At 71.1% G+C, this 115,343-nt stretch carries 94 protein-coding genes and 2 riboswitches (2 of these 96 running past the window's edge); of the genes, 57 read left to right on the forward strand and 37 right to left on the reverse strand.

All coding sequences use genetic code 11. The features are described from left to right. Positions 1–1,324 carry the 5' portion of a class I SAM-dependent RNA methyltransferase gene (locus H9651_RS06330; RefSeq protein ID WP_191718426.1) on the reverse strand. The gene continues 35 nt to the left of window position 1, outside the view, so only the first 1,324 of its 1,359 coding nucleotides appear in the window; the start codon lies at positions 1,322–1,324; its stop codon lies off the left edge, out of view. A 47-nt stretch (positions 1,325–1,371) separates the two neighbouring features. Here H9651_RS06330 and H9651_RS06335 point away from each other — a divergent pair, with 47 nt between their 5' ends. Both H9651_RS06335 and H9651_RS06340 read left to right on the forward strand, forming a co-directional pair. Continuing rightward, entirely contained in the window at positions 1,372–2,013 is a 642-nt protein-coding gene (locus H9651_RS06335; protein ID WP_191718427.1) for a Maf family protein, read from the forward strand. 78 nt (positions 2,014–2,091) lie between these two features. Beyond that, the gene (locus H9651_RS06340; protein ID WP_191718428.1) at positions 2,092–3,858 is read left to right on the forward strand and encodes an acetyl/propionyl/methylcrotonyl-CoA carboxylase subunit alpha; all 1,767 of its coding nucleotides are present in this window, start codon (positions 2,092–2,094) and stop codon (positions 3,856–3,858) included. A gap of 50 nt (positions 3,859–3,908) precedes the next feature. Here the strand turns inward: H9651_RS06340 and H9651_RS06345 are convergent, their stop codons facing one another. Continuing rightward, positions 3,909–5,360, reverse strand: coding sequence for an NAD(P)H-quinone dehydrogenase (locus tag H9651_RS06345; protein WP_191718429.1), 1,452 nt, complete (start codon positions 5,358–5,360; stop codon positions 3,909–3,911). A gap of 80 nt (positions 5,361–5,440) precedes the next feature. Between H9651_RS06345 and H9651_RS06350 the strand changes: the two genes are divergently transcribed. The 5 genes from H9651_RS06350 to H9651_RS06370 all read left to right on the forward strand — a co-directional run bounded on the left by H9651_RS06350 (position 5,441) and on the right by H9651_RS06370 (position 11,292). Continuing rightward, positions 5,441–6,274, forward strand: a complete 834-nt coding sequence (locus H9651_RS06350; RefSeq protein ID WP_191718430.1) for a purine-nucleoside phosphorylase — start codon at positions 5,441–5,443, stop codon at positions 6,272–6,274. Then, a complete protein-coding gene (locus H9651_RS06355) occupies positions 6,271–7,968 on the forward strand; it encodes a phospho-sugar mutase (protein ID WP_404802998.1) in 1,698 nt (565 codons plus the stop codon). The genes H9651_RS06350 and H9651_RS06355 overlap by 4 nt, the downstream gene beginning before the upstream one ends. Before the next feature lie 61 nt (positions 7,969–8,029). Further along, positions 8,030–9,445: an MFS transporter gene (locus H9651_RS06360; protein ID WP_225216429.1), complete on the forward strand. Its 1,416-nt coding sequence runs from the start codon at positions 8,030–8,032 to the stop codon at positions 9,443–9,445. Positions 9,446–9,497: 52 nt separating this feature from the next. Then, positions 9,498–10,076 carry a GNAT family N-acetyltransferase gene (locus tag H9651_RS06365; protein WP_191718431.1) on the forward strand — a complete coding sequence of 193 codons (579 nt, stop codon included), beginning with the start codon at positions 9,498–9,500 and terminating at the stop codon, positions 10,074–10,076. A 262-nt stretch (positions 10,077–10,338) separates the two neighbouring features. Further along, complete coding sequence (locus H9651_RS06370; protein WP_191718432.1) at positions 10,339–11,292, forward strand: hypothetical protein; 954 nt, start codon at positions 10,339–10,341, stop codon at positions 11,290–11,292. Between the two features lie 197 nt (positions 11,293–11,489). On the opposite strand, the gene H9651_RS06375 is transcribed toward H9651_RS06370, so the two are convergent. Continuing rightward, entirely contained in the window at positions 11,490–13,379 is a 1,890-nt protein-coding gene (locus H9651_RS06375; RefSeq protein WP_191718433.1) for a BglG family transcription antiterminator, read from the reverse strand. A gap of 168 nt (positions 13,380–13,547) precedes the next feature. On the opposite strand from H9651_RS06375, the gene H9651_RS06380 reads away from it, so the two are divergent. The 7 genes from H9651_RS06380 (at position 13,548) to H9651_RS06410 (ending at position 19,946) form a co-directional block, all read left to right on the forward strand. Then, positions 13,548–13,865 carry a PTS sugar transporter subunit IIB gene (locus H9651_RS06380; RefSeq protein WP_191718434.1) on the forward strand — a complete coding sequence of 106 codons (318 nt, stop codon included), beginning with the start codon at positions 13,548–13,550 and terminating at the stop codon, positions 13,863–13,865. Then, complete coding sequence (locus tag H9651_RS06385) at positions 13,862–14,137, forward strand: HPr family phosphocarrier protein (RefSeq protein WP_191718435.1); 276 nt, start codon at positions 13,862–13,864, stop codon at positions 14,135–14,137. The genes H9651_RS06380 and H9651_RS06385 overlap by 4 nt, the downstream gene beginning before the upstream one ends. 17 nt (positions 14,138–14,154) lie before the next feature. Then, positions 14,155–15,828, forward strand: coding sequence for a phosphoenolpyruvate--protein phosphotransferase (gene ptsP, locus H9651_RS06390; protein ID WP_191718436.1), 1,674 nt, complete (start codon positions 14,155–14,157; stop codon positions 15,826–15,828). Further along, on the forward strand, positions 15,825–17,381 hold the full coding sequence (locus H9651_RS06395) for a PTS mannitol transporter subunit IICB (RefSeq protein ID WP_191718437.1): 1,557 nt from the start codon (positions 15,825–15,827) through the stop codon (positions 17,379–17,381). The genes ptsP and H9651_RS06395 overlap by 4 nt, the downstream gene beginning before the upstream one ends. A gap of 164 nt (positions 17,382–17,545) precedes the next feature. After that, positions 17,546–17,986 (forward strand): PTS sugar transporter subunit IIA, encoded by a 441-nt coding sequence (locus H9651_RS06400; protein ID WP_191718438.1) that lies wholly within the window; start codon positions 17,546–17,548, stop codon positions 17,984–17,986. Then, the gene (locus H9651_RS06405; protein WP_191718439.1) at positions 17,983–19,134 is read left to right on the forward strand and encodes a mannitol-1-phosphate 5-dehydrogenase; all 1,152 of its coding nucleotides are present in this window, start codon (positions 17,983–17,985) and stop codon (positions 19,132–19,134) included. The genes H9651_RS06400 and H9651_RS06405 overlap by 4 nt, the downstream gene beginning before the upstream one ends. Before the next feature lie 98 nt (positions 19,135–19,232). Continuing rightward, complete coding sequence (locus tag H9651_RS06410) at positions 19,233–19,946, forward strand: alpha/beta hydrolase (protein ID WP_318244786.1); 714 nt, start codon at positions 19,233–19,235, stop codon at positions 19,944–19,946. Positions 19,947–19,949: 3 nt separating this feature from the next. On the opposite strand, the gene H9651_RS06415 is transcribed toward H9651_RS06410, so the two are convergent. From H9651_RS06415 to H9651_RS06450, 8 genes are all read right to left on the reverse strand, one after another. Then, the gene (locus H9651_RS06415) at positions 19,950–21,065 is read right to left on the reverse strand and encodes an adenosine deaminase (protein WP_191718440.1); all 1,116 of its coding nucleotides are present in this window, start codon (positions 21,063–21,065) and stop codon (positions 19,950–19,952) included. A gap of 26 nt (positions 21,066–21,091) precedes the next feature. Beyond that, positions 21,092–22,390, reverse strand: a complete 1,299-nt coding sequence (locus tag H9651_RS06420; protein WP_191718441.1) for a thymidine phosphorylase — start codon at positions 22,388–22,390, stop codon at positions 21,092–21,094. Next, entirely contained in the window at positions 22,387–22,788 is a 402-nt protein-coding gene (locus H9651_RS06425; protein WP_191718442.1) for a cytidine deaminase, read from the reverse strand. Before H9651_RS06425 ends, H9651_RS06420 begins: the two co-directional genes overlap by 4 nt. A 7-nt stretch (positions 22,789–22,795) precedes the next feature. After that, a complete protein-coding gene (locus H9651_RS06430) occupies positions 22,796–24,073 on the reverse strand; it encodes an ABC transporter permease (protein ID WP_191718443.1) in 1,278 nt (425 codons plus the stop codon). After that, a complete protein-coding gene (locus H9651_RS06435; protein ID WP_191718444.1) occupies positions 24,070–25,383 on the reverse strand; it encodes an ABC transporter permease in 1,314 nt (437 codons plus the stop codon). The genes H9651_RS06430 and H9651_RS06435 overlap by 4 nt, the downstream gene beginning before the upstream one ends. After that, positions 25,380–26,894, reverse strand: a complete 1,515-nt coding sequence (locus tag H9651_RS06440) for an ABC transporter ATP-binding protein (protein ID WP_191718445.1) — start codon at positions 26,892–26,894, stop codon at positions 25,380–25,382. Before H9651_RS06440 ends, H9651_RS06435 begins: the two co-directional genes overlap by 4 nt. Positions 26,895–27,010: 116 nt before the next feature. Beyond that, positions 27,011–28,126 (reverse strand): BMP family lipoprotein, encoded by a 1,116-nt coding sequence (locus tag H9651_RS06445; RefSeq protein WP_191718446.1) that lies wholly within the window; start codon positions 28,124–28,126, stop codon positions 27,011–27,013. Between the two features lie 135 nt (positions 28,127–28,261). After that, a complete protein-coding gene (locus H9651_RS06450) occupies positions 28,262–29,374 on the reverse strand; it encodes a mannose-1-phosphate guanylyltransferase (protein WP_191718447.1) in 1,113 nt (370 codons plus the stop codon). A 174-nt stretch (positions 29,375–29,548) separates the two neighbouring features. Between H9651_RS06450 and sdhC the strand changes: the two genes are divergently transcribed. From sdhC to trpS, 7 genes are all read left to right on the forward strand, one after another. After that, positions 29,549–29,983 (forward strand): succinate dehydrogenase, cytochrome b556 subunit, encoded by a 435-nt coding sequence (gene sdhC / locus H9651_RS06455; protein ID WP_318244787.1) that lies wholly within the window; start codon positions 29,549–29,551, stop codon positions 29,981–29,983. Continuing rightward, entirely contained in the window at positions 29,983–30,438 is a 456-nt protein-coding gene (locus tag H9651_RS06460; protein ID WP_191718449.1) for a succinate dehydrogenase hydrophobic membrane anchor subunit, read from the forward strand. The genes sdhC and H9651_RS06460 overlap by 1 nt, the downstream gene beginning before the upstream one ends. Before the next feature lie 41 nt (positions 30,439–30,479). Next, positions 30,480–32,285: a succinate dehydrogenase flavoprotein subunit gene (gene sdhA / locus H9651_RS06465; RefSeq protein ID WP_191718450.1), complete on the forward strand. Its 1,806-nt coding sequence runs from the start codon at positions 30,480–30,482 to the stop codon at positions 32,283–32,285. Between the two features lie 2 nt (positions 32,286–32,287). Beyond that, positions 32,288–33,064, forward strand: coding sequence for a succinate dehydrogenase iron-sulfur subunit (locus tag H9651_RS06470; protein WP_191718451.1), 777 nt, complete (start codon positions 32,288–32,290; stop codon positions 33,062–33,064). Positions 33,065–33,132: 68 nt separating this feature from the next. Then, the gene (locus H9651_RS06475; RefSeq protein WP_318244788.1) at positions 33,133–34,332 is read left to right on the forward strand and encodes a YihY/virulence factor BrkB family protein; all 1,200 of its coding nucleotides are present in this window, start codon (positions 33,133–33,135) and stop codon (positions 34,330–34,332) included. A 79-nt stretch (positions 34,333–34,411) separates the two neighbouring features. Then, positions 34,412–35,260, forward strand: a complete 849-nt coding sequence (locus H9651_RS06480) for an exodeoxyribonuclease III (protein WP_191718453.1) — start codon at positions 34,412–34,414, stop codon at positions 35,258–35,260. 44 nt (positions 35,261–35,304) lie between these two features. Next, entirely contained in the window at positions 35,305–36,309 is a 1,005-nt protein-coding gene (gene trpS, locus H9651_RS06485) for a tryptophan--tRNA ligase (protein ID WP_191718454.1), read from the forward strand. Between the two features lie 159 nt (positions 36,310–36,468). On the opposite strand, the gene H9651_RS06490 is transcribed toward trpS, so the two are convergent. Beyond that, positions 36,469–37,344 (reverse strand): DUF559 domain-containing protein, encoded by an 876-nt coding sequence (locus H9651_RS06490; RefSeq protein ID WP_318244789.1) that lies wholly within the window; start codon positions 37,342–37,344, stop codon positions 36,469–36,471. A 462-nt stretch (positions 37,345–37,806) separates the two neighbouring features. Between H9651_RS06490 and H9651_RS06495 the strand changes: the two genes are divergently transcribed. Then, entirely contained in the window at positions 37,807–38,370 is a 564-nt protein-coding gene (locus tag H9651_RS06495; protein ID WP_191718455.1) for a GNAT family N-acetyltransferase, read from the forward strand. A gap of 38 nt (positions 38,371–38,408) precedes the next feature. Continuing rightward, entirely contained in the window at positions 38,409–39,284 is an 876-nt protein-coding gene (locus tag H9651_RS06500; RefSeq protein WP_191718456.1) for an Fpg/Nei family DNA glycosylase, read from the forward strand. Between the two features lie 6 nt (positions 39,285–39,290). On the opposite strand, the gene glpK is transcribed toward H9651_RS06500, so the two are convergent. Next, positions 39,291–40,832, reverse strand: coding sequence for a glycerol kinase GlpK (glpK, locus tag H9651_RS06505; RefSeq protein ID WP_191718457.1), 1,542 nt, complete (start codon positions 40,830–40,832; stop codon positions 39,291–39,293). Continuing rightward, positions 40,817–42,550 (reverse strand): glycerol-3-phosphate dehydrogenase/oxidase, encoded by a 1,734-nt coding sequence (locus tag H9651_RS06510; protein ID WP_191718458.1) that lies wholly within the window; start codon positions 42,548–42,550, stop codon positions 40,817–40,819. The genes glpK and H9651_RS06510 overlap by 16 nt, the downstream gene beginning before the upstream one ends. A gap of 97 nt (positions 42,551–42,647) precedes the next feature. Next, positions 42,648–42,790, forward strand: a riboswitch (FMN riboswitch). A 61-nt stretch (positions 42,791–42,851) separates the two neighbouring features. Here H9651_RS06510 and ribD point away from each other — a divergent pair. The 6 genes from ribD (at position 42,852) to H9651_RS06540 (ending at position 48,385) form a co-directional block, all read left to right on the forward strand. Further along, a complete protein-coding gene (gene ribD, locus H9651_RS06515; protein ID WP_191718459.1) occupies positions 42,852–43,934 on the forward strand; it encodes a bifunctional diaminohydroxyphosphoribosylaminopyrimidine deaminase/5-amino-6-(5-phosphoribosylamino)uracil reductase RibD in 1,083 nt (360 codons plus the stop codon). Continuing rightward, a complete protein-coding gene (locus H9651_RS06520) occupies positions 43,934–44,572 on the forward strand; it encodes a riboflavin synthase (protein WP_191718460.1) in 639 nt (212 codons plus the stop codon). The genes ribD and H9651_RS06520 overlap by 1 nt, the downstream gene beginning before the upstream one ends. Beyond that, entirely contained in the window at positions 44,569–45,843 is a 1,275-nt protein-coding gene (gene ribA / locus H9651_RS06525) for a GTP cyclohydrolase II (RefSeq protein ID WP_191718461.1), read from the forward strand. The genes H9651_RS06520 and ribA overlap by 4 nt, the downstream gene beginning before the upstream one ends. Continuing rightward, a complete protein-coding gene (gene ribH / locus H9651_RS06530) occupies positions 45,840–46,316 on the forward strand; it encodes a 6,7-dimethyl-8-ribityllumazine synthase (RefSeq protein ID WP_191718462.1) in 477 nt (158 codons plus the stop codon). The genes ribA and ribH overlap by 4 nt, the downstream gene beginning before the upstream one ends. Before the next feature lie 63 nt (positions 46,317–46,379). Beyond that, on the forward strand, positions 46,380–46,733 hold the full coding sequence (locus H9651_RS06535; RefSeq protein ID WP_191718463.1) for a Fe-S protein: 354 nt from the start codon (positions 46,380–46,382) through the stop codon (positions 46,731–46,733). A gap of 188 nt (positions 46,734–46,921) precedes the next feature. After that, entirely contained in the window at positions 46,922–48,385 is a 1,464-nt protein-coding gene (locus tag H9651_RS06540; RefSeq protein ID WP_191718464.1) for an MFS transporter, read from the forward strand. A 79-nt stretch (positions 48,386–48,464) separates the two neighbouring features. On the opposite strand, the gene H9651_RS06545 is transcribed toward H9651_RS06540, so the two are convergent. Genes H9651_RS06545 through H9651_RS06555 form a run of 3 tightly spaced genes read right to left on the reverse strand, consistent with a single transcriptional unit; the run spans position 48,465 to position 51,126 of the window. Continuing rightward, positions 48,465–49,295 carry an ABC transporter permease gene (locus H9651_RS06545; protein ID WP_191718465.1) on the reverse strand — a complete coding sequence of 277 codons (831 nt, stop codon included), beginning with the start codon at positions 49,293–49,295 and terminating at the stop codon, positions 48,465–48,467. After that, positions 49,292–50,188: an ABC transporter permease gene (locus H9651_RS06550; protein WP_191718466.1), complete on the reverse strand. Its 897-nt coding sequence runs from the start codon at positions 50,186–50,188 to the stop codon at positions 49,292–49,294. The genes H9651_RS06545 and H9651_RS06550 overlap by 4 nt, the downstream gene beginning before the upstream one ends. Beyond that, positions 50,185–51,126, reverse strand: coding sequence for an ABC transporter ATP-binding protein (locus H9651_RS06555; RefSeq protein ID WP_191718467.1), 942 nt, complete (start codon positions 51,124–51,126; stop codon positions 50,185–50,187). Before H9651_RS06555 ends, H9651_RS06550 begins: the two co-directional genes overlap by 4 nt. 111 nt (positions 51,127–51,237) lie before the next feature. On the opposite strand from H9651_RS06555, the gene H9651_RS06560 reads away from it, so the two are divergent. Both H9651_RS06560 and H9651_RS06565 read left to right on the forward strand, forming a co-directional pair. Further along, positions 51,238–51,453 (forward strand): AsnC family protein, encoded by a 216-nt coding sequence (locus H9651_RS06560; RefSeq protein ID WP_191718468.1) that lies wholly within the window; start codon positions 51,238–51,240, stop codon positions 51,451–51,453. A 29-nt stretch (positions 51,454–51,482) separates the two neighbouring features. Next, complete coding sequence (locus H9651_RS06565; RefSeq protein WP_191718469.1) at positions 51,483–53,381, forward strand: ABC transporter ATP-binding protein; 1,899 nt, start codon at positions 51,483–51,485, stop codon at positions 53,379–53,381. A 69-nt stretch (positions 53,382–53,450) separates the two neighbouring features. On the opposite strand, the gene H9651_RS06570 is transcribed toward H9651_RS06565, so the two are convergent. Then, positions 53,451–55,349 (reverse strand): phosphoenolpyruvate carboxykinase (GTP), encoded by a 1,899-nt coding sequence (locus H9651_RS06570; RefSeq protein WP_191718470.1) that lies wholly within the window; start codon positions 55,347–55,349, stop codon positions 53,451–53,453. 104 nt (positions 55,350–55,453) lie between these two features. Between H9651_RS06570 and H9651_RS06575 the strand changes: the two genes are divergently transcribed. Next, complete coding sequence (locus H9651_RS06575; RefSeq protein ID WP_191718471.1) at positions 55,454–56,896, forward strand: XRE family transcriptional regulator; 1,443 nt, start codon at positions 55,454–55,456, stop codon at positions 56,894–56,896. Positions 56,897–56,916: 20 nt separating this feature from the next. Here the strand turns inward: H9651_RS06575 and H9651_RS06580 are convergent, their stop codons facing one another. Next, positions 56,917–58,005, reverse strand: coding sequence for a winged helix DNA-binding domain-containing protein (locus H9651_RS06580; RefSeq protein ID WP_191718472.1), 1,089 nt, complete (start codon positions 58,003–58,005; stop codon positions 56,917–56,919). A 42-nt stretch (positions 58,006–58,047) separates the two neighbouring features. Next, a complete protein-coding gene (locus H9651_RS06585) occupies positions 58,048–59,520 on the reverse strand; it encodes an NAD-dependent succinate-semialdehyde dehydrogenase (protein WP_191718473.1) in 1,473 nt (490 codons plus the stop codon). A 205-nt stretch (positions 59,521–59,725) separates the two neighbouring features. On the opposite strand from H9651_RS06585, the gene H9651_RS06590 reads away from it, so the two are divergent. Then, on the forward strand, positions 59,726–61,378 hold the full coding sequence (locus tag H9651_RS06590; protein WP_191718474.1) for a thiamine pyrophosphate-binding protein: 1,653 nt from the start codon (positions 59,726–59,728) through the stop codon (positions 61,376–61,378). A gap of 237 nt (positions 61,379–61,615) precedes the next feature. Here the strand turns inward: H9651_RS06590 and H9651_RS06595 are convergent, their stop codons facing one another. Beyond that, positions 61,616–63,490, reverse strand: a complete 1,875-nt coding sequence (locus H9651_RS06595; protein ID WP_191718475.1) for an FAD-binding monooxygenase — start codon at positions 63,488–63,490, stop codon at positions 61,616–61,618. A 139-nt stretch (positions 63,491–63,629) separates the two neighbouring features. Between H9651_RS06595 and H9651_RS06600 the strand changes: the two genes are divergently transcribed. Further along, positions 63,630–64,337, forward strand: a complete 708-nt coding sequence (locus H9651_RS06600) for an IclR family transcriptional regulator (RefSeq protein ID WP_191718476.1) — start codon at positions 63,630–63,632, stop codon at positions 64,335–64,337. Between the two features lie 50 nt (positions 64,338–64,387). Here the strand turns inward: H9651_RS06600 and H9651_RS06605 are convergent, their stop codons facing one another. Beyond that, positions 64,388–65,776: an MFS transporter gene (locus H9651_RS06605; RefSeq protein ID WP_191718477.1), complete on the reverse strand. Its 1,389-nt coding sequence runs from the start codon at positions 65,774–65,776 to the stop codon at positions 64,388–64,390. A gap of 114 nt (positions 65,777–65,890) precedes the next feature. Here H9651_RS06605 and H9651_RS06610 point away from each other — a divergent pair, with 114 nt between their 5' ends. The 8 genes from H9651_RS06610 (at position 65,891) to H9651_RS06645 (ending at position 76,787) form a co-directional block, all read left to right on the forward strand. Beyond that, on the forward strand, positions 65,891–67,366 hold the full coding sequence (locus tag H9651_RS06610) for a fumarylacetoacetate hydrolase family protein (protein ID WP_191718478.1): 1,476 nt from the start codon (positions 65,891–65,893) through the stop codon (positions 67,364–67,366). Next, on the forward strand, positions 67,363–68,046 hold the full coding sequence (locus tag H9651_RS06615; RefSeq protein ID WP_191718479.1) for a GntR family transcriptional regulator: 684 nt from the start codon (positions 67,363–67,365) through the stop codon (positions 68,044–68,046). Before H9651_RS06610 ends, H9651_RS06615 begins: the two co-directional genes overlap by 4 nt. Before the next feature lie 28 nt (positions 68,047–68,074). After that, the gene (hpaE, locus tag H9651_RS06620; RefSeq protein WP_191718480.1) at positions 68,075–69,586 is read left to right on the forward strand and encodes a 5-carboxymethyl-2-hydroxymuconate semialdehyde dehydrogenase; all 1,512 of its coding nucleotides are present in this window, start codon (positions 68,075–68,077) and stop codon (positions 69,584–69,586) included. Between the two features lie 46 nt (positions 69,587–69,632). Next, positions 69,633–70,793 (forward strand): 3,4-dihydroxyphenylacetate 2,3-dioxygenase, encoded by a 1,161-nt coding sequence (hpaD, locus tag H9651_RS06625; protein WP_191718481.1) that lies wholly within the window; start codon positions 69,633–69,635, stop codon positions 70,791–70,793. Positions 70,794–70,828: 35 nt separating this feature from the next. After that, on the forward strand, positions 70,829–71,614 hold the full coding sequence (locus H9651_RS06630) for a 2-keto-4-pentenoate hydratase (RefSeq protein ID WP_191718482.1): 786 nt from the start codon (positions 70,829–70,831) through the stop codon (positions 71,612–71,614). Beyond that, positions 71,599–72,402, forward strand: a complete 804-nt coding sequence (locus H9651_RS06635; RefSeq protein ID WP_191718483.1) for an HpcH/HpaI aldolase family protein — start codon at positions 71,599–71,601, stop codon at positions 72,400–72,402. Before H9651_RS06630 ends, H9651_RS06635 begins: the two co-directional genes overlap by 16 nt. 115 nt (positions 72,403–72,517) lie before the next feature. Continuing rightward, positions 72,518–76,084: a S8 family serine peptidase gene (locus H9651_RS06640; protein ID WP_191718484.1), complete on the forward strand. Its 3,567-nt coding sequence runs from the start codon at positions 72,518–72,520 to the stop codon at positions 76,082–76,084. A 121-nt stretch (positions 76,085–76,205) separates the two neighbouring features. After that, positions 76,206–76,787: a hypothetical protein gene (locus H9651_RS06645; RefSeq protein WP_191718485.1), complete on the forward strand. Its 582-nt coding sequence runs from the start codon at positions 76,206–76,208 to the stop codon at positions 76,785–76,787. 144 nt (positions 76,788–76,931) lie between these two features. Here the strand turns inward: H9651_RS06645 and H9651_RS06650 are convergent, their stop codons facing one another. Together H9651_RS06650 and glyA are read right to left on the reverse strand one after the other, a co-directional pair. Further along, positions 76,932–77,816, reverse strand: coding sequence for a bifunctional methylenetetrahydrofolate dehydrogenase/methenyltetrahydrofolate cyclohydrolase (locus H9651_RS06650; protein ID WP_191718486.1), 885 nt, complete (start codon positions 77,814–77,816; stop codon positions 76,932–76,934). Continuing rightward, positions 77,813–79,087, reverse strand: a complete 1,275-nt coding sequence (gene glyA, locus H9651_RS06655; protein WP_191718487.1) for a serine hydroxymethyltransferase — start codon at positions 79,085–79,087, stop codon at positions 77,813–77,815. Before glyA ends, H9651_RS06650 begins: the two co-directional genes overlap by 4 nt. Positions 79,088–79,150: 63 nt before the next feature. Continuing rightward, a riboswitch (ZMP/ZTP riboswitch) is annotated at positions 79,151–79,234 on the reverse strand. Between the two features lie 132 nt (positions 79,235–79,366). On the opposite strand from glyA, the gene H9651_RS06660 reads away from it, so the two are divergent. The 4 genes from H9651_RS06660 to H9651_RS06675 all read left to right on the forward strand — a co-directional run bounded on the left by H9651_RS06660 (position 79,367) and on the right by H9651_RS06675 (position 83,921). Beyond that, complete coding sequence (locus H9651_RS06660; RefSeq protein ID WP_318244790.1) at positions 79,367–80,911, forward strand: family 20 glycosylhydrolase; 1,545 nt, start codon at positions 79,367–79,369, stop codon at positions 80,909–80,911. Then, positions 80,908–82,050, forward strand: a complete 1,143-nt coding sequence (gene nagA, locus H9651_RS06665; protein ID WP_191718489.1) for an N-acetylglucosamine-6-phosphate deacetylase — start codon at positions 80,908–80,910, stop codon at positions 82,048–82,050. The genes H9651_RS06660 and nagA overlap by 4 nt, the downstream gene beginning before the upstream one ends. A gap of 66 nt (positions 82,051–82,116) precedes the next feature. Further along, the gene (locus H9651_RS06670; protein WP_191718490.1) at positions 82,117–82,515 is read left to right on the forward strand and encodes a YrdB family protein; all 399 of its coding nucleotides are present in this window, start codon (positions 82,117–82,119) and stop codon (positions 82,513–82,515) included. Next, positions 82,512–83,921 (forward strand): FAD-binding oxidoreductase, encoded by a 1,410-nt coding sequence (locus H9651_RS06675; RefSeq protein ID WP_191718491.1) that lies wholly within the window; start codon positions 82,512–82,514, stop codon positions 83,919–83,921. The genes H9651_RS06670 and H9651_RS06675 overlap by 4 nt, the downstream gene beginning before the upstream one ends. Positions 83,922–83,980: 59 nt before the next feature. On the opposite strand, the gene H9651_RS06680 is transcribed toward H9651_RS06675, so the two are convergent. From H9651_RS06680 to H9651_RS06705, 6 genes are all read right to left on the reverse strand, one after another. Beyond that, positions 83,981–84,760: a glucosamine-6-phosphate deaminase gene (locus H9651_RS06680; protein WP_191718492.1), complete on the reverse strand. Its 780-nt coding sequence runs from the start codon at positions 84,758–84,760 to the stop codon at positions 83,981–83,983. Beyond that, positions 84,753–85,661, reverse strand: a complete 909-nt coding sequence (locus tag H9651_RS06685) for an ROK family protein (RefSeq protein WP_191718493.1) — start codon at positions 85,659–85,661, stop codon at positions 84,753–84,755. Before H9651_RS06685 ends, H9651_RS06680 begins: the two co-directional genes overlap by 8 nt. 2 nt (positions 85,662–85,663) lie before the next feature. Next, positions 85,664–86,527: a carbohydrate ABC transporter permease gene (locus H9651_RS06690; protein WP_191718574.1), complete on the reverse strand. Its 864-nt coding sequence runs from the start codon at positions 86,525–86,527 to the stop codon at positions 85,664–85,666. Positions 86,528–86,535: 8 nt separating this feature from the next. Then, positions 86,536–87,510, reverse strand: a complete 975-nt coding sequence (locus H9651_RS06695; protein ID WP_191718494.1) for a carbohydrate ABC transporter permease — start codon at positions 87,508–87,510, stop codon at positions 86,536–86,538. Positions 87,511–87,596: 86 nt separating this feature from the next. Then, positions 87,597–88,832, reverse strand: coding sequence for an extracellular solute-binding protein (locus tag H9651_RS06700; protein ID WP_191718495.1), 1,236 nt, complete (start codon positions 88,830–88,832; stop codon positions 87,597–87,599). 82 nt (positions 88,833–88,914) lie between these two features. Then, positions 88,915–90,087, reverse strand: coding sequence for an ROK family transcriptional regulator (locus tag H9651_RS06705; protein ID WP_191718496.1), 1,173 nt, complete (start codon positions 90,085–90,087; stop codon positions 88,915–88,917). Positions 90,088–90,290: 203 nt separating this feature from the next. Here H9651_RS06705 and H9651_RS06710 point away from each other — a divergent pair, with 203 nt between their 5' ends. The 3 genes from H9651_RS06710 to H9651_RS06720 all read left to right on the forward strand — a co-directional run bounded on the left by H9651_RS06710 (position 90,291) and on the right by H9651_RS06720 (position 93,302). Next, positions 90,291–91,781 (forward strand): L,D-transpeptidase family protein, encoded by a 1,491-nt coding sequence (locus tag H9651_RS06710; protein ID WP_191718497.1) that lies wholly within the window; start codon positions 90,291–90,293, stop codon positions 91,779–91,781. A 28-nt stretch (positions 91,782–91,809) separates the two neighbouring features. After that, complete coding sequence (locus tag H9651_RS06715; RefSeq protein ID WP_191718498.1) at positions 91,810–92,787, forward strand: acetylxylan esterase; 978 nt, start codon at positions 91,810–91,812, stop codon at positions 92,785–92,787. Between the two features lie 62 nt (positions 92,788–92,849). Further along, positions 92,850–93,302 (forward strand): GNAT family N-acetyltransferase, encoded by a 453-nt coding sequence (locus H9651_RS06720; protein WP_191718499.1) that lies wholly within the window; start codon positions 92,850–92,852, stop codon positions 93,300–93,302. A 126-nt stretch (positions 93,303–93,428) separates the two neighbouring features. On the opposite strand, the gene H9651_RS06725 is transcribed toward H9651_RS06720, so the two are convergent. The 3 genes from H9651_RS06725 to H9651_RS06735 are packed head-to-tail and all read right to left on the reverse strand — an operon-like array spanning position 93,429 to position 98,876. Further along, positions 93,429–95,648, reverse strand: coding sequence for an NADP-dependent isocitrate dehydrogenase (locus H9651_RS06725; RefSeq protein ID WP_191718500.1), 2,220 nt, complete (start codon positions 95,646–95,648; stop codon positions 93,429–93,431). A gap of 37 nt (positions 95,649–95,685) precedes the next feature. Beyond that, positions 95,686–97,857, reverse strand: a complete 2,172-nt coding sequence (locus tag H9651_RS06730; RefSeq protein WP_191718501.1) for an alpha-galactosidase — start codon at positions 97,855–97,857, stop codon at positions 95,686–95,688. Further along, complete coding sequence (locus tag H9651_RS06735; protein ID WP_191718502.1) at positions 97,854–98,876, reverse strand: LacI family DNA-binding transcriptional regulator; 1,023 nt, start codon at positions 98,874–98,876, stop codon at positions 97,854–97,856. The genes H9651_RS06730 and H9651_RS06735 overlap by 4 nt, the downstream gene beginning before the upstream one ends. A gap of 281 nt (positions 98,877–99,157) precedes the next feature. Here H9651_RS06735 and H9651_RS06740 point away from each other — a divergent pair, with 281 nt between their 5' ends. The 7 genes from H9651_RS06740 to H9651_RS06770 are packed head-to-tail and all read left to right on the forward strand — an operon-like array spanning position 99,158 to position 108,757. Next, positions 99,158–100,474, forward strand: a complete 1,317-nt coding sequence (locus tag H9651_RS06740) for an ABC transporter substrate-binding protein (protein WP_191718503.1) — start codon at positions 99,158–99,160, stop codon at positions 100,472–100,474. 17 nt (positions 100,475–100,491) lie between these two features. Then, positions 100,492–101,487: a carbohydrate ABC transporter permease gene (locus tag H9651_RS06745; RefSeq protein WP_191718504.1), complete on the forward strand. Its 996-nt coding sequence runs from the start codon at positions 100,492–100,494 to the stop codon at positions 101,485–101,487. Beyond that, positions 101,484–102,359: a carbohydrate ABC transporter permease gene (locus tag H9651_RS06750; RefSeq protein WP_191718505.1), complete on the forward strand. Its 876-nt coding sequence runs from the start codon at positions 101,484–101,486 to the stop codon at positions 102,357–102,359. The genes H9651_RS06745 and H9651_RS06750 overlap by 4 nt, the downstream gene beginning before the upstream one ends. A gap of 5 nt (positions 102,360–102,364) precedes the next feature. Continuing rightward, the gene (locus H9651_RS06755) at positions 102,365–104,863 is read left to right on the forward strand and encodes a glycoside hydrolase family 2 protein (protein WP_191718576.1); all 2,499 of its coding nucleotides are present in this window, start codon (positions 102,365–102,367) and stop codon (positions 104,861–104,863) included. Further along, positions 104,860–105,822, forward strand: coding sequence for a glycoside hydrolase family 113 (locus H9651_RS06760; protein WP_318244792.1), 963 nt, complete (start codon positions 104,860–104,862; stop codon positions 105,820–105,822). Before H9651_RS06755 ends, H9651_RS06760 begins: the two co-directional genes overlap by 4 nt. Further along, positions 105,822–106,745: an N-acetylglucosamine kinase gene (locus tag H9651_RS06765; protein WP_191718506.1), complete on the forward strand. Its 924-nt coding sequence runs from the start codon at positions 105,822–105,824 to the stop codon at positions 106,743–106,745. Before H9651_RS06760 ends, H9651_RS06765 begins: the two co-directional genes overlap by 1 nt. Beyond that, entirely contained in the window at positions 106,742–108,757 is a 2,016-nt protein-coding gene (locus tag H9651_RS06770; protein ID WP_191718507.1) for a beta-galactosidase, read from the forward strand. Before H9651_RS06765 ends, H9651_RS06770 begins: the two co-directional genes overlap by 4 nt. Before the next feature lie 37 nt (positions 108,758–108,794). On the opposite strand, the gene H9651_RS06775 is transcribed toward H9651_RS06770, so the two are convergent. From H9651_RS06775 to H9651_RS06790, 4 genes are all read right to left on the reverse strand, one after another. Continuing rightward, the gene (locus H9651_RS06775) at positions 108,795–110,603 is read right to left on the reverse strand and encodes an ABC transporter ATP-binding protein (protein WP_191718508.1); all 1,809 of its coding nucleotides are present in this window, start codon (positions 110,601–110,603) and stop codon (positions 108,795–108,797) included. After that, positions 110,600–112,411, reverse strand: a complete 1,812-nt coding sequence (locus H9651_RS06780; RefSeq protein WP_191718509.1) for an ABC transporter ATP-binding protein — start codon at positions 112,409–112,411, stop codon at positions 110,600–110,602. The genes H9651_RS06775 and H9651_RS06780 overlap by 4 nt, the downstream gene beginning before the upstream one ends. 389 nt (positions 112,412–112,800) lie before the next feature. Beyond that, positions 112,801–113,307, reverse strand: a complete 507-nt coding sequence (locus tag H9651_RS06785; RefSeq protein WP_191718510.1) for a methylated-DNA--[protein]-cysteine S-methyltransferase — start codon at positions 113,305–113,307, stop codon at positions 112,801–112,803. Next, positions 113,304–114,911: an AlkA N-terminal domain-containing protein gene (locus tag H9651_RS06790; protein WP_191718511.1), complete on the reverse strand. Its 1,608-nt coding sequence runs from the start codon at positions 114,909–114,911 to the stop codon at positions 113,304–113,306. The genes H9651_RS06785 and H9651_RS06790 overlap by 4 nt, the downstream gene beginning before the upstream one ends. Before the next feature lie 91 nt (positions 114,912–115,002). On the opposite strand from H9651_RS06790, the gene H9651_RS06795 reads away from it, so the two are divergent. Continuing rightward, positions 115,003–115,343: the 5' end (the start) of a dihydrolipoyl dehydrogenase family protein gene (locus tag H9651_RS06795; RefSeq protein WP_191718512.1), read on the forward strand. 1,087 nt of this gene lie beyond the right edge of the window; the window shows 341 of its 1,428 coding nt (coding positions 1–341); its start codon is at positions 115,003–115,005; its stop codon lies off the right edge, out of view.

The raw sequence follows: 115,343 nt of genomic DNA on the forward strand, positions 1-115,343 counted from the left end.
CGGCCTCGACATGGTGCGAATGCGGAAACAGATCGAGCGCGTCGATGCGGGACACCGCATATCCGGCATCCCGGAAGGTCGAGAGGTCACGCGCGAGCGCGACGGGGTCGCAGGCGACGTAGACGACGGTCTGCGGTGCGAGCCCCGCGATCGCCTCGACGACCTCGCGCCCGGCGCCGGAGCGCGGCGGGTCGAGCACCACCGCCCCGCGCGCCAGCCGGTCGCGGTCGCGCGTCGAGGCCGCCTCGCTCCACGTGGCGAGCCAGCGGTCGACACGGCCGGTCTCGGCGCGGGCACCGACCCATTCGGCGAGGTTCTCGCCGGCGTGCTCGGTCGCGCGGGAGTCGGACTCGACGCTGAGCACGCGGGTGCGAGGGCCACCGATATCGGCCAGCGCGGCGGCGAACAGGCCGACGCCCCCATACAGGTCCAGGTGCAGCGCCTCGGGGTCGAGACCGTCGGGCTGCGCCTGGGCGAGGTGCTCGGAGACCAGCTGCGTGAGCGCCGTCGCGGCGAAGCGGTGCACCTGCCAGAAGCCTCCGGCATCCACGCGGAACTCCCGCTGGCCGACCCGCTCCAGGACGACCTCGCGCATCGGATTGGAGTTCTTCGCCGCCGGGTGCTTCGCGGCGCTCCCACCCCGCAGGCGGCGTCCGCCGGCACGGTGGTGGTGCTCCGGGCGGGCCAGCACGCGCACGCGACCGTCAGCCGGCAGCACCAGGTCGATCCGCCCCGGTTCACCACTGCTCAATTCCAGCGCCACGCGCTCGATGTCGGGCGCGGCGAGCGGGTGGTCCTCGACGGTGACGACGCGATGGCTGCGCGCGGCGTACGGGCCGACGCGACCGGCGGCATCCACGTGCAGGCTCAGCCGCGTGCGCCAGCGCGTGCCGTCGTCGTCGGCCGTGCCGGCGCGGTCCACGCCGTCGGCGGTGACCGGGGCGACTGTCACCGGCAGCTCGAGGCCGCCGAAGCGCTGCAGCGCGTCGGAGACGACCTGGGCCTTGAGCGTGCGCTGGTGGGAGAGGTCGATGTGACCGAAGTCCGCGCCTCCGGGACGCTCGGCGGGGTCGACGTCCACGTCGGCCTGGCGCCAGACGTGCGGACGGCGGTGCGGTGAGGCATCCAGCACCTCCAGCACCTCACCGCGCCAGAACGAGGCCTTGCCGATGTCGGTCAGCCGTACCCGCACCCGCTCGCCGGGCAGCGCGTCGGGAACGAAAACGACGCGCCCGTCGTGGCGGCCGACGAACACGCCGCCGTGGGCGACATCGGTGACGTCGAGATCGATGAGGGCGTCCGCAGAGCCCGGGGGTGTAGCCATCCTTCGATGCTCGCACACCCGGCTGTGCCCGCCTCTACGCTGGGACGATGCGCGTGTGCCTGGCCTCCACCTCCCCCGCCCGTCTGATGCTGCTGCGCCAGGCGGGGATCGAGCCGGAGACCCTCGCCCCCGACGTCGATGAGGATGCCGTGATCGCCGAGGTGCAGGCGGCGCACGGCCGGGTGCTGGATGCCGCCGAGCACGTGCTGCTGCTCGCACGCCGCAAGGCCGACGACGTCGCCCGGCGCGTCGCCGCAGCCGGATTCACCGGCCTCGTGATCGGCGGCGACTCGATGTTCGAGCTCGACGGCGAGATCCTCGGCAAGCCCTACACACCGGAGGCTGCCACCGCCCGGTGGCGGGCGATGCGGGGGCGCACCGGCATCCTGCACTCCGGCCACAGCGTCGTACGCGTGGCCGCGGGCGAGCCGCCGCGCGAGGCGTCCGCCGTCGCGGCGGCGTCGGTCACCTTCGCCGCCGACATCGACGACGACGAGATCGCCGCCTACGTCGCCACCGGCGAGCCGCTGCACGTGGCGGGGGCGTTCACGATCGACAGCCTCGGCGGCCCGTTCATCGACGCCGTCGCCGGCGACCCGTCCACGGTCGTCGGGATGTCACTGCCGACGGTGCGCCGTCTCGCGCGTGAGTTGGGCGTCGCGTGGCCGGCACTGTGGAACCGCTCGTAGACATCGGCAAACCTTTCCCGCACTTTCTTGTGCGGGTGATCCAAAGAAGGGTCCCCGACCCTGGGTAGGCTGACATCCATGCCTGCTATCGCCAAGGTGCTCATCGCGAACCGCGGCGAGATCGCCGTCCGCATCATCCGCGCGGCGCGCGACTGCGGCAAAGCGTCCGTCGCCGTCTACGCCGACCAGGACCGCGACGCCCTCCACGCCCGCCTCGCCGACGAGGCCTACGCCCTGGACGGCACCACGAGTGCCGACACGTACCTGTCGATCGAGAAGATCCTCTCGGTCGCGCGGCGTGCCGGCGCCGATGCAGTGCACCCCGGATACGGCTTCCTCGCCGAGAACGCCGCGTTCGCGCGCGCCGTCATCGCCGCGGGCCTGGTGTGGATCGGCCCCTCGCCGGAGGCCATCGAGGCGCTGGGCGACAAGGTGACCGCCCGCCATGTGGCCGAGAAGGTCGGTGCGCCCCTGGCCCCCGGCACCCCCGGCCCCGTCGCCGGCGCCGACGAGGTCGTCGCGTTCGCCCAGGAGCATGGCCTGCCCATCGCCATCAAGGCCGCTTACGGCGGCGGCGGACGCGGGCTCAAGGTCGCCCGCACGTTCGACGAGATCGCCGAGCAGTTCGAGTCGGCCACCCGCGAGGCGATCACCGCCTTCGGCCGCGGCGAGTGCTTCGTGGAGAAGTACCTCGACCGGCCCCGCCACGTCGAGACGCAGTGCCTGGCCGATGCCGCCGGCACCGTGGTCGTCGTCTCCACGCGCGACTGCTCACTGCAGCGCCGCCACCAGAAGCTCGTCGAGGAGGCGCCGGCGCCGTTCCTCACTCCGGAGCAGAACGAGGTGCTGTACACCTCGTCCAAGGCGATCCTCAAGGAGGTCGGCTACGTCGGGGCGGGGACGTGCGAGTTCCTCATCGGCGCCGACGGCACGATCTCGTTCCTCGAGGTCAACACCCGCCTGCAGGTCGAGCACCCGGTCTCCGAAGAGGTCACCGGCATCGACCTCGTGCGCGAGCAGTTCCGCATCGCCGAGGGGGGCCTGCTCGACGGCGTCGATCCGGAGCCCACCGGCCACTCGATCGAGTTCCGCATCAACGGCGAGGACCCGGGCCGCGGCTTCCTCCCGCAGCCCGGCCGCATCCACGTCTTCAAGACGTTCGGCGGCCCCGGCATCCGCCTCGACTCCGGCGTGACCGCAGGCGATGTCGTCTCGGGCGCGTTCGATTCGCTGCTGGGCAAGATCATCGTCACCGGCCGCGACCGCGCCGAGGCGCTCGAGCGCGCCCGCCGGGCCCTCGACGAATTCGAGGTCGCGGGCATGCCCACCGTGCTGCCCTTCCACCGCCGCGTCGTGCGCGACCCCGCGTTCACCGCCGCGAACGGCGAGTTCGGCGTGTTCACCCGCTGGATCGAGACCGAGTTCGACAACGACATCGCGCCGTGGGACGGCGAGGCCGAGGCGCCGGATGCCGGCGAGCAGCGGCACACCGTCGTGGTCGAGGTGGCGGGAAAGCGCCTCGAGGTGAGCCTGCCCGATCGCATCGTGGCCTCCCCCGCGCGCGTCGGACGCCCCGTCGCGGTGCCGCCGTCGCGGCGCACCCACGCACCGACGGTCATGGCAGGAGCCTCCGGCGACGCCGTGACCAGCCCGATGCAGGCGACGATCGTGAAGGTCGCCGTCAACGACGGTCAGCAGGTCGTCAAGGGAGACCTCGTCGTCGTGCTCGAGGCCATGAAGATGGAGCAGCCCATCCAGGCCCACAAAGACGGCGTCATCGGCGGCATCGACGCACAGCCGGGCACGACGGTGGCCGCAGGCCATCTGCTCCTCACCATCAGCTGACGCCCACACCGACACGGCGGGCGCCCGGCCGGAGCGCCCCCCGGCGGCCGCTACGCGTCGGCGTCGGTGGTGCGGTCGACGGTGTGCATCGCGCGGGCGGCGTCGGTGATCGACCCCGACAGCGACGGGTACACCGCGAACACGCGGGAGAGCTGGTCGACGGTCAAGCGCCGCTCGGCGGCGATGGCGATGGGGTAGATGAGCTCCGACGCGCGCGGGGCGACGATCACACCGCCGAGGACTTCGCCACTGCCTTCGCGCGCGATGATCTTCACGAAGCCGTCGCGCACGCCCATCATCTTGGCTCGCGGGTTGGCCGCCAGCGGCAGCTTGTGCACGCGGGCGTTGATGCTCCCCGCCTCGATGTCGGCCTGCTGCCAGCCGACGGTCGCGATCTCGGGGGCGGTGAAGATGTTCGCCGTGATGCGACGGCGTTCGAGGGGGATCACGGCGTCGCCGAGCGCATGGAACACGGCCATGCGACCCTGCATCGAGGCGACCGATGCCAGGGGCATGAAGCTCGTGCAGTCGCCGGCGGCGTAGATGTTGGGCACCGACGTGCGCGCCACGCGGTTGACGCGGATGTGTCCGGAGTCGGTCAGCTGCACGCCGGCTTCCTCGAGGCCGATGCCTGCGGTGTTGGGCACGGACCCCACCGCCATGAGGCAGTGGCTGCCCTCCACCGTGCGCCCGTCGGCGAGGGTCACCACGACACCGTCTCCGGAGCGCTCCACGCGCTGGGCGCGGGCCTTGGACAGCACCTGCATGCCGCCGCGCTTGAACACCCGCTCCAGTACCGCCGCGGCATCCGGGTCCTCACCCGGCAGCACGTGGTCGCGGCTGGAGACGAGGGTCACCCGGGCGCCGAGGTTCATGTAGGCGCCCGCGAACTCGGCACCGGTGACACCCGACCCCACGACGATGAGGTGCTCGGGGAGGGTCTTCATGTCGTACAGCTGCGTCCACGTGAGGATGCGCTCGCCGTCGGGCTTGGCGCTGGGCAGTTCCCGCGGCGACGCGCCGACCGACACGACGAGGGTGTCGGCCTCGATGCGGTCGAAGTCGGTGCCCGAGGGACCCGTGGACACCACGACGGCGTGGTGCCCGTCCAGGCGCCCGTGGCCGGCGACGATGCGCACCCCCGCCTCGACGAGGGTCGCCCGCATGTCATCGGACTGCTGGCGCGCGAGGACGAGCAGTCGCTTGTTGACGGCGGCGAGGTTGATCGCGATCTCGGGCTTGAGCGGCTTGCCGTCGGCGCCCTTGGCGAACAGCTGCACGCCCAGGTCGCCCGCTTGCGAGATGGCCACGGCTGCGTCGGCGGTGGCGATGAGGCTCTTGGAGGGAACGACGTCGGTCATGACCGCCGCCCCGCCCACGCCCGCGCGTTCGACGAGGGTCACGGCGGCACCCAGCTGTGCGGCGGCGAGCGCCGCTTCGTAGCCGCCGGGGCCGCCCCCGAGGACGGCGACGGACTGGGTGCGCTCGAAACTCAACGACATGCCTCCATTCTCGCAGGGCGCGATCACCCGCCGAGGCCGCGCTGCTGGCCCCGAGGCATCCGAGTTCATAAAGTGGGGGCATGTCACCCACGACCTCCCACCCCCTCGACGACCCCGCCGCCGACCCGTTCGGCGTGGCCGCCGATGCCGCCGCCGACATCGCCCGCATCACGGGCGTCGCGCACCACGACATCGCCCTCACCCTCGGCAGCGGCTGGGGCAAGGCCGCCGAGCTGATCGGCGAGACGACAGCGGTGTTCCCGGCGACGGAGGTCACCGGCTTCAGCAAGCCCGCACTCGAGGGGCACGTCGGAACGCTGCGGAGCGTGCGCACCGCCGGCGGCAAGAACGTGCTCGTCATCGGCGCACGCACCCATTTCTACGAGGGCCACGGCGTGCGACGGGTGGTCCACAGCGTGCGCACCGCCGCCGCGACCGGCGCCCGCGTCATGGTGCTCACCAACGGCGCCGGCGGCATCCGCGACACCTGGAAGCCCGGTCAGCCGGTGCTCATCAGCGACCACATCAACCTCACCGGCGCGTCCCCCCTCGAAGGCGCCACATTCATCGACCTGACCGACCTCTACTCCGCCCGGCTGCGCGACATCGCGCGGCAGATCGACCCGACGCTGGACGAAGGCGTGTACTGCCAGTTCCGCGGTCCGCAGTATGAGACCCCGGCGGAGGTACGCATGGCCGCCACGATCGGCGGCCACATCGTCGGCATGTCCACGGCGCTCGAGGCCATCGCCGCGCGTCAGGCCGGCATGGAGGTGCTCGGGTTCTCGCTCATCACCAACATGGCCGCCGGCATCCAGCCCACCCCGCTCAGCCACGGTGAGGTGCTCGAGGCCGGTCAGGCCGCCGAACCGGTCATCTCGTCGCTGCTGGCCCGCGTGATCGGCGCGCTGTGAGCGACCGGGGCGCCGCCGTGACCGATGCGACGGATGCCGCACGCGCCTGGCTCGCGCAGGATCCCGACCCCGTGACCCGCGCCGAGCTCGACCAGCTCCTCGCCGCCGCCGACGCCGGCGACGCGTCGGCCGCGGCCGATCTCGCCGACCGCTTCGGCACGCGCCTCGCCTTCGGCACGGCGGGGCTGCGCGGGCGCCTGGGGGCCGGCAGCAACCGCATGAACCGCGTGCTGGTCATGCAGGCCGCCGCGGGCCTGGCCGCCTACCTGCTCGCCGCACCCGGACCCGACGGCCCGCCCACCGTGGTGATCGGCTACGACGGTCGGCGCAACTCCGACGTGTTCGCCCGCGACAGCGCCGAGGTGTTCGCCGGCGCGGGGCTGCGGGCCATCCTGCTGCCGCGCCTGCTGCCGACGCCCGTGCTCGCCTTCGCGGTGCGCCACCTGGGTGCCGATGCCGGCGTCATGGTCACCGCGAGCCACAACCCGCCCGACGACAACGGCTACAAGGTGTACCTCGGCGGCGCCGACGACGGCGCGCAGATCGTGCCGCCGGCCGACGCCGAGATCGCCGCGCACATCCAGCGCGTGGCGGATGCCGGAGACCTGGCATCCATCCCCCGCTCGCACGGCTACGAGACCGCCTCCGAAGACGTCGTCGAGGCCTATGTCGCCGCGACGGCCGCGGTGTCGCCCGCTCCCGGGAGCCTCGAGGGCATGACGTGGGTGTACACCGCGATGCACGGGGTGGGCTGGGAGACGCTCTCGAAGATCCTCGAGCGCGCCGGCTACCCCGCCCCCGCACTCGTGACCGCACAGACCGAGCCCGACGGCACGTTCCCGACCGTCGCCTTCCCGAACCCCGAGGAGCCCGGGGCGATGGACCTGGCGTTCGAGACCGCGCGCCGCGTCGACGCGGAGTTCGTCATCGCCAACGACCCCGACGCCGATCGTCTTGCCGTCGCCGTGCCCGATGCCGACGTCGCCGGCGGCTGGCGACCGCTCACCGGCAATGAGGTCGGGCTGCTGCTGGGCTGGCGTGCGGCGCGGCTGGCGGCGACGGCGGGAGCGGGCCGAGAGGCCTCGCTCGCCTGCTCGCTGGTCTCCTCCCCCGGCCTTGCCGTCGTCGCGGAACGGTATGGACTGAGCTCGCACGCCACCCTCACCGGGTTCAAGTGGATCTCCCGCGCACCCGGCATCGTCTATGGGTTCGAGGAGGCGCTGGGCTACCTCGTCAACCCCGAGACGGTGCGCGACAAAGACGGCATCTCCGCCGCCGTCGCGATGCTGGGCCTGGTGGCCGAAGCGCGTGGTCGCGGGGCGACGGCCGCCGATCTGCTGCGGGATTTCCAGGAGGAGTTCGGCTACTTCGCCAGCGGCCAGGTCTCGCTGCGCGTGCAGGATGTCTCGGTGATCGGGCGCATCATGGCGCGGCTGCGCGCCGAACCGCCGCGCGCGGTGGGCGCGGTCGCGGTGGAGCGCATCGACGACCTGCTCCACGGCCTCGACGACCTGCCGCCCGGTGATGTGCTGCGGCTGTGGCTCGTCGACGGGTCGCGTGTCGTGGTGCGCCCCAGCGGCACCGAGCCCAAGCTCAAGGCCTACCTCGACGTGCGGGGGGAGACCGCCGCTGACGCCCGCGAACGGCTGGGCGCCCTCGAGGCCGGCGCGAAGGAGCTCGTCGCCTCGGAGTGAGTGTCGGGGCGTCGTGTTAGTGTCCCTACCCGCGATGGCTCGCGATGACCAGGGGGCAGCGATGCGGGACGACGACATGACGAGCGACGACGCACGACGGCCGGCGGCGGGCACACCGGACGCGCCCGGCGACGAGCCCGGCGCGGCCGGCGCGGCCGGCGATGCGCCGCACTGGCTGCGCAACGTCGTGCTGTTCCTGAGCGGGCAGACCGTGAGTCTGCTGGGCTCGATGCTCGTGCAGTACTCGGTGTTCTGGTACCTCACCATCACCTACCAGCGCGGCGACATCATGGCGCTCGCGGCGATCTTCGGGTTCCTTCCGCAGGCGATCGTGTCGATCTTCGGCGGCGTGTGGGCCGACCGCCACAACCGCAAGTTCCTCATCATGGGCGCCGATGCCGCCATCGCCGTGACGACGCTCGCCCTCGCGATGATGATGATGACCGGATACGACGGGGTGTGGCTCATCTTCCTCACCCTGGCGATCCGCTCAGCCGGCGCCGGCATCCAGACGCCGGCCGTCTCGGCGCTCATTCCGCAGATCACCCCCGCGCGCAACCTCATGCGCATCAACGGCATCAACGGGTCGATCCAATCGGCCATGGCCCTGCTCGCCCCGGCGCTGGCGGGCGCCCTGTTCGCGTGGGCGGCGTCGATCTGGGGCGCATCGCCCGCCTCCCTCATCCCCATCTTCTTCATCGACGTCGCCACCGCGGCGGTCGGCATCGTGCTCCTGGCGTTCGTGCCGGTCGCTGCGGTGCGCCGGGCATCCGAGACCCGCACCGGGTACTTCGCCGACCTCGTCGAGGGGGTGCGCTACGTCGTGCACCATGCGTTCCTGCGCTGGCTGCTGGCGCTGTTCGCCATCATCTTCCTGCTCACCGTCGCCCCCTCCAACCTCACCCCCCTCATGCTGGTGCGGTCCTTCGACGCCGGTGAGGAGCAGAACGTCGTGAACCTCGCGGTGCTGGAGATCGCCTTCAGCGTGGGCATGGTGCTCGGCGGCATCGTGGTGGCGTCGTTCTTCGCCAAGCGCAGCCGCATCGGCATGATCGTGTCCTCGGCGCTCACCTTCGGCCTGCTGGCCGTCGGCATGGGGCTCTCCCCCGACATCTGGTTCTTCTTCGGGTTCATGTTCCTCGTGGGCCTGGCCGTGCCGTTCTTCTCTACGCCGGCGTTCACCCTCCTGCAGGAGACGGTGGAACCGGAGCGGCAGGGACGCGTGTTCGGGTTCGTCGGCATCGTGATGGCCGTCGCGATGCCACTGGGCATGTCGGTGCTCGGGCCGCTCGCCGACGTCGTGGCGATCGAGGTGCTGCTGGTGGCGACCGGCATCCTGACCTTCGTCGTCGTGGGGGCCGCGGTCTGGCTTCCGGTCGGCCGACGCGCGGTGCAGGCCGCGCGAAAAGCCGCCGGCGCCGGCGACCCCGCTGCCGCAGCGTCCGCCGTCGACGCGGCGATGCACGACGCGCGCTGACCCGGCGGGAACGGGTGGCGGTGTGCGGATGCCGGGTCGATACGCTCGGGGGATGCTGCTGACCGACCCCGTCACCCTCGAGAACGACCACGTGCGGTTGGAGCCGCTCACGGCGGAGCATGCGGGCGATCTCGCCGCGGCATCCGTGGGGCTCGAGCATGCCTGGTACACCACTGTGCCGGCACCGGCGGACGTGTCCGCCGACATCTCCCGCCGCCTCGCGATGCGCGACGCGGGCGAGATGAACCCGTGGGCCGTCGTGCGCGGGGGGACGGCTGTCGGAGAGACGTCGTTCTGCGCCATCGATCTGCCGAACCGTCACGTCGAGATCGGCTACACGTGGCTCGGCCCCACCGCGCAGCGCACCGCGGTGAACACCGCCGCGAAGCTGCTGCTGCTCGCTCACGCGTTCGAGGCGTGCGAGGCGATCGCGGTGGAATTGCGCACCCACTGGCACAATCGGCAGTCGCGGGCGGCGATCGCGCGGCTCGGCGCCAAGCAGGACGGCGTGCTGCGCAACCACCGGCTCGGCCCCGGGGGCACGCTGCGGGACACCGTCGTATTCTCGATCCTCCCCCATGAGTGGCCCGCCGTGCGACTGAACCTCCAGGAGCGGCTCGCGCGCGGCTGAGTTCCCGCGCCCGCGCGCCGTTCGATACCCAATACGCGCCCCGAACCGCGCGCGACTCCGGTCCGTTGCCCGATACGCGCCCCGAATCCCGCGCGACGCCGGTCCGTTGCCCGATACGCGCCCCGAAACCGCGGACGAGATCGCGGTCATGCAGCGCCGACGGGCGTCACGGCTCCCCCCACAGCGCGGATCTTCGGCGTGTCCTCCCCATCTGCGGTTGCTCGATCCCCGCGGCGAACCGCTCAGCGCCGATGCTCAGACCATGACCGAACACATCCGACTGATGACGCGGGAACAGTTGCACGAGCGCGGGCTGTCGGGCCGCCAGATCGCGGCATCCGCCGCCGGCGGCACGCTCGTTCGGCTGCGGCGCGGCCTGTACGTCCACACCGGCGATTGGCGCACCGCCCACCCCGAGGGTCGAATCGTCGCCCGAGCCCACGCCCTCGCCGCCGTCTCCGCGACGCGGCCCGTGTTCGCGTATGAAACCGCGCTGGCACTGCACCGACAGCCGCTGTATCGGGCGCGCGACGACCGCGTGCACGTCATCACGGAGGACGGCAGACCGGGCGCGGCGCACGGCGTTGTGCGACATCGCGGCGACGTCGGCTCCGACGTCGTCGAGGTCGACGGTCTGCTGTGCACGAGCCTGCCGCGCTCAGTGGCAGATATGGCGCGCACGGCGACCTTCGAACAGGCGGTCGCCTCGGCCGATGCCGCGCTTCACACCCTGTTCGCACCGCGGGACGGCTCGTACGACGTGGCGGGCGCAGCGGAGTTCCGCGCGGGACTCCTGCAGATCGTCCGTGACAGCGCGCACGGGATACGTCGCGCCGAACGCGTCGTGGAGTTCGCCGATGGCCGCGCGCATCTGCCCGGCGAGACGATCAGCCGCATACGGCTCGTCGAACTCGGATTCCACCGGATAAGGCTGCAAGTCGCCGTCCCATCACCGTCCGGCGGCAGTTTCTTCGTCGACCTCGCCCTCGATGACGCCGACGCTTTCGGGGAGTTCGACGGATCGATCAAGTACACCGACGGCCGGATGCTGGACGGACGCTCCCGCGCCGAGGTCTTCGACGCCGAGAAGCAGCGTGAGGATTGGATCCGCGGCACGACGCAACGTCGCTACGCCCGATGGGGCTGGTCGCACCTGACCACCGCCGCGGTGCTCGGGGAGCGTCTGGCTGCCTTCGGCATCCTCCCCCCTCGCTGATCCCCGCCCGCCACCGCCCCCTCCCGCGCGGAAGCGCCGGAGTCGCCTAGGACGGTACCCAGTACGCGCCCCGAACCCCCGTCCACCACGGCCCGGTACCCAATACGCGCCCCGAACCCCGCTACACCGCGTTCCGATACCCGTTACGCGCCCCGAACCGGGCTGTTGGAGGGGACGGGCGTCGGGAGCGAGGCGGCTCAGCCGTCGATGACGGCGACCAGCTCGTCCAGGAACGCGGCGAAGTCGGTGCCGCGGCGGACGATCCGCTGCACACTGTCGCGCTCGCTGAACACCTCGACGAATTGCTCGAACACCGTCTGGAACGCCGCGCGGTCGCTTTCGGAGAAGGCGGTGAACGCCACCACCTGCACGCGGCCATCGCCCCACCGAATCGACGGCTCGGCGATGCCGATCGCGATCGCGGTGCGGGTCGCGGTCATCCCCAGCGCGTGCGGCACCGCCAGCGCGTCGGTGAAAGCCGTCGACGACAGCCGCTCCCGCTCGATGGTGCGCTGCACGTAGTCGTCGTCGATCACGCCGTCGGCGACGAGCAGTCCGCCCAGCCGCCGGATGACGGCTTCTTCGTCGGCGTCGCCGTCGAGACCGCGGATGAACGCGCCCGCGGAGAAGTAGCGCTCGAGCTCCGCCCGCAGCCGGGCCAGACGCCGCCCGCGGCGCACGCGTCCCGCCGCCGCCTGCACGCGCTCGACGTCGGCGTCGGTGAGGAAGGGCTGGATGCGCACGATCCGCTCCCCCGGCGTCGGAGGGTCGATCGTGGTGAGCACGAGGTCGGTGTGGATGCCGGCCCAATCCGGATCCGCCCGGGTCTCCACACCGACGACGTCGACGGCCTGCCCGAGCGAACGGTCGACGCTCGAGCGCAGCAGTTCGTGCAGCTCGTAGTAGCCGGGGCACACGATCGTCGCGGTCAACAGCTCATCGGCACGGCGGCTGCGCTCCAGTCGTCCGCCGACGTGCATCGCGATGTAGGCGATCTCGTCATCCATCAGCGGGATGCCGAGGCGATCGGCCAGACCGCTGGCGATGAAGACGGCGACCTCGAAGATCATCGGGTAGGTCGATTTGAGCGAGCGGGTGAGCGGGTTGCGCGACCACGCCTGTTCCCGGGCACGGTGGCGCAGGTTCTGCACGTGAAGGGCCAGTCGCAGGATGAAGTCCTCGTGTGCGATGTCGACGAGGAACTCCGATGCCGCCGCTTCGACGACCTCGCGAACGACCCGCTCCACCTCGGGGTCCAACCGATCCCGCGCCCGATCGGCCGGGCCTTCACCGGGTGCGACGATGCGGGTGAGGATGAGGGTCGCGAGGTGCGCGAGGTCGCCCGCACCGAGACTCATGCCGAAGTGCGCGACGCTCAGTCGGTCGATGAGCGCGCTGATCTCCGCGCGCGCCGCGTCGCCGTCGGGCTCGCCACCCTCCAGTGCGCGGTCCCGTGAGACCCGGTCGGCGGCGATGGCGATGTGCATGACGACGTCGGCGATGCCGAGTTCGTTGACGAAGTAGCCGAGGTCCCCGAGTCCGGCGACGAGTTCGGATTTGAACGGCCCGAACGCCTGCGCGCCGATCGACTGCGTGCCGAGGGTGCGCCGCAGCACTTCGAGGTCGAAGGAGCCTGCTTCCATCTCGTCGTGCGCGAGCCGGCTGAGCAGCCGTCGCTGCGCGGCCTCGGTGCCGCGCAGCCGCGCGCGGGATGCCGAGCGCTCCAGCGTCAGATCGGTACCGCCGAGCAGACCCCGCACGCGGGCGAGGTCGGCGTCGATGGTGGCGGGACTCACATACAGCCTGTCAGCGGTCTCGAACACGTCGATGCCGTCGTCAGCATCGAGCAGCATGCGCACGAGGGAGTGAAGCCGGTCGCGCGGTGTGCTCGACTCGGTACCGGCGCGCAGCGCCGCCGTGGCATCCGCCCCCGCCCGGTAGCCCTGGGGCCCGGACTCCACCGCGGTACCGCCCGGCACCCGGGCGTTGAGCGCGGTGACGTAGCTGCGCACGCTGCGCGGGGTGACCCCCAGCGCATCGGCGATGGTCGCGGCCGTGCGCCATTGGCCGTCGCGGGTGAGCAGCATGAGCAGACGATCCTGCCTTGCTCGTGTCACGTGGTCCCCCGACGCCTGAAACCTGAAGTCTGGAACCAGTCAACCACGCGTCCTGCGCTCTTCCGCCCCCGCGGAAGCAACCCTGGTTGTCCGGTCACAGTCCTTTCACGAGAATGGGGGGAGCAGGGAGGAAGGTCGATGAGGATCCTCGTCGTGTGCGGAGCGGGTGCGTCCAGTACGTTCGTCGCGCAACGCGTACGTCGCGCCGCGAGCGATCACGGCCTGCCGTATGCGGCTTTCGCCGGCACCGAGCAATCGCTGCCGAGCGATCTGGATGCGGCCGACGTCGTGCTGGTGGGCCCCCACCTCGCACACGCGCTGGAGCGGATCCAGCACGAGGCCGACCGACGAGGCACCGCCGTGGTGCTCCTTCCCGCAGACATCTTCAGCGACCGCGACGGCACCCGAACCCTCACGGTCGTGCAGGAGGCCTTGAAGGAAAGGGAAGCGTCATGACCCAGCTCACCCGCACGGTCCGCGTCGGCTCGTCTCACGGCCTGCACGCTCGCCCCGCCAAGCTCTTCGCGCAGGCGGCGAAGGATTCCGGCATCCCGATCACGATTTCCAAGGACGCCGGGACGCCCACGAATGCTGCGAGCATCCTCGGCGTCATCGCGCTGGGTGTGGAGCGTGGCGACTACGTCACACTCACTGCGGACGGCGACGGAGCCGAGGCCGCACTCGACGCGCTCGCCGAGCTGCTCGCCACCGATTTCGACTCCGAATGACCGACGAAGGAGACATGATGAGTGAACTGCGCGGAGTGGGCATCGGACTGGGCGTCGCCCAGGGACCGGTCGCGCGCATGGCCGAGCCCCTGCCCGCCCCCGCCGACACGGCGAGCGAGCAGACGGCCGAGCAGGAGCGAGAGCGTGCGCGCGCGGCGGTGACCGCCGTCGCCCGCGAGCTCGAGCAACGAGGTGCGAAGGCCGGTGGCGCCGCCCGCGACGTGCTCGAGGCGCAGGCCATGATGGCCGAGGACCCGTCGCTGCTGACCGAGGTCGATGCGCGCATCGCGCAGGGCAAGACGGCGGAGTTCGCCGTGTTCGACGCATTCGCGACGTTCCGCGAGCAGCTGACGGCGATGGGCGGCTACCTCGGCGAGCGCGCCGCGGACCTCGACGATGTGGCCCAGCGGGTCATCGCGCATCTGCGCGGTGTGCCCGCCCCCGGCGTCCCCGACCCCGGTCACCCCTTCGTGCTCGTCGCGAAGGACCTCGCCCCCGCCGACACGGCCCTGCTCGACCTCGACAAGGTGCTCGCCCTGGTCACCACCGAGGGCGGACCCACCTCGCACACCGCGATCCTCGCCCGCGAGAAGTCGATCGTCGCCGTCGTCGGCGCGGTCGGGGCGAAGGACCTCGCCGACGGCGAGACGGTGATCGTGGATGCCGCGGCGGGGGTCGTGACCACGTCGCCGAGCGAAGAGGACCTCGCCCGGGCGCAGAACCGTGCCGACGCCCGCGCGTCTGCGGCGTCCGCCCCGATCACCCCCGGCGCGCTGGCCGACGGCACCCCGGTGCCGCTGCTGGCCAACCTCGGCAAGCCCGAGGGCGCCGAAGAAGCGGTCGCGCTGGGCGCGGAGGGCGTGGGCCTGTTCCGCACCGAGTTCCTCTTCCTCTCTTCCAGCTCCGCGCCGACGGTGGAGCAGCAGCGCGAGACGTACACGAAGATGCTGGCCGCCTTCCCGGGCAAGAAGGTCGTCGTGCGGGTGCTCGACGCCGGCGCCGACAAGCCGCTGGCCTTCCTCAATGACGCGCACGAGGAGAACCCGGCGCTGGGGCTCCGGGGGCTGCGCGCCCTGCGCGCGAGCGAGGACATCCTGCGCGAGCAGCTGACGGCGCTGGCGCAGGCGGATGCCGCGACAGAGGCCGACCTCTGGGTCATGGCGCCGATGGTGTCCACCGTCGAGGAGACGCGGTACTTCACCGAGATGGCCCGCGACTACGGCATCAAGACCGCCGGCGTCATGGTGGAGGTGCCCTCGTCGGCGCTGCTGGCCGACAAGGTGCTCCAGATCGCCGACTTCGCCTCGATCGGCACGAACGACCTCACCCAGTACACCCTCGCCGCCGACCGGCTGCTCGGCTCGGTCGCGGCCTTCCAGGACCCGTGGCACCCCGCCGTGCTGCGCCTGATCCGTGAGGTGGGCGAGGCCGGCGCCGCCCACGACAAGCCGGTGGGCATCTGCGGCGAGGCGGCCGCAGACCCGCTGCTGGCCGTCGTGCTGGTGGGCCTGGGAGCCAAGACGCTCTCCATGGCGCCCACGGCGCTGGCCGACGTGCGCGCCAGCCTGCTCGATCACACGCTTCACGATGCGCGCCGCATCGCTCAAGCCGCCCTCACCGCCGATGACGCAGCGGGGGCCCGCCTCGCGGCCCAGCAGACCGCAACCCGAGAGAAGGAGACACTGTCATGACATCGTCGTCTACGCCCGCAGCGGGCGGGAGCCGGGCAAAGGTCGGAGTGCAACGCTTCGGCACGTTCCTGTCCGGCATGATCATGCCGAACATCCCCGCCCTCATCGCGTGGGGCATCTTCACCGCCTTCTTCATCGAGAAGGGCTTCACCCCCAACGCCGATCTGTCCACGATCGTCGGACCGTTCATCCACTACCTGCTGCCGATCATCATCGGCTACACCGGCGGCACGATCATCTACGGTGTGCGCGGCGGCGTCGTCGCTTCCATCGCGACCATGGGTGCCATCGCCGGCTCCGACCTGCTGATCGCGAACTTCAACGCTTCGCTGCCCGAAGGCGCCGACCAGCTCGGGCAGGTGCACATGTTCATCGGCGCGATGGCCATGGCCCCGCTCGCGGCCTACACGATGAAGTGGCTCGACGGCCTGTGGGAGGGCAAGATCAAGGCGGGCTTCGAGATGCTCGTCAACATGTTCTCGGCCGGCATCTGGGGCTTCGTCATGGCCGTCGTCGGGTTCTACCCGGTCGCATGGCTCGTGAACGGCCTCATGGGGATCCTCAGCAACGCCGTGAACTGGCTGGTCGAGCTGAACCTGCTGCCGCTGACGAGCATCCTGATCGAGCCGGCGAAGGTGCTGTTCCTCAACAACGCCATCAACCACGGTGTGCTCACGCCGCTGGGCATCCAGCAGGCCGCCGACGAGGGCTCCTCGATCCTGTTCCTGCTCGAGGCCAACCCCGGCCCGGGCCTCGGCCTGCTCCTGGCGTTCGCGTTCTTCGGTCTCGGTGCCGCACGCGCCTCGGCTCCCGGCGCCGCGCTCATCCAGTTCGTCGGCGGCATCCACGAGGTGTACTTCCCGTACGCCCTCATGAAGCCGGTCCTCATCCTCGCCCTCATCGGCGGCGGCATGACCGGCGTCACCACCAACATGCTGCTGGGCGGGGCGCTGCGCGCCCCCGCCGCTCCGGGAAGCATCCTCGCGGTCATCGCGCAGACGGCATCGGGCGCCTATTTCGCCGTGATCCTGTCGGTGATCCTCTCGGCTGCCGTGACGTTCGTCATCGCGGCGCTGATCCTGCGGGCCTCCCGCAAGCGGGATCTCGCGGCGTTGGCGGCGACCGATGACGCCTTCGGCGAGGCCATCACCCAGACCGAGGCGGCCAAGGGCAAGTCCTCCGACGCGCTGGGCAACCTGCGCGGCGGCGCGGCGACCGCAGCCGACGGCGGCATCGAGCCGGCGGTGATGACCGAGCGCCAGATCAAGAACATCGTGTTCGCGTGCGACGCGGGCATGGGGTCGTCGGCCATGGGTGCCAGCGTGCTGCGCAACAAGATGAAGAAGGCGGGCCTCGAGGACGTCACGGTCGTCAACAAGGCGATCGCGAACCTCGACTCCTCCGCGGACCTCGTCATCACGCAGAACCAGCTCACCGAGCGCGCCCGTCAGCAGACGCCGAACGCGGTGCACGTCTCGGTGGACAACTTCATGAACTCCCCGAAGTACGAGGAGGTCGTGGACCTCGTCCGCTCCCAGCACGACGGGGCGTGACAGCACGCCGTGGGCCGGTGGTGTGATGCCGCCGGCCCACGGCCTCGCCCGCTCGACCGCTATGGCGGTCGCCGGGCAGTGCGCAAGCCCTCGTCGGGCGGCGCATGACCTGTGACAGTGGAGGAACGGATGCCACGGCATCCGTCCGAAGGAAGGGACAAGACATGGCACGTGATGTGCTCAGCGTGGGACAGGTCCGCATCCATGCGGGTTCGGTGAGTCGTGAGGACGCCATGAAGGAGGCGGCCGACATCCTGCAGGCCGCCGGCGCCGTCACCGGCGCGTACTTCGACGCGATGCAGCAGCGCGAGGAGACGGTCTCGACCTACATGGGCAACGAGCTGGCCATCCCCCACGGCACCAACGAGACGAAGGACGCGATCCTCGAATCGGCCCTGTCGTTCGTGCGTTATGACGGCGGCGTCGACTGGGACGGCAACCCCGTGACCTTCGTCGTGGGCATCGCGGGCAAGGGCGACGAGCACCTCGAGATCCTGTCCCAGATCGCCCTGCTCTTCTCCGACGACGACGAGGTGGAAAAGCTCAAGCAGGCACAGACGCCCGAAGAGCTCTTCGCCCTCCTGTCGACCGTCAACGCATCATGAAGGCCGTCCACTTCGGCGCCGGCAACATCGGGCGCGGCTTCGTCGGCCTGCTGCTGCACGAGGGCGGCTACGACCTCGTCTTCTCCGACGTGCAGGCCCCGCTCGTCGATGCGATCAACGCCGCCGACTCGTACACCGTGCACGAGGTCGGCGAGGGCGGCACCGACAAGGTCGTGACCCGCTTCCGCGCGATCAACAGCCAGACCGATCCGCAGCAGGTCATCGACGAGGTCGCCACGGCCGATGTCGTCACCACCGCGGTCGGACCCACCGTGCTGCGTTTCGTCGCCCCGCACCTGGTCGCCGGCCTGGCGATGCGCGACCCTGCGCTCCCGCCGCTGAAGATCATGGCGTGCGAGAACGCGATCAACGCCACCGACGTGCTGCGCGACGAGATCCGTGCGCAGGCGGAGGACGGGTGGGATGCCATCGCCGGCCGCGCCATCTTCGCCAACACCGCCGTGGACCGCATCGTGCCCGCCCAGGCACCCGGCGAGGGCGTGGACGTCACGGTGGAGCCGTTCTACGAGTGGGCCATCGAGAGCGCGCCGTTCGGGGGTGAGCTGCCCTCGATCCCGGGCGCGCACTTCGTCGGCGACCTGGCGCCCTACATCGAACGCAAGCTCTTCACGGTGAACACCGGCCACGCCGCGACCGCGTACTTCGGCGCCCGCGCCGGGGTGGACACGATCGCCGCCGCGTTGTCGGACCCCGCCATCGCCGCGGCGGTCGCTGCGGCGCTCGAGGAGACCTCCGCGCTGCTGGTCGCCAAGCACGGCCTCGACGCGCGCGAGATGGCCGACTACCGCGCCACGATCCTGCGCCGCTTCGCCAACCCCGCCCTGCCTGACACGGTGTGGCGGGTGGGACGGCAGCCGCTGCGCAAACTCTCGCGACACGAGCGGTTCGTCGGGCCCGCGGCAGAAGCCGCCGAACGTGGGCTGTCGGTGGACGGGCTCGTGGCCGCCATGGCCGCCGCGCTCGAATTCGACGACCCCGAGGACCCGCAGTCGGTCGACCTGCAGCGGCTGCTGCGCGAGCAGGATGCCGCGACGTTCACGGCGTCGGTCACGGGTCTCGAACCCGGCCACCCTCTCGTGCCCGCTGTGCTCGCCGCCGTACAGGCCCGCCAGGGCGCGCTGTCTTGAGCACCGACGCCGGCGAGCCGCGGGAGGGGGCGGAGGGGACTCCGACCCCTCCCGCGGCTCCCGCCCGGCCGCGTCGAGGCCGGGGGGTCGTGCGGTGGGTGCTCCTGTCCCTCGGCGCGCTGATCGTCGCCGCCGTGGTGGGGATCCTGGTGTGGAGCCAGGTCGGTGTCATGGCTGCGGAGCCCGAGCCGCTCGCGGCCGTGCGCGCCGACGAGCGCATCGCGATCACCGACGACTCCGCCGGCATCGTGCTCTCCCCCGCCGAGGGCGCTTCGGACACGGGTCTGGTGTTCATTCCGGGCGCGAAGGTCGACCCGTGGGCGTACGCCGCGACCCTCGCCGACGTCGTCGCCGAGGACAAGGTGACCGTGGTCATCACCAAGCCCTGGCTGAACCTCGCCTTCTTCGACCTGCGCGGCCTCGATGCGTTCACCGCTCTCGCCCCGGAGGTATCCACCTGGATCGTCGGCGGGCACTCCCTCGGCGGCGTGCGGGCATGCCAGTTGGCCGAGGACGCCGACGCGCTGGCGCTGTTCGCCTCGTACTGCGCCACAGATATCGCCGAGACCGACCTGCCGGTCCTCAGCCTCGCCGGCAGCGAGGACGGCCTGTCCACCCCCGAGAAGATCGCCGACGCCCGCCCGCTGCTCCCCGACGACGCCGAGATGGTCGAGATCGACGGCGCCTCACACGCGTCGTTCGGTGCCTACGGCCCGCAGGCCGGTGACGGCACGCCCACCATCACCGACGACGAGATGGCGGCGCGCCTCGCCGATGAGCTTGACGCGTTCGCCGCGCAGGATCTCGGGTGACGCTCAGCGGGCGAAGCCGTCGGCGATGAGCTCGATGAGCTCCTCGCGCTCCTCGACCGAGAGGAACGCTGCGGCGGCGGCATTGAGCTGGAACGCCTCGAGGTCGCCGAGGTCGTACTCGAACGTCTCCGCCAGCAGCGCCAGCTCCCGGGTGAGCGAGGTGCGGCTCTGCGTGCGGTTGTCGACGTTCACCGTCACCGCGAAGCCCAGCTGGTAGAGCAGGTCGAACGGGTGGTCCTCGAGCTCCTTGCCCCACTGCTCGATCGCGCCGGTCTGCAGGTTCGACGACGGTGACAGCTCAAGCGGAATCTCGCGGTCACGCACCCAGCGGGCGAGGTCGCCGAGCTGCACGAACACCTCTTCGCCCTCTCGGGAGATGACCTCGAGGTCTTCGGCGATGCGCACGCCGTGGCCGAGGCGCAGCGCGCGACCGTCGATGAGAGCCGAGCGGATCGAGTCGAGCCCGGCCGCCTCGCCCGCGTGCACCGTGACGGGGAAGAACTGCGAGGCGAGGTAGTCGAACGCCGCGCGGTGGTTCGCGGCCGGGAAGCCGTCCTCGGGACCGGCGATGTCGAAGCCGACTGCGCCGCGGGTGCGGAACTCGACCGCGAGCTTGGCGATCTCCAGCGACCGGTCGGTGTGGCGCATCGCGGTGATGAGCTGACCCACGCGGATGTCGCGGCCGGCGGCTTCGACGGCATCCTCCCCGTCTTCGATGCCCTCCTGCACGGCTTCGACGACATCCTCCAGGCTCAGACCGCCCTGGAGGTGCTGCTCGGGCGCCCAGCGCACCTCGCCGTAGACCACGCCGTCGGCGGCGAGGTCCTCGACGAACTCCCGTGCCACACGGGTCAGCCCCTCGCGGGTCTGCATGACGGCGGTGGTGAGGTCGAAGGTCTTCAGGTACTCCACGAGGGAGCCCGAGTCGCTGCGCTCGGCGAACCAATCGGCGAGGGCGCCGGGGTCGGTCTCGGGGACCTCGAGCGAGATCGCGTCGGCCAGCTCGATGATCGTCTCCGGGCGGACCGCACCGTCGAGGTGATCGTGCAGCGAGACCTTCGGGAGCTCCCGGATCGAGACTCCCTGCACGCGGGCGTCGTCGTTCTGATCGATGGCCATGGCGGCTTCCTTCGTTCGGTGCGGGGTCAGGCGGTGATGCGCTCGAGCACGAGCGGGCGGGCGGGCGGGGCGGTGTCCCCGATCTCCCAGGCGTCCTCGAGAGCATCGAAGGCGCGGGTGAACCGCTTGTCATCATCGGCCAGCAAGGTGAACAACGGCTGACCCTCGATCACCGTGTCGCCGGGCTTGACGTGCAGGTCGATACCCGCGGCGTGCAGCACCGGGTCCTGGGCGCGGGCGCGTCCGGCGCCCAGCCGCCAGGCGGCGATGCCGAACGGCAGCGCGTCCAGGCGCGTGAGGACACCCGACGACGAAGCGGTGACGGTGTGGGTCTCGCGGGGTTCGGGGAGGGCGGCGTCGGGGTCGCCGTCCTGCGCGCGGATCATTGCACGCCAGGTGTCCATCGCCCGGCCGTCGCGCAGCGCGGCCTCGACGTCGGCGTCGGGCTGACCGGCCAGGGCCAGCATCTCTCGCGCGAGGGCGACGGTGAGCTCCACGATGTCGGCGGGTCCGCCGCCGGCGAGCACCTCGACGGACTCGCGCACTTCGTTGGCGTTGCCGATCGCGAGTCCCAGCGGGGTGTTCATGTCGGTCAGCAGCGCCGTGGTCGCCACGCCCGAGTCGGTCCCGAGGGCCACCATCGTGCGCGCGAGCTCGCGGGCCTTGTCGACGTCGCGCATGAACGCGCCGCCGCCGAACTTCACGTCCAGCACCAGCGCGTCGGTGCCCTCGGCGATCTTCTTCGACATGATGCTCGATGCGATGAGCGGGATGGCCTCGACCGTACCGGTGACATCCCGCAGCGCGTAGAGCTTCTTGTCGGCCGGGGCGAGCCCCGACCCGGCGGCGCAGATGACCGCGCCGATGTCACGCAGCTGCGCGAACAGCTCGTCGTTGGTGAGGGCCGCTCGCCAGCCGGGGATCGACTCGAGCTTGTCCAGCGTCCCGCCGGTGTGACCGAGGCCGCGGCCCGACAGCTGCGGCACGGCGACGCCGAAGGATGCGACCAGCGGCGCGAGCGGCAGGGTGATCTTGTCACCGACGCCACCGGTGGAGTGCTTGTCGACGGTGCGCTTGCCGAGACCGGCGAAGCTCATCCGCTCCCCCGACGCGATCATCGCGTCGGTGAGCACGCGGATCTCGTTGCGCTGCATGCCGTTCAGAAGCACAGCCATCGCGAACGAGGCCATCTGCGCGTCGGCGACGTAGCCACGGGTGTAGGCGTCGACCATCCAGCGCAGTGCGTCTTCGGGTACGGCGGCGCCGTCGCGCTTGGCGCGGATGACGTCGACGGCGTCGAACGGTTCGACGTTCTCAGAACTCATCGTGCGGCGTCCTCCAGGTCACGGGGGCCGAACGCGTCAGGCAGCACCTCGTCGATCGTGCGGATGCCGGAGACGGTCTCCAGCAGCATGCCCGGAAGGGCGAATTCGTACAGAAGCTGTCGGCAGCGCCCGCACGGCATGATGGTCTGGCCTTCGTTGTTGACGCAGACGAACGCGACGAGCTGTCCGCCACCGGACATCTGCAGGTCGCCCACCAGAGCGCACTCCGCGCAGAGCCCGACGCCGTAGGAGGCGTTCTCGACGTTGCACCCGGCGACGACGCGACCGTCGGTCACGAGCGCTGCCGCGCCCACGCGGTACCGGGAGTAGGGGGCGTAAGCGCGCTCCATGGCCTCCGTCGCGACGGCGCGGAGATGATCCCAATCGATGTCGGTCATGTCGATGTCATCCCTTGATGTATGGCTTGCCGGATGCCGCGGGGCCGCGGATCTGCCCGGCGAATCCGGCGACGGCGATGATGGTCACCACGTACGGCAGCATGAGCATGAACTCGCTGGGGATGGGTGTGCGCAGCGCCGTCAGCAGGTTCTGCAGGTTGGTGGCGAACCCGAACAGCAGCGCCGCGAGGGCGGCGCGCAGCGGATCCCAGCGGCCGAAGATCACGGCGGCGAGGGCGATGAAGCCGAGGCCCGCGGTCATCTCCTTGGTGAACTGCGGCACCGACACCAGCGTGAAGTACGCCCCACCCATACCGGCGATCGCCCCGGCGAGAGACACGTTCCAGAAGCGGGACATGTTGACCTTGATGCCGACGGTGTCGGCGGCCTGCGGGTGCTCACCCACCGCGCGCAGACGCAGCCCCCAGCGGGTGCGGTACAGCGCCCAGGCGACGACGCCCACCGTGATGTACATGAGGTACACCAGGAAGGTCTGGTTGAACAGCACCGGCCCGATGATCGGGATGTCGCTGAGCAGCGGGATCTCCAGGCGTGTGAAGCGCACGGGGCGGTTGAGCTGCTCTTCGTTGGGAACCAGCAGCGCCCCGTAGAGGAAGCCGGTGAGGCCGGTGACCAGCACGTTGAGCACGACACCGACGATGACCTGGTCCACGAGGTACTTGATCGCGAAGGCGGCCAGCACGAACGCCACCAGCACGCCGCCGAGCATCGCACCCAGCAGACCGATGAAGGGGTTGCCGGTGATCGAGGACAGCAGCGCCGACGAGAACGCGCCCAGCAGCAGCTGACCCTCGATGGCGACGTTGACGACGCCGACACGTTCGCCGATCACGCCGCCGAGGGCGCCGAAGACGAGGGGCACCGAGAGTGAGATCGCACCGAACAGCAGACCGGTGACCGGGACGAGCCCGTCGGCGGCGGCCCACACCAGGAACGCGAACACGGCGAGCACACCGTAGACGATGGGCAGCCACAGCGCCGGGCGGCGGTAGGACCAGGCATCCCAGGCCGACCAGGCCGTGAGCAGCACGAGCAGCACGAGCAGCAGCCAACTGGTGGAGGCCGTCGGCAGTTCCACCTCGGGCAGCACGATGGCCGAAGTGGCGTCGCCGAGACGGAAGGTGCTGATGCCGTCGCGCGGCGCGAACAGGAACAGCGCCGCCAGCAGCAGGGTGACGATCCCCAGCACGATGGGCAGCTTCAGGTACCGCTGCTTCACGGTGCCCAGCGCCATGCCGGATGCGGCGGGAGCGAGAGCGGTCATGCCGTCACCGCCTTCTTCGCGGCCTTGGCTCGCGCCTTGGCAGCCTTCTCCGCGTCGGTCTTGGGCAGGAAGAAGATCGTGCGCAGCAGCGGCGGCGCGGCGATCAGCAGCACGATGAGCGCCTGCACGACCAGCACGATGTCCACCGGGATGCCCTGTGCCTGCATCGAGAACGATCCCGCCTTGAGAGCTCCGAACAGGATGCCGGCGGCGAAGGTGCCCCACGCGCGGCTGCGACCGAGCAGCGCCACCGTGATCGCGTCGAAGCCGATGCCGGCGTCGATGGTTCCGGTGAACCCGGTGGTCACCGACCCCTGGATCTGGTTCATCGCGGCCAGGCCCGCAAGTCCCCCGGCGAAGAGCATCGCGTAGATGTAGATGCGCTGCACGCTGACGCCGGCGGCGCGCGCCGCGAACGGGTTCTCACCCACGGCACGCATGCGCACCCCGAGGCTCGAGTGCTCCACGACCCACCAGACGATGAGCGTCGCGATGATGACGACGACGAAGCCCCAGTCCAGCAGCGGGAACGACGGCCCGAACAGGTCGGGGAACTGTGCGGTCTCGGGGGTGGCGGAGGTGATCGGCTGGTTGGTCCCGGGCTTCTGCAGCAGTCCCGGCGTGCGGATCATCCACAGCAGCAGGTAGTACGCCACGTAGTTGAGCATGATCGTGAGGATCACCTCGTGGGCACCGGTGCGGGCCTTGAGCAGGCCCACGATGCCGCCCCAGATCGCCCCGCCGACGATGCCGGCCAGTAGCGTCAGAGGCAGATGAGCCCACATCGGCAGGTCGAGGTTGAAGGCGAAGAATGCCGCGAAGATCGCGCCCACCAGCATCTGGCCGCGGGCGCCGATGTTGAACAGGCCGACGCGGAACGCCAGCGCCACACCCAGACCGGCGGCGATCAGCGGGGCCGCGAATCCGAGCGAGTTGGTGAGCGGACGGATCTGCGCCGCGAAGTCCGCGCCACGCGGGTTGAACACCGCGCCGCGGAACAGCGCCTCGTATCCGCCGTACACCGACTGCCAGATGGCCACGAACGTGTCGCCGGGTCGGGCGAAGAAGTAGACGGCCGACTCCTGCACGTCGTCGTCGGTGAGGGCGATGAGGATGCCGCCGACGATCATCGCCAGCACGATCGCGAGGATCGTGGTGACGGCGTTGCCGCGCAGCAGGTCCTTGATGAAGACGTTCGCACGCGGCGGAGCCGGGTCGGCCTCGCCGGTGAGCGGGCTCTTCACCGGCGGGAGCTGCTCGGGGGGCAATCCCCCGGTCACGTCGTCGGCACCGGGCGTCGTGCCGGTCATGCTGCCACCTCCGGGTCGCTGGCGCCGGCCATCATCAGGCCGAGGATGTCGCGGGGCGTGTCGCCGGGGACGACGCCGACGATCGTGCCGCGGTACATGACCGCGATGCGATCGGCGAGGGCGGTGACCTCGTCGAGCTCGGTGGACACGACGATCACCGGCACACCGGCATCCCGTGTCTCGATGATCCGCTTGTGGATGAACTCGATCGATCCGACGTCGACGCCGCGAGTGGGCTGCGCCGCCACGAGCAGCCGCAGATCGCGGCTGAGTTCGCGGGCGATGACGACCTTCTGCTGGTTGCCGCCGGAGAGCGTGCCGGCCGGGGTCTCGGGCCCGCGCGTGCGGATGTCGTACTCCTCGATGCGATCGCGGGCGAAGGCGTCGAGGGCGGAGCGGTTGATCGTGCCGAGGCGCACGAAGGCGGGGTCGGACGAGCGGTCGAGGATGAGGTTCTCGGCGACCGAGAACCCGCCCACGAGGCCGTCCTGGGTGCGGTCCTCGGGCACGAACCCGACCCCTTCGTCGAGGATGCCGCGCACGCCCTTGCCGACGAGCTCGGTGCCGCCGAGGCGGATGGAGCCCTCCACGCGGGTCGCGAGGCCGACGATGGCCTCGACGAGTTCGGTCTGACCGTTGCCCTGCACCCCGGCGATGGCGAGCACCTCGCCCGGGCGCACGTCGAAGTTGATGTCATCGACGATGACGACACCGCCCGGGGTGAGCACCCGCAGGCCCCGCACTTCCAGGCCGCCCTCGCCGAGGCGCGGCGGCTGCTTGTGCACGGTGAGCTCGACGGCGCGCCCGACCATGAGAGAGGCCAGCTCGGTGTTCGTGGCGGACGGTGAGGCCTCGCCGACCACGGCGCCGAGCCGGATGACGGTGATGCGGTCGGCGACCTCGCGCACCTCGCGGAGCTTGTGGGTGATGAAGACGATGGAGGTGCCCTCGTCGCGCAGCTGGCGCATGATCGCCATCAGCTCGTCGGTCTCCTGGGGGGTGAGCACCGCAGTGGGCTCGTCGAAGACGAGCACCTTGGCGTCGCGGGAGAGCGCCTTGATGATCTCGACTCGCTGCTGCACGCCGACGGGCAGGTCGCCGACCATCGCGTCGGGATCGATGTCGAACCCGAACCGGTCGGCGACGGCGCGCACGTGTGCGCGGGCGGCGGCGAGGTCGAGGACTCCGAGCGCCTTGGTGGACTCATGGCCGAGCATGACGTTCTCGGCGACGGTGAACACCGGTATCAGCATGAAGTGCTGATGCACCATGCCGATGCCTGCCGCCATGGCGTCACCGGGACCCCGGAAGTACTGCACCGCGTCATCGAGGAGGATCTCGCCCTCATCGGCCTGATACAGGCCGTACAGGACGTTCATCAGGGTGGACTTGCCGGCTCCGTTCTCACCCAGGAGCGCGTGGATCTCACCCGGCGCGACCGTCAGGTCGATCCGATCGTTGGCGACGAGGCTGCCGAATCTCTTGGTGATCCCGCGTAGCTCGAGCTTCATACCTGCACCTTATCCAGCACGCCGATCCTTGTGGAACGGGGGCGTGCGCGTCGTTCGGAACGGCTCGGGGCGGGCAACGACTGATCGTTGCCCGCCCCGAGCGTGACGTCATGCGGTCACGGGGAGTTCGGCGACTCCACCACGATGTCACCGGCGACGATCTGCTCCTGCAGAGCGGCCAGTTCGTCGACCAGGCCCTCGGGCAGGTCCGCCTCGAAGTCGTGGAAGCTGGACAGCTTCACGCCCTCGTTCTCGAGCGTGCCGACGTACGGGGTCGCGTCGAAGTCACCGGCGGCGGCCTCGAGCGTGGCGTCGTAGACGGCGACGTCGATGGCCTTCATGATCGACACCAGCGTGATGTCGGTGACGGTGTCGTCGGCGACGGCGAGGTCCTTGTCGACACCGATCATCAGCACGTCCGAGCCGCTGTCGGCGATGGCCGCGGCAGCGCTCTGGTAGATCGGACCGCCGACGGGGAGGATGACGTCCACGCCCTGGTCGAGCACGGCCTGAGCGGTCTGCTTGGCGGTGTCGTTCGCGGTGAAGCCACCGGTGAACTGACCCTCCTGCGTCGCGGTGTCCCAACCGAAGACATCGACGGCAGCGCCCTTGTCCTCGTTGTACTTGTCGACGCCGAGCTGGAAGCCGTCCATGAACACGGCGACCGACGGGATCTGCATGCCGCCGAAGGTGCCGACCTTGTTCACGCCGTTCTGCTCGGACCATGCCGCGGCAGCGTAACCGCCGAGGTAGGCCGCCTCAGCGGTGTCGAAGATGAGCGGCTTGATGTTCGGGGCGTCGGTGGTGCCGTCGAAGTCGTTGTCTGCCAGGTCGTCGATGATCGCGTAGTCGATCTCGGGGTTGGCCAGCGCCGACTCCACGGTCGCGGCCGACAGGTTGAACCCGACCGAGACGATGAACGAGCAGCCCTCGGAGACCAGCGTCTCGAGGTTCGGGGCGTAGTCGTTCGGGGTCGTCGACTCCATCTCGATGCCCTCGATGTCGAGTTCTTCGAGCGCGCGGTCCATGCCCTCCTTGGCGGCCTGGTTGAACGAGCGGTCGTTCCAGCCGCCTTCATCCGAGATCAGGCAGGGCTTGAAGTCGTCAGCGGGCTCGGGCGCCGCGCTGCCGCCGGTGTTCTCCTCGGGCGCCGAAGCGCAGCCGGCGAGCGACACGAGCAGCGCCGCTGCACCGGTGACGCCGAGGACCTTCTTGGTGGTCGAGATGGTCAATGCAGCCTCCACATTGGTGGGCTCGCGGATTTCGCGATCGCCCCCTGACGTTACCGATTATTACGATATCTGTGCACGCTCCCAGCCGCTCCGCGACGGAATGGTTACAAAGACGCAATCATCCCGTCACGCGGTTCAGAGGACGTCGCCGCGACCGGTGAGCTTCAGGGCGTCCACGACACCCTTCACGCGCTGCGCGTGCTCGCTCGTGGTGACCAGCAGCGCGTCGTCGGTGTCGACCACCACGATGTCCTTCACCCCGATCAGGCTGATGACCCGCGAGGTCTGGCTCACCACGATCCCGCTGGCGGCGTCGGAGAGGATGCGGGCGTTCTTCCCCAGGATCGCCAGCTCGTTGCGTCCGTGCGAGTTGAGCTTGGCGAGGCTCGCGAAGTCCCCCACGTCATCCCAGTCGAAGTGACCGGGGATGACGGCCAGGCGGCCCTTCTCCGCTGCCGGCTCGGCGACGACATAGTCGATGGCGATCTTGGGCAGCGTCGGCCACACGCGGTCCACGACCGGGCCGCGGCGCTCGCGGTCATCCCAGACCTCCGCGAGCTCGATGAGCCCGGCGTGCAGGTCGGGAGCGTTCTCGGCGATCTCGGCCAGCAGCACATCGGCGCGGGAGATGAACATGCCCGCGTTCCACAGATACGACCGGTCGGCGAAGTACTCCTTCGCCGTGTCGAGGTCGGGCTTCTCCACGAAGCGCTCGACGACGGCGGCCTCGGGGGCGCCGTCGACGATCAGCTCGCCGTCCTTGCGCATGTAGCCGAAGCCCACCGACGGCTCCGACGGCTGGATGCCGATCGTGCAGATGTAGCCCTCGCGCGCGACGGCGACGGCCTGCTGCACGGCGAACTCGAACGTGCGGGTGCCCCGGATCACGTGGTCGGCGGCGAAGGAGCCGATGATGACATCGGGCTCGCGACGCACGAGGATCGCGGCCGCCAGTCCGATCGCGGCCGCCGACTCGCGCGGGTCGGACTCGAGGAAGACGTTGCGATCGGGGATGCCGGGCAGCTGCTCCTCCACCGCGGCACGGTGGGCGCGACCGGTCACCACGGCGATGCGGTCAGCACCCGCGAGCGGCTCCAGGCGATCCCACGTGTCGCGCAGCAGCGTCTGACCGGAGCCGGTCAGATCGTGCAGGAACTTCGGGGCATCGGCACGCGAGAGCGGCCACAGCCGGCTCCCGATACCTCCAGCGGGAATGACGGCGTAGAAGTTGGGGAGGGTGTCAGCCATGCGCCCAGGCTATCCACGCGGGATCGGCCCCGTGAACATCCCGACAAGGCGGGCCGTCGTCGCCCGGGTTCGATCCACGGGAATAGGATGGAAGTCGCGCCCCTGTGACGCAACGCGGATCCTGCCCCCGGCACTGTGGGCGATCCGCCTCCCCTGTCGACCATGGAGGACGAAGTGGCTGCACCAGCACGCGTCGCACTGTCGGTGAAAGAGACGACATCGAAGACGCCACGCGGCACCCTGTACCGCGGCAACGAAGGCATGTGGTCGTGGGTGCTGCACCGCATCACCGGCGTCGCGATCTTCTTCTTCCTGCTCGTCCACGTGCTCGACACGGCACTCATCCGGGTGGCGCCCGAGGCGTACGACGCGGTGATGAGCACCTACAAGAACCCGGTCATGGGCCTGGGTGAAGTAGTGCTGGTCGGCGCGATCGCCTACCACGCCTACAACGGGCTGCGCATCATCGTCGTGGACTTCTGGTCCAAGGGCGCCCGCTACCAGCGTCAGCTGTGGTGGGGCGTCATCGGTCTCTGGGCGGTGACGATGCTCGGCTTCACGCCCCGTCACCTCATGAACGTCTTCGCCGAGATGGGAGGGGGTTCCTGATGAGCGCCGACACCCTTGCCGCGCCCCGCACCCCGCACACCACGCCCCGCAAGCGCGGCGCGAACCTGGAGAAGTGGGGCTGGATCTACATGCGCGCCTCCGGCGTGCTGCTGGTCGTCCTGATCTTCGGGCACCTGTTCGTCAACCTCATGCTCGGCGACGGCATCCACGGCATCGACTTCGCCTTCGTCGCCGGTAAGTTCGCCTCGCCGTTCTGGCAGTGGTGGGACGTGCTGATGCTCTGGCTGGCGTTCATCCACGGCGCCAACGGCATGCGCACGATCGTCAACGACTACGTCACCGGTGCCACCGCGCGCCGCGTGCTGGTCTGGGCCCTCTGGCTTTCGGCAGGCCTCATGATCGTCCTCGGCACGCTGGTCGTCTTCACCTTCGACCCCTGCCTCGGGATCGAGAACAGCACGACCGAGTGGCTGATCGAGAAGTGCGCGGCGTAGTCCCGCCGCGCGACGCAGCAGAGAGTGAAGGCATCTGACACGTGAGTACCCAGAGCGAAGGCGTCGTCGTCAAGGACGGCGTTCACTACCACCAGTTCGACATCGTGATCGTGGGCGCCGGCGGCGCCGGCATGCGGGCGGCGATCGAGGCCGGCCCCGGGGCGAAGACCGCCGTGATCTCGAAGCTCTACCCGACCCGCTCGCACACCGGTGCGGCGCAGGGTGGCATGGCGGCGGCCCTGGCCAACGTCGAAGAGGACTCGTGGGAGTGGCACACCTTCGACACGGTCAAGGGTGGCGACTACCTCGTCGACCAGGATGCCGCGGAGATCCTCGCCAAAGAGGCCATCGACGCCGTCATCGACCTCGAGAACATGGGGCTGCCGTTCAACCGCACCCCCGAGGGCAAGATCGACCAGCGGCGCTTCGGCGGCCACACCGCCGATCACGGCAAGACCCCCGTGCGCCGCGCGTGCTACGCCGCCGACCGCACCGGCCACATGATCCTGCAGACGCTGTTCCAGAACTGCGTCAAGCTCGGCATCAACTTCTTCAACGAGTTCTACGTGCTCGACCTCATCACGGTCACCGCCGACGACGGCTCGACCCAGGTCGCCGGCGTCGTGGCGTACGAGCTGGCCACGGGAGACCTGCACGTCTTCCAGTCCAAGGCCGTCATCTTCGCCACGGGCGGCTTCGGCAAGATCTTCAAGACCACTTCCAACGCCCACACCCTCACCGGTGACGGCGTCGGCGTCATCTGGCGCAAGGGGCTGCCGCTGGAGGACATGGAGTTCTTCCAGTTCCACCCCACCGGCCTCGCCGGTCTCGGCATCCTCCTCACCGAGGGTGCCCGTGGTGAGGGAGCGATTCTGCGCAACGCCTCGGGCGAGCGTTTCATGGAGCGCTACGCCCCCACCATCAAGGACCTCGCCCCCCGTGACATCGTGAGCCGCTGCATGGTGCAGGAAGTGGCCGAGGGTCGGGGCGCGGGTCCCCACCGCGACTACGTGCTGCTGGACTGCACGCACCTGGGTGCCGAGGTGCTGGAGACCAAGCTCCCCGACATCACCGAGTTCGCCCGCACCTACCTGGGCGTCGACCCGGTGGTGGAGCCGGTTCCGGTCATGCCGACCGCGCACTACGCGATGGGCGGCATCCCCACCAACGTCAACGCCGAGGTGCTGGCCGACAACACCACCGTCGTCCCGGGCCTCTACGCCGCCGGCGAGTGCGCGTGCGTCTCGGTGCACGGCTCCAACCGCCTCGGCACCAACTCGCTGCTGGACATCAACGTGTTCGGCAAGCGCGCCGGGCGCAACGCCGTGGAGTACGTGCAGACGGCCGATTTCGTCCCGCTGCCGGAGGACCCGGCCAAGGAGGTGCGGGACATGCTCGAGGGGCTGCGCAACAACCCCGGCACCGAGCGCATCGCCGTGCTGCGCAAGACCCTGCAGGACGAGATGGACCGCAAGGCCCAGGTGTTCCGCACCGACGAGTCCCTCGCCGAGGTCATGGACGTCATCGCGGACCTGCGCGAGCGCTACAACAACGTGCACGTCGACGACAAGGGCAAACGGTACAACACCGACCTGCTCGAAGCGGTCGAGCTCGGCTTCCTGCTCGACCTCGCCGAGGTCGTCGTCGTCACCGCCCGCAACCGCAAGGAGAGCCGTGGCGGCCACATGCGCGACGACTATCCCAAGCGCGACGACGAGAACTACATGAAGCACACGATGGCCTACCTCTCGGGCGACCCCCACTCGTCGCACCCCGAAGACCACATCCGGCTGGATTGGAAGCCCGTCGTCATCACCCGGTACCAGCCGATGGAGAGGAAGTACTAGGCATGGCCGCAACAGCGATCGCCCCGACGGACGCTCCGGTGTCCGAGGAAGCCGCGCCCGACACCGGCATCCAGTCGTTCCTCGTCACCTTCATCATCCGCCGCTTCGACCCCGAGCAGGACGCCGAGCCGCGCTGGGTGGACTACGACGTGGAGCTGTACCCGACCGACCGCGTGCTCGACGCGCTGCACAAGATCAAGTGGGAGGTCGACGGGTCGCTGAGCTTCCGCCGCTCCTGCGCGCACGGCATCTGCGGCTCCGACGCGATGCGCATCAACGGCCGCAACCGCCTGGCGTGCAAAACCCTCATCAAGGACCTCGACATCTCGAAGCCCATCTACGTCGAGGCCATCAAGGGCCTGCCGCTGGAGAAGGACCTCATCGTCGACATGGAGCCGTTCTTCGCCTCCTACCGCGAGGTGCAGCCCTTCCTCATCGCCGGCACGAAGGCGGAGCCCGGCAAGGAGCGCATCCAGACGATCGCCAACCGCGAGATCTACGACGACACCACCAAGTGCATCCTGTGCGCTGCGTGCACGTCGTCGTGCCCCGTGTTCTGGACCGACGGGCAGTACTTCGGCCCCGCCGCCATCGTCAACGCGCACCGGTTCATCTTCGACTCGCGCGACGATGCCGGCGACGCCCGCCTGGACATCCTCAACGACAAGGAAGGCGTGTGGCGCTGCCGCACCACGTTCAACTGCACTGAGGCGTGCCCCCGCGGCATCGAGGTCACCAAGGCCATCGCCGAGGTCAAGCAGGCGATCCTGCGCAAGTAGTCACACCCAGCGCTCTCCGAGGGCGGATGCCGCGACCTGCGGCATCCGCCCTCGCTACGCTGGGGCGTGTGAGTGACTCCGACCGGAATCGGCCCGCCGACGACGGGCGTGACGCGTCGTGGCGCGCATGGTGGGATGACTCGGCACTGCGGGACCGGCTGGACGAACCGATCGAGCACGCCACGGCCCTCACCCAGCGGACGATGGCGTCGTTCCCCGTGCGGGTGTGGCGCCACTTTCTGCGACACAACGGGTTCCTTCTGGCGGCGAGCATCAGCTACCAGTCGCTGTTCGCCATGTTCGCGGTGCTGTACTGCGCGTTCGCGATCATCGGCATCTGGCTCGGTGGCAGCACGCAGGCCATCGACGCCCTCATCGCGGTCGTCAACTCCTACATCCCCGACCTCATCTCCGCCGATGGGCTGGTCACCCGCGAAGACGTCACCGAGGTCGCCCGCTCCAGCACCGGCACCCTGGCGGTCACGGGTTCGGTCGCCCTCCTGGTGGCGATCTGGACCGCCATCGGCTTCGTCACCTACACCCGCCGCGCGGTGCGCGACATCTTCGCGCTGCCCTTCGACAGCCGCAGCTACCTGCTGCTGAAGGCGCGCGACTTCCTGGCGGCGGCCGGCTTCGGCGTGTCGCTCGTGCTCGGTGCGGGGCTGGGGGCAGTGGCATCGGGAGCCCTCAATCTGCTCTTCGAGCTGCTCGGATGGGACGCGTCCACGTGGGTCTCGGTGCTGAGCCGGGTGGGGTCGATCCTCGTGGCCTACGGCATCAACTCCGCCGCCCTCGCGCTGCTGTTCCGCTTCCTCGCCGGCGCCTCGGTGCCCTGGCGCACCATCTGGCCCGGGGCCCTCCTCGGCGGCGGCGCGATCGGCGTGCTGCAGCTGGGCGCCGGCCTGCTGCTCGTGTACACCCCCGCCAACCCGCTGCTGGCGACGTTCTCGGTCTTCATCGCGTTCCTCGTGTGGTTCCGTCTGATCGCGATCGTGATCCTCGTCGCGGCGTCGTGGATCGCGGTGGTCGCCGCCGACCAGAACATCCCCCTCGCCCAGAGCACCGAAGCACAGCGCCGGGCGGCCGAAGCGCGGGCACTGGTCGTCGCCGCCGAGGTGCGACTGCGCGAAGCGATGGCGGCGCGCGAGAAGGCGCCGTGGTGGCAGGCGTGGCGGGCTGACCGCAATGTGCGCGCCGCAGAGGATGACCTCGCCCGCGCGCAGGCCGGTGCCATCGCGCCACCGCGCAGTGGGCGGCTGCTCGACTGATCGGGGCCGGGTCGAGTGCCCGCTCGATCGCCGGTGGCCGGGTCGGTCGATGTCGGCGCGGCTGGTTAGGCTTTTCGTCGTGCCCCGAACCCTCCGCATCGCCTCCGTCAACGTCAACGGCATCCGCGCCGCCGCACGCAAGGGCATGCAGCCCTGGCTCGAGACGGCGGGGGTCGACGTGCTCACGCTGCAGGAGGTGCGCGCCGAGGCGACCGATCTCGCCGCCGCGCTGCCGGGCTGGCACGTCGTGAACGACGAAGCGCTCGCCAAGGGCCGCGCCGGCGTCGCGATCGCCGCGCGCTCCCCGCTGGAGGTGTGGCGCACCGACCTCGGCGACGGCACCCTCGACTCGAAGGGCCGATGGGTGGAGGCCGAGATCGACGTCGACGGCGAACGCCTCACCGTCGCCAGCGCGTACGTCTTCACCGGCGAAGCCGGCACCGACAAGCAGGTCGCCAAGTACGCCTTCCTCGACGCGATGGAGGCGCGCATGCCCGCACTGGCATCCGACGGCGCGCTGGCCCTCATCACGGGCGATCTCAACGTCGGGCACCGGGAGTTGGACATCCGCAACTGGAAGGGCAACGTGAAGAAGGCCGGCTTCCTGCCGCGCGAGCGCGCGTACTTCGACCGCTTCATGGGTGTCGCCGGCGAGCCGGTGACCGACGTCGACGGCTCGACCGGCACCGGTCTCGGCTGGGTCGATGTGGGGCGCAGCTTCCACGGCGAGGTGGACGGGCCGTACACGTGGTGGTCGAACCGCGGCAAGGCGTTCGACAACGACACCGGGTGGCGCATCGACTACCACCTGGCCTCCCCCGCCCTCGCGGAGCGGGTCGTGGACTACCGCGTCGTGCGGGCACCGTCCTGGGACACGCGCTGGAGTGACCACGCGCCGGTCATCGCCGACTACACGATCGGGGTCTGACGCCGACGGCGGGAGCCGCGGCATCCGCTCCCTAGACTGGTGGGGTGACCAGACCCCGCCTCTACTCCGGAATGCAGCCCTCCGCCGATTCGCTCCAGATCGGCAACTACATCGGGGCGCTCATGCAGTGGCGCGATCTGCAGGACTCCTACGAGGCGTTCTTCTCGGTCGTCGACCTCCACGCCCTCACCCAGCCCAACAACCCGTCCGAGCTGCGCGAGAAGACCCGCCGCACCGCGGCCCAGTACATCGCCGCCGGCATCGAGCCGTCGCGGTCGACGCTGTACGTGCAGTCGCACGTGCGCGCGCACGCCGAGCTCGCCTGGATCCTCTCCACCATCACCGGCTTCGGCGAGGCGGGGCGCATGACGCAGTTCAAGGACAAGTCGCAGCGCTACGGCGCCGACAGCGCCTCGGTGGGATTGTTCACCTACCCCGTACTGATGGCCGCGGACATCTTGCTGTACCAGACCGACATCGTGCCGGTGGGCGATGACCAGAAGCAGCACGTCGAACTCACCCGCGACCTGGCCGAGCGGTTCAACTCACGCTACGGCGAGACGTTCCAGGTGCCCATGCCGGTGATCCAGAAGGACACCGCCCGCATCTTCGACCTGCAGAACCCGACCGCGAAGATGTCGAAGTCGGCGGAGTCCGACGCGGGCGTGCTGTGGCTGCTGGATGACCCGGCGGTCTCGGCGAAGAAGATCATGCGCGCCGTCACCGACAGCGAGGGCGCGGTGCGCTACGACCGCGAGAACAAGCCCGGCGTGTCGAACCTGCTCGTGATCTACGCCGCCCTCACCGGTCGCCAGATCCCGTCGATCGAGGACGAGTACGCCGGTCGCGGCTACGGCGACTTCAAGAAGGGTCTCGCCGAGGTCGTGGTGAACGAGTTCGGTCCGGTGCGCCGGCGCGCCCTGGAACTGCTCGACGACCCCGCCGAGCTCGACCGCGTGCTCGCCGCCAACGCCGCTCGCGCCGACGAGACCGCCGAGCGCACCCTGGGCGACGTGTACGACAAGGTGGGCCTGCTCCGCCGGGTCTGACGCCGCCGGGTCTCCGCCCGCCGCACAACGTCGCCAATCCGCCGCGATACAGCGCTTTCCGGTCGCGCGGCGGCATCCACCGGGCTGGATTGGCGACGTTGTGTGCGCGTGCGTCGCGCCACGGCACGGTCGGCCACCGCGCCCCGCATCACTCGACTGTCACCGCGACGCGACAGCGGGGCGTCGAGCATCCGCGAGCAGCGCGGTGCGGTGCGCGACGGCATCCCGGATCGCCGTCAGCACCTCGTCGGGACGATGCAGCACGTCTTCGGCGATGGGTCGCAGGGTGACGTACCCCTGCCGCGCCGCCTGCAGGTCGCGGCGCCGGTCGCGCCGCCCTTCGTCCCACCCGCCGTGGTGCCGCGCGCTGTCGCATTCGATGATGAGCCAGCCGTCGACGACGAGGTCCACCCGCCCCACACCGGTGATCGTCACCTGCACCTCCACCCGCCAGCCCTGGGCGGCGAGCATGAGGCGCACCAGCGTCTCGATGCCCGATTCGGCGCGCCGGTCGAGATGCGCGCGCAGGATGCCGAAGCGTTGCGGCAGCAGCCGGAAGACCTCCGCGATGTCGGCTTCATCCACGAGACGCTGGTGCCAGGCGCTGTCGAGGGTGGCGATCGCGGCGCGGGGTTGCTGACAGCGGCAGGCTTGGGCGAGGGCTTCGACCAGCGGCGCGGCGAGCGCGTCGCGAGACGCCGTCGTGCACCGCCAGTGCCGGAGCACTCCGTCGCGGCGCACCGGGACCCGGGTGGTGCCGTAGTCCATCTGCACGTGCAGCGCCGACGTGCCCACGACGAAGACACCCATCGCGACCAGCAGCGACAGACAGTCCAGCCGGCCGCCGTGGCGGATCGCCGCGAGGAAGTCAGCGGGGCAGCCGCCGGCGACATAGGTGCCGCGCCGCACGCGGATGAGCGCGCCGCCGGCGACGGCCGCGTCGATGCGGGCGCGCGAGACGCCCAGGCTCCGCAGCTGTGCGTAGGTGATGCGCGTCGGCAGCGGGCGCGGGTGGAGGTCGGGGGCGGGAAGCACGGTCCCACCCTGGCCCGCGGGCGGATGTGGCATCCGCCCGCAACCGGCCATCGGTGGACGGGGCGGGGCCCGGGCGTGCTGGGGAGGAGGCGACGTCACGCCCGGGCGGGGCAGAACGTCGCTGATCCGCCGCGGTCGCCCACGCTGCCCGTGCACAACGTCGCTGATCCGCTCGGAGTCGACGGCCGACGCCGCGCACAACGTCGCTGATTCTGTCTCTGCGGCCCTGGAATCGGGCGCCGGAAGGCCGAAAACGGGCCGGAATGGCGACGTTGTGCGCGGGGCGGGCGGGCAGGCGGCCGGTGCCCGAACCGGAATGGCGACGTTGTGCGCGGGAAGGGCGGCGGGCGCGGGCACGGGGGGCGTGGGGCGGGCACCGGGTGCGGGGCGGGCACCGGGCGCGGGGCGGGCGCGGGGCGGGCACCGGGGGCGGCCGGGGCGCGGCGCGGTTAGGCTCGAATGATGCAACCGGTCACCCTCCGCACGTCCCGCCTCGAGCTGTCGCTTCCCACCCCCGCGGATGCCGACGCCATCACCGCGGCCGCGCAGGACCCGGAGGTCCCCCGCTGGACCACCCTCCCCTCCCCCTACGCGCGCGCCGACGCCGATGACTTCATCACCAAAGCCGCCCAGTGGTGGGAGGCCGAGACCGAGCTGACGTGGGCGCTGCGCCTCGACGGGCAGTGGATCGGCATGGTCGGGCTGCAGCATCTGCACCTGCGAGGCGACGCCGAGATCGGCTTTTGGATGGCCGCCGAAGCGCGCGGCGCCGGGTACCTCGGCGAGGCGGCCCGCGCCGTCATCGACTTCGCCTTCAGCGACGCGGTGGGCCTGAAGCGCCTGGAGTGGCAGGCGATCGTCGGCAACATCCCGTCGGCGCGCACCGCACGCTCGCTCGGCTTCCGCTACGAGGGTCTGATGCGCCAGAAGCTCGTCGACCCGCGCGGACGCCACGACGGCTGGGTCGCCGGACTCCTCGCGACCGACGACCGCACTCCCGTGGACTGGCCGATCCTGGCGGTCTGACCCGCCCCGGCGTCACCGGTTCGTGCCAGGATGCCGGTATGCCCGAGATGCCGGAGGTGCAGGGACTGGTCGATTTCGTCGGCCGGCGCGCGCACGGCCTGCACGTGACCAAGGCGGCGGTGGCGAACATCGCCGCCCTGAAGACCTACGACCCGCCGGTGGAGGCGCTGAGAGGTGCCGAGATCGTCGGCGCCACCCGCCACGGCAAGTTCGTCGACCTCACCACCCGCGCCGGCGACGGCGGCGAGCTTCACCTGGTGTTCCACCTGGCCAAAGCCGGCTGGCTGCGCTGGTACGACGCGTTGCCCGCCACCGTGATCAAGCCCGGCCGCACCCCCATCGCGCTGCGGGTCGGCTTCGACGACGGCTCGGGCTTCGACCTCACCGAGGCGGGCACCAAGAAGTCGCTCGCGGTGTACGTCGTGCGCACCCCCGCCGATGTCCCCGGCATCGCGCGCCTGGGTCCCGACCCCCTCGATCCCGCGTTCGACCGCGAGGCTTTCGCCGCGCTGCTGGCGGGCCGTCGCACCCAGATCAAGGGCGTGCTGCGCGACCAGTCGATCATCGCCGGGGTGGGCAACGCGTACTCGGACGAGATCCTCCATGCCGCGCGCATGTCGCCCTACGCCCTCGCCGCCGGTCTCGACGACGTCGAGGTCGACCGGCTGTACGGGGCGCTGCGCGATACGATCGCGGATGCCGTGGCCACGGCATCCGGAAAGCCGCCTGCCGACCTGAAGGATGCCAAGCGTCGCGGCATGCAGGTGCACGGCCGACGCGGCGAGGCATGCCCGGTCTGCGGCGACGAGGTGCGGTCGGTGTTCTTCGCCGACAACTCGCTGGAGTACTGCCCGACCTGTCAGACCGGCGGCAAGACGCTCGCCGACCGGCGGCTGTCGCGGCTGCTCAAATAGACGCGGTCACTGGTCGGTGCCCATGAGGATGCGCGCGTCCTCGTCGACCCAGTCGAAGGACTTCTGCACGGCCTTGCGCCACAGCCGGTAGCGGCGTTCCCGCTCGTCGGCTTGCATGCGCGGCTCGAACCGCACATCCTCGCGCCAGTGTTCGCGCAGCCGCTCGCGATCCGACCACACCCCCGTGGCGAGCCCCGCCGCGTACGCCGCGCCGAGCGCGGTGGTTTCGATGATCTGCGGGCGCACGACCGGGATGCCGAGGATGTCGGCTTGGAACTGCATCAGCAGGTCGTTGCGGGTCATGCCGCCGTCGACCCGCAGCTCCTCGGGAGTGACGCCGGTGTCGGCGGCGACTGCCTCGACGATGTCGCGCGTCTGGAAGGCGGTGGATTCCAGCGCCGCCCGGGCGATGTGCCCCGCCGTGATGTAGCGGGTCATGCCGACCAGCGCACCGCGGGCGTCGGAGCGCCAGTACGGGGCGAACAGCCCCGAGAAGGCGGGGACGAAGTACGCGCCGCCGTTGTCGTCGACCGATGCCGCGAGGCGCTCGACGTCTTTGGAGCGCTTGATGAGTCCCAGGTTGTCCCGCAGCCACTGCACGAGCGAGCCGGTCACCGCGATCGAGCCCTCCAGGGCGTAGCGCGCGGGTTCGTCGCCGCACCGGTAGGCGACGGTGGTGATGAGGCCGTGCTGGGAGCGGACGAGCTCGGTGCCGGAGTTGACCAGCAGGAAGTTGCCGGTGCCGTAGGTGTTCTTCGATTCCCCCGCGTCGAAGGCGGCCTGCCCGAAGGTCGCGGCCTGCTGGTCGCCGAGGATGCCGGCGATGCGCACACCACGGGCGATGGCGGGCACCGAGACCTCGCCGACGACCTCGGACGACGAACGGATCTCGGGGAGGATCGTGCGGGGGATGTTCCACACCGCCAGCAGCTCGTCGGACCAGTCCAGGGTGCCGAGGTCCATGAGCAGCGTGCGGCTGGCGTTGGTGACGTCGGTGACGTGGATGCCGCCGCTGCTGCCGCCGGTGAGGTTCCAGATGAGCCAGGTGTCGGGGGTGCCGAACATCACGTCGCCGGCCTCGGCCGCCGCCCGCACGCCCGGCACGTTCTCGAGGACCCAGGCGATCTTCGACGCCGAGAAGTAGGTCGCCAGCGGCAGCCCGGTCTGTTCGGCGAAGCGCTGACTGCCTGCCTCGGACTGGGCGGCGAGCTCGTCGATGCGTCGCTGCGTGCGGGTGTCCTGCCAGACGATCGCGTTGGCCACCGGTCGGCCGGTACGGCGGTCCCAGAGCATCGCCGTCTCGCGCTGGTTGGTGATGCCGATCGCGGCGATGTCACCGGCGCTCAGCCCTGCGCGGAACATCGCCGAGGACAGCACCCACTCGGTGTTGGTCCAGATCTCCATCGGGTCGTGCTCGACCCAGCCCGCGCGCGGGAAGATCTGCTCATGCTCGCGCTGGGCGGTGGTGACGATGCCGCCGGCGGCGTCGAAGACGATCGCCCTGGTCGAGGTCGTCCCCTGGTCGATAGCGATCACATGGTCGGCCACGGTGTCTCCTCGGTCGGGGCGGTTTGGGCGGCGGGCTCGGCGGCGCGCACCGCGGCCAGGCCCCGTTCGGTCTCGTGCGCCGCTCTCTCGGCGTCCCAGCCGAGCACGGGCGCGATGGTCTCGGCCGCCTCGCGCGCCGCATCCGGGGTGACGGCGCCGACGAAGGCGAGGCTCGTGCGGCGCAGCAGCACGTCGTCGAGGTGGCGGACGTCTTCGGATGCCGCGAGGTGGCGCAGCTCCGCCGTGCTGTACTGCGGGGCGTGCTGCAGCGGCCGGTCGTCGGGATCGGCGACGATCGCGTCGATCACCTCGGCCGCCACCGTGCCGTAGCGCGACAGCAGCCGGTCGACGCGGTCGGTCGGCAGAGACCGGGCGTGCGCATCGACCCACTGCACGCGAGCGCGCTGGCTGGTGGGGAAGCCCGCGCCGCCGCCGATGGGGACGCCGCGGGTGGAGCGGCGACGCGGCGCACCGAGGTGGCTCAGCACTGTGTCGGCGAGGCGCTCCGCCGACGCGCGGAAGGTGGTCCACTTGCCCCCGACGAGGCTGAGCACCACGGCGCGGGCGCCGGGGAGGTCGGTGGCGTCGATGCGGTAGTCGCGCGACACGAACCCGGGGGCGACGTCGTCGTGGCGCGGCAGCGGCCGCACGCCCGAGAACCGGTAGACGATCTGCGACCGGTCGACGCCGATGTCGGGCAGCACCTGGCGCACGAGGTCGATGAAGTAGCCGACCTCCGCCTCGGTGCACACGATCGGCTCGCGCATGTCGTGCTCGAGGTCGGTCGTGCCGATCAGCACGCGGCCCTTCAGCGGGTAGATGAGCACGATGCGCCCGTCCTCGTTCTCGAAGAACAGCTCCCGCCCGCCGGTGGCCGCCAGCAGTCGCGGGTTGTCGACCACGATGTGCGACCCCTTCGTGCCGCCCATCCGCTCGGCGCGGTCGCCGAGCGCGGCGTTGGTGAGATCGACCCACGGGCCGGTGGCGTTGACGATGACCGGCGCCGTGAAGCGCAGCTCCGCGCCGCCGAGTTCGTCGCGCAGCATCACGCCACCGTCGCGGGCGCCGACCGCGGCGGTGTAGTTGGCCGCGCGCGCCCGGTCGCCGCCCGTCCGCGTGCCGTCGCGCAGCACGTCGATCGCGAGCCGTTCCGGGTCGTGCACCGAGGCATCCCAGTAGGTCGCGGTGTAGGTCACCTCGGGGTTCAGGTCGGGCAGTTCCTGCAGCGACCGCGTGCGTCCGCGGAAGGCGTGACGCGGCACCTGTCCCCCGCCGCGCGAGAACGAGTCGTAGATGACCAGACCGATCTTGATGAGCGCAGCGCCGCGCTCACGCGGCTTGCCCTTGCCGTGGCGGAGGAACCGCAGCGGCGCGGAGAGCAGCCCGGAGAATGTGGTGAAGATCGGGATGGTCGTCTGCAGGGGGCGCACGTAGTGCGCAGCGATCTTCAGCAGCGAGTTGCGTTCGGTGACCGCCTCGTGCACGAGGCGGAACTCGCCGTTCTCGAGGTACCGCACCCCGCCGTGGATCATGTGCGACGACGCCGCGGATGCGCCGCTGACGTAGTCGGCGCGATCGACGAGGGCGACGTCGACGCCCTGCATCGCGAGGTCGCGGAACGTCGCCAGTGCGTTGATGCCGCCGCCGAGGATGAGGACGTCGGCGTGGGGCCGCGCCGCGAGCGCGGCGAAACCGGTGTTCTGGTCTGCCCGAGTCATGCTCACGTCTCCTCTTCGCCGGCGCTGCCTCCAGCCTCGCACGCTTCACCGCGGGGAATGAAAGCCCCGACCGCGCGTTGACTACACTCAAGAGCAATACGTGCTCCGGGGTCGGTGGGAATCCGAACCGGCGGTGACAGTCCGCGAACCCGCGCCGAAAGGCAGAGGTTGACCCGGTGGAATTCCGGGACCGACGGTGATGCGATGCGAGTCGCTAGTCCGGATGGGAGGCAGCACGGGCGACGCCACGCGCGTCGACGGTGGCCACCCTTTCCCCGGAGTCCCGACCGGAGGACGACGGATGACCGTGACTGACCGCGAACGCGACGCGATGCGGCGCGCGCTGTCGCTCGCCCGCCGCGGCCCCCGCGGGCTGAACCCGCAGGTGGGTGCCGTGCTGCTGTCCCCGACCGGCGACATCGTCGCCGAGGGCTGGCACCGCGGCGCCGGCACCGCGCACGCCGAAGTCGCCGCGCTCGCCCAGCTCGCCCCGGGCGAGGCTGCCGGAACCACCGCGGTGGTCACCCTCGAACCGTGCAATCACACCGGCCGCACCGGCCCCTGCGCCGAAGCGCTCATCGCCGCCGGCGTCACCCGCGTCGTGTACGCCGTCGACGACCCGGGCGAGCGGTCGTCCGGCGGCGCCGAGCGCCTGCGCGCGGCCGGGGTCGACGTGGCCTCGGGCGTGCTCGCCGACGAGGGCCGCGCACTGCTGGATTCCTGGCTCACGGTGCAGCGCCTCGGCCGCCCCCATGTCACGGTCAAGTGGGCGCAGTCCCTCGACGGTCGGGCGGCCGCCGCCGACGGCACCAGCCAGTGGATCACCGGGCCCGCCGCGCGCGAAGACGTGCACCGCCGCCGCGCCGAGGCCGACGCCATCGTCGTGGGCACGGGCACGCTGCTCGCCGACGACCCCGCCCTCACCGCCCGCCGCCCCGACGGCACGCTGTACCCGCATCAGCCGATGCCGGTGGTGCTCGGTGCGCGGCGCGTCCCCGACGACGCCGCCGTCCGCCGGCATCCGCTGCCGCTCTTGCACCGCGACGGCGAGAACCTGGCCGGGGAGTCCCCCAACGAGCCGTCGCTCATGGCGCAGCTGCGCGACGCGGGCGTGCACCGCGTCTTCGTCGAGGGGGGACCCACCATCGCGAGCGCGTTCCTGCGTGCCGGGATCGTCGACGAGATCCTCACCTACCTCGCCCCGACGCTCCTCGGCTCCGGCGCAGCCGGTGGCGACCACCCCGCCCTGCGCACGCTCGGCGTCGAGACGATCAGCGACCAGCTGCGGCTCGACGTGGCATCCATCGAAAGACTCGGCGATGACCTCTTGATCGTCGCCGCCCCCCGCCCGGCGCGGGACGCATCACAGGAAGGAACGCGCTGATGTTCACCGGAATCGTGGAAGAACAGGGCGAGATCACCGCCGTCACCCCATCGGGAGACGGCGTGCGCCTGACGGTGCGCGCGCCGCTGGCGGTCTCGGATGCCGCGCACGGCGACTCCATCTCGATCGGCGGCGTCTGCCTCACCGTGGTCGACCGCGACGGCGACGCCTTCACCGCCGACGTGATGAAGCAGACCCTCGACATGTCGACCCTCGGCACGGCCGAAGTCGGCAGCCGGGTGAACGTGGAGCGCGCGATGGCCGCGCACGGGCGCCTGGGCGGTCACATCGTGCAGGGCCACATCGACGGCACCGGTGCGGTGCGCCAGGTGCGCCCCGGCGCGCAGTGGCGCGTGCTGCGCATCGGCCTCGACGCCTCCCTCGCCCCGCTCGTCGTCGACAAGGGCTCCATCGCCGTCGACGGCGTCTCACTCACCGTCAGCGCCGTGAGCCCGCCCGATGCGGCGGAGCCGTGGTTCGAGGTCTCACTGATCCCCGAGACCCTCACCGCCACGACGCTCGGCACGCTCGCCCCCGGCGACCGCGTCAACCTCGAGACCGACATCCTGGCGCGCCACGTGCAGCGCCTGCTCGCCTTCCCCCCGACCACCGTCACCCACGAAGGAGGCTCCCGATGAGCCTTGCCACCATCCCCGAAGCCCTCGAGGCACTGCGCGCCGGCCGGCCCGTCATCGTCGCCGACGACGAGAACCGCGAGAACGAGGGAGACGTCGTCATCTCCGCCCAGCTGGCCACCCCCGAGTGGATGGCGTGGACGGTGCGTCACTCGAGCGGGTTCATCTGCGCCCCGATGCCGTCGGAGTGGGCCGACCGGCTCGACCTGCCGCCGATGGTGGAGGTCAACGAGGATGCCCGCGGCACCGCGTACACGGTCAGCGTCGACGCCGCTGCCGGGGTGACCACCGGCATCAGCGCGAGCGACCGTTCGCGCACGCTCAACGTGCTCGCCGACGCCGACTCGACCCCCGCCAGCGTCATCCGTCCGGGACACATCCTGCCGCTGCGCGCGGTGGACGGCGGCGTGCGCGAACGCGGCGGCCACACCGAGGCATCCGTCGACCTCATGCGCCTCGCGGGGCTGGCGCCCGTGGCGGGGATCTGCGAGATCGTGGCCGAGGACGGGTCGATGATGCGCCTGCCGGGGCTGCTGGAGCTCGGCGAACGCGACGACGTGCCCGTCATCACGATCGAGCAGCTCATCGCCTACCTCGACGAGCACGAGCCCGTCACGATCGGCGAGCACGCCGCTCGTCGCCGACGGGTGAGCCTGCGCGCCGAGTCGACGGTGCCCACGCGTCACGGCGCTTTCCGCTTCCTGGCCTACAAAGACCGCACGACCGGCACCGATCACGTCGCCGTCGTCTCGGGGGATCTCACCACCGAAGCGCCGCTCGTGCGCGTGCACTCGGAGTGTCTGACCGGCGAGGCGTTCGGCTCGCTCAAGTGCGAGTGCGGCCCGCAGCTGGATGCCGCCCTCGACGCGATCGCCGAAGACGGCGGTGTCGTGATCTACATGCGCGGCCACGAGGGTCGCGGCATCGGACTCATCAACAAGCTGCGCGCCTATTCGCTGCAGGAGACGGGCCTGGACACCGTCGACGCCAACCTGGCGCTGGGGCTGCCAGCCGACGCGCGCGACTACGCCGCCGCCGCCGGCATCCTCGATGACCTCGGGGTGTCGAAGATCCGCCTGCTCACGAACAACACCGACAAGGTCGCGCAGCTGCAGGCCCTGGGTCTGAACATCGTCGAGCAGGTGCCGCTGCTGGTCGGCGTCGGCCCCAACAACCACCAGTACCTCGCCACGAAGGCCGAGCGCATGGGACACACCATCGCCGCCGACGACCTCGACGGCGCCCTCGCCCGCACGAAGGAGTCCCTCGCATGAGCGGCACCGGTTCCCCCCAGACGCACGAGCCCATCGACGGGGCAGATCTCACCGTCGTCGTCGTCGCCGGCACGTGGCACGATGCCATCACCGACGGGCTCATCGCCGGCGCGCAGCGCACCCTCGATGCGGCGGGGGCGACCTGGTCGCTCGTGCGCGTCGCCGGGGCGTTCGAGCTGCCGGTGGTGTCCCGGGCGGCGCTGGACGCCGGTGCCGACGCGGTCGTGGCGCTGGGCGTCATCATCCGCGGCGGCACCCCGCACTTCGAGTACATCTCGGCCGCGGCCACCGACGGGCTCACCCGCGTGGCGCTGGAGACCGGCAAGCCCGTCGGCTTCGGGGTGCTGACCCTCGACGACGAGCAGCAGGGCCTGGATCGCGCGGGCCTCGCGGGCTCGAAGGAGGACAAGGGTGCGGAGGCCGCGGATGCCGCGCTGCGCACTGCCCTCACTCTCCGCGCCCTGCGCGGCTGAGCCCTCACAGCGCACCACAGCGGGACCATCAGTGTCGCTGAAGGTCTGATCTAGACTGTGGCCATGGAAATCCTGCGCCACATCGTCGTCTTCATCCACATCACCGGTTTCGCGGTGCTCTTCGGTGCCTGGGCGGCCGAGGCGTTCGGCGGCCGTCGCCGCTTCACGCGGCTGATGACCATCGGCATGGTGATCGCCGCAGTCGCCGGCCTCGCACTCGCCGCACCGTGGGGCATCGAGTACGAGCTCAACTACGTCAAGATCACGGTGAAGCTCGTCGTGCTGCTGATCATCGGCGCCCTGCTCGGGATCGGCGCCGCTCGCCGGCGCAAGTCGGGTTCGGTGCCTTCGGTCATGTTCTGGTCGGTCGGCGTGCTCACCCTCCTCAACGCCGGCATCGCCGTCATCTGGCGCTGATCCGCGCCTGCCGATGCCGGGCGCCCGCCCGGCATCGGCCTAGGATGGATACCTGTGCGACCGCGACTGCGCGACCGCACCCGGTGACACCACTGCGTGACGCCCGCCGCACCATCCTGCTCCGGACGCCTGCCACCGGAACGTCCCACCAGGACGAGTCCCCCTCTCTTCGACAGGCCCTTCCCTCCATGTCCTCAGGCTCCGCGGCCCCCAGCGCCACCACCGCCCCCACTGCTCCCGCCAATCCCCGTTCGCGCGTCATCGCCGCGAGCCTGGTCGGCACGACGATCGAGTTCTACGACTTCTACGTCTACGCGACCGCCGCCGTGCTCGTCTTCCCGGTGCTCTTCTTCCCCACCGGCAATGAGACCACCGCGCTGCTGTCGTCGTTCGCCGTCTTCGGGGCAGCGATGGTCGCCCGCCCGATCGGGGCCGTCATCTTCGGTCACTTCGGTGACCGGTTCGGACGCAAGGCCACCCTCGTGGCATCGCTGCTCACGATGGGCATCGCGACCTTCGTCATCGGACTCCTCCCCACCTACGACGCCATCGGATGGTGGGCGGCGCTGCTGCTGCTGGTGCTGCGCCTCGCGCAGGGCTTCGCACTCGGCGGCGAATGGTCCGGCGCCGCGCTCGTGGCGACCGAGAACGCACCCAAGGGCAAGCGCGCCTGGTACGGCACGTTCCCGCAGCTGGGCGCGCCGATCGGCTTCATCATCGCCAACGGCGTGTTCCTCATCATCAACTTCGCGCTGCCGCACCCCGACGGCACCGCGCAGCGCTCCGCGGAGTTCCTCGAGTGGGGCTGGCGCGTGCCGTTCCTGTTCTCGGCGGTCATGGTGATCGTGGGCCTGTGGGTGCGCCTGAAGCTCGTCGAATCCGCCACCTTCGCCAAGGCGGAGAAGACCGGCGCCATCCACAAGTTCCCGTTGGGCGAGGTCGTGCGCCGGCACTGGCGTCCGCTCATCCTCGGCACGTTCATCATGCTGGCGACCTACGTGCTGTTCTACCTGATGACCAGCTTCACGCTCTCGTACGGCACCAAGGCCACCGCCGAGGGCGCCCGCGCCGCCGCCGAGGCCGCCGGAGCTCCCTTCGATGCCGCCACCTACGTCGCCGGCCTCGGGTTCGGGTACACCGACTTCGTCATCATGCAGATCATCGGCGTCATCTTCTTCGGCATCTTCACCCTGCTGTCGGGGCCCCTGGCCGACTCGATCGGCCGCCGGAAGCTCCTGATCTGGGTCACCGCGGCGATCGCGGTCTTCGGCCTGCTGTTCAACGTCTTCCTCCTCCCGGCGGGCGACCCGAAGTTCACGGGAGCGCTGACGCAGGCGTTCCTCATCCTCGGGTTCATGCTGATGGGCGCCACCTTCGGGCCCATGGGCGCCGTGCTCCCGGAACTGTTCCCCACGAACGTCCGCTACACCGGGTCGGCCATCTCCTACAACGTCTCGTCGATCCTCGGCGCGGCCCTCGCCCCCATCGTCGCGGTCGCGCTGTGGGCGGCAGCCGGCGGGCAGCCGTGGCTGGTGGGCGTGTACCTCACCGGCATGAGCGTGCTGACCCTCATCGCGCTGCTGCTGTCGAAGGAGACGAAGGACGTCGACTACGAGACCAACATCGGTCTCGGCGCGACCGGTTCGCTCTGACACGAGCACGCAGACGGATGCCGCGGGGTGATCACCCCGCGGCATCCGTCGTTTCACCGGTTCAGTCCCGCAAGAAGAGTCAGTCCAGGAACAGGGTGCGCAGCCGCCGGGTGGTGAACAGCAGCCCGACGACGATCATCACGACGTAGTAGAGGATGTGCCAGCCCATGTCGGGGCTCATCGCACCGGTCGTGAACCCGCGGATGAACTCCACCCCGTGCCAGAGCGGAAACGCCATGACGATCCGCTGCACGAGGTCGGGATACACCGTGATGGGGTACAGCGTCGAGGAGAACAGGAACATCGGCAGCAGCACGAAGTTGATCCAGTCCATGTGCTGGAACGTCTTCATGTAGCTCGTGATCGCCATGCCGAGGCTCGCGAAGCCGAACGCGATGAGCAGCACCGCGGGGATCGCGAGGATCGCGGTGGGGGCGAGGTTGAGCCCCAGGATCTGCATGATCGTGAGGAAGCCGGTGGCGTACACGAGTCCGCGCAGCAGCGCGTAGAGGATCTCGCCCAGGGCGACGTCGAGCGGTCCGAGCGAGGTGGCCAGCATCCCCTCGTACAACTTGCCGTAGTTGAGCTTGAAGAACACGTTCCACGTGGAGTCGTAGATCGCCCCGTTCATCGCCGACACCGCCAGCAGTGCGGGAGCGATGAACGCCGCGTACGACACCGCGACACCCGCGCTCGTCTCCACGTCGCCGACGAGGGAGCCGAGGCCGATGCCCATCGAGGCGAGGTAGAACACCGGCTCGAAGAACCCCGAGAGCACGACGACCCAGCTCGATGAGCGTGCCGCGATGAGCCCTCGCTGCACGACCGCCTGCGGGTTGCCCGCCCACAGCGCCCGCACTCCCCCGGCACGCCGCGGCGCCGTGGTGGTCGCAGTCGTCGTGAGCGTCATTTCGCGAGCCGGTGTTCGAAGATGCGGCGGGCCAGCAGATAGCCGAGCACCGCGAGCACGAGCAGGTAGGTGGTGTGACCGAGCACGATCCCCCCTTCCACGGGCGTGCCGTAGGTGAGGATGCGGCCGGCCTGGGTGGCATGCCACAACGGTGAGATCCAGCCGATCCACTCCAACCAGTCGGGCAGGTTGGACAGCGGATAGAAGGTGCCGGAGAACAGGAACATCGGCATGAAGACGAATCGCTGCACGAGGGCGAACTGTCCCTTGTCGTCTTCGATCGACGCCGCGTACGCCATCAGCGGGATGCCGAAGGCGAGCCCGGCCAGCACCCCCAGCACGATCGACAGCCACGCCGTCGCCGGGTGGGGCACCCCGCCGCCGACGACGGCGAAGAAGATCCAGATGAACCCGTAGTACGTCGCGACCGCCACCAGCATGCGGGCGGCGGCCCCGGCGATGACGCCGTTGGCGATCTGCGGGGACGACAACGGCGAGGCGTTGAAGCCGTAGAAGTAGCGCCGCCATTTGAAGCCCGCCATCACGGGGTAGGTGAATTCCTCGGATGCCACGGCGATGGCCGCCGTCATGAGCAGCGCCGGCGCGACGAACATCAGGTACGACACCTCGCTGCCGGCATCGGCGACGGGCGCGTCGATGAGCGCGGCCAGGCCGATCCCGAGGCCCAGCAGATAGATGATCGGCTGCCCGAGCGCACCCACGACGATCGTCCAGCCGTAGGCGCGCATGGCGCGCACCATGTGCTCGGTGACGTACCAGGAGCCGCGGCTGCGGGGCTTGCGGCCCCATGCGAGGGCTTCGGCGCGCAGTTCATCGAGCGAGGGTGTCGCGGTGGCCGCGACCGGCACGCCGGTGTCGTCGGGTCGGGTCATTCGATCAGCGACCTTCCCGTCAGTCGCAGGAAGACGTCTTCGAGCGACGAGCGGCGCACGAGGCTCGTGATGGGCTGCAGCCCCAGGGCGCTCACCCGCTCGAGCGCGGCTTCGCCGTCGTGCGCGTAGATGAGCACGCGGTCGGGCAGCACCTCGACCCGGTCGCCGATGCCCTGCAGCTGCCCCGCGACCTGTTCGTTGCGCTCGGAGCCGAAGCGCACCTCGAGCACCTCGCGCGACGAGTGCTCACGGATGAGCGCGGCCGGGGTGCCCTCGGCCATGATGCGCCCCTCGTCCACGACGATGAGCCGATCGCACAGCTGCTCGGCCTCGTCCATGTAGTGGGTCGTGAGCACGAGCGTCGTGCCGCGCTCCTTCAAGCGGAACAGCCGGTCCCACAAGACGTGGCGCGCCTGCGGGTCGAGCCCCGTCGTCGGCTCGTCCAGCAGCAGGATGCGCGGATCGTTGATGAGGCCGCGGGCGATCGTGAGCCGCCGCTTCATGCCGCCGGAGAGCTGGTCGACTTTGCTCTTGGCCTTGTCCTGCAGCTGCGCGAAGGCCAGCAGCTCGTCTGCCTTCTCGGCGCACACCCGCCCCGGGAGCCCGAAGTACCGGCCGTAGATGTAGAGGTTCTCGCGCGCGTTGAGCTCGCCGTCGAGGTTGTCCTGCTGGGGGACGACCCCGAGTCGCGACCGGATCTCGGGCCCGAACCGGTCGGGATCGAGCCCCAGGATCTGCAGGTCTCCCGCGGTGCGGGTGGACACGGCCCCGACCATCTTCATCGTCGTGGACTTGCCGGCCCCATTGGGGCCGAGCAGCCCGAACGACTCGCCGGGGGCGACCTCGAAGGACAGCCCGTCGACGGCGAGGAAGTCGGGCTTGCCCTTGACCTTGTAGGCCTTGACGAGGTTGCGGGCGGAGATGACCGGTTCTGGCACCGCACCACAGTAGCGCCACCCTCGGCCACTCGGACCGGGGGCGGCCTACGTCAACAGTTGTTGACTCGCGCCCGGGCGTCAACTAACGTTGACCCGTCGAGGGAGGACACCATGAGCACAGACGACATCCGCACGCTGGTCGGCTCGCCGGGCGAACGGGAGCCGATCGCCGAGCTGCACCGCCTCACCGCGGTGCGCCGAGAGCTCACCCGCGCCGAGGAGGCGCAGGTGCGGCGCGCCCGCAACCTCGGATTCTCCTGGCAGGCGATCGCCGCCGCCCTCGGCGTCAGCAAACAAGCAGCGCACAAGAAGTACGGTCGACGATGAACCCCCCACGCACGAACGAGGTATCCGCCATGTCCTCCCCCGCTCCCTCCCGCGGCCGTCGCGGTCGCCGCGCTCCCTCCGACGGCCCCCGCGCAAGTCTGAAGCAGCTGCTGCCGTTCCTGCTGGAGCACAAACGCGTGCTCATCGTCGTCGCGGTCCTCAGCGTCCTCGAGGCACTCGCGACGCTCGGCCAGCCGCTGGTGGTGGGCCAGGTCATCGAGCGCGTGCAGGGCGGAGAGGTGCTCGGCCTCCTCGTCTGGGTGCTGGTGGGGCTCGTCGTGGCATCCTCGCTGATCGGCGCCTGGCAGCACTATCTGCTGCAGCGCACCGGCACCGCGGTGGTCTATTCGAGCCGCAGGCGCCTCATCGCGCGACTGCTGCATCTGCCCATCCGGGAGTTCGACGCTCGGCGCACCGGCGACCTCGTCTCGCGCGTGGGCACCGACACGACGCTGCTCTACGCCGTGCTGACGCAGGGTTTCGCGGACTCGATCGGGAGCGTTCTCATCTTCGTCGGCGCGATGGTCGCGATGCTGCTCATCGACCCGCTGCTGCTGCTGCTCATCCTCGTGGTCATCGCCGCCTCCGCCACCGTCGTCGGCCTGCTCAGCGGCCGCATCCGCTCGGCCACGCAGGCCCAGCAGCAGAAGGTCGGCGAGCTGTCGTCGGGGGTGGAGCGCGCGATCGGGTCGATCCGCACGATCCGCGCCGCCGGCGCCGGCGCGCGCGAGCAGCAGACGATCGAGGAGACCGCGCGCGGCGCATACGACGCGGGCGTGCAGGTGGCGAAGGCCTCGGCGCTCGTCGTGCCGGTCGCCGGCATCGCGCTGCAGGTGTCGCTGCTGGTCGTGCTGGGCGTGGGTGGATTCCGCGTGGCATCCGGCGCCATCTCCATCGCCCAGCTCGTCACGTTCGTGATGTTCCTGTTCTTCCTCGTGCAGCCGCTGGCGTCGTTCTTCGGCGCCATCACGTCGGTCAACCAGGCCCTCGGTGCCCTCGGGCGCATCCAGGAGGTGCTGGATCTGCCCACCGAGACCGCGGAGGATGCCGCGATCGCCGCCGGAGCCGCCGCGGCAGCGCCCGCCGAGTCGGCTGCCGCCCCCGCGATCGAGTTCCGCGACGTGCGCTTCCGCTACCCCGAGGCCGTCGTCGCCGCACGGCGGAGCGCCGAGAGCGAGGCGCTGCGTGCCCTCGCCGATGCGCACGTGGATGCCGCGGCGGTCGAGCTCGGCGATGAGGACCGCGACGACGACGTGCTGCGGGGGGTGTCCTTCACCGTCCCGGCCGGCGCGCGCGTGGCCATCGTCGGCCCCTCCGGCGCCGGCAAGAGCACGACGCTCGCGCTGATCGAGCGGTTCTACGACCCCACCGGCGGGGCGATCCTGCTGCACGGCCGCGACATCCGCACGCTCGACCGCGACGAGCTGCGCTCCCAGCTCGGCTACGTCGAGCAGGACGCGCCGACGCTCGCCGGCACCATCGCCGAGAACCTGCGACTCGCCTCACCCGACGCCTCCGACGCGCAATGCGAACGGGTGCTGCGCGACGTCAATCTGGGTGAGGTGCTCGAGCGCAGCCCGCTGGGGCTCGAGGCCCCCGTCGGCGAAAGCGGCGTGATGCTCTCCGGAGGCGAGCGCCAGCGCCTCGCGATCGCACGGGCGCTGCTGGCGGCGCCTCCCATCCTGCTGCTGGACGAGTCGACGTCGTCGCTGGACGGCCTCAACGAGCAGCGCATGCGCGAGGCGTTCGACGCCGTGGCGACCGGTCGCACGCTCGTGGTCATCGCCCATCGCCTGTCGACCGTGGTCGACAGCGACCACATCGTCGTCATCGACCACGGCGAGGTCGTCGGCCAGGGCACGCACTCCGAGCTCGTCGCCTCCACCCCGCTGTACCGCGACCTCGCGAAGCACCAGCTGCTGGTGTGAGGGGCGGCCAGGCGACAGATGCCGCGGCGCGCAGCCGCGGCATCCGTCTCTGAGACTCCCCCCGGTGCCTCAGCCCTGCCGGGCGCGTGTGAGCCGGTAGCGCAGCGCCGCCAGCTCGGCCTGCAGCGTCGCCGGCACCCGCCCGTCGAACGTGCCGTAGAACTGCTCGGTGAGGTCGGCCTCGCGCAACCACGAGTCGGTGTCGATCGCGAAGAGCTGTGCGAGATCGTCGTCCGACACCTCGATGCCGTCGAGGTTCAGGTCTGCCAGGCGCGGGAGCCGACCGATGGGGCTGTCGTCGGCGGCCACCTCCCCCTGCACGCGGCGGATGATCCAGTCGATGACGCGCGAGTTGTCGCCGAATCCGGGCCAGAGGAACCGGCCGTCATCGCCCTTGCGGAACCAGTTGACCTGGAACACGCGCGGGGCGCGGTCGAAGCGCAGGCCTTCGCCCACGCGCAGCCAGTGGGCGAAGTAGTCGGCCATGTTGTAGCCGCAGAACGGCAGCATGGCGAACGGGTCGCGGCGCAGCTCCCCCACCGTGCCCTCGGCGGCAGCGGTGCGCTCCGAGGAGATGTTCGAGCCGATGAAGACCCCGTGCGCCCAGTCGGTGGCCTCCACCACGAGCGGCACGTTGGTGGCGCGGCGACCGCCGAAGAGGATCGCATCCAGCGGCACGCCCCGGGGGTCGTCCCAGTCGGCTGCGATCTGCGGGCACTGGCTCGCCGCCACCGTGAAGCGGGAGTTGGGGTGGGCGGCGGGGCGGCCGGAGTCGGGCGTCCACGGGTTGCCCTCCCAGTCGGTGAGGTGCGCGGGCGCCTCGTCGGTGAGCCCCTCCCACCACACGTCTCCGTCGGGGCGCAGCGCCACGTTGGTGAAGATCGTGTTGCCCCAGAGGGTCTCCACGGCGGTCACGTTGGTGGATTCCCCGGTGCCGGGGGCGACACCGAAGAAGCCGGCCTCGGGGTTGATCGCCCACAGGCGCCCGTCCTCGCCCGGACGGATCCAGGTGATGTCGTCACCGAGGGTCTCCACACGGTAGCCGGGGATCGTGGGGCGCAGCATGGCGAGGTTCGTCTTGCCGCACGCCGACGGGAACGCCGCGGCGATGTGGAACGCGGTGCCCTTCGGGTCGATCACCCGGATGAGCAGCATGTGCTCCGCCAGCCAGCCCTCGTCGCGGCCGATGACCGAGGCGATGCGCAACGCGAAGCACTTCTTCGCCAGGATCGCGTTGCCGCCGTAGCCGGAGCCGTAGGACCACACCTCGAGGGTGTCGGGGAAGTGCACGATGTACTTCTCGTCGTTGCAGGGCCATGCGACGTCCGCCTCGCCGGGGGCGAGCGGGGCGCCGACCGAGTGCACGGTCTTGACCCACGGCTTGCCGGCGGCGATCTCATCGGTGACGGCCTGGCCGACGCGGGTCATGATGCCGATGGATGCCACGGCGTACGCGCTGTCGGTGACCTGCACGCCGATCTGGGACAGCGGTCCGCCGACCGGGCCCATCGAGAACGGCACGACATACATCGTCCGTCCGCGCATGGATCCTTCGAACAGCGGGGTGAGGGTGCCGCGGATGTCGTCCGGGGCGGCCCAGTTGTTCGTCGGGCCGGCGTCCTCCTCGCGCTCCGAGGCGATGAAGGTGCGCGCCTCGGTGCGCGCGACGTCGCTCGGGTGCGACCGGGCCAGGTAGGAACCGGGCCGCCATTCCGGGTTGAGCTTGATGAGCTTGCCCTCGTCGACCATCTCACGCAGCAGCGTCTCGTTCTCCACCGCGGAGCCGTCGACCCAGTGGATGCGCGCGGGCTGCGTGAGTGCGGCGATCTCGTCGACCCACGTCAGCAGCGCGTCGGCGCCGTCGCCGGACATCTGCGGACGACCGCCGGATGCCAGGGCGCGCGGCCGTCGTGCGGCGGGTTCGGCGGGCGCGGTGGTCGGGCGGGTGAAGATGTCGGCAAGGGCCATGATGTCTCCTTCAGGCGGGAACATCACCAGAATGCGCCCCTGCCGTGCCGTCTTTACACGATCGGAGGGCGCAAGAAGTTGACTTCTTTCGCTAGCATCAAGGAATGGCCGCCTCATCGCTGGAACTGACCACCCTCGGCCATCGCATCCGGCATCACCGCCTGGCGAAGGGCTTCACGCTCGACGAACTGGGCGCGGTCGTCGGCGTCGCGGGCAGCCAGCTCAGTCTCATCGAGAACGGCAAGCGCGAGCCGAAGCTGTCACTGCTGCAGGGCATCGCGACGGCGACGGGCACCGACGTCACCGAACTGCTCTCCCCCGAGCCGCCCAACCGGCGCGCGGCACTGGAGATCGAACTCGAGCGCGCCCAGGCGAGCCCCGTGTTCCGGCGGCTGGGAGTGCCGCCGGTGAAGATCACGAAGGGCACGCCCGATGAGACGCTCGAATCGATCCTGGGTCTGCACCGCGAGCTGCAGCGCCGCGAGCGGGAGGCGATCGCGACGCCGGAGGAAGCACGGCGGGCCAACACCGAGCTGCGCCTGGCGATGCGCACGCGTGACAACCACCTGCCCGAGATCGAGGCTCTCGCCGAGAAGCAGCTGAAGGCGGCCGGCCATGTCGCCGGCGCCCTCACCCACCGCACCGTCAGCATCATGGCCTCACAGCTCGGGTTCGAGCTGATCTTCGCAGGCGACCTGCCGCATTCGGTGCGGTCGGTCTCCGACCTCGAGAACGGCCGCATCTATCTGCCGCCGGCCTCGATCCCCGGCGGCCACGGCCTGCGGTCGATGGCGCTGCAGGCGATGGCCCACCGGCTGCTCGGCCACCGCCGCCCCACCGACTACGCCGACTTCCTGCAGCAGCGGCTGGAGATCAACTACTACGCCGCCTGCTGCCTCATGCCGCTGACAGCTTCCGTGGCCTTCCTCCAGCAGGCCAAGCGCGATCGCAACCTCGCCGTGGAAGACTTCCGCGACGCGTTCGGGGTGACCCACGAGGCGGCGGGCATGCGCATGACGAACCTCCTCACGGCCCACCTCGACATCCCGCTGCACTTCTTGCGCGTCGACGGCAACGGTGCGATCTCGCGCGTGTACGAGAACGACGGCCTGCCCCTGCCGATGGATGTCACGGGCGCCGTCGAAGGGCAGATCGTGTGCAAGAGGTTCCTGGCGCGCTCGGCGTTCGAGGAGCACAACCGCACCACCGAGCATTATCAGTACACCGACACCCCCGCCGGCACTTTCTGGTGCTCGACCCAGACCGGCACGACGGCCGAGGGCGAGTTCTCGATCACCGTGGGCGTGCCCTTCGACGACGCCCGCTGGTTCCGCGGGCGGGAGAGCGCCAAGCGCGCCACCTCCACCTGCCCCGACGAGACGTGCTGCCGCCGCCCGCCGGCGGACGTCACCGCCCGCTGGGAGGGGAAGGCCTGGCCGAGCGCGCGCGTGCACATGCAGATGTTCTCGCCCCTGCCGCGTGGCGCCTTCCCCGGCGTCGACGACAACGAGGTGTACGACTTCCTGGAGCGGCACGCGCACGGATGAGCGCGCGGCGCGTGCCCCGGTCACCCCGTGAGGAAACGTGAGAAGCGCGCGAGCGCCGCTTCGACATCGGTGACATCCGGTACGGGCGCGGGCGCGCCGAACAGCTCGGCCACCGGTTCTCGGGTGTGCCGGCCCGCCGCGCGGGAGTGCGACCACACCCCGCACACCTCGCCGTCGGCGACCACGATCGGGCGGACCATCCCGTTCTTCGCGGGCCCGACCACCGGCAGGAACGGCTCCGGGCAGACCTGCGCACGGGCGGCATACGGCAGGTACAGCTCCTCGAACGGCGACAGCGCGAGCACCCGGTGCGCCGCCCGGCTGCGCCGAGGTGCCGCCGCGCGGGTGAGGAACAGCGTCTGAGCACCGTCGTCGTCGACGACCTCGACCTCATCGGCGGCGGCCTCGGCCGCCGCGCGTGCGGTGCCCAGCGGCAGCCCCGACCACCAGGCGAAGTCGCGCACCCCGGCCGGTCCGTGCCCGGCGACGAAGCGCGTGAAGAAGGCGGCGAGCGGGTCGGCCGGCGTCACCTGGTCGGGCGCCCACTCCTCCACCAGCACGAAGCGCTGCTCGCGGGTCGGCCCGTCGCTGCGTGCGAGGACCGGCCCCTGACAGATCACCAGCCGCGTCGAGAGCAGCACCAGCAGGTGGTAACCACGCTGGCCCGCCGTGACGACACCGGCCGCCTCGAGCACGGCGAACAGCTCGGCGCGGGTGAGACCACCGCCTCCTCGCAGCGCCGCGCGCACGGCGCGCTCGGCGCGCCCCGCCTCGGCTTCGTCGATCCCCTCGGTGCGGTGCACCCCCGCGGCCTGCCGGCGCTGGCGTTCCCCGGTGAGGGCGAGCAACCACGCCAGATCACGGGCGGGCACGATGTGGATGGTGCCGCGCATCGTCCACGCGCGCACGATCTCGCCGCGGTCGAACGCGGCATCCACCTCGCTCATCCGGGGTGCACCGCGGGTGCGGGCGGCCAGCGCCCAGCGACCGCCCCAGAACTCCTGCGCCTGCACCGCGAGCATGTGCGATGCTGCCTCGGCGACCGTCGGCGCCGGCGTGCTCAGCCGGTGGGACCGCAGGCGAGCGTGACGGCGGGCGGCGGCATCCATGCGCTCATCCTCGTGGCGGCCGCCGACACGCGCCCGCAGGTGTCACGCGAAGGGGTCGGGCGTGAGGGTGTATTTCGTCTGCAGGTACTCATGGATGCCCTCGGCGCCACCCTCGCGGCCGAGGCCCGACATCTTCCAGCCGCCGAAGGGTGCGGCGGCGTTGGAGACCACGCCGATGTTGAGGCCCATCATGCCGGTCTGCAGTCGCTCGATCATGCGCTGACCGCGCGCGAGGCTCTCGGTGTAGACGTAGGAGACCAGGCCGTATTCGGTGTCGTTGGCGATGCGCACCGCTTCGTCTTCGTCGTCGAACGGCACGATCGCCAGCACGGGGCCGAAGATCTCCTCACGCAGGATCTCACTGCCGGCCTGCACGTCGCTGAGCACCGTCGCCTGGTAGAAGCTGCCGGCTCCCTCGATGACGCTGCCGCCGGCGTGCAGGGTCGCCCCGCGATCGAGGGCATCGGTGACGAGGGCGTGGGCCTTCGCCACGGCACGGTCGTCGATGAGGGGGCCGACGACGACGCCCTCCTCGGTGCCGCGCCCGACGCGGAACTCCGCCACCCGCGCGGTGACGCGCCGGGCGAACTCGTCGGCGACCGAACGATGGACGATGAAGCGGTTCGCCGCGGTGCAGGCCTGGCCGATGTTGCGGAACTTCGCCGCGATCGCCCCGTCGACGGCTTTGTCGAGGTCGGCGTCGTCGAACACGACGAACGGGGCGTTGCCGCCGAGTTCCATCGACGTGCGCAGCACGCCCTTCGCCGCCTTCTCCAGGAGCGACACGCCCACGGGGGTCGACCCGGTGAACGAGAGTTTACGCAGGCGCGGATCGGCGATGATCGCGTCGGAGAGCGGCCCCGACGACCGCGTCGTGACCACGTTGACCACCCCGGCGGGTACGCCGGCGTCGTCGAGCAGCTTCGCGAAGTAGAGGGTCGTCAGCGGCGTGAGCGCGGCGGGCTTCACCACGACGGTGCAGCCGGCGGCGAGCGCGGGGGCGATCTTGCGGGTCGCCATCGCGAGCGGGAAGTTCCAGGGCGTGATGAGGAAGCAGGGACCCACCGGATGCTGGGTCACGATCATGCGCCCGGTACCCTCGGGGTTCGCGCCGTAGCGGCCCTGCACGTGCGCGGTCTCCTCGCTGAACCAGCGCAGGAACTCGCCGCCGTACGCGACCTCGCCGCGGGCCTCGGCGAGGGGCTTGCCCATCTCGATGGTCATCAGCAGCGCGAACTGCTCCTTGCGCTCCTGCAGCAGATCGAACGCGCGGCGCAGGATCTCGGCCCGCTCGCGGGCGGGGGTCGCCGCCCACGCGGGGAAGGCGGCGTCGGCGGCATCGAGCGCGGCCATGCCGTCGGCGACGGAAGCACTGGCGATGGTCTTGACCACGTCGCCGGTGGCGGGATCCGACACCGTCAGCGTCGCGTCATCTTCCGCCGGGCGCCACTGCCCACCGATGAACAGTCCGTCCGGCACGTCCGACAGCAGCTGGGTCTCACGGTTCTCGGTCATGGGGACTCCCTCGTCGTTCGATGCCGGCAGGACCGGATCAATCGTATACGATTCCCCGGCCGCTGTGGCATCCCTATACTCGGATCGTCCGGCGGACCTGTCCCCCGGTGCTCGAAAAATGGGCACGCAGCCACCCCGGCACAGACGCCGCGGGAGGGCGAGACACACACGGCATCCTTTCCGCCTCTGTCTCTCGGGAGTTCCCATGCCCACCGTCTCTGCGCACGTCGCCCACACCCTCGCCGGCCACATCGACCACGTCTTCGGGGTGATGGGCAACGGCAACGCGCACTTCCTCGATGCGCTCGAGCGCTCGACCGACGTGTCGTTCACCGCGGTGCGGCACGAGGCGGGCGGCGTCGTCGCCGCCGATGCCCACCACCGCGCCGGCGGCGGCCTCGCGGCAGCGACCGCGACCTACGGCGCCGGGTTCACCAACACCCTCACCGCCCTCGCGGAGGCTGTGCAGGCGCGCGTGCCGCTCGTGCTCGTCGTCGGCGACGAGCCGACGTCGGGCCCGCGGCCGTGGGACGTCGACCAGATCGCGCTGGCATCGGCGGTCGGCGCCCGCACGTACACGGTGGGGAGGGCGGACGCCGCGGCCACCACCGTGATCGCGATCGAGCACGCCCTGTCGTATCGCGTGCCCACCGTGCTCGCGATCCCCTACGACGTCGCCAAGCTCGAAGCGGGGCCCGTGCCGGCGGCGCCCGAACCGCGTCTGCCCGCTCCCCTCGCCCCGGCGAGCCCGTTCGCCCAGGCGGCCGTCGACGACCTCGCAGAGCTGCTCGCCGCGGCCGAGCGCCCGCTGCTGCTCGCCGGACACGGTGCGTGGGTGTCGGGCGCCGGTGCCGCCCTCGGCGAACTGGCGGATGCCACCGGCGCGCTGACGGCGACGACGGCGCTCGGGCGCGGGCTCTTCCCCCGCGCGGAATACGACCTGGGGGTGACCGGCGGCTTCGGCGCGGAGGGCGCGATGGCGCGCATCCGCGAGGCCGACGTCGCGGTGGTGTTCGGGGCGTCGCTCAACCAGTTCACGATGCGCTTCGGCGATCTGTTCGCCCCCGGCACGCGGGTCGTGCAGATCGACACCGCACCGGCGGCGACCCACCCGCACGTGGGCGGGTTCCTGCGCGCCGATGCGAGTCTGGTCGCCCGCGCCCTCGTCGACGCGCTCCACCGGCGGGGGGCGACGGCGTCGGGATGGCGCGAGAGCGTGGACGTCGCGGGACTGCACGCCCGCGAGGACGGTGACGGCCTGGCATCCGATGGGCGCCTGGATCCCCGCACGGTCGCGGCCCGCATCGGCGAGCTGCTGCCGGCGGATCGCGTGGTCGTCTCGGACGGTGGCCACTTCATCGGCTGGGCGAACATGTACTGGCCGGTGGCCGCGCCCGATCGCATGATGATGGTGGGCACCGCCTACCAGTCGATCGGGCTCGGGTTCGCGTCGGTGCCGGGCGCGGCGCTGGCCAAGCCCGCGTCGACGATCGTGCTCACGACGGGCGACGGCGGCGGGCTCATGGCGCTGGCGGATCTCGAATCGGCGGTGCGGGTGGCCGGTGGCCGCGGTCTCGCCGTGGTGTGGAACGACCGCGCGTACGGCGCCGAGGTGCACCTGTACGGGGTGCAGGGCCTCGCCCGCGCGCCCATGCTCATCCCCGAGGTCGACTTCGCAGGCCTCGCGCGGGCGGTGGGCGCCGAGGGCGTCGTGGTGCGCGGGCTCGAGGACCTCGACGCGCTCGCCCGATGGGCGGCGCAACCGGCATCCGATCGCCCCTACCTGCTGCTGGACGTGCGGATCTCCGCAACGGTCGTCGCCCCCTACCAGCAGGAGATCATCCGCGTGAACTCCTGACCCCGGGGGCGCGCGCCTGGGGCGGGCCCCGGGGGCTGCTCCGGTGTCACGAATGGCGGGTTGCGCCGCGCCAACACCGTGCGGACGCGACACCGCAGCGGCTCGGCGCGTGGGCGATCCCGACCGAGGGCGGCTCGGGTGTCGCGAATGGCGGATGCCACGGGCGAGCACCGTGCGGATGTGACACCGGAGCAGCCCGGAGCAGCCCGGAGCAGCCCGGGCGGCGCGGCGAACGCCTCAGGCGGGGGCGGGGGCCAGCATGTGCGAGGAGAAGAAGTCCGTCAGTTCCGACCGGGCGGACAGCGGCAGCACGTGCGCGACGTACTGGTCGGGACGCACCACCACGATCGCGCCGTCGCGATCGATGCCGCGCGCGTCGAAGACGTCGTCTTCGGCCTCGGCGGCATAGATCTTCTCGTAGTCGATGAGCCCGAACGGCCCCACCCGCGGCAGGAACACCGCAGGGATGTCGGCCATCTCGACCTCGGTGTGGTCCTGCGGGTAGATCACCTTCACGTCGAACACGCTGTCGGGATCGGTGCCGGCGGGGGTGAAGCGCACGACGGGCGAATCGGATGCCGTCGCCAGCCAGTCCGCGAAGTCCCGCAGCGCCGTGGCGTCGCGGTCGGCGAAGACGTAGATGCGCCACCGCCCGTCGGCTTTCGCGTGATGGCCGAGGTGGGCGGGAACGGCGTCGCCGATGCGCACGACGGGCGCCGAGGTGAACCGCTTGCCGATCGGGTATCCGATCGCGAGCGCCTGGTGCGTCGCCTCGCCGACGATCATCGACGGCGGGTACTGCGTCATGAAGCCCGCGGGGAACTCCGCCGTCGAGGTGTAGAACTGGGCGAGCTGCTCGGGGCTGTCGAACTCCTCGGGCTTCTTGGCCATGAGGCTGGACCACTCCTTGTCGAAGTCGATGAGGTTCTGCGCGATCTCCTGCCGCTCGGCCGAGTAGGTCGACAGCAGTGCCGCGGGCGCCCGGCCGGTGAGCACCGAACCGAGCTTCCAGCCGAGGTTGAAGCCGTCCTGCATCGAGACGTTCATCCCCTGCCCGGCCTTGGCGCTGTGGGTGTGGCAGGCGTCGCCGCAGATGAACACGTGCGGCAGGGCGTCGGAGCCCACCTCGACGTCGTCGAACTTGTCGGTCACGCGATGCCCCACTTCGTACACCGACCACCACGCGACGTCCTTCACGTCGAGCGTGTACTGCCCGAGGATGTCGCCGGCCTTGGCGATGATCGACTCCAGCGGCGTCGTGCGCACCTTGCCGTTGTCGTCCTCGGGCACCTCGCCGAGGTCCACGTACATGCGGAACAGATGCCCGCCCTCGCGCGGGATGTGCAGGATGCTCCCGTGCTCGGACTGGATGGCGCACTTGATGCGGATGTCGGGGAAGTCGGTGACGGCCAGCACGTCCATGACACCCCACGCGTGCTTGGACTGCCCGCCGATGTGCTTGCGGCCGATCGCCTCGCGCACGCGGCTGCGCGCGCCGTCGCATCCGACGACGTACTTCGCCCGCACGGTCCGCTCCACGCCGGCGTCGGGCCCGTCGGTGCGCGCCAGCGTGACGGTCACCGGATACTCCCCCTCGCCCACCTGCAGCGTGACGAACTCGTACCCGTAGTCGGGCACGATGCGCGCGGGCGACTGCGCCGCGACTTCGGCGAAGTAGTCGAGCACGCGCGCCTGGTTGACGATGAGGTGCGGAAACTCGCTGATGCCGCGCGGGTCGTCATCGGCGCGGGCGGTGCGCACGATGCGGGAGGGGTCGACGGCGTCGGGCGCCCAGAAGTTCATCTCGGTGATGCGATAGGCCTCGGCGATGATGCGCTCGGCGAACCCGAAGGCCTGGAAGGTCTCGACGCTGCGGGCCTGGATGCCGTCGGCCTGCCCGATCGCCAGGCGACCCGGGCGCCGCTCGACCAGACGGGTCGTGACGGAGGGGTACTGCGCCAGCTGAGCGGCCAGCAGCATGCCGGCGGGGCCGGAGCCGACGATGAGCACATCGACCTCGTCGGGGACGTCGTCGGGGCGGTCGATCCCGGTGCCGGCGGCGGGGAGCACGCGCGGGTCGGTGGAGACGTAGCCGTGGTGGTGGAACTGCATCGTCGTCGATTCCTTCCTGGGACGACGACGTCGGAACGTTGACGCCGTCGTCGCTGTGTTCTATATTCGAACACGCCGTTCTACTATTGAACAGATCGTATACGACCGGATGCTGCGCGGCAAGCATCCGGCGGAGAGGATGCCCGTGCCCGAGGCCCCCGCGTCGCAGACCCTGAGTCGCGGCATCCGCATTCTCGAAGTGCTCGCCGATGCCCGCGACCCCCTCACGATCGACGAGGTCGCCGGGCGCCTCGAGGTGCACCGCTCGGTGGCCTACCGACTGGTGCGCACCCTCGAGGACCACGGACTGGTCTCCCGCGACGCGTCGGGGCGGCTGGCCCTCGGCGCCCGTATGGCGGCTCTTGCCGCCGGCGTCGCCCACGACCTGCAGGCCGAGGCCCTGCCCGAACTCACCGCCGTCGCCAACGAACTCGGCATGACGTGCTTCCTCGCCGTGCTCGACCACGACCAGTGCGTCACGCTCGCCAGCGTCGAGCCGCGGCACGCGATCGCGTCGGTGGCGCAGCGCCCCGGCGCGCGGCATCCGATCACCGTCGGCGCCCCCAGCAAGGCGATCCTGTCGACGCTGACCCCCGACCAGTGGCCGGTGCCGCTGTCTGCCACCCTGCGCGACGAGGTGGCCGCGGCCGCGGAGCGCGGCTACGCCACGAGCGCCGACGAGGTGATCCCCACGGTGCAGTCGGTCGCAGTGCCGCTGCGGCTGCGTCATCCCGCGCGACCCGCCGCGATCGCCGTCGTGCACGTGGGCGGCCACGCCGACCCCGCCGCCCTGGCCCGGCGCCTGCAGCGCTCGGCCGACCTCATCCGCGAAGCCCTCGACGGCTGACGACGCAGGGCCCGGATGCTGCGGCATCCGGGCCCTGCGTGCACGCCGGGTCAGGCCCGGGACATCCCGTAGATCGGGCTGCGCGCCTGCTCCTCCTCGTGATCGGGTCCGAGCGGGATGCCACTGCGGTCACGCAGCAGCAGCGTCGCGGCGAGCCCGACCACCGTCATGCCGGCGAGGTAGATGGTCACGGCATCGGTCGATCCCGTCGCCGCCACCAGCGCCGTGGCGATGGTCGGGGCGAACGCGCCGCCGAGGATCGCGCCGATCGCGTAGGAGATCGACACCCCCGAGAAGCGGATGGATGCCGGGAACAGCTCGGCGTACAGCGCCGCCTGCGGGCCGTAGGTGAAGCCGAGCCCGATGGTGAGGATCGCCAGCCCACCGAACAGCAGCCCGACGTCCCCCGTGTTCACGAGCGGGAACAGCGTGAACACACCGACCAGCTGCAGGATCCAGCCGATGACGTACGTCGTTCGGCGACCCAAGCGGTCGGACACGAACCCGGCGGCCAGCGTCGCGAGCAGCCAGGTCACCGCAGAGCCCGTGACCGCCCAGAGCACCGGTCCGCGTTCGAGGCCGATCGGCCCCTCGGGGTTGGTCGCGTAGCCCTGGATGTAGCCGCCCGTGGTCATGTAGCCGACCGCGTTGTTGCCGGCGAACACGAGCGCCGCGATGAACACCAGCAGCGCGTGCCCCCGGAAAAGCGTCACGATCGGCATGCGCGCCTTCTCCTTGCGCGCGGACAGCTCGGCGAACACCGGGCTCTCCTCGACGCTGCGGCGGATGTAGTAGCCGACCACGATCAGCACGACGCTGAGCAGGAACGGGATGCGCCAGCCCCACTCGAGGAACGCGTCGCCGGGCGCGATCATGGCCATGAGCGCCATGACGCCCGAGGCCAGCAGGAGCCCGAGCGGCACACCGATCTGAGGCGAGGCACCGAACGCGCCGCGGCGCTTCTTGGGCGCGTGCTCGACGGCCATGAGCACCGCACCACCCCACTCGCCGCCGGCGGAGATGCCCTGCAGGATGCGGAGGAAGACGAGGATGATCGGCGCCCAGACGCCGATCGTGTCGTAGACCGGCAGCAGACCGATGAGCGCCGTCGCCGCACCCATCAGGATGAGCGTCCACGTCAGCACGACCTTGCGACCGTACTTGTCGCCGAAGTGGCCGGCCAGGAATGCGCCGAGCGGGCGGAAGAGGAAGCTGACCCCGACGGTGGCGAACGCGATGATCGCGCTGTTCGCGCCGAGCGGCGCGAAGAACAGTTGACCGAACACGAGGCCGACGGCGGTGGCGTAGATGAAGAAGTCGTACCACTCGACGGTGGTGCCGACGACGGTGGCGAACACCACGCGGCGGCGGTCGGCATGCGTGGCGATCGTGCCGGTGGGCGTGAAGCCCTCGGGCACGGTGGACGGGCGTGTGCTCATCGTTGTGACTCCCAGTGGTTGACGTCGTTGTCAGAGGCGGTGCGGGTGCGGGAAGGTTGCCTCTCCCGAGCCGATCATATACGATTTCGAATACGACGCAAGGGCGAGGGAGCCATGACCATCGACACCACCACCGATCCCCGGTTCGCGGGCCTTCCCGGCCGCCCCGGCAAGATCATCGCCGTGCACCTGAGCTACGAATCGCGCGCCGCCCAGCGCGGGCGCCGCCCCGCCGCCCCGTCGTACTTCTTCAAGGCATCCAGCTCCGTCGCCGCCTCCGGCGGCACGGTGGAGCGCCCCGAAGGCACCGAGCTGCTGGCCTTCGAGGGCGAGATCGCCCTCGTGATCGGCACCGCCGCCCGCCGCGTCCCCCTCGCCCGCGCCTGGGAGCACGTCGGCTGGGTCACGGCCGCCGACGACCTGGGCCTGTACGACCTGCGCGCCGCCGACAAGGGATCCAACGTGCGCTCGAAGGGCGGCGACGGGTTCACCCCGATCGGCCCCGATCTCATCGACGCCCGCACGATCGATCCCACCGGGCTGCGCGTGCGCGCCTGGGTCAACGGCGAACTGCGGCAGGAGGGGACGTCGGGCGACCTCATCTTCCCGCTCGCCCAGTTCGTCGCCGACCTCTCCCAGCACTTCACCCTCGAGCCGGGCGATGTCATCCTCACCGGCACTCCGGCCGGCTCCTCGGTCGTCGAGCCGGGCGACGTCGTGGCGGTCGAGGTGGATGCCCCCGAGACCGGCGCCACCTCGGGTCGCCTCACCACGACCGTCGTCGCCGGTCCCGCCGCCCCGTTCGACCCGGCCCTGGGCACGCTCCCCGCCGTCGACGACACGCAGCGCGAAGAGGCGTGGGGTTCGCGCGAGGACGCCGGCCTGGCTTCCCGGGGCCTTCACCCCGACCTGCGCGCCAAGCTCGAGCGCATCCCCGTCGCCGGCCTCTCCCAGCAGCTGCGCAAACGAGGTCTCGACAACGTCACGATCGACGGCGTGCGGGCGCTGCATCCCGAGCGCAAGCTCGTCGGAACGGCCGCGACGCTGCGGTTCGTGCCCGGCCGCGAAGACCTGTTCGCGAGCCACGGCGGCGGCTACAACGCGCAGAAGCGCGCGTTCGACGCCGTCGAGGAGGGCGAGGTCATCGTCATCGAGGCCCGCGGTGAAGCAGGCTCCGGCACCCTCGGCGACATCCTCGCGATCCGCGCCCACGCCCGCGGGGCGGCCGGCATCGTCACCGACGGCGGCGTGCGCGACGCCGACGCGGTGACCGCCGTCGGCATCCCGGTCTACACCGTCGGGGCCCACCCCGCCGTGCTCGGGCGCAAGCACGTGCCGTGGGAGACCGGCGTCGCCGTGGCGTGCGGCGGCACCACGGTGCAGCCCGGCGACATCATCGTCGGCGACGCCGACGGCGTGATCGTGCTCCCGCCGCACCTCGCCGACGAGGTCGCGGACGCTGCCCTCGCCCAGGAGGACGAGGATGCCTGGGTGGCCGCCCAGGTCGCCGCCGGCAACCCCGTGCGGGGCCTGTTCCCGATGAATGCGCACTGGCGCGCCCGCTACGACGCCGAACGAGCAGGGGAATGAGCACCGTGGACGCCCTCAGCAAATCGCAGCAGGCCTACCAGTGGATCAAGGCCCGCATCGCCGATCAAGAGTTCACCCCCGGGTACCGGCTCGTGCTCGGCACCATCGCCAACGAGCTCGACATGAGCGTCGTGCCGGTGCGCGAGGCGATAAGACAGCTCGAGGCGGAGGGGCTCGTCACCTTCGAACGCAACGTCGGCGCGCACGTGTCGATGGTCGACGACTCGCAGTACCGCGCCAGCATGCAGGCGCTCAGCATCCTCGAGGGGGCGGCCACCGCCCTGTCGGCACGCCGTCTCACCGCCGACGACGTGCGCGCCGCCCGCGACATCAACGAGCGCATGATCGCCCGCCTCGACGACTTCGAACCGCGGGCGTTCACGGCGCTGAACCAGCAGTTCCACGCGGCGCTGTTCGCCCGGTGCGCGAACCCCCGCATGCTCGAGCTCGTCAACGCCGAGTGGGCACGGCTCGGGAACCTGCGCGACTCGACCTTCAGCTTCGTCCCCGGCCGCGCCCAGGAATCGGTGCGCGAGCACGAGAACATCCTGGTCCTCATCGAGACCGGCGCGCCGCTGGGCGAGATCGAGAAAGCGGCCCGCCGCCACCGGTCGGCGACCCTCGACGCCTACATGATCCACGAGCACCCCGACGAGGCCCTCGGCCTGCCGGCGTTCTGACCCTTCCCGCCACCCTGGAGGAACCGACATGACCGACACTGCGCTTCACCGCCGCCACGTTCCGGCCGACCTGCCCGACCGCATCCGCCACTACATCGACGGCGCGTTCGTCGACTCCGTCGACGGCGACACGTTCGACGTGCTCGAACCGGTCTCGAACGAGGCGTACGTCACGGCCGCCGCCGGCAAGCAGGCCGACATCGACCTGGCGGTCGCCGCCGCCCGCCGCGCCTTCACCGAGGGCCCCTGGCCGCGCATGCTGCCCCGCGAGCGCTCCCGCATCCTGCACCGCATCGCCGACCTCGTCGAGGCGCGCGATCAGCGCCTCGCAGAGCTCGAGTCCTTCGATTCGGGACTGCCGATCACCCAGGCCCTCGGCCAGGCCCGGCGTGCGGCCGAGAACTTCCGGTTCTTCGCCGACCTGATCGTGGCCCAGGCCGACGACACCTACAAGGTGCCGGGCCGCCAGATCAACTACGTCAACCGCAAGCCGATCGGCGTGGCCGGGCTCATCACCCCGTGGAACACCCCGTTCATGCTGGAGTCGTGGAAGCTCGGCCCGGCGCTGGCCACCGGCAACACCGTCGTGCTCAAGCCGGCCGAGTTCACCCCGCTGTCGGCATCGCTGTGGGCGGGCATCTTCGAGGAGGCCGGGCTCCCGCAGGGCGTGTTCAACCTCGTCAACGGCCTCGGTGAGCACGCCGGCGACGCGCTGGTGAAACACCCCGACGTACCGCTCATCTCGTTCACCGGCGAGAGCTCGACCGGGCAGCTGATCTTCGCCAATGCCGCTCCCCACCTCAAGGGACTGTCGATGGAGCTGGGCGGCAAGTCGCCCGCGATCGTCTTCGCCGACGCCGACCTCGAGGCGGCGGTGGATGCCACGATCTTCGGCGTCTTCTCCCTCAACGGCGAGCGCTGCACCGCCGGCAGCCGCATCCTCGTCGAGCGCGCCGTGTACGACGAGTTCGTCGAGCGCTACGCGGCGCAGGCCCGGCGCGTGAAGGTCGGCTATCCGCACGACCCGGCCACCGAAGTCGGCGCCCTCGTGCACCCCGAACACTTCGAGAAGGTCATGGGCTACGTCGAGATCGGCAAGACCGAGGGGCGCCTGGTCGCCGGCGGTGGCCGGCCCGAGGGGTTCGAGACGGGCAACTTCGTCGCCCCCACCGTGTTCGCCGATGTCGCCCCCGACGCCCGCATCTTCCAGGAGGAGATCTTCGGGCCGGTGGTGGCGATCACCCCGTTCGACACCGAGGCCGAGGCGCTGACCCTGGCCAACGACACGAGGTACGGCCTGGCCGCCTATGTCTGGACCAACGATCTGAAGCGCGCCCACAACTTCTCCCAGGCGATCGACGCCGGGATGGTGTGGCTGAACTCCAACAACGTCCGGGACCTGCGCACCCCCTTCGGCGGCGTCAAGGCCTCGGGTCTCGGGCACGAGGGCGGCTACCGCTCGATCGACTTCTACACCGACCAGCAGGCCGTGCACATCACGCTCGGCACCGTGCACAACCCCACTTTCGGCAAGCACTGACCCACCCACACGCAGGCACACCCCGCACGTAAGCAAGGACGCTGACATGACCCACCGCGACGACATGACCCTCACCTCGTCAGGATTCTTCGTCTCCCAGGAGGCCCCCATCCACACCGACGACCCGGTGCCCACCCCCGTCTCCCCGGCGCCGGACATCCTGCGCTGCGCCTACATGGAGCTCGTGGTCACCGACCTCGCGGCATCCCGCACGTTCTACGTCGACGTGCTGGGGCTGTACGTGACCGAGGAGGACGACGAGGCGATCTACCTGCGCTCGACGGAGGAGTTCATCCACCACAACCTGGTGCTCCGCCGCGGCGACGTGGCGGCGGTCGCGGTGTTCTCGTACCGGGTGCGGTCGGCGGAGGACCTCGATCGGGCGGTCGCGTTCTACACCGAGCTCGGATGCCGCGTGGAGCGCCGCCCCGAGGGGTTCGTCAAGGGCATCGGCGATTCGGTGCGCGTGGAGGATCCGCTGGGCTTCCCGTACGAGTTCTTCTTCCAGACCGAGCACGTCGAGCGCCTCGCCTGGCGCTACGACCTGCACACACCCGGCGAGCTGGTGCGCCTGGACCACTTCAACCAGGTGACCCCCGACGTGCCGCGCGCCGTGAAGTTCATGCAGGATCTCGGCTTCCGGGTGACCGAGGACATCCAGGACGACGAGGGCACCGTCTACGCCGCGTGGATGCGACGCAAGCCCACCGTGCACGACACCGCCATGACCGGCGGCGACGGCCCCCGCATGCACCATGTCGCCTTCGCGACGCACGAGAAGCACAACATCCTCGCGATCTGCGACAAGCTCGGGGCACTGCGCCGATCGGATGCCATCGAACGCGGTCCCGGCCGGCACGGCGTCTCCAACGCCTTTTACCTGTACCTGCGCGACCCCGACGGGCACCGCGTGGAGATCTACACGCAGGACTACTACACCGGCGACCCCGACAACCCGGTGATCACCTGGGATGTGCACGACAACCAGCGCCGTGACTGGTGGGGGAACCCGGTCGTCCCCTCCTGGTACACCGAGGCATCGCTCGTGCTCGACCTCGACGGCAACCCGAAGCCGGTCGTCGCCCGCACCGACAGCAGCGAGATGGCCGTCACGATCGGCGCGGACGGGTTCTCGTACACGCGCCCCGGCGACGACGGTCTGCCGGAGTACAAGCAGGGCGAGTACAAGCTCGGCCACCAGCTGTAGCCACCCGCTACCCTGACCGAGACCGAAGGAGATCCATGCTCGCCCCCGACGTGATCGCGGCGCTGGCCGCGGAGCTCGCCGAAGCCGACCGCACGCACCGCGTGATCCCCCGCATCACCGCCCGCCACCCGCAGGCGACGGTTGAGGACTCCTACGCGATCCAGGGGGTGTGGCGCGATGAGAACCTCGCCGCCGGCAGGCGCCTGGTAGGGCGCAAGATCGGACTGACCTCCAAAGCCATGCAGCAGGCCACCGGCATCACCGAGCCCGACTACGGCGTCATGTTCGACGACACGATCTTCCACAGCGGCGACGAGATCCCCGTCGATCAGTTCTCCAACGTGCGCGTCGAGGTGGAGCTGGCCTTCGTCCTGAAGCGCCCGCTCGAAGGCCCCGACTGCACGCTGGCGGACGCGCTCGACGCGATCGACTACGCGGTGCCGGCGCTCGAGGTGCTCAACTCCCACATCGAGCTGGAGGGGCGCACGATCGTCGACACGATCGCCGACAACGCCGCCTACGGGGCGATGGTGCTCGGCACCGTGCACAAGCGCCCCGACGAGATCGACCTGCGATGGGTGCCGGGCGTGCTCTCGCGCAACGGCGAGATCGAGGAGACGGGGGTCGCCGCGGGCGTGCTCGGGCACCCCGCCACCGGGGTGGCGTGGCTGGCGAACAAATTCCACCAGCACGGCGCGCGGCTCGAGTCGGGCGAGATCATCCTGGCGGGGTCCTTCACCCGGCCGATGTGGGTCTCACGCGGCGACACCGTGCGCTGCGACTACGGCCCGATGGGAGTCATCGAATGCCGCTTCAGCTGACGCCCACGTTCCGCGACGACCTCGCCGCGGCCTCCCGCCCCCTCGCCGGCATCTGGGTGTGCTCGGGCTCGGCGCTGGTCGCCGAGATCTGCGCCGGGTCCGGCATGGACTGGCTGCTCATCGACATGGAGCACTCCCCCAACGGCCTGGAGTCCGTCCTCGCGCAGCTGCACGCGGTCGCGGGCTCGCCGGTCACGCCCGTCGTGCGGGTGCCCATCGGCGACCCGGTGACGATCAAGCAGGTGCTCGACCTCGGCGCGCAGAACATCCTCGTGCCGATGGTGTCCTCGCCCGACGAGGCACGAGGCGTCGTCGCGGCGGCGCACTATCCACCGCGCGGCATGCGCGGGGTGGGCTCCGCCCTCGCCCGCTCGGCCCGTTGGAACCGCGTGCCCGAGTACCTCGCGCAGGCCGCGGCGCACGTGTCGGTGTTCGTGCAGATCGAGACGGCGGCCGGCGTCGACGCTGCCGCCGAGATCGCCGCGGTCGACGGCGTCGACGGCGTGTTCGTCGGCCCCGCCGACCTCGCCGCCTCGCTCGGGCTGCTCGGTCAGCAGTCGCACCCCGACGTCATCGCCGCGGTGAAGCGCACCTTCGCCGCCGTGCGCGAGGCGGGCAAGCCGGTGGGCGTCAACGCCTTCGACCCCGCCGTCGCGCAGGCGTATCTCGATGCCGGAGCCTCGTTCGCCCTCGTGGGCGCCGATGTGGCGCTGCTCGCGCGCGGATCCGAAGCCCTCGCGGCCCGCTGGTGCACGCCCGGCGTCGCGGACCCACCCTCCTCGTACTGACCGGGTGCGGGGCGAGCGTTTCATGAGAGTTCTCGAATGTTCCGTGCGTTCGCTTTCAGCGGACGTCTAGGTTTCTCATACCGAACACTCAGGTTCGCTGACGGAGGCCCCCCGGATGACTCGATCGCTGTCGTTCCCGCGCATTCTGCAACTTCTCGCCGCGCTGGGGGTGGCTGCCCTCATCCTCGTCTCGCTCTCGCCACCCGCCCGGGCCGCCACCACCGACTTCAGTGCGACCCCGGTCTCCCCCGACGCTCCCGCGAGCTCCGTCGCGCGGTCGGCCACCGGCAAACTCGCCGAGAACGACCCCGACGTGCTCGCCCGCACGGACGGGGCCCGCACCGCCGTCATGATCAAGGTCGACGTCGACCCGGTGGCCGCCTACGCCGGCGGCCTCGAGGGTTTCGCCGCAACCAGCCCCGCCGTCACCGGCCGCGACCTCGCCGACTCCGACGTCGCGGCCTACACGCGCTACGTCGAGGAGCGCCTGGATGCCGCATTCGCCGAGGTCCAGGCATCCGTGCCCGAGGCTCGCCTGCTGTCGCGCCACGTCGTGGTGTACGGCGGCCTGTCGGTGATGATCCCCGCCAACCGGGCGAAGGACATCGCCGCGCTCGAGGGCGTCGCGGCCGTGCACGACAACGCGCTGCGCCAGATCGCCTCCCCCACCGAGACCCCGGCGCCCGAGCCGACGCCCGGCGAGACAGCCGCGCCCGACGAGACCCCGACACCCGACGAGTCGCCCGCCCCCGAGGGCACGCCGGCACCGGGCGAGACCACCGCGCCCGAGGAGACCCCCGCGCCCGAAGAGACGGTGACGCCGGAAGAGACCCCGGCTCCCGAAGAGAGCCCCGCCCCGGCGGAGCCCCCGGCGCTCGAGACCTACGACGCCGGCGGCATCGACCCCGACGCCGCCACCTTCATCGGTGCGGATGCCGTGTGGCCGGGTCTCGGCGGACGCGACCAGGCCGGCGCCGGCGTCATCGTCGGCGTGATCGACACCGGCATCTGGCCCGAGCACCCGATGCTCGCCGACAACGGCATCCCCACCCCCGAGGGCGGGCCCTGGGCGTGCGAGTTCGGCGACGGCTCGGCCGGCGACGCCTTCGAGTGCAACGACAAGCTCATCGGCGCCCACGCCTTCCTCGACGCCTACCAGCAGCTAGCCGAGGAGCCCGCCGGCGCCATCGACTTCTGCTCCGCATCCGGCTGCTCGGCGCGCGACTCCGACGGGCACGGCACGCACACCGCGACCACCGCCGCCGGCAGCGCCGTCGACAGCTCACCGGTGCTGGGCGTCGACCACGGCGCCATCAGCGGTGTCGCCCCGGGCGCCTCGGTCATCGCATACCGCGCCCTCGGCCCCGGCGGCGGATACAACTCCGACCTCGTCGCCGCCGTCGAACAGACGATCGTCGACGGCGTGGACGTCATCAACTACTCCGTCAGCGGCTCGGCGAGCATCTACACCGATCCGGTGGAGATGGCCTTCCTCGACGCGTACGCGGCGGGGGTGGCTGTGCACGCCTCGGCCGGCAACTCCGGCCCCGGCGCCTCGACCGCCAACCACGCGGGGCCCTGGACCACCACGGTGGCAGCGTCCACGTTCGACCGCGCGTTCACGACGACGCTGGAACTGTCCGCCGCCGACGGCGGCACGCTCACCAAGACCGGCGCGACCGTCACGCAGGGCGTCGCCGACGCTCCCGTCGTGCGCGCCGACGCCGTGCCCGGGTACACCGGCGGCATCCGCTGCGAGCAGCCCTTCGCCGCCGGCAGCCTCACCGGCACCGTCGTCGTCTGCGAGCGCGGCGGCAACGGCCGCGTCGAGAAGGGCTACTTCGCCTCGCTCGGGGACGCCGCGGGCATGATCCTCTACAACCCGACGACGATGGAGACCAACACCGACAACCACTTCCTGCCGACGATCCACCTCGAAGGCCCCAACGATGAGGTGCTCGCCTTCCTCACCCGCCCCGGCGTCACCGCCACGTGGGGCTCGGGGCGCGCGAGCGCGGCGCCGGGCGATGTGATGGCGAGCTTCAGCTCGCGCGGTCCCATCGGGGAGTTCCTCAAGCCCGACATCACCGCCCCCGGCATCCAGGTGCTCGCCGGTCACACCCCCGCCCCGAGCGGGTACGATTCGGGACCGGCCGGTCAGTACTACCAGGCCATCGCGGGCACCTCGATGTCGTCGCCGCACGCGGCCGGTGTCGCCGCGCTCGTCATCGCCGCCCGGCCCGACTTCACGCCCGGACAGGTGAAGTCGGCGCTCATGACCTCGTCGCTGCAAGAGGTCGTCAACGCCGACGGGACGCCTGCGGGCGTGTTCGACCGCGGCGCCGGCAGCATCCGCGCCGACCGCGCGGTCGCCCCGGTGCTGACCATCGCCGAGACGGCCGAGCGGTTCGCCGCGAGCGCCGGCGACGCGCTGGGACGGGTGGATCTCAACATCCCGAGCATCTACGTCGACCCCATGCCCGGTGCCATCGACACCTCGCGCACCGTGACGAACGTCTCCGACCGCCGGCAGACGTTCCGGGTGACCACCGAGGCCACCGGAGGTCTGCGGGTGACGGTGCCGCAGTCGCGGTTCACCCTCGCGCCCGGGGCATCCAAGAACCTGACGGTGATCATCGACGGGCTCGAGGCGGGCGAAGGCTGGCAGCAGGGCGAGATCACCCTCACCCCGACCGGAGGCGCCACCCCCGTGGTGATCCCGGTGGCCGCCAACGTGCGTGAGGCCGAGGTCTCGCTCGGCCAGTCGTGCGAGCCCGACACCATCCGTCGCGGCACCAGCACCACGTGCACGGTGACGGCGACGAACTTCCTGCCGGTGGAGGTGCCCGCCTCGATCCGCGTGACGGCGCACCCGTTCCTGAACATCCGCAACGTCACGGCCCCCGCCAAGCGCCAGTTCCTCGGAGCGAAGTGGGACGGCACGCTGAGCCCGGCGATCGCCCCGACGATCGAGTCGGTGGATCCGGATGCCGGCACCCACCCCGGCGGCGGCTACCTGCCACTGTCGGCGTTCGGCATCGCGCCGATCGGGGGGCTCGGCGACGAGGCGCACGTCAACTACACGCTGCCCAGCTTCAACTACGGCGGTGAGGTGTACGACAGCATCGGCATCGTCTCGAACGGCTACGTGGTGGTGGGCGGCGCGACCGCGGCCGATGTGTCCTGGCAGTCCACCGGCATCCCCGACCCCGCTGCGCCGAACAACGTGCTCGCGCCGCTGTGGACCGACCTCGACCCCTCAGCCGGGGGCGCCGTGCGCATCGGCATCCTGAACGACGGGGTGAGCCAGTTCCTCGTGGTCGAGTGGGAGGATGTGCCCACCTTCAGCGGCAACGGCAGCAACTCGTTCCAGGTGTGGGTCGCGCTCGGTGCCACCGAGGGCATGTGGTTCGCCTACGACGGGGAGCAGGTGCCCGATGCCGCGTCGGGTGCGGTGACCGGTGCCGAGAACCGCGACGGCACGAGCGGTGTCGTGGCCGACCCGCCGTCGGATGGCACCGTCTACGCGATCACGACGGCCCCGCCCACCGCGGGAGGCACCGTGACGTTCGACTACAGCGCCACCGGGGTGCTGCGGGGCACGTGGGACACGTGGGCGACGCTCACGAGCCCGCTGCTGCGCGCCATCCCCGCCGAGCAGACGACGATCACGGTGCGCTGACCCGGGGCGGGTCGCGACCCGATCGCTGAAACGACAACTGGCGGCCGAGACGATGGGAAACACCCGTTGTCTCGGCCGCCAGTAGTCGTCTCACGGCGGCGGGGCGTGCCAGAGTGACGGGATGAAAACCTGGGTCGTGCGGTTCGCCTCGCTGTATGTGTTCAACGTTGTGGTGCTCGTCGCGCTCGGGGCGCTGCTGCCGCGGGTGTCGGTGGGCTGGGCGGCGCTGTGGGCGGGGGTCGTGCTCACGGCGGCGACGATCTGGCTGAAGCCCGTCATCGCGAAGGCGTTCCGCGGCATGGCCGCCAAGTCCGCCGACCAGCGCACGCGCGTGGGCGAGAAGCTCGTGCAGGCGGGCCTGGTGTTCGTCGTCGAACTCATCGTGTGGGTGCTCGTCGTGCTGCTGTCCTCGGTGCACGTGAGCGGCCTGTTCTGGGGCTGGGTCGTGCCGCCGCCGGCGCTCCTGGTGGCCTGGCTCATCTACGACGCGGTCGACGATCGCATCGAGGCCCGCGCCGGCAGGCTGTACGACCGCGCGCGGGGCGGGCGCCGCACGGCGGCGGCATCCGATGCCCCTGCCCCGCCCTTCGGCCCGGCGTCGACCGCGACCGCCGGACGTCCGGATGCCACCCGGCCTGCCACGCCCGACGACGGCCTCACCGACGAGCAGCGTCGCCTGTTCGACGACCTCGGCAAGGGCTGACCGCCGCCCACCCCGTTCCGGCTGCAGGAGATCTCCCCACAACAGGACGGATGCCGCGGAATCATCCTGTGCCGGTGAGATCACCTGTACCGGAGAGATGGATGCCATGCACCGGCGCCCGGGTGCTCACCCGGCCGCGCGCAGTCACTCGGCGGCGGCGCGCTCCGCGGCCTCGACCACGTTCGTCATCAGCAGGGCGACGGTCATCGGGCCGACACCGCCGGGGTTCGGCGACAGGTACCCGGCCACCTCGGCCACGTCGGGGTGCACGTCGCCGTAGACCCGGTTCTTGCCGGTCTCGGGGTCGACCTCGCGGGTGACGCCCACGTCGAGCACCGCGGCGCCCGGGCGCACGTCCTCGGCGCGCACGATGTGCTTGACCCCCGCCGCCGCCACGATCACGTCGGCCTCGCGCAGGTGCCGCGGCAGGTCCACCGTGCCGGTGTGGGTCAGTGTCACGGTCGCGTTGTACTCGCGCCGCGTCAGCAGCAGCCCGATCGACCGGCCGATCGTCACCCCGCGACCGACGACGACGACGTGCTTGCCCGCCAGGTCGTAGCCGTTGCGGGTGAGCAGCTCGATCACGCCGCGCGGCGTGCACGGCAGCGGCGTCGTGATCGGAGTGTTCACGTTGAGCACGAGGCGACCGAGGTTGGTCGGGTGCAGGCCGTCGGCATCCTTCGCCGGGTCGATCCGCTCCAGGATCGCGTCGGTGTCGAGGTGGCGCGGCAGCGGCAGCTGCACGATGTAGCCGTGGCACGAAGGGTCGGCGTTGAGCTCGTCGATCAGCTCCTCGACCTGCTGCTGCGTGGCGTCGGCGGGCAGCTCCCGCTGGATCGAGTTCATCCCGATCGCCTCGGACTGCTTGTGCTTCATGCCGACGTACAGCTGGGATGCGGGGTCGGCCCCCACCAGCACGGTCGCGATGCCGGGGACGATCCCCCGCTCCGCCAGCGCCGCCACGCGCACGCGCAGCTCGTCCTTGATGGCCGCCGCGGTGGCGACCCCGTCGAGGCGGACCGCGGTCACTGCTGCAGACCGGGGTACAGCGGGAAGGCGGCCGTCAGGGCGGCGACGCGGGCGCGCAGCGCCTCGAGGTCGGCACCCGGCTGCAGCGCCAGCGCGATGACGTCGGCCACCTCGGTGAACTCGGCGTCGCCGAATCCGCGGGTCGCGAGCGCCGGCGTGCCGATGCGCAGGCCAGAGGTCACCATCGGCGGTCGCGGGTCGTTGGGGACGGCGTTGCGGTTCACGGTGATGTGGATCTCGTGGAGGAGGTCCTCGGCCTGCTTGCCGTCGATCGCCGCGTCGCGCAGATCGACGAGCACCAGGTGCACGTCGGTGCCGCCGGAGCGCACCGCGATGCCGGCGTCCTTCACATCCTGCTGCGTGAGGCGGTCGGCGAGGATCGCGGCTCCCCGCAGCACCCGCTCCTGACGCTCGGCGAACTCGGGGGTCGCGGCGAGCTTGAACGCCGTCGCCTTGGCGGCGATGACGTGCATGAGCGGCCCGCCCTGCTGGCCCGGGAACACGGCGGTGTTGATCTTCTTGGCGATGTCGGCGTCGTTGCTCAGGATGAAGCCCGAACGGGGTCCGCCGATGGTCTTGTGCACGGTGGAGGACACGACGTGTGCGTGGGGCACCGGGTTCGGGTGCAGGCCCGCCGCGACGAGACCGGCGAAGTGGGCCATGTCGACCCACAGCAGCGCTCCGACCTCGTCGGCGATCTCACGGAAGGCGGCGAAGTCCAGCTGACGGGGGTACGCCGACCAGCCCGCGATGATGACCTTCGGCTTGTGCTCGAGGGCGAGGCGGCGCACCTCGGCCATGTCGATGAGCGACGTCTCGGGGTCGACGCCGTAGGCGACGATGTTGTAGAGCCGGCCGGAGAAGTTGATCTTCATGCCGTGCGTCAGGTGACCGCCCTGATCCAGCGCCAGACCGAGCAGCGTGTCGCCGGGGCGGGCGATGGCGTGCAGCACCGCGGCGTTGGCCGAGGCGCCCGAGTGGGGCTGCACATTGGCGAACTCGGCGCCGAACAGGGCCTTGGCGCGCTCGATGGCCAGCTCTTCGGCGACGTCGACCTCTTCGCAGCCGCCGTAGTAGCGGCGGCCGGGGTAACCCTCGGCGTACTTGTTGGTCAGCACCGAGCCCTGCGACTGCAGCACCGACACCGGCACGAAGTTCTCGGAGGCGATCATCTCGAGGTACCCGCGCTGACGCTCGAGCTCGCGCTCGAGGACCTGGGCGATCTCGGGGTCGACCTCGGAGAGAGGGGCGTTGAACACGGCATCGGTCATGACGATCTCCTGACTGCACTGCTACACGGAACTCGGGTCGCACAGCCCGCACGGGGCGTGTCGAGACCCGGCCCAGGCGTGCGGTCGATGCCCTCATCAGTCGCTCCCCGGTGGTCCCCCACCTCAACGCCAGTCGCGACATCCCGAGCATAGCGGATGCCTGCTCCGGCACCGCGAGCACGCGAGTCACGATCGGCAACACGATCACGCCACGATCGGCAGCGTGTCCCGCCGACGCGGCACTCCCCGAGCGGATGCCGCAGACGACAGAATGGCGGTGTGCCGCACTCCACTCTCCCCCTCATCCCCCTCCCCGCGTCCGCCGTCGCCCGCGAGGATGCGGGCCTGCGTATCGGCGAGGCCACGCACCTCACCGGCGACCCCGACGCCGCGGCGACGTTCGCCGATCTCGTGGCGCGGCGCTGCGGCCTCCGACTCGCGGCCCCCGGTTCGGCGCCGGCCGAAGGCGCCGACACGATCGAGTTCCGGCGCGAGCACGCCCGGCCCGGCGGGCACGAGTCGTACACGGTCACCGTCGATGCGACATCCGCCGTCGTCGCTTCCCCCGGCGAGGCGGGCCTGTTCTACGGTGCGCAGACCCTCGCGCAGCTGGTCACCGGCGACGGCGAGGGCGGCTGGCTGATCCGGGCGTCAGAGATCGCCGATGCCCCGCGGTTCGCCTACCGCGGCGTCATGCTCGACGTGGCCCGCCACTTCTTCTCCGTCGAGACGGTGTGCGCCTACATCGACCGCGCCGCGGCGCTGAAGTTCAACCACCTGCACCTGCACCTCACCGACGACCAGGGGTGGCGCATCGAGCTCGCCTCCCGACCGGAGCTCACCGCGCGGGCCTCCGCCACCGCGATCGGCGGCGATCCCGGCGGGTTCTACACGCACGCCGACTACGCCGCCATCGTCGCCCACGCGGCCTCCCGCCACATGACCGTGGTGCCCGAGGTCGACGTGCCGAGCCACACCCACGCCATCGGCCTGGCCTACCCCGACCTCGCCGAGCCACCGGTCATCAGCGACACCGTCCGCGAGACGGCGGCGCAGTTCGGCGGGGGCCTGCCCACCCCGGGTGTCCCGTACACCGGCTTCGCGGTCGGGTTCTCGTCGCTGAAGACCCGCGATGAGGCGACCTACGACTTCCTCGCCGATGTGCTCGGGGAGCTCGCCGCGATGACGCCCGGCCCGTATCTGCACATCGGCGGCGACGAGTGCCTGGGCACCGACCCCGCCGACTTCGCCGACTTCATCGAGCGCGTGACGGAGATGGTCGCGAACCTCGGCAAGACGCCGATGGCGTGGCACGAGGCCGGCGCCGCCGGCCGGATCGCCCCGTCCACGATCGGCCAGTACTGGGGCCTGGTGACCCCGACCGATGACAGCGCGGCGGCGGCACAGGCGTTCGTCCGCGGCGGGTCGCAGCTCATCATGTCGCCCGCCGACGCGGTGTACCTCGACATGAAGCGCGACCCCGAGAGCCCGCTCGGGCTGCTGTGGGCCGACGGCGCCACGAGCGTGCAGCGCGCCTACGAATGGGAGCCGACCGCCGTGCTCGACGGCGTCGGCGAGGCGGAGATCCTGGGCGTCGAGGCGCCGCTGTGGACCGAGACCGTCAGGACCTTCGACGACATCGACGCGCTCGCGTTCCCCCGCATCGCCGCGGCCGCCGAGGCCGCCTGGTCGCCCGCGACCGGGAGCAGCCCCGACCGCACGTGGGAGTCGTTCCGCATGCGGCTGGCCGCGCAGGGTGCGGCGTGGGAGGCCGCGGGCATCGCCTTCGACCGTTCGCCCGAGATCGACTGGCCCGGCGCATGAGCGTCGCGCGGGTCGTCCACGACGTGCGCCTGGTCGACGCCGGCCGGGTGCACGATGCCGCCTGGGTCGCCTTCGACGGCGGCCGGGTCACCGCCGCGGGCCACGGCGACTCCTGGCGCGAGCTCGCCCCGCGCACGGCGCACGATGGTGGCGGCGCGTGGCTGACCCCCGGGTTCGTGGACATCCACGGCCACGGCGGGGCCGGCTGCGCGTTCGACGACGGCGACGAGGCGATCGCGACCGCGAGGGCCCTGCACCGCTCCCACGGGACCACGCGTGCGGTGCTGTCGCTCGTGACCGCCTCCGTCGACGACCTCGTCGCCCGCGTGGCGACGGTCGCGCGGCTGGCGCAGACGGATGCCACGATCCTCGGCTCCCACTTGGAGGGCCCGTTCCTCGACGTCGGCCACAAGGGGGCGCACACCGCGAGCCTGCTGCGCGCCCCCGACGCGGCATCCGTCGACCGGCTGCTGGCGGCCGCCGACGGCACGCTGCGCCAGGTGACACTGGCTCCCGAACTCCCCGGAGCGATCGAGGCGGTCGGCCGGTTCGTCGCGGCGGGCGTCGCGGTGGCCGTCGGCCACACCGACGCCGACGCCGATGCCGCACGCCGCGCGTTCGACGCCGGCGCGACGATCCTGACCCATGCCTTCAACGGCATGCGTGGCATCCACCATCGCGCGCCCGGACCCGTCGCCGCCGCTATGCGGGACGAAAGGGTGACCCTCGAGCTCATCGCCGACGGCACGCACGTGCACCCCGACGTCATGCGGCTCGCGTTCGCCGCGGCGCCCGGGCGCATCGCGCTGATCACCGACGCGATGGCCGCGGCCGGCTCCGCCGACGGCGCCTACACGCTCGGCGGCCTGGCCGTGACGGTGACCGACGGGGTGGCGCGCCTCGACGACGGCGGCGCGATCGCCGGCTCCACGCTCACGCAGGATGCCGCACTGCGGCTCGTCACCGCCGAGTGCGGGGTGGCGATCGCCGACGCGGTGGCGGCGCTCACAGCCGTGCCCGCGCGCGCGATCGGCGCCGCCGCGGGCTCGCTCGCCGTCGGCGCGACCGCCGACGCCGTGCTGCTGGATGCGGACCTGCGGGTGCGCGAGGTGTGGGTCGGCGGGGAGCCCACGGCCTGACCCGTGGCGCCACGGCCTGACCCGCAGCGCCACGGCGCACGCCCGGGCCGCGCGTAGACTGGCGCCATGTCCGATCTGCCCTCCGTGCGCCCCGCGCCCCCCGCCGAGCCGCAGCCCCAGCCGGGCATGCGCCCGGCGCTGAACGTGCTCGACGTGCTGTCGGTGCTGTGCGGCGTCTTCGCCTTCGGCACGCTGGCGTTCTGGGGCTTCGTTGCCTGGGACTGGCCGTGGAACCTCGTCGTCGGCATCGGCGCGCCGGTCGTCGCGATCCTGCTGTGGGCCCTGTTCGTGTCACCGCGCGCCGTGCTGGCGGTGCACCCATTCGTGCGCGCACTGGTCGAGCTGTTCGTGTATGCCGCCGCGACGATCGCCTGGTGGGCCCTCGGCTACGCCTGGGTCGGCCTCGGCTTCGCCGTCGTCGCCGTGACCGTCGGTGTGATCGTCGGACGCCGCCGCTTGGCATGACCGAGCAGGCAGGTTCTGCGGCGTCAGCGACGACGTCGACCGCCGGGACCGACGTCGTCGCGCTGCTGCGCGCCGCGCTCGGCGGCCGCGTCGACACCTCCCCCGCCGCCCTCGACGACGCCCGCGCCGACGAGTCGGGCCACGCCTCGGCCGGCCGTCCGCTGGCCGTCGTGCGCGCGGCATCCGTCGCCGACGTGCAGGCGACGCTGCGCATCGCCACCGAGACCCGCACCCCCGTCGTCACGCGCGGCGCGGGCACGGGCCTCGCCGGCGGCGCCAACGCCGGGCCGGGTGAGATCGCACTGTCGGTGCGCGACATGGACCGCATCGTCGAGGTGCGTCCCGACGATCTGCTCGCGGTGGTCGAACCCGGCATCCTCAACGCCCACCTCAACGCCGCCCTCGCCGCGGCGGGCGTGTGGTGGGCGCCGGACCCCGCCAGCCGCGAGATCTCCACCGTCGGCGGCAACATCGCCACCGGCGCCGGTGGGCTGCTGTGCGCGAAGTACGGGGTCGTCCGCGACGCGGTACTGGCCCTGGACGTCGTCCTCGCCGACGGCCGCCTGCTGCAGCTCGGCCACCGCAGCGTCAAGGGCGTGACGGGGCTCGACCTCACCGCCCTCATGATCGGCTCCGAGGGCACCCTCGGCGTCATCGTCGGCGCGACCCTCAAACTGCGCCGGCTCGTACCGGGCACTGTGCAGACCCTCGCCGCGACCTTCTCCGACGTGCGCGCCGCGGCGGCGGCCTCGGCCGCGGTCACCGCGAGCGGCATCCAGCCGGCGATCATGGAGCTGATGGATGCCACGTCGCTGGCGGCCGCGCACCGGCTGCTGAGCCTGCCGGTCCCCACCCCGGGCGCCGCGCAGCTGACGATCCAGACCGATGGGCCGGCCGCGCACACCGAGGCCGAGGCGATCGCCGCCGTGCTCGCCGGCGCGGGCGGCACGGTCGTGCTCGCCGCCGACACCGCGGAAGGAGACCACCTCCTCGCCGTGCGCCGCGCCATGCACCCCGCCATGCAGACGCTCGGGACGACCCTCATCGAGGACGTCTCGGTGCCACGCAGCGAGCTGGCGGCGATGTTCGACGAGATCGCGCGCATCGAACACGACTACGGCATGGTCATCCCCACCGTCGCCCACGCCGGCGACGGCAACCTGCACCCGAACTTCGTCTTCACCGGCCCCGAGGTGCCGCCGCAGGTCTGGGACGCCGCCGACGAGCTGTTCCGTGCGGCGCTGCGCCTGGGCGGCACCCTCACCGGCGAGCACGGGATCGGTGTGCTCAAGCGGCGGTGGCTGGCCGACGAGCTGGGCGAGGACCAGTGGCGACTGCAGCGCGACATCGCGCGCGTGTTCGACCCGCTCGGCATCCTCAACCCCGGCAAGGTCTTCGCCGCCTGACGCCGGGGCCGCGCGTCTGCAGTACGCGACGCGCCGCCGCCCCGGCGCTCAGCGCTCGGTCAGAGCCCCTGCCAGGCGGGCTTGTGCGCCCACGCGTAGCGGTAGTAGTCGGCGCGGGTCAGGCGCGACGCGGCGGCCTCGTCGACGACGACGGTCGTGTGCGGATGCAGCTGCACGGCGGAGCCCGGCAGCGACGCGCTCACCGGCCCCTCCACGGCGCCGGCGACGGCCTCGGCCTTGCCCTCGCCGAAGGCGAGGAGCACGAGGTGACGGGCGGCGAGGATCGTGCCGAGCCCCTGGGTGATGCAGTGCACCGGCACCTCGTCGGCGGAGTCGAAGAAGCGGGCGTTGTCGGCGATGGTCTGCTCGGTGAGGGTCTTCACGCGCGTGCGCGAAGCGAACGACGAGCCCGGCTCGTTGAAGCCGATGTGCCCGTCGGTGCCGATGCCCAGGATCTGCAGATCCACCCCGCCCGCCTCGGCGATGCGGCGCTCGTAGTCGGCGCCGGCGTGTGAGATGCCGTCGAGGGAGCCGTCGGGCACGTGCACGCGCTCGGGGTCGAGTCCGAGGGGTTCCACCACCTCGCGGAAGATGACGTTGCGGTAGCTCTCGGGATGCGCCGGGTCGATGCCGACGTACTCGTCCAGCGCGAACCCGCGCACCCGCGACAGGTCGACCTCGTCCCGCCGTGCCCGCAGCGCCTCGTACACCGGCAACGGGGTGGAGCCGGTGGCAAGGCCCAGCACGGCATCGGGCGTGCGACGCACGAGCGAGAGGATCTCCTCCGCGACAAGAGCCCCGGCCTCCGCCGGGGTGGGGACGATGACGATTTCAGCCATGGGTGTGTACCTCCTCGGGCGCGGATGCCGCGCCGACCAGTGCCGCGCCCAGAGCTGCGGCAGGGGAACCGGCCGGGAGCAGCGTGACTCTCTCATCCAACCGCAGTGAGCGCAGGAAATCAGACGCGCAGGCCCGGGAATTCAGTTCTTCGCGCACGGGTCCGGCGATCCGCTCGCCGAGCCCGGTGAGGCCGCCACCGAGGACGACCACGTCGACGTCGGTCGTGAGCACGAGCACCTGCGCCGCCGAGGCGACCGCCCGCACCGCGCCGGTGCGCAGCGACGCGGCGTGGGGGTCGCCGGCATCCGCTGCGTCGAACAGGTCGCGCACCGGGAATTCGCCGGGTCGACCCCACCGATCGGCGAGGGCCGCGCCTCCGGCGAGCGCCTCGATGCAGCCGCGTTGGCCGCAGCGGCACTCCGGTCCCGCAGGGTCGATCGAGATGTGCCCGACCTCCCCGGCGGCGCCGCGTCCGCCCCGCCGGAGCCGGCCGTCCGAGACGATGCCGGCGGCGACCCCGGTGCCGAGGTTGAGGTAGGCGAGGGATCCGGCGCGTCCGCGGAGGGCGTCCGCGCCGAGGGCTGCCGCCTTCACGTCGTTCTCCACGGCCACGGGGGCGGCGACGACGGAGGCCAGGGCGGCGAGCAGATCGAGGTCGTCGATGCCGAGGTTGAGAGCGTGGGTGACCCGTCCGGCGTCGATCTGCCCGGGAATGCCCACGCCCACCGAGCGCACCGGGCCCGCCTCGTCCTGCAACGCGGCGACGGCGGCGGCGATGCCCGCCACGACGGCGTCGGCACCCCACCCGGTACGCGTGCGCACCTGGGCGACGATGCGGTCGTCGTCGTCCATCGCGACGCCGAGGGTCTTGGTGCCGCCGACATCGAGTCCCACGCGCACCATCAGCCCTTGACCGCCCCGGAGACCATGCCGCCGGTCATCCGGCTCTGCACGATGAGGAAGAACACCACGACCGGCACCGCCACGAGGGTCGAGCCCGCCATGAGCTCGGCCCAGTTGATGCCGCCGTTGGGGTCGAGGAAGGTGCGCAGCCACACCGGCAGCGTCATCGCCTCGGGGCGGGGGTTGAGCACGAGGGCGAAGACGAACTCGTTCCACGCCTGGATGAAGCCGAACACCCCGGTGGCCACGAGGCCGGGGGCGAGCAGCGGGAAGGTGATCTTCCAGAACGCCTGCGAGCGGCTGAGACCGTCGATCATGCCCGCCTCCTCGAGCTCGATCGGCACGCCGTTGACGAAGCCGCGGAGCGTCCAGATGGTGAAGGGAAGCACCGTGGCGATGTACACCAGCGACAGCCCGATGACGGTGTTCAGCAGCTGCCACCCGTCGACGAGACGGAACACGGAGATGATCATCGCCTCGGCCGGGATCATCTGGATGATGAGGATCGTGATGATGAACGGCGCGCGGCTGCGGAATCGGAACCTGGTGACGGCGAGGGCGGCGAGGAAAGCGAAGACGAGGGCGACCACGACGGTCAGCAACGCCACCATGAGCGAGTTGCCCAGTGCCGGCAGGAACGGCGCACGGGCCGAATCCGAGACGACGCCGAGGTAGTTGTCGAGGGTGAAGTTGTCGGGCCAGAAGTGCAGCTCGCTCCCCCGCACCTGCCCGTTGGGCTGGAACGACGTGTTCACCATCCAGTAGACGGGGAACACCGAGGCGGCGAACACGACGAGGGCGGTCACCACCGTCAGCACCGAGCCGACCCGGCGTCCCACGCGCGACGGGCGGCGGACGGACATGGCGACGCTCACAGCGATTCCTCCTTCACGCTCCGGCGCACGTAGGACGCCGAGAGCCCGACCAGCAGCAGTACGACGATCACCGAGATCGCCCCGCCCGCGCCGAAGTCGCCGGAGCCCAGCGAGACGCGGTAGATGTAGACCCCGAGCGTGTTGGTCTGCTCGGCGAGCCCGCCGATCGACTGCAGCGCGTAGATCTGGGTGAACACCCGCAGATCCCAGATGACCTGCAGGATCGTCACGATCGCGAGGATCGGGCGGATGTAGGGCACGACCACGAGGAAGAAGCGCTTGAGCGCCCCTGCACCGTCCAGCTGAGCTGCTTCGAGCACTTCGTCGGGCACCTGGGTGAGACCGGCGTAGACGGTGAACGCGACGAACGGCACCGCGCCCCACACGATGATGATCGTGGCGACGAAGAAGAAGCTGAGCGGCTCGATGAGCCAGGAGTGCCCCGCGTACTGCTCGAGCCCGAACGTGTTCACCAGCACGTTGTTGAGCACGCCGTACTGGGTGTCGAAGATCCAGCCCCACACGATCGTCGCCGACAGCGGCGGCATGGCCCACGCCAGCAGCAGTCCGACCGACACGACCGTGCGCAGCACCGCCCCGAGGCGCTTGAGCAGCAGTGCGACGAGGATGCCGAGCACCATCGTGATCACGACGCACACCGCCGCGAACATGAGCGATCGGCCCAGCACCTGCCAGAACTCCGGGTCGGTGAGGACGTCGAGGTAGTTGGCGAGGCCGACGAACTCGGGCGCGGCGCCGAAGACCTGCGCCCGACCGAACTCCTGCACCGACATGATGAGCAGCTGCAGCAGCGGCCAGCCCGTGATGACGGCCAGCACGATGAGGGCGGGGACGAGCAGTGCGTAGGGCGTGAAGCGGCCGCGGCGCCGCCCGCGGCGGGGCGGGCGCGGCTCGGGGGTGTCGCCGTCGGCGACGCCCGTCGGGGGGCCGAGCGTGCTCTGGGTGGTCATGGTGCTCCTCGGGGAAAGGGTGGGCCGCCGGGGGTGTTCGCCGCCGGCCCCGACATCACCGGGCGCGGCACGGGGCCGCATCCGGGTCAGCCGTTGAGGATGTCCTCGATCTTGGTGTCGACCTCGGTCGCGAGCTCGGCGACGTCGCCGCCCTGGGAGATCTTCACGAAGAAGTCCTCCAGCACGCGGGAGGCCTCGACCTCCGCCCAGTTGGGCGAAGCCGGGGTCAGCTTGGCGTTGCCGGCGGCTTCGGTGAACGCCAGTGCCTCCGGGGTGTCGCCGAGGGTGGAGGCGAGCGACTTCTTCGCCGGGATGAGGCCGTTCTCGCCGTAGATCGTCTGGAACTCATCGCTCATGATGATCTCCAGCGCGCTCTTGGCGAGCTCGGGGTGGGCGGACTTCGCCGAGATGCCGATGTTGGAGCCACCGGCGAAGACCTGCGCGGCGCCGCCGTCGATGCCGGGGAGCGCGTAGACGAAGGGGGCGGCGGGAGCAGGGTCGGTCTCGCACTCGCTGGCCAGCCCCAGCGCCCAGTTGGGGGCGGAGAACTGGATCGCGGTGCCCTCGCAGTACGGCGTCCACGGCTCGGCGTTGTCGCCGTCCTTGGGGGCGGTGGAGGCCGTGGTCATGAGGTCCTGCACCTGCAGGAGACCGGCGACCGACTCCGCCGAGCTCAGCTGCGCGTCCCACTGGTCACCGTCGGCGACGGCGATCTCGCCGCCGTTCTCCCAGATGAACGGGAGCGCGTTGTACCAGTCCTGACCGGCGAAGTAGATGCCGGAGTCACCGGGGTTGGCCGCCGCGAGCGCCTTCGCCTCGGCGATGTAGTCCTCCAGCGTCTCGGGGGCGGCGGAGACCAGCGCGGGGTCGGCGAAGACGACACGCGCGCCGGAGTACAGCGGCGGCGCGTAGAACGCACCGTCGTAGCTGCCTGCCTCCACGAAGCCGGGCAGCAGGTCGTCGCCGCCGAGGTCCTCGTAGATGTCCGAGATGTCCAGCAGCGCCCCGACCGAGGTGAAGGCGGGGGCCTGCGTGTTGCCGAATTCGACCAGGTCGGGACTGTCGGAGCTGGACAGGCTCGTGGTGAGCTTGTCGACCAGTCCGTCCCAGGACTGCTCCTCGATCACCAGGGTCGAACCGGGGTTCTCCTCGGCGAACGTGTCGGTGAGGTAGTCGCGGGCTTCCTGGGGCGTGTCGGTGCCGACCAGCCAGACACGGATCTCTGCACCTTCGGCTTCGTCGCCGCCGGTGCTGCCGCTGCAGCCGGTGAGTACGAGCGCCGCGGCGCCGAGGAGCGCAACGGCTCCAAGCGTCTTGTTCATGGTGTTCCTTCGTTCTCGTGGGTGGGTGTGGTTCTGGTGAGTGGTGTGGTTCTCGTGGGTGGGCCGGGCGGCCCGGTGCAGATCAGGACACTCCGAGGCGTCCGGACAGCACCATGACGGCGGCACCACGCAGGACGATGTCTGCGCCTTGCTCCGTCATCCGCACGCGCAGACCCTCGTGGAACTCGGCGAGGGTGCGGGCGCGGAGGGTCTGGGCGGTCTGCTCTGCGAGCGGGCCGTCGAGCAGTTCCGGGGGGCCGGAGAGCACGATCTCCGACAGGTCCAGCGCGCCGACGACGGGCGCCAGGGCGATGCCCAGCCGTTCCCCGGCATCGCGGAGGATGCCGTCGCGGTCGGCGGCGCCGGCGGCGGCGAGCCGGGCGGTGAGGGCGGGCGCCGCCAACCAGGCCTCGAGGCATCCGTCCTTGCCGCACGCGCACGCAGGTCCCCCGTCGGTGCCGACGGTGACGTGGCCGATCTCACCCGCGGCGAAGCGGCCGCCGCGCATCGGCTGTCCGCCGGCGAGCAGACCCGAGCCGACACCGCGGTCGACTTTCACCAGCAGCACGTCTTCGCCGGCACCGCCGAAGGTGTACTCGGCGAGCACCGCGGCGTTGGCGTCGTTGGCCACGAGCACCGGGAGCCCCAGCGCGTCGGCGAGGATGGCCCGCAGCGCCAGACCCGACCAGCCGAAGGTGGGCGCGGTGAGCACCACCCCGTCGTCGTCGACGATGCCGGGGGTGCCGATGCCGACGCCCAGCACCGGCGCGTGCGAGTCGGCGACGAGCTCGCGGACGAACGCGACCAGGGCGCCGACGACGGCGTCGCCTGCGGGGAGGGGGATCTCCCGCCGCACCACGATCTCGCCGTCGAGGGTGAGGACGGCACCCAGGATGCGGTCGCTGCCCGACAGGTCGATGCCGACGATGCGGTGCCCGTCGCGATCGAGGTCGACCAGCATCCCGGGTTTGCCGGGGCCGGAGGCCTCGCGCGTGCCACGCTCGGCGATGAAGCCGTCGGCGATGAGCTCGGCGACGAGATCGGAGATCGTCACCCGGGTGAGCGCCGTCTCGCGGGCGAGGTCGGCACGACTCATCGCACCGCGCTGGAACAGCGTCTGCAGCACGAGGGAGCGATTGTGTGCTCGCGCGTGCTCCGGCAGCACTTTGCCGCCGGGGCGCAGCGGGCGCGCGGCGCCATAGCCGCGCAGGGCGGTCTCGGAGGCGGGGTTTCGCAGGGCGTCGGTGCCGGGCATGTTTGTTAGTAGAGCTTACGAATGCCGCCCACGCAAGAGCGGGATCGCTGTTTGCGAGGACTGTTTACAAAAACGTTATGCAGACAGGTCCGCCCCTCGGTCCCGCACTCCCCTCTCACCGTGACCCACCCGTTGCCCCGAGTGCGGACCGCGTCCTTTACCATGGGGAGGACGTATCGGAGCACGCAACCGGGGGGTGGAACGTGACGGACGTAGTCACACGTACTGACATCGACGAATCTGACGACGCCACGGCAGACGATTCACCGACGCTCGCACTGGGCGCCACCGGCCATGACGACGGTGGCGGCGAGGCGCAGTGGGCACCGGCCGAACCCGCGCGCAAGAAGCGCCGACTGGGCCTGTGGATCGGCATTCCGGTGGGCGTCGCTGCGCTCGGCGCCGTCGCGGCATCGTTCATGCTGATCGCGCCGGGCACCACCGTCGCGGGTGTCCCGGTGGGACTGCTCACCCCCGGTGCCGCCGGCCAGGCGATCGCGGAGCGCCTCGAGAGCACCGAGATCGTCGTCGGCGGCGGACAATCGGTGTCGGCCGCTGACCTCGGCGCGCAGCTGGATGCCCGCGAGATGGCCACCGCCGCCTTCGAGACGCGTCCCGCGTGGAACGTGACCCAGTGGTTCGGCGACCCCGTCCCCGCGACGGTCACGATCGATCCCGCTCTCACCGCAGCGGCTCTCCAGACGGCGGCGCCGGACCTGTACACCGTGCCGACCGACGCCGCGCTCACGTTCGACCCCGCTTCCCAGACCTACGTCGTGACACCCGCCGTCGACGGCGAAGGCGTCGACCCGGCCGCCGTCGAAGCAGGCCTCCAGCAGGCGCTCGACGACGGTGCCACCACCGTCGTGCTCGATGAACCGGCCCTGGCCCCCGTCGCGCCGCTGACGACCACCGAGTCGGCCCAGGGCAGCGCCGACGTCCTCAACGCCATGCTCGACACCGCCGGCTTCTACGTCGGCGAGGAACGCACGGTTCCGATCGACCGTGCGGTGCTGGCATCCTGGATCACCCTCAGCACCGGAGAGGACGGCACGGTCGAATTCACCGCCGACCCCGCCGCCATCCAGCCCGTCGTCGACACCCTGCCGGGCCTGGTCGACCGCGCCGCGGTGGATGCCACCGTCATCACGAACACGGCCGGCGAGCATCTCTGGGACATCCAAGCAGGCCAGGCCGGTCGGGCCCTGGAGACGACCGACGGCATCGCCGCCGGCTTCGCCGACCAGCTGGCCGACGGCAACGCGGTGTACGCCCTCCCCGTCAAGGAGACGGAGTTCCAGACCACGGCGCTGGCCCGCACGATCGACGTCAACCTCAGCGCCCAGCGGGTGACCCTGTACGAGAACGGGGCCGCCGTCGACTCCTGGCTGGTCTCGACCGGCAAGCAGGGTGCCCCCACGTACACCGGCAACTACACGATCAACAGCATGTACCCCATGCAGACCCTGTACGGCACCTACCGCGGACCCAACGGTGAGCCTCGCGGCCCGTACGTGCAGCCCGACGTGAAGTGGATGATGTACTTCAACGGCGGTCAGGCCTTCCACGGCGTGTACTGGCACAGTAAATGGGGCACGCCCAGCAGCCACGGCTGCGTCGGCATGCCGGAGTGGCGCGCGGCACAGCTCTACGACTGGGCAGCGCCCGGCGTCGAGGTGTCGATCCACTACTGACCGGCGCCCGCCCCCTATGGTGGCGAGCGTGCCACGATTCGATCTGACCCCGACAGAGCTGACGGCGTACCGCCCCGACGTGCGCGAACCCGACGATTTCGACGACTTCTGGTCGCGGACGATCGCCGAGTCGCGCGACGCGGGGGGTGAGGTGCGACGGGTTCGCGTCGACACCCCCTTCACGGTGTTCGACGTCTACGACCTCACCTTCCCGGGCTTCGGCGGGGAGCCGGTGAGCGCCTGGCTGACCCTGCCGCGCGGCGCGACGGGCCCGCTCCCGGCGGTCGTCGAGTTCAACGGCTACGGCGGGGGGCGAGGTCTTCCCGGCGAGCGCAGCGACTGGGCCGCGGCCGGGTACGTGCACCTGTTCATGGACACCCGGGGGCAGGGATCGATGTGGGGATCGGGTGGCGACACCCCCGACCCGCACGGATCGGGCCCGAGCGCCACCGGGTTCCTCACCCGCGGCATCGACGATCCCGAGAGCTACTACTACCGGCGCGTGTTCACCGACGGCGTGCGCGCGGTCGACGCGGTGCGGTCGCTGCCGGAGGTCGACCCCACCCGGGTGGCGATCGCCGGCGGCAGTCAGGGCGGCGGCATCACGCTCGCCGTCGCAGGCCTGGCCGAAGGGCTCGTCGCCGCGATGCCCGATGTGCCGTTCCTGTGCCACTTCGAGCGCGCCGTGGGGCTCACCGATCGGGACCCCTATCACGAGGTCGTTCGCTACCTGTCGGTGCATCGCGGTGCCGATGAGCGCGTCTTCGACACCCTGTCGTACTTCGACGGCGCGAACTTCGCCAAGCGGGCCACCGCGCCCGTGCTGTTCTCCGTGGCCCTCATGGACCCGGTGTGCCCGCCCTCGACGGTGTACGCCGCGTTCAACCACTACGCCGGCGACGACAAGCGCATCGAGGTGTACACCCACAACCAGCATGAGGGCGGGCAGGCGCACCAGTGGTTCGCGCAGGCGGCATTCCTCGCCGAGCGCGCGACCGCAGGGTGAAATCCCGGTGACGGGTTCGCCCCGAAATGCGACGGGACGCGAAACCCCGTTACCCTGTGGGAATGGCTGAGCTACGTGTAGAAGAACTGTCGGCATCCACGATCGTCGCGGTCAACAACATGTCGCTCAAGCCGGGGCAGGAGCGCTTCCTCGCCCCCGAGAGCTACGCGATCGCCGCGACGGTCGTGAACCCCTCGACGTCGTGGCAGCGCGTCGTGCTCGACGGCGACGAGGTGGTCGGATTCGTCAGCGCCAACTTCGACCCCGAGGCGCCGCAGGAGCACTTCCGCTCCGTGCTGTGGCGCATCAATGTGGATGCCGATGACCAGGGCCGCGGCGTCGGCCGCTTCGCCGTCGAGGAGCTGCTGTCCGAGGCCCGCACGCGCGGCATGGACCACGTCAACGTCATCTACGAAGCCGGCACCGACGGCCCCGACACCTTCTTCCGCCGTGTCGGGTTCACCCCCGTCGGCGAGACGGAGTACGGCGAGACCGTCGCCGAAGTGCGTCTGTAATCCCGCCGAGCGCCCCGGCCCGGTACCCGATACGCGGCCCGAACCCGGCGGCGGCGCGGCGCCCGCCGGAAACGACGATGCCCCGGCCGCGCGAGCGGCCGGGGCATCGTCGTGGATGCCGCGGGGTCAGACGAGCGTGTCGATCACCGTGTTGAAGGTGGTCGAGGGGCGCATGACGGCCTCCACGCGCGCGGTGTCGGGGCGGTAGTAGCCGCCGACGTCGACGGCCGAACCCTGCACGGCGTTCAGCTCGGCGACGATCGCCTGCTCCTGGGCCGCCAGCTCCTCGGCGACCGGCGCGAAGACCGCAGCCAGCTCTGCGTCGGCACTCTGGCGGGCCAGCTCCTGCGCCCAGTACAGCGCGAGGTAGAAGTGGCTGCCGCGGTTGTCGATCGTGCCGAGCTTGCGACCGGGCGAGCGGTCCTGCTCGAGGAATGTGCCGGTCGCGGCATCCAGCGTGTCGGCCAGCACCTGCGCCTTGGCGTTGCCGGTCGTGGTCGCGAGGTGCTCGAGCGATGCCGCGAGGGCGAAGAACTCCCCCAGCGAGTCCCACCGCAGGTAGTCCTGCTCGAGCAGCTGCTGCACGTGCTTGGGCGCGGAGCCGCCGGCACCGGTCTCGAACAGCCCGCCACCGGCCAGCAGCGGCACGATCGAGAGCATCTTGGCGCTCGTGCCCACCTCGAGGATCGGGAACAGGTCGGTGAGGTAGTCGCGCAGCACGTTGCCGGTCACCGAGATGGTGTCCTTGCCCTGGCGGATGCGGTCCAGCGAATACCGAGTCGCCTCGGCGGGCGCGAGGATCTCGATCGTGAGGCCCTCGGTGTCGTGGTCGGCGAGGTAGGTCTTCACCTTCTCGATCAGCTGCGCGTCGTGCGCGCGGGTCTCGTCGAGCCAGAATACCGCCGGAACACCGGTGGCGCGGGCGCGGGTGACGGCGAGCTTCACCCAGTCACGCACCGCGATGTCCTTGGTCTGCGTCGCGCGCCAGATGTCGCCGGGGGCGACGGTGTGCTCCAGCAGCACGTCGCCGGCGGAGTTCACCACCTGCACCACGCCGGCGGCGGAGATCTCGAACGTCTTGTCGTGGCTGCCGTACTCCTCGGCCGCCTGTGCCATGAGACCGACGTTCGGGACGCTGCCGATGGTCGCCGGGTCCAGCGGACCGTGCGCGATGACGTCGTCGATGACGGCCTGGTAGACCCCGGCGTAGGAGGAGTCGGGGATGACGGCGATGGTGTCGTCCTCGCCGCCGTCGGCGCCCCAGAGCTTGCCGCCGTTGCGCACGAGCGCCGGCATGGAGGCATCCACGATGACGTCCGACGGCACGTGCAGGTTCGTGATGCCCTTGTCGGAGTTGACGTACGACAGTCGCGGTCCCTGCGCCATCGCGTCGGTGAACGCCGCGATGATCTCTTCGCCGCCGTCGACGTCCTTCAGGCCCGACAGGATGCCGCCGAGGCCGTCGTTGGGGGTGAGACCGGCCGCGGCGATGCGGTCGCCGTAACGGGCGAACACGTCGGCGAAGTAAGCGCGCACGACGTGGCCGAAGATGATGGGGTCGCTGACCTTCATCATCGTCGCCTTCAGGTGCACGGAGTAGAGGATGTCGTCGGCCTCGGCCGCGCGCAGCGTCTCGGCCAGGAACGCGTCCAGCGCCGCGGCGGAGAGGAAGGTGGCATCCACGATCTCGCCGGGGAGGACCTTGAGCCCCTCCTTGAGGGTGGTGACGGTGCCGTCGGATGCCACGTGGCGGATCGTCAGCACGTCGTCGGCGGGGATCACGACGGAGGTCTCGTTGGCCTTGAAGTCGTCGTGTCCGAGCGTGGCGACGCGGGTGCGGGAGCCCTCGGCGAACGGCTTGTTGCGGTGCGGGTGCTTGCGGGCGTAGTTCTTCACCGCCAGCGGTGCACGGCGGTCGCTGTTGCCCTCGCGCAGCACCGGGTTCACCGCGGAGCCCTTGATGCGGTCGTAGCGGGCGCGGATGTCCTTCTCCTCGAGCGTGGTCGGCTCGTCGGGGTAATCCGGGATGTCGTAGCCCGCGGCCTGCAGCTCGGCGATGGCGGCCTTCAGCTGCGGGATGGAGGCGGAGATGTTGGGGAGCTTGATGATGTTGGCTTCGGGCAGCGTCGCGAGGCCACCGAGCTCGGCCAGCGCGTCGCTGACCTGCTGCTCGGGCGTCAGGCGCTGCGGGAACGCGGCCAGCACACGGCCGGCGAGCGAGATGTCCCGCGTCTCGACGGACACCCCAGCCTGACCGGCGTAGGCCTGCACGATCGGCAGGAACGACGCCGTGGCCAGCGCCGGCGCCTCGTCGGTGTAGGTGTAGATGATGGTCGGCTCGGTCATCCGTGTCTCTCCATTCACGAGCTGGATTGTCTCGATATCAAGATACCCCGGGCACGTGTGAGCGTCCGCCGCGCACCCCCTCCGCCTGCAGGTGCAGCACGAAGGCCTGCGCCGGCCAGAGAGTGGGAAGCTGCAGTCCGACGCCGGTGAGCACGGCACCGGGCAGCACGGTCTCCCCCGCCGTGAACCACTCCGGCGCGACCCATCCGTAGGCGGCGTCCCCGATCTCGCGTCGCACCCGCACGCGGTAGCGGCGGTCGCCGTCGAGCCCGGGGATCTGCAGCCGCTCGGCTCGGGCGTCTTCGAGGCTCGCGACGGTCGCCACGATCACGACCGCCTCGTCGCCTGAGAGGAACGCCGTCGCCCGCCACGCCGGGTCGCGCAGCACCGGGTGGTGCACCTGCCCGGTGTGCACGATCGGGCGCAGCTGTTTGTACAGCGCCGCGAACCGGGCGAGCACCGCCGTCTCCTCGGGGTCGCACGACAGCAGGTCCCACTCGAACCCGGCCGAACCCATGAGACTCGTCGCCAGCCGATACGACAGCGTCGTGCGGCGCCCGGAGCTGTGGGCGTCGGTGGGGCCGACGTGCGCGCCGACGAGCTCCGGCGGCAGCAGCAGCCCCGTCCAGCGCTGGATGTCCTGCCGCTCGAGGGGGTCGTTCGAATCGCTCGCCCACACGCGGTCGCAGAGCTCGAGCATGCCGAGGTCGGTGCGCGCCCCGCCGCTGGAGCAGGATTCGATCTCGAGCAGCGGATGCCGCTTCTTGAGATCGCGGATGAGCCGGTACACCGCCGCCATCTGCGCGTGGCCGCCGGGGCGGCCCTCGTGCACGCTCTCGACGAGGTCGCGGTTGTGGTCCCACTTGATGAACTCGATCCCGAGTTCGCCGATGAGGGCATCCATCTGGTCGCGCACGTGCGCGAAGGCACCCGGGTGGGCGAGGTTCAGCACGTACTGCTGCCGCCACGACAGCGCCTCGGGGTGGTCGAGGTGTCCCGGCTCGTGCAGCAGCCAGTCGGGGTGCGCGCGGGCGAGGTCGGAGTCGAGACTCACCATCTCGGGCTCGAACCACAGCCCGAACTGCATGCCCCGCGCGTGCACATGCGCGGCGAGCGGGCCGAGGCCGTCGGGCCAGACGGTGCGGTCGACCACCCAGTCCCCGAGACTCGTGGAGTCGTCGCGGCGCCGGTGGAACCAGCCGTCGTCGAGCACGAACCGCTCCACGCCGATCTCGGCGGCGCGGTCGGCGAGCGCCATCAGCGGCTCGGGCCGCTGGTCGAAGTACACCGCCTCCCACGTGTTGAGCACGAGCGGGCGCGGGGTGCGCGGATGCTGCGGGCGCGCCCGCAGCCAGGTGTGCACGCGGCCGGCGAACCCGTCGAGGCCGGCGGCGCTGTACACGAACGCGACGCGCGCCGCGGCGAAGTGCTCACCGCCGGCGAGCACGATCTCCCCCGGGCGCAGCAGCTCCCCCGCACCGATGAGCGGCACGGCGTCGGTGAGCCGGTCGGTGCGCAGGGTGACATCCGACGACCACGCGGGGTGCACGCCCCAGACCTCCCCGCCGCCCCACCGCGCGGTGCCGCGCGAGACGATCGCGGCGATCGGCGCGTCGTGGCCGGGTCGCCCTCGCCGGGACTGGCGCACGGTCGCTCCGGGCGGAAGGCCCAGCGCCACCGGCCGCTTCTCGCGCGTCCACCGTCCGTCGAAGGTCAGCAGCGCATCGACCCCGGCCGGCACCGGCATCGTGGCTTCCAGCCAGCCGATCTCCACCGGCTCCGCGCCCTCGGCGAGCTCCAGCCGCTGCTGGACCCACACGACGCCGCCCGTCTCGATGGCGAGCCCGATCCGAAGTCGCAGGCCGGATGCCGCGTCGTCGGCGACGACGGTGACCTCGGCGTCTCCGGCGTCGACTTCCGCCACGCGCCACCGCGGATGGTGCAGCACGCCCCGGCGGCGCAGCTCCATGCCGGGCCGCCCGGTGAACCCGTCGCCCTCCTGCGGCGACAGCGACACCTGCCAGGCCGCGTCGAGGGTGCCCGGCGGGGTCTGCCGGCTCAGCGCCGCCGACAGCGCCTCGAGGTCCGCTTCCGAGCGCGGGCCCAACGCCCGGCCCCAGTGCAGCACCGCCGGCAGCCGGTCGCCGTCCAGCTCGAGCACCACGGCGACGCCGTGGGCCTCGAGGTGCACGTGTCGCCTCGTCGTCATGGCATCCTCTCGTGCGGCGGGCGCTCGCCCGTGCCCCGCTCCAGTACCCAGGTCGCCAGCGCGATCTGCTGGGTGAACCCGGCAGGGTCGGCCATGCGCTCGATCGCCAGTGCCGCCGCGCGGCGGCCGAGTTCGAGCGGGTCGTAGCTGATGACGCTCACGCCCAGCACGTCGGCTGTGTCGAAGTCGTCGAACCCGATGAATGCAGTGCGGCCGTCGTCGCCGCGGTCGCGCAGCACCCGCAACGCGCTGATGGTGACGCGGTTGTTGCCGGCGATGAGCGCCGTGGGCGCGTCGTCGCGCGCGAGGAGGTCGGCGATGAGCCGATCGGCGGGCACCGTGAGGTCGTCGCCGAGTCGTTCCCAGCGATGCGAATCGTGGATGTCGTAGCGGGCGAGCGCGTCACGGTAGCCGCGCAGGCGCTCGGCCTGGGTGTACACCGAGGCCGGGTTGCAGACGTATCCGATGCGGCGGTGCCCGCGCGCCAGCAGGCGCGAGGTCGCGTCGAACACCCCGCGGTGGTTCTCGAGCACCACGGCGTCGGCGACGAGATTGCGCGCCGGCCGGTCGATGGCGATGACGGGGGTTCCCAGTTGACGCTCGCCTTCGAGGTAGGACTGGTCCTCGGCGACGGGGATGAGCAGCAGCGCGCCGATCCGCTGCGCCAGCAGCGCATCGGCGACCCGCTCCTCCCCTTCCGGGGTGTCGTCGGTGGTGGCCACGACCAGCCCGTACCCGGCGGCGGCCAGCTGCTTCTCGATGCCGGAGGCGACCTTGTAATAGAACGGGTTGCCGAGCTCGCCCATGATGAACCCCACCGTGTTGGTGCCGCCGCCGCGGCGCAGTCCCCGCGCGAGCGTATTGGGGCGAAACCGCAGCCGCTTGGCGGCCGTGAGCACGCGTTCCGCCGTCTCGGGGGCGACCAGCTCGCGATGCGTGAACACCCGCGAGACCGTCTTCGAGCTCACCCCCGCGAGGCGCGCGACATCGTCGAGCGTGGCCCGCTGCTGCACCGTCATCGGCACGTCCCTTCGTCGCGACCCGGCCAGGCTAGCACCTCATCGCTCGATGACGACGTAGGACATCGGAGCGGACATTTGCTGGACAGCGAACGGCCTCGAATTCGAGAAACGCCTGATCCGAGGCTTGGTTTTCTGTGCGAGCGCCCTTCGGACAACGCGAGACAGCGCTGTCATCCGACCCTTGCGCGGGTCGTGCGAACCCACCTAACCTGGCGACGCGAAACCCCGCGAGGATGCGAGGCGCGAAGTTCGAGGGCGAACCGAAGAGGAGACATCACATGGCACGGAAGGCTTTGGCAGGCATCGGCCTGCTCGCCGCAGCCGGCATCGTACTCAGTGGCTGCGCAGGCGGCGGCGGAGGCGGCGACGCCGACAACACCATCGACGGGGAGGTGCAGGGCGAGATCAAGGTCGTCACCTGGCGCACCGACCTCGTCGAAGACGGCACGTTCGAGGAGTACGCCGCGGCGTTCAACGAGGAGTACCCCGACGTCACCGTCACCTTCGAGGGCATCACCGACTACGCCGGCGAGATGCTCACCCGCATGAGCACCACCAACTACGGCGATGTCATCGGCATCCCCGCCATCCAGCCCGACCAGTTCGAGCAGTTCCTCGAGCCGCTGGGCGAGACCGCCGGCTTCGAGGACACCTACCGCTTCCTCCCCGGCGCCAGCTTCGACGGCACGCAGTACGGCATCGCCTTCGGCGGCAACGCCAACGGCGTGGTCTACAACAAGCGCGTCTTCGAAGAGGCCGGCGTCACGACCCTGCCCACGAGCGAGGCGGAGTGGCTCGACGCGCTGCAGCAGGTCGCGGACAACACCGACGCCGTGCCGCTGTACACCAATTACAAGGACGGCTGGCCGCTGACGCAGAGCTTCGGCAATCTGGGCGCCATCACGAACGACCCCGACGCGCCCATCACCATGGCCGAGGACCCGGCGCCGTGGACCGAGGGCACCGACATGTATGCGATCGACTCGCTGCTGTACGAATCGGTGGCGGCGGGGCTCACCGAGCCCGACCCGCTGACCACCAACTGGGAGCAGTCCAAGGTCGACCTCGGCACCGGCAAGATCGCCGCGATGACGCTCGGCTCGTGGGCCATCTCGCAGATGCAGGATGCCGCAGAGACCGGCGGCGCCTCCGCCGACGACATCGGCTTCATGGCCTTCCCCGCCACCGTCGACGGCGCGCAGTACGCCGTCATCGGCGGCGACTACAACCTCGCCGTCAGCAAGCACTCCAAGGCCAAGGCGGCGGCGTGGGCGTGGATCCAGTGGGTCGTGGAGAACTCCGGCTACACCGAGGCGCAGGGCATGGTCTCCCCCGTCATCGACGCCGAGCTCCCCGCCACGCTGTCGGGCCTGTCCGACGCCGGGGTGGAGCTGATGGAGATCAACCCCGCGCCCGCCGGCAAGGAGGGCCTCATCAACGAGATCGCCGATGACTCGCAGATCGACCTGTACGGCCCGATCTACCGCCAGAAGCTCGTCGACATCGCCCGGGGAGCCGCCGACGGCGACAAGGAGAGCTACTTCGCCGAGCTCAACGAGCGCTGGGCAGCGTCGATCGCGAACGTCGCGGACTGATCGGAAGGGACGGCGACATGTCACTGGCCACACCCGGCGCGGCACCGGCCGATGCGCCCGCCGTCCTCTCCGCCCCCGCTCGGGCACGTCGGCTGCGCGGTTCCCGCCGCGCAGCCGGCGCCCCCGAGGGCCGGGCGCGCACCGGGCGGCGCACCGCCGCCCGGTTCACACCGTGGCTGTTCCTCGCGGGCGCCGTGGGGCTGCTGCTGCTGTTCACCTACTGGCCCGCGCTGAACCTCTTCTGGTACAGCGTCACCGACTGGGACGGCATCGACCTGACGAAGGAGTTCGTCGGGTTCGACAACTACGTGCGTGTGTTCACCGACCCGCGCATCTTCAACGTGTTCTGGGTGAGCCTGTACTACTTCGCCGCCTCGTTCGTGCAGATGGCGATCGCGCTGTACTTCGCGACGATCCTGAGCTTCTCCACGCGCCTGTCGAGCCTCTTCCGCGGCATCCTGTTCTTCCCGTACCTCATCAACGGCGTCGCGGTCGGGTTCGTCTTCCTCTACCTGTTCCAGCCGGGCGGGACGCTGGACACCGTGCTGGCGTGGTTCGGGCTCGCCGATCCGCCGCAGTGGCTCGGCAACCCCGACATCGTCAACTGGTCGTTGGCCGGCACATCGGTGTGGCGTTACACGGGGCTGAACTTCGTGCTGTTCCTGGGTGCCATCCAGTCGATCCCGCACGAGTTGTATGAGGCGGCCGACCTCGACGGGGCCACCCGCTGGCAGCAGTTCTGGGCCATCATCTTCCCCGGCATCCGGCGCATCATCGGCCTGAGCTTCATCCTCGCCATCGCCGGGAGCCTGTCGGTGTTCGAGATCCCGTTCATCATGACCGGTGGCGCCAACGGATCGGCGACCTTCGTGATCCAGACCCTGCAGACCGCCTTCAACTTCCGGCAGGTGGGGCTCGCCTCGGCGATGGCCGTCGTACTGCTGGTGATCGTGCTGGTCGTGACCGTGATCCAGCGAAAACTGTTCCCCGACGAGAAGGTGGACCTGACATGACCGTCACCGCCGCGCCGCGGCGCATCACGCCCGGGCGCACGCTCGGCGAGCGCATCCGCTCCACGAGCGCGACGACCGCCAAGTACACCAGCCTCGTGCTCGCCGCCGTGGTGACGCTGCTCCCCCTGTCGGTGCTGCTGTTCGCCAGCCTCAAGACCGCTCCCGAGTACGCGCAGTCCGGCCCCTTCGACCTGCCGCAGAACTGGCTGAACTTCGACAACTTCGTCACCGCGTTCACGAGCGGCAAGATGCTCGAAGGCTTCGTCAACACCGGCATCGTGCTGGCCGTGTCGCTCGTCGGCACCGTCTTCCTCGGGACGATGGCGGCGTATGCGCTGGACCGCTTCGTCTTCCGCGGCAAGAAGCTCGTGATGGGATTGTTCCTCATCGCGACCCTCATCCCGGGGGTCACGAGCCAGGTCGCCACGTTCCAGCTCATCAACGGGCTCGGACTCTACGACACCAAGGCAGCGCTGATCCTGCTGTTCATGGGTACCGACATCATCGCCATCTACCTGTTCATCCAGTTCATGCAGTCCATCCCCATCTCGCTCGACGAGGCAGCCATGATCGACGGAGCGAACCGCTGGACGATCTACTGGCGGGTCGTGCTGCCGCTGCTCAAGCCCGCCATCGCGACGGTGGTCATCATCAAGGGGATCGCCGTCTACAACGAGTTCTACGCCCCCTTCCTCTATCTGCCGTCCGAGGGGTTCATCTCCACGTCGCTGTTCCGCTTCAAGGGCCCGTTCGGTGCGCAGTGGGAGGTCATCGCCGCCGGCACGATCGTCGTGATCATCCCGACGCTCGTGGCATTCCTGCTGCTGCAGCGGTGGATCTACAAGGGCCTCACGTCAGGAGCGGTCAAGTGAACCCGATGCTCGAGCGCCGCGAGCTGCACGACGGCTGGTCGGTCACCGCCGCCGCCGGCCCCGTCCCCGACGGGCTCGCGGGCGTCGTGATCCCCGCCGCCGTACCCGGCTGCGTGCACACCGATCTGCTGGCCGAGGGCCTCATCCCCGACCCCTACCGGGGTGTCAACGAGAGCCTGCTCGCCTGGATCGGCCTGGTCGACTGGACCTACCGCACCACCTTCGCCTGGGCACCCGACGGCCATGACCGGCACGACCTCGTGTTCGACGGCGTCGACACCGTCGCCGAGATCTCCCTCAACGGGCAGGTGCTGGGAGACGTCGCCAACCAGCACCGCTCGTATCGGTTCCCCGCCGACCAGGCGCTGCGCGAGGGCGACAACGACCTCGTGGTGCGCTTTCGCGCGCCCGTACCGTACGCCAACGCGCAGAGCCTCACCCTCGGTGCGCGGCCACGACCCTACCCGCTGCCGTATGAGGCCATCCGCAAGTCGGCCTGCAACTTCGGGTGGGACTGGGGCATCGCCACCTTCACGAGCGGGCTGTGGCGCCCGGTGCGCCTGGAGTCGTGGTCGGACGCGCGCCTGGCCGAGGTGCGGGTGACCGCGACCCCCGATGGCGCCCCCGACGCCGGCGGTGGCACGGTCGCCGTCGACGTGCGGGTCGAACGGGCCGCAGATGCCACGGAGCCCCTCTCGGTGCTCGTCGCGGTGAACGGCCCCGGCATCCCCGCGGACGCGATCCCGACCGCCGACGCCGAGGTGCAAGGAGACACCGCGCGGGTGACACTGTCGCTGGCGGAGGTGCAGCGGTGGTGGCCCGCCGGGCACGGCGACCAGCCCCGCTACGTCGTGGACGTGCGGCTCGCAGGCGACGGCATCCGCGACGCGACGCACCGCGTGGTCGGGTTCCGGACGGTCCGCTGGGACACGACCCCGGATGCCGCAGGCACCCCGTTCACCCTCGTCGTCAACGACCGGCCGGTGTTCGTGAAGGGCGTCAACTGGATCCCCGACGACGCCCTGCCGGTGCGCGTGGACCGCGCCCGCTACGAGCGGCGACTGCGTCAGGCGGTCGAGGGCAACCTCAACCTCATCCGGGTGTGGGGCGGCGGCATCTACGAATCCGACGACTTCTACGACCTGTGCGACGAGCTGGGTCTGCTCACCTGGCAGGACTTCCTCTTCGCGTGCGCGGCCTACCCCGAGGAGGAGCCGCTGCGCTCGGAGGTCGAGGCGGAGGCGCGGGAGAACATCGTGCGGCTGGCATCCCACCCCTCGCTCGTGCTGCTGACGGGCAACAACGAGAACCTGTGGGGCTTCGAGGACTGGGGCTGGCAGCGCCGGCTCGACGGGGCGAGTTGGGGCGCACACTATTACTACGAGATGTTCCCCGCCCTGATCGATGAGCTCGCCCCGCACGTGCCCTACACGCCGGGGAGCCCGTTCAGCCCCGGCGGCGGCTGGGACGGCGCGGCGCAGACCGGCCCGCATCCCAACGACGAGGCGCACGGCACGATGCACCTGTGGGAGCAGTGGAACCGGCGGGATTGGCCCACCTACCGGGAGCACCGGCCGAGGTTCGTCGCGGAGTTCGGCTGGCAGGGTCCGCCCACCTGGACGACACTCACCGAGTCGCTCGACGACGCCCCGCTCACCCCGGAATCGCCGGGCATGATCGTGCACCAGAAGGCGATGGAGGGCAACGTCAAGCTCACCGACGGGCTGCTCCCGCACTTCCGGGTGCCCGGCGATATGGAGACGTGGCACTGGGCGATGCAGCTGAACCAGGCGCTGGCCGTGCGCACCGCGCTGGAGCACTTCCGCTCGTGGGCGCCGCACACGATGGGCGCGGTCGTCTGGCAGCTCAACGACTGCTGGCCGGTCACGTCGTGGGCCGCGATCGACGGGGAGGGGCGCGCGAAGCCGCTCTTCCACGCGCTGCGTGCCGCCTTCGCGCCCCGCGTCGTCACGATCCAACCGCGCGACGCGGGCCTGGCGGCGGTGCTGGGCAACGACACCGACCACGACTGGACCGGAACGCTGCGGGTGCGGCGGCTGTCGATGGACGGGTCCGAGTGGGATGCCGCGGAGCTGCCGTTCCACGTCGCGGCGCGAGGATCCCTCACCCTGGTGCTGCCGGCCGCCCTCGCGGTCCCCGTCGACGCGGCCGCGGAACTGCTCGTGGCCGACACCGGCGACGAGCGGGGATTCTGGTTCTTCGCCGAGCCCCGCGACAGCGCCCTGCCGGCGCCCCACTTGCGGCTCACCGCCGAGGGGGTCGACGGCGGCACGCTGGTGACGGTCACCGCCGACGCGCTCGTCCGCGACGTCACGCTGCTGGTGGACAAGGTGCACCCCGACGCGCACACCGAAGAGGGGCTCGTGACGCTCCTCCCCGGCGAATCGGTCGAGATCCTCGTCACCGGCGCCGGAACGCTCGCGGCCGACGCGCTCGCCGATCCGCGGGTGCTGCGCAGCGCCAACCAGCTGGTGGTGCGGTGAGCGCCCTCGACGGGGGCGGCTTCGTCTGCGGCATGACCTGGGGCTGGACGGGCGTGCGCGGCACGTGGAGCACCGATGCCGCCGACCGGTCGATGCGCGAGATGGCCGATCACGGCGTCACGTGGACCGCCCTGTCGTACGCCGCCCTGCAGGCCACCGCCTTCGCCACCGACATCCCGTTCGACGCCGAGCCCACCGTCACCGACGAGGAGATCGTCGGGGCCATCCGCCGCGCGCACGGGCTGGGGATGCAGGTGTGCCTGAAACCGGTGGTCAACGTCGCCGACGGCACCTGGCGCGCCCACATCGGCTTCTTCGACTGGGACGTCCCGGGTGAACCCAGCTGGACCGCATGGTTCGCCTCGTACACGCGGTTCATCGTGCACGCCGCGCGCATCGCCGAGGCCGAGGGCTGCGCGATGCTCTCGATCGGCTGCGAGATGGTGCGCGCCGACGGGCAGGAACAGCACTGGCGGCGACTGGTCCAGGCGGTGCGCGCGGAGTACTCCGGGCTGATCACCTACAACTGCGACAAGTACCAGGAGGACCGCATCACCTGGTGGGACGCCGTGGACGTCATCTCCTCCAGCGGCTACTACCCGATCGACGAATGGGAGACGCAGCTCGACCGCATCGCGCCCGTCGTCGAGGCGGCCGGCAAGCCGTTCCTCTTCCTCGAGGCGGGCTGCCCGAGCCGCACCGGTTCGCCGCAGCGCCCCAACGACTGGTCGCTGCCGGGCGAGCCCGACGGGCAGGAGCAGCTGCGCTACTACCGCGCGATGTTCGACGCGATCTCCCGGCGGGAGTGGGTATCGGGCGTCGTGCTGTGGGATTGGCCGGCGCACCTCTACGACGCGTCCGAGGCCCGGACGAACGACGACTACTGTCCCTACGGCAAACCGGCGGGCGACTATCTGCGCGAGACCTACCGCGCGCTCCAGCGGAAGGACCCGGCGTGATGGCCGACCAGGCGGTACTCGCGATCGATGCGGGGCAGACCGGGATCAAGGTGCGGGTGAGCGGTGCCGGCACCGCCCAGGACATGCTCTTCCCCGGCATCCGCACCCATGCCCCGCTGCTCCCGCAGCTGGCACAGGTGACCCGCGCGGTGATGGAGCGCACCCACACGTCCCTCACCGCGGTGGCGGCAGGGGTGTCGGGGCTGACGTCGGCCGAGGCGGATGCCGGGGCGCTCCGGGCCCTGCTGGCGGACACCCCGGTCGTGCGCACCCTGCTCGCCCACGACTCCACGACCGCGTTCCTCGGTGCGCTCGGTGACGCGCGCGGCGCCGTGGTCGCCGCCGGCACGGGGGTCGTGACCCTCGCCGTCGGCGCGAGCACGATGGCACGCGTGGACGGGTGGGGCTATCTCATCGGCGATGCCGGCAGCGGGTACTGGATCGGCCGCGAAGCGCTCGACGCGGTCATGCGCGACTACGACGGGCGCGGGCCCGCGACGGCTCTCCGCGCCGTGGCGGAGGCCCGCTGGCCCGACCTCTCCGAGGCCTACATCCACCTGCAGTCCGACGACGACCGCGTCGCGGTGATCGCTTCGCTCGCCAGGGCCGTGGCGGAGCTCGGCGAAGCCGGCGACGCCGTCGCGCAGGACATCACCCGCCGCGCGGCGGGTGAGCTCGCCCACAGCGTCATCACGGCGCTGCACCGCGTCGACCGCTCCCCCGACGGCCCGCTGCCGGTGTGCGCGCTGGGCGGGGTCTTCCACTCCGCGGCGCTGCGTGCCGCATTCGACGACCGCATCACCCGCGCCGATCTCGACATCGTCCTGGTCGCCCCGGCGGGGCAGGGCCTCGACGGTGCGGTGGCGCTGGCGGGACTGTCGCCCGGGCATCCGCTGGCGGCATCGGTGTCGGTCAGCGGATGACGGCGCGGGTCACCGACGGCGCCCTGCTGTTCGGCGGGGACTACAACCCCGAGCAGTGGCCGGAGGCGGGCGTCTGGGAGGAGGACATCGCGCTCATGCGCGAGGCCGGGGTGAACACCGTGACCCTCGGTGTGTTCGCCTGGGCGTTCCTCGAAGTCGACGACGACGTGTGGGACTGGGAGTGGTTCGATCGCTCGATCGCACTGCTGCACGCCGCCGGCATCGGCATCGACCTGGCGACCCCCACGGCCGCGCCGCCGGGATGGCTGCACCGGACCCACCCCGAGATCATCCCCACCGACCGACACGGCCATCGGTTCCACCCCGGCGGCCGGCTCGGCTGGTGCGCGAGCCAGCCGGTGTGGCACGAGTACTCCACCCGCATCGCCCGCCGCCTCGGCCAGCGATACGGACAGCACCCCGCGGTGCGGCTGTGGCACGTGGGCAACGAGCTCGGCGGCGGCAACCGGCTCTGTTACTGCGATGCCTCCTCGGCGGCGTTCCGACAGTGGGCGCGCCGGCGGTACGGCACGATCGACGCGCTCAACCGCGCGTGGGGGACGGCGGTGTGGGGGCTGCGGTACCGGTCGTTCGACGATGTCACGGCGCCGTTGGCCAGCGAATCCGGGCAGAATCCGTCGTGGCTGCTCGCCTTCGACCGGTTCGCCTCCGACGCGCTGCTCGAGCAGTATCGGCGCGAGCGCGACGCGCTGCGGGCGGCGGGGGTGACCACTCCCATCACGACCAACCTCATGCCCACCGTCGGCGGCAGCGTCGCCGACTACGCCGACTGGATCGATGACCTCGACGTCGTGGCGATCGACCACTACACCCGGGCCGCCGACCCGCATCGCGAGCGCGAGCTCGCGTTCGTCGCCTCCCGAGCCCGGGGCTGGGACCGCACGCGGCCGTGGCTGCTGATGGAGCACGCCGCGGCGGCGGTCAACTGGCAGCCCCGCAACACCCCGAAGGCACCGGGCGAGATGACGCGGCACAGCGTGCAGCACATCGCGCACGGCGCCGACGGCGCGCTGTTCTTCCAGTGGCGCGCGTCGGCGTCGGGGGTGGAGCAGTTCCACTCCGGCATGGTGCCGCACGCGGGAGCGCAGACCCGGCAGTTCCGCGAAGTGGTGGCCCTCGGCGCGCTGCTGGGGCGGCTGGGCGAGGTGGCCGGCAGCCTCGTCGCGCCCACCGAGACGGCCATCGTCGCGGACATCCCCGCGCAGTGGGCGTGGGAGGAGGGGCAGAAGCCGCTGCACGACCACCCCCTCGAACGGGCGGGGCGGCAGTGGCACGAGGCGCTGTCCGCGCGGGGCCTCGTGCCCGACGTCGTGCCCGCGCGGGCCGACCTCTCGCCCTACCGACTCATCCTGGTGCCGGGGCTGTACGCCGTCTCCGACGCGGATGCCGCAGCGCTCGGCCGCGCGGCGGCGGGCGGGGCGACGGTCGTGATCGGGTGCCTGTCGGGCATCGTCGACCCCGAGAACCGGGTGCGCACCGGCGGCTACCCCGGCGCGTTCCGCGACCTGGTGGGCGTGATCGGCGAGGAGCTGCACCCGCTCCCCGACGGCGCGCGGGTGCCGCTGTCGTCGGGAGCGGTCGCGGCCCACTGGGCCGAGCGCCTGCGGGTGCCCCCCGGGTCGGAGGCTGCGGTCGTCGCCGCGTACGCGCAGGGCCCGCTCGCCGGCCTGCCCGCGATCACCCGGCGCACCGTCGGCGCCGGCAGCGCCTGGTACGTCTCGGCGGACCTCGCCGAGGGTCTCGACGCCCTCGTGACCGACGTCGTCGCGGACGCGCGGGTGACGGCATCCGTCCCCGTCGTCGCGGGCGTCGAAGCGGTGCGGCGGGTCTCCGGCGACCGGTCGTGGCTGTTCCTCATCAACCACACCGACACCGCCCGGTTCGTGCCGGGTGCCGAAGGCACCGAGCTGACCACCGGTGCCGACGTGACGGGTGACCTGCACGTGCCGGCGGGCGCGGTGCGCGTGGTGCGCGAGACCGGCCGCCGGTGACGGTGGGCGGGGCGGCCGCAGCCGCCCCACCCACCGCTCACACCAGCGACTCGCGCCAGGCGGCGTGCAGCTGGGCGAACTTGCCCGTGCCGGCGATGAGCTCGGCGGGGGTGTCGTCCTCGATGATGCGGCCGTGCTCCATGACCAGCACCCGGTCGGCGATCGCGACCGTCGACAGCCGGTGGGCGATGATGATCGCGGTGCGGTCGGCCAGCAGTGTCTGCAGCGCGTCCTGGATCATCCGTTCGCTGGGCATGTCCAGCGATGCCGTCGCCTCGTCGAGGATGAGCACCGCAGGGTCGGCCAGGAACGCCCGGGCGAACGAGATCAGCTGACGCTGACCGGCCGACACCCGACCGCCGCGCTTGTTGACATCGGTGGCGTAGCCGTCGGGGAGCGACCGGATGAAGGCATCCGCCCCCACTGCGCGGGCGGCGGCCTCGATCTCCTCCAGCGTCGCGTCGGGCTTGCCGAGCGCGATGTTGTCGGCGACGGTCCCGCTGAACAGGTACGCCTCCTGCGTGACCATCACGATCGCGCGGCGCAGGTCCTTCGGATGCAGGTCCCGCAGGTCGACGTCGTCGAGCGTGATGGCGCCGCGGGTCGGGTCGTAGAAACGGGACACGAGCTTGGCGAGCGTCGACTTTCCGGCACCGGTGGTGCCCACGAGCGCGATCGTCTGGCCCGCCGGGATGTCGAGGGTGAAGTCGGGCAGGATCGTGCGCCCCGACGCGTAGCCGAACTCGACGTCCTGGAACCGGATGTGTCCCTTCGCCTGCCACAGGTCCAGGGGCTTGGCGGGGTCGGGTACGGTGGGCTCCTCCTCCAGCACGCCCGACACCTTCTCCAGCGCCGCCGCGGCGGACTGGTAGGAGTTGAGGAAGAAGGCCACCTCGCCCAGCGGGGCGAAGAAGTTGCGCACGTAGAGGACCACCGCGAGGGTGCCGAGGGCGATGGTGCCGTCGATCAGGCGGATGCCGCCCCACAGCAGCACGGCGGCCACCGTCACCGCCGACACCGCCATGAGTCCCGGCTCGAAGGTGCCGAACAGGCGGATGGAGCGCATGTTGACGTCGCGGTAGTCGCGCGCGAGCGTGCCGAACTCCTCGTCGTTGCGCGTCTCCTTGCGGAACGCCTTCACCGCGCGGATGCCGGTCATCGTCTCGACGAACTTCACGATCACCTTGGCGCTGACCACCCGCGACTCGCGGTACACCAGCTGCGAGCGCACGTAGAACCAGCGCATGAGCAGATACAGCGGAATACCCATGAACATGAGGATGACGCCCGACTGCCAGTCCAGCAGCAGCAGCGCGATGAGGGTGAAGCCGCCGTACAGCACACCCGAGACCAGCTCGTTGAGCCCGCCGTCGAGGAGCTCGCGGATCGTGTCGAGGTCGCTGGTCTGGCGGGAGATGATGCGCCCCGACGTGTACGACTCGTGGAACTCCAGGCTGAGGCGCTGCGTGTGCACGAAGATGCGTTTGCGCAGGTCCAGCATGACCGCCTGCGTGAGACGCGCGGTGATGACGGCGTACCAGGCGATGAGCGCGGCACCGCCGATGCCGGAGACGAGGTAGACGAGCACGACGACGACCGCCGGCATCCAATCGCCCTCATCGACCACCCGCGGCAGAGCCTGGTTGATGCCGAACGCGATGAGTGCGGGGCCGAGCACGCGCAGCGCGGTGGAGACGACCAGCACGGCGGCGGCGAGCGCCAGCTGTGCCTTCAGCGGGGCGACCAGGGAGCCGAGCAGGCGCAGCGACCGACGGCGCACGGCGCGGCTCTCCTCCTTGGTGTAGTCGGAGCGGTCTTCTCCGCTGGTGCCGACGACGGTGCTCACAGGTTCACCTCTGTCTCCCGCGAACGGGTCTGTTCATCCTCGAGACTCGAGATCACATGGCGGTAGTGGTCACTCGTGCGCATGAGCTCGGAGTGGGTGCCCACCGCGGTGACGCGGCCGGCCTCGAGCAGCGCGACCCGGTCGGCGAGGGTCACCGTCGACGGACGGTGCGCGACGATCAGCGCCGTGGTGTCGGCGAGGACTTCGCGCAGGGCATCTTCGACGAGCGCCTCGGTGTCGACATCCAGCGCCGACAGCGGGTCGTCGAGCACCAGCACGGCGGGGCGCGCGGCGACGGCACGGGCCAGGGCGAGCCGCTGACGCTGGCCGCCCGACAAGCTCATGCCCTCTTCGCCGATGACGGTGTCCACACCGTCGGGCAGGTCGTACACGAAGCCCGCCTGCGCGACGGCGAGCGCCTCATGCAGCACCCGCTCGGCCTCGTCACTGCCGGGGGCGAGGTCTTCGCGACCGAGCAGCACGTTGTCGCGCACCGACTGCGAGAAGAGCGTGGCATCCTCGAACGCCATGCCGATGTGCGTGCGCAGCTCTCGCAGGGTGAGGTCGCGCACGTCGACGCCGTCGAGGGTGACCCGGCCGCCGGTGACGTCGTACAGGCGCGCGGGGAGCGTCGTGAGCGTCGTCTTGCCCGAGCCGGTCAGGCCCACCAGCGCCATCGTCTCGCCGGGGTGCAGCTCGAGGTCGATGCCGTCGAGCAGATCCCGCTCGGCCGAGCCGGCGTCCTGGTAGCGGAAGTGTGCGCCCTCGAAGCGCAGCAGGCCCCGCGGCTCGGCGAGGGTGACCGGCTCCGCGGGGTCGACGATGGTGTTCTCCTCGTCGAAGACCTCGAAGATGCGGTCGGTGGCGGTGCGGGCGTCGAGGAGGAAGGAGAAGAGGAACCCGATCGATTCCATGGGCCAGCGCAGCACCGTGGCCATGGCGAAGAATGCCAGCAGCCCGGGCACGGTGAGCTCCTCCGCCTGCACGAGCACGATGCCCGCGGCCAGGCACAGCGCGAAGGCGACGTCGGGCAGCAGGGTGAGCCAGAACCAGATGACGCCGTTGGCGCGGGCCTTGCCCATCTCGGTCTCGCGCAGCGACTCGGCCTGCCGCGTGAACTTCTGCAGGGCATGCGTGCCGCGGCCGAAGGCCTTCAGCACGCGGATGCCGTGCACGCTCTCCTCCACGGCGGTGGCGAGGTCGCCGGCCTGGTCCTGGCTCTGCCGGGCGAGGACGCCGTAGGTCTTCTCGAACCGGTAGCCGGCGTACCACAGCGGCGCCGAGCACACGAGGAAGATCGTGCCCAGCAGCCAGTGCCAGTTGAACAGCAGCGCGAGCCCCACGACGATCGTGATCGTGTTGACCACCAGCAGCACCAGGCCGAAGGCCATCCAGCGGCGCACCATGCTGATGTCCTGCATCATGCGGCTGAGCAGCTGACCCGACTGCCAGCGGTCGTGGAAGGAGACGGGAAGCCGCTGCAGCCGCGCGTAGAACCCGTGACGCAGGTCGTACTCGATGAGGGTGGCAGGACCCAGCACGAACCAGCGGCGTAGCCACACCATCGCCGCCTCCGCGAGGCCGAGCACGAGGATCGCGACCGATCCCCACACGAGCAGGGTGATGTCACCGGAGGCGATCGGTCCGTCGATGAGCGCCTCGAGCACGAGCGGGATCGCCAGGGCGAGCAGGCTCGCCATGAGGGCGCTGGCCGCTCCCAGGATGAGGCGGGGCAGCACGGGTTTGGCGAAGGGCAGCAGGCGCAGGAGCGCCCGCGCGGTGGAAAGTCTCTCAGGGGAGGAAGTCATGATCCTTCGTGGGGGGGGAGTCGGTGCGGGCCGGAGGACGGCCGGGAGAAGCGAGTCAGCGCGCGGAGCGCGGCCGGGAGGGGATGGCGCCGACGGCGCGCGGTCGCCGACGTTCAGGCCGGGACGGTTGCCGCCGGGCCTGTGACACGAGGGCGCCGGTGGCGCCCGAGGTGGGTGTGCGGGTTACCCCGCGACTACCCCGCCACTCGTGCGGACAGGCGGGCGGCAGGGAGGAACGCGATCGGCTTCGCGATGATGGCGGCCTGGTACATGGCTTCCTCCTGGAGGTCGGCGACGGGGAGCTCTCGACGAGCGACAGCCCTCCAGCTTATCCCTGAGAATTCGCTGGATGCAATATTCCAGTGTGTCGATCTCGCGGTTCAGGCGGGTCAGGCGGCTTCGCGTGCGAGGAGGGCGCGCTTGACCTCGAGCCCCCAGGCGAAGCCGCCCAGGCTGCCGTCGCTGCGCAGCACCCGATGGCACGGCACGAACAGCGCCGGGGCGTTGCGCGCGCAGATCGACGCGGCCGCGCGCACGGCGCGGGGGTGGCCCATCTCGATGGCGAACTCGCTGTAGCTGAGCGGTCGGCCGGGCGTGATGGCCCGCAGCGCCTGCCAGCCGGCCTGCTGCAGCGCGGTGCCGCGCTGCGCGACCTCGACACCGTCGATCGCGACGAGGTCGCCGCCGTAGTAGGCGGCGACGGCGGCAGCGGCATCCGTTTGCCCTTCCCGCACCTCGCCGGGACGCAGCGCCGGGTGGATGCGGGCGAGCATCGCGTCGGCGTCGGCGGTCCAGCCCGATGCGAGCACGCGACCGGCGCCGTCGGTGACGAGCGTGAACGCACCGTCGGGGGTGTCGATCGTCTGGATCACGGCGGTGGAGGGGGGTGCGGTCATGGCCTGGTTCCTCGGTGGGGCTCTCGGAATTCCGGCGGAGCGTCGGATTCGGGGGTCGGGTCTGGCGCCGGGGCGGCTGCAGCCTGAATTCCGACAGACGCGACGGCGGCCGCGGCGGTGGCGGGCGCGGCGACGGCGGGCGCGAGCACGGCGCGCCAGAGGTGGGCGGTGAGGTAGCTGCGCCACGGCGCGGTGCGGGCAGCCCACGCGGTGAGACCGGCCGGATCCGCGGGGATGCCGAGCCGTGCCGCCCCCGCCCGCGCGGCGACGTCGCCGGGGAGCACCACGTCGGGGTCGCCGGTGACGCGCATGCGCACATAGTCGGCCGTCCACGGGCCGATGCCCGGCAGCGCCAGCAGCCGCGCGCGCTGCTCGGCGGCGTCGTCCCCCGGCGACAGCGTCAGCTCCCCCGTCGCGAGCAGGGCGGCCACCCCCGTGACCGCGCGGATGCGGGCGGCGGGCCCGCGCAGCACGTCGGGGCCGTGTGCGGCGATGGCGGCCATCGTGGGGAACAGGCGGTCGGTGCCTTCGTGCTCGGCGACCCGCTCCCCGAGCGACTCGGTGAGCCGGGTGAGCGCGGTGCGGGCGGCGGCCACCGAGATCTGCTGGCCGACCATCGCGCGGATGAGCATCTCGTGCGGGTCGGCGGCACCGGGCACCCGCATGCCGGGGGTGGCGGCGACGGTGGCGGTGAGCTCGGGATGCCGGGCGAGCGCCTCGTCGATCGCCACCGGGTCGGCGTCGAGGTCGAACAGCCGTCGGGTGCGGGCAACGAGCACGGGCAGGTCGCCGAGCCGGTGCAGACGCGCTTCGAGCCGCACGCGGCCGCGGTCGGCGCGCAGGCGGAACCACGCCGGGCCGCCGGGGAGCGCGAGGGTGCGGGCGAAGGAGGTGGCGGTGGCCGTCTCCACCCCGGCGACGGCACGGGCGGCCATCCAGGCGAAGAGGCCGTCGATGTCGAACGGAGCCCGCACCGGCAGGACGAGATCGATCGCACCGGGCTCGGCACCCGCGTCGGCGCCGGCGCCGGCGCGGCCGCGGCGGGCGCGCAGGGCGCTGGGAGACATGCCGAACACCTCCCGCACGGTGTCGTTGAACTGACGGATGCTGGCGAACCCCGCCGAGAACGCGACGTCGGATGCCGGCAGGTCGGTGCCCACCAGCAGCATGCGCGCCGTGTGGGCGCGGTGCGCGCGGGCGAGTGCCAGGGGTCCGGCACCCAGTTCGGTGGCCAGCAGCCGGGAGAGGTGGCGGCTGGAGTAGCCGAGCCGGGCGGCGAGACCGGGCACGCCCTCGCGTTCGACCACGCCGTCGGCGATGAGCCGCATGGCGCGGCCGGCGGTGTCGCCGCGCAGGTCCCACGCGGGCGAGCCGGGCGCCGCCTCCGGCAGGCACCGCTTGCAGGCCCGATACCCGGCCTCGTGCGCCGCGGCGCTCGTGGCGTAGAACTCGACGTTGCCTGGTTTGGGGGTGCGTGCCGGGCAGCTGGGGCGGCAGTAGATGCCGGTCGTGCGCACCGCCGTGACGAACTGACCGTCGAAGCGGGCGTCGCGGGCATGGATCGCCCGATAGCGCTCGTCGAAGCCGGTCAGCGTCTCACTCATGCCCCCAGCCTGCCACCGCGAGGGCGCCCCGGCTCGCGGGAATCGGACATCGTCGTGTCGACAGCGGTGCCTGCGGGGTAACTTGCAGGGCATGAGCCAAGAGCAATACGACGTCGTGGTCATCGGTGCGGGCGCGGTGGGCGAGAACGTCGCCGACCGCGCTGTCGCAGGCGGGCTGCGCACCGTCATCGTCGAAGCGGAGTTGGTGGGTGGCGAGTGCTCGTACTGGGCCTGCATGCCTTCGAAGGCGCTGCTGCGCAGCGCCGCCGCCGTGCGCGCGGCGCGCGCCGTCGACGGCGCCCGCCAGGCGGTCACGGGCGACGTCGACGTCACCGCCGTGCTGCACCGTCGCGACGCGATCACCCATGACTGGTCCGACGATTCGCAGGTGCAGTGGCTCGAGAGCGCCGGCATCGATCTGCTGCGCGGCCA

This window comes from Microbacterium pullorum (assembly GCF_014836535.1).
Classification (GTDB): Bacteria; Actinomycetota; Actinomycetes; order Actinomycetales; family Microbacteriaceae; genus Microbacterium; species Microbacterium pullorum.

Coding starts and splice junctions, on each gene's coding strand:
- H9651_RS06335 (WP_191718427.1), top strand. CDS start 1,372: ATGCGCGTGTGCCTGGCCTCCACCTCCCCCGCCCGTCTGATGCTGCTG.
- H9651_RS06340 (WP_191718428.1), top strand. CDS start 2,092: ATGCCTGCTATCGCCAAGGTGCTCATCGCGAACCGCGGCGAGATCGCC.
- H9651_RS06345 (WP_191718429.1), bottom strand. CDS start 5,360: ATGTCGTTGAGTTTCGAGCGCACCCAGTCCGTCGCCGTCCTCGGGGGC.
- H9651_RS06350 (WP_191718430.1), top strand. CDS start 5,441: ATGTCACCCACGACCTCCCACCCCCTCGACGACCCCGCCGCCGACCCG.
- H9651_RS06360 (WP_225216429.1), top strand. CDS start 8,030: ATGCGGGACGACGACATGACGAGCGACGACGCACGACGGCCGGCGGCG.
- H9651_RS06365 (WP_191718431.1), top strand. CDS start 9,498: ATGCTGCTGACCGACCCCGTCACCCTCGAGAACGACCACGTGCGGTTG.
- H9651_RS06370 (WP_191718432.1), top strand. CDS start 10,339: ATGACCGAACACATCCGACTGATGACGCGGGAACAGTTGCACGAGCGC.
- H9651_RS06375 (WP_191718433.1), bottom strand. CDS start 13,379: ATGCTGCTCACCCGCGACGGCCAATGGCGCACGGCCGCGACCATCGCC.
- H9651_RS06380 (WP_191718434.1), top strand. CDS start 13,548: ATGAGGATCCTCGTCGTGTGCGGAGCGGGTGCGTCCAGTACGTTCGTC.
- H9651_RS06385 (WP_191718435.1), top strand. CDS start 13,862: ATGACCCAGCTCACCCGCACGGTCCGCGTCGGCTCGTCTCACGGCCTG.
- ptsP (WP_191718436.1), top strand. CDS start 14,155: ATGAGTGAACTGCGCGGAGTGGGCATCGGACTGGGCGTCGCCCAGGGA.
- H9651_RS06395 (WP_191718437.1), top strand. CDS start 15,825: ATGACATCGTCGTCTACGCCCGCAGCGGGCGGGAGCCGGGCAAAGGTC.
- H9651_RS06400 (WP_191718438.1), top strand. CDS start 17,546: ATGGCACGTGATGTGCTCAGCGTGGGACAGGTCCGCATCCATGCGGGT.
- H9651_RS06405 (WP_191718439.1), top strand. CDS start 17,983: ATGAAGGCCGTCCACTTCGGCGCCGGCAACATCGGGCGCGGCTTCGTC.
- H9651_RS06415 (WP_191718440.1), bottom strand. CDS start 21,065: ATGGCCATCGATCAGAACGACGACGCCCGCGTGCAGGGAGTCTCGATC.
- H9651_RS06420 (WP_191718441.1), bottom strand. CDS start 22,390: ATGAGTTCTGAGAACGTCGAACCGTTCGACGCCGTCGACGTCATCCGC.
- H9651_RS06425 (WP_191718442.1), bottom strand. CDS start 22,788: ATGACCGACATCGATTGGGATCATCTCCGCGCCGTCGCGACGGAGGCC.
- H9651_RS06430 (WP_191718443.1), bottom strand. CDS start 24,073: ATGACCGCTCTCGCTCCCGCCGCATCCGGCATGGCGCTGGGCACCGTG.
- H9651_RS06435 (WP_191718444.1), bottom strand. CDS start 25,383: ATGACCGGCACGACGCCCGGTGCCGACGACGTGACCGGGGGATTGCCC.
- H9651_RS06440 (WP_191718445.1), bottom strand. CDS start 26,894: ATGAAGCTCGAGCTACGCGGGATCACCAAGAGATTCGGCAGCCTCGTC.
- H9651_RS06450 (WP_191718447.1), bottom strand. CDS start 29,374: ATGGCTGACACCCTCCCCAACTTCTACGCCGTCATTCCCGCTGGAGGT.
- H9651_RS06460 (WP_191718449.1), top strand. CDS start 29,983: ATGAGCGCCGACACCCTTGCCGCGCCCCGCACCCCGCACACCACGCCC.
- H9651_RS06470 (WP_191718451.1), top strand. CDS start 32,288: ATGGCCGCAACAGCGATCGCCCCGACGGACGCTCCGGTGTCCGAGGAA.
- H9651_RS06495 (WP_191718455.1), top strand. CDS start 37,807: ATGCAACCGGTCACCCTCCGCACGTCCCGCCTCGAGCTGTCGCTTCCC.
- H9651_RS06500 (WP_191718456.1), top strand. CDS start 38,409: ATGCCCGAGATGCCGGAGGTGCAGGGACTGGTCGATTTCGTCGGCCGG.
- H9651_RS06510 (WP_191718458.1), bottom strand. CDS start 42,550: ATGACTCGGGCAGACCAGAACACCGGTTTCGCCGCGCTCGCGGCGCGG.
- ribD (WP_191718459.1), top strand. CDS start 42,852: ATGACCGTGACTGACCGCGAACGCGACGCGATGCGGCGCGCGCTGTCG.
- H9651_RS06520 (WP_191718460.1), top strand. CDS start 43,934: ATGTTCACCGGAATCGTGGAAGAACAGGGCGAGATCACCGCCGTCACC.
- ribA (WP_191718461.1), top strand. CDS start 44,569: ATGAGCCTTGCCACCATCCCCGAAGCCCTCGAGGCACTGCGCGCCGGC.
- ribH (WP_191718462.1), top strand. CDS start 45,840: ATGAGCGGCACCGGTTCCCCCCAGACGCACGAGCCCATCGACGGGGCA.
- H9651_RS06535 (WP_191718463.1), top strand. CDS start 46,380: ATGGAAATCCTGCGCCACATCGTCGTCTTCATCCACATCACCGGTTTC.
- H9651_RS06540 (WP_191718464.1), top strand. CDS start 46,922: ATGTCCTCAGGCTCCGCGGCCCCCAGCGCCACCACCGCCCCCACTGCT.
- H9651_RS06545 (WP_191718465.1), bottom strand. CDS start 49,295: ATGACGCTCACGACGACTGCGACCACCACGGCGCCGCGGCGTGCCGGG.
- H9651_RS06550 (WP_191718466.1), bottom strand. CDS start 50,188: ATGACCCGACCCGACGACACCGGCGTGCCGGTCGCGGCCACCGCGACA.
- H9651_RS06560 (WP_191718468.1), top strand. CDS start 51,238: ATGAGCACAGACGACATCCGCACGCTGGTCGGCTCGCCGGGCGAACGG.
- H9651_RS06565 (WP_191718469.1), top strand. CDS start 51,483: ATGTCCTCCCCCGCTCCCTCCCGCGGCCGTCGCGGTCGCCGCGCTCCC.
- H9651_RS06570 (WP_191718470.1), bottom strand. CDS start 55,349: ATGGCCCTTGCCGACATCTTCACCCGCCCGACCACCGCGCCCGCCGAA.
- H9651_RS06575 (WP_191718471.1), top strand. CDS start 55,454: ATGGCCGCCTCATCGCTGGAACTGACCACCCTCGGCCATCGCATCCGG.
- H9651_RS06580 (WP_191718472.1), bottom strand. CDS start 58,005: ATGGATGCCGCCGCCCGCCGTCACGCTCGCCTGCGGTCCCACCGGCTG.
- H9651_RS06585 (WP_191718473.1), bottom strand. CDS start 59,520: ATGACCGAGAACCGTGAGACCCAGCTGCTGTCGGACGTGCCGGACGGA.
- H9651_RS06590 (WP_191718474.1), top strand. CDS start 59,726: ATGCCCACCGTCTCTGCGCACGTCGCCCACACCCTCGCCGGCCACATC.
- H9651_RS06595 (WP_191718475.1), bottom strand. CDS start 63,490: ATGCAGTTCCACCACCACGGCTACGTCTCCACCGACCCGCGCGTGCTC.
- H9651_RS06600 (WP_191718476.1), top strand. CDS start 63,630: ATGCCCGTGCCCGAGGCCCCCGCGTCGCAGACCCTGAGTCGCGGCATC.
- H9651_RS06605 (WP_191718477.1), bottom strand. CDS start 65,776: ATGAGCACACGCCCGTCCACCGTGCCCGAGGGCTTCACGCCCACCGGC.
- H9651_RS06610 (WP_191718478.1), top strand. CDS start 65,891: ATGACCATCGACACCACCACCGATCCCCGGTTCGCGGGCCTTCCCGGC.
- H9651_RS06615 (WP_191718479.1), top strand. CDS start 67,363: ATGAGCACCGTGGACGCCCTCAGCAAATCGCAGCAGGCCTACCAGTGG.
- hpaE (WP_191718480.1), top strand. CDS start 68,075: ATGACCGACACTGCGCTTCACCGCCGCCACGTTCCGGCCGACCTGCCC.
- hpaD (WP_191718481.1), top strand. CDS start 69,633: ATGACCCACCGCGACGACATGACCCTCACCTCGTCAGGATTCTTCGTC.
- H9651_RS06630 (WP_191718482.1), top strand. CDS start 70,829: ATGCTCGCCCCCGACGTGATCGCGGCGCTGGCCGCGGAGCTCGCCGAA.
- H9651_RS06635 (WP_191718483.1), top strand. CDS start 71,599: ATGCCGCTTCAGCTGACGCCCACGTTCCGCGACGACCTCGCCGCGGCC.
- H9651_RS06640 (WP_191718484.1), top strand. CDS start 72,518: ATGACTCGATCGCTGTCGTTCCCGCGCATTCTGCAACTTCTCGCCGCG.
- H9651_RS06645 (WP_191718485.1), top strand. CDS start 76,206: ATGAAAACCTGGGTCGTGCGGTTCGCCTCGCTGTATGTGTTCAACGTT.
- glyA (WP_191718487.1), bottom strand. CDS start 79,087: ATGACCGATGCCGTGTTCAACGCCCCTCTCTCCGAGGTCGACCCCGAG.
- nagA (WP_191718489.1), top strand. CDS start 80,908: ATGAGCGTCGCGCGGGTCGTCCACGACGTGCGCCTGGTCGACGCCGGC.
- H9651_RS06670 (WP_191718490.1), top strand. CDS start 82,117: ATGTCCGATCTGCCCTCCGTGCGCCCCGCGCCCCCCGCCGAGCCGCAG.
- H9651_RS06675 (WP_191718491.1), top strand. CDS start 82,512: ATGACCGAGCAGGCAGGTTCTGCGGCGTCAGCGACGACGTCGACCGCC.
- H9651_RS06680 (WP_191718492.1), bottom strand. CDS start 84,760: ATGGCTGAAATCGTCATCGTCCCCACCCCGGCGGAGGCCGGGGCTCTT.
- H9651_RS06690 (WP_191718574.1), bottom strand. CDS start 86,527: ATGTCCGTCCGCCGCCCGTCGCGCGTGGGACGCCGGGTCGGCTCGGTG.
- H9651_RS06695 (WP_191718494.1), bottom strand. CDS start 87,510: ATGACCACCCAGAGCACGCTCGGCCCCCCGACGGGCGTCGCCGACGGC.
- H9651_RS06700 (WP_191718495.1), bottom strand. CDS start 88,832: ATGAACAAGACGCTTGGAGCCGTTGCGCTCCTCGGCGCCGCGGCGCTC.
- H9651_RS06705 (WP_191718496.1), bottom strand. CDS start 90,087: ATGCCCGGCACCGACGCCCTGCGAAACCCCGCCTCCGAGACCGCCCTG.
- H9651_RS06720 (WP_191718499.1), top strand. CDS start 92,850: ATGGCTGAGCTACGTGTAGAAGAACTGTCGGCATCCACGATCGTCGCG.
- H9651_RS06725 (WP_191718500.1), bottom strand. CDS start 95,648: ATGACCGAGCCGACCATCATCTACACCTACACCGACGAGGCGCCGGCG.
- H9651_RS06730 (WP_191718501.1), bottom strand. CDS start 97,857: ATGACGACGAGGCGACACGTGCACCTCGAGGCCCACGGCGTCGCCGTG.
- H9651_RS06735 (WP_191718502.1), bottom strand. CDS start 98,876: ATGACGGTGCAGCAGCGGGCCACGCTCGACGATGTCGCGCGCCTCGCG.
- H9651_RS06740 (WP_191718503.1), top strand. CDS start 99,158: ATGGCACGGAAGGCTTTGGCAGGCATCGGCCTGCTCGCCGCAGCCGGC.
- H9651_RS06745 (WP_191718504.1), top strand. CDS start 100,492: ATGTCACTGGCCACACCCGGCGCGGCACCGGCCGATGCGCCCGCCGTC.
- H9651_RS06750 (WP_191718505.1), top strand. CDS start 101,484: ATGACCGTCACCGCCGCGCCGCGGCGCATCACGCCCGGGCGCACGCTC.
- H9651_RS06755 (WP_191718576.1), top strand. CDS start 102,365: ATGCTCGAGCGCCGCGAGCTGCACGACGGCTGGTCGGTCACCGCCGCC.
- H9651_RS06765 (WP_191718506.1), top strand. CDS start 105,822: ATGGCCGACCAGGCGGTACTCGCGATCGATGCGGGGCAGACCGGGATC.
- H9651_RS06770 (WP_191718507.1), top strand. CDS start 106,742: ATGACGGCGCGGGTCACCGACGGCGCCCTGCTGTTCGGCGGGGACTAC.
- H9651_RS06780 (WP_191718509.1), bottom strand. CDS start 112,411: ATGACTTCCTCCCCTGAGAGACTTTCCACCGCGCGGGCGCTCCTGCGC.
- H9651_RS06785 (WP_191718510.1), bottom strand. CDS start 113,307: ATGACCGCACCCCCCTCCACCGCCGTGATCCAGACGATCGACACCCCC.
- H9651_RS06790 (WP_191718511.1), bottom strand. CDS start 114,911: ATGAGTGAGACGCTGACCGGCTTCGACGAGCGCTATCGGGCGATCCAT.